Genomic DNA, 115343 nt, shown 5'->3' with positions numbered 1-115343 from the left:
CTTAAATGAACAACGCGAACTTGAAGTTCAAGTTGGCGACACTGTTGATGTTGTTGTTGAAGCGCTTGACAACGGCATGGGTCAAACAGTTTTATCACGTGAAAAAGCGAAACGTGCTGAAACTTGGACTAAACTTGAAAAAATCTTTGAAGACGGCGAAATCGTTACTGGTGTTATCTCTGGTAAAGTTAAAGGCGGTTTCACTGTTGACATCGGTCCAGTTCGTGCGTTCCTTCCAGGTTCTTTAGTTGATACTCGTCCTATTCGTGATACTACTCACTTAGAAGGTAAAGAGTTAGAATTCAAAGTAATCAAACTTGATGCTAAACGTAACAACGTTGTTGTATCTCGTCGTGCTGTTATGGAAGCTGAATCTTCAGCTGACCGTGAAGCTCTTCTTGCTCAGCTTGAAGAAGGTCAAACAGTTACTGGTACTATCAAAAATCTTACTGACTACGGCGCATTCGTTGACCTTGGCGGTATTGATGGTCTTCTTCACATCACTGACATGGCTTGGAAACGTATCAAGCACCCATCAGAAGTTGTTGAAGTTGGTCAAGAAGTTACTGTTAAAGTACTTAAGTTTGACAAAGAACGTAACCGCGTATCTTTAGGTCTTAAGCAATTAGGCGAAGATCCATGGTTAGCGATCATGAACCGTTACCCTAAAGGTTCAATCGTTAAAGCTCGCGTAACTAACTTAACTGACTACGGCTGTTTCGCAGAAATCGCTGAAGGCGTTGAAGGTTTAGTACACGTTTCTGAAATGGACCACACTAACAAAAACATCCACCCATCTAAAGTTGTTCAGATTGGTGATGAAGTTGATGTTATGGTTCTTGAAGTTGACGAAGAGCGTCGTCGTATTTCTCTTGGTATCAAACAAACTCGTGCTAACCCATGGGAAGAGTTTGCTAAGAACCACGACAAAGGTGAAAAAGTTTCAGGTACGATCAAGTCAATCACTGACTTCGGTATCTTCATCGGTCTACCAGGCGGTATCGATGGTCTAGTTCACTTGTCTGATATTTCTTGGAACGAGCAAGGCGAAGAAGCTATCCGTCGTTACAAGAAAGGTGACACAGTTGAAGCGGTTATCTTGTCTGTAGACGCTGAAGGCAACCGTATCAGCCTTGGCATCAAGCAAATGAACAGCGATCCGTTCAACGATTTCTTAGCTGCTAACGAACGCGGTGCACTTGTAAAAGGTACTGTAACTGCTGTTGACGCTCGTGGCGCAACACTTAAGTTAGCTGACGAAGTTGAAGCGACTCTTAAAGCATCTGAAATCAACCGCGACCGCGTTGAAGATGCAACTAAGTTCCTTGAAGTTGGTCAAGAAGTTGAAGCGAAAATCATCAACGTAGATCGTAAATCTCGCTCTATCAACTTGTCTATCAAAGCGAAAGACGAAGCTGAAGAGAAAGAAGCAGTTGCTAACTTGAAGACAGCAACTACTGGTCAAGACAATGGTCCTAAGACTATTGGTGATTTGATCAAAGCTCAAATGGGCAACTGAGTAGATGTTTGAATTGTATTGTTAATGTAAGTTAACTAATACTTTTTACACAAATACAATAAACGGTGGCGTAGTATTCACTTATTACGCTACCGTTTTGTATTTAAACAGGTTATTATCAATCTATCTACAAGGTAGCTTGATAATTAAAGAGGTCGCAGATGACTACTGAAGCACTTAATAAGTCTGACTTAATAGAGCGTATTTCTCTTAAAAACCCGCACTTAGCAGAGCCATTAGTGGAAGAAGCTGTTAAGATTATGATTGATCAAATGATTGCATCTTTGTCTTCAGATAATCGTATTGAAATTCGTGGTTTTGGTAGTTTTGCACTCCATCACCGTGAGCCTCGTGTTGGGCGTAATCCTAAAACGGGTAAGTCGGTAGAAGTGGCTGCTAAAGCTGTTCCACATTTCAAACCAGGTAAAGCATTACGTGATGCAGTAAACGAGACTGCAGGCGAATAAAATTTATTGGGGTGCTTATGCGTTACGTATTATTCGCATTATTAATTGTACTGTTTGGCTACTGCTTAGCTTTGGTATTACAAAACGGAACTGAGCTAACCGTTGATCTGTTGTTTATACAGGTTCCAGCAATGCGTTTAGGTCTATTGTTATTATTGACAATGGCTTTAGGGATTGTGTTGGGGTTATTAATTGGTGTTCAGGTATTTCGTGTATTCCAGAAAGGTTGGGAAATTAAGCGACTACGTAAAGACATTGATCACCTTCGTAAAGAGCAGATTCAATCCGCTCAGCTGGCTGCTGCTGAAGCTGCAGCACATACAAGACATGAAAAAACGGTGTTAGATATCAATCCTAATGATCGTCCATCTACACCGCTTTAAGCCACAATATGAAGTAAGATTTTTATCTTAGAAGTATTGAAGCTAGTTTGATTTAAATGCCTTTGGTTATATAGCCAAAGGCGTTTTTTATTGTGATTTAAAATATTGATAACTATATAAAAAGTATATGAATAAAGAACTTAGTTTGAATTTTAAATAGTTTTTAGAAAAATAGTCTTGGTCGTTTTAGGCTTAATCCGTATAATGCCATAATTTTGTGAGTTTGAAGGGTCTCCCCATGAGTATTATTGTTGCCTTAGACGCAAAAAGTCATTATGACGCAATGACGATTGCTGGGCAATTAGATCCTCAATTATGCCGTGTAAAAGTCGGTAAAGAATTATTTACCCATGAAGGCTCATCTATTGTTAAAGCTTTACATGGTGAAGGCTTTGAAGTCTTTCTAGATCTAAAATTTCACGATATTCCAAATACGACTGCGCAAGCGGTATGTGCTGCTGCAGATATGGGTGTTTGGATGGTAAACGTCCATGCTTCAGGTGGCCGTAAAATGATGGAAACCTGTGTTGAGCGCTTAAAGGCTGGCAACTATAACACTCAACTAATTGCAGTAACGGTGTTAACCTCGATGGGACGTGAAGATTTAGCCGATATTGGTCTGGATATTGAACCATTTGAACAAGTCAAACGTTTAGCAAAATTGACTAAAGATAGTGGTTTAGATGGTGTGGTATGTTCAGCCCAAGAAGCAAAAATGCTGCGTGAGACTTTGGGTTCAGAGTTTGCATTAGTGACACCAGGCATCCGCCCTGAGGGTTCAAGTGCGGATGACCAAAAGCGTATCGTAACGCCAAAACAAGCAATGTTAGACGGTGCAACACATCTAGTGATTGGTCGACCAATTACGCAGTCTGCAAATCCGTGTCAGATGCTCAAAGATATTTTAGCGACGCTTTAATCGACTAGAAATCTAAAAAGCCTTTCATTCGAAAGGCTTTTTTTATGGATTAAATTTTAAAAAGAATTGTTGGTGAGCGAAGTGGCAATAGCAAAATAAAAAGACGGCATCGAATAGAGCGCTATGCTTTACAGAGCAGCCAAGACACTCACAACAATCGGCGCCAAAACTGATAGGATGAAACCACTCACCATAGCATGTGGAATAAAGTCATTCCCACAGGCTTGTTTGACCATCGGTAGAGTGACATCCATAGCTGTAGCTCCTGCAGATGAAATCGCAGAGCGGGGGTAACGCCAGCCAATGATATACATAAACACAATCGCAAAGATTTCTCTGAACAAATCATTCATCAGAGCAATACTGCCTAAATGAGTATTTTTTAACTCCGTGACCACAATGCCAGTCATAGAGTAGAAACCATAACCTTGAGACAACATAATCAGGTCTTTTAATTGAATGCTCGGTACAAAATAGGCAGTTACAAACGCCCCAATAATTGAACCCAGAATACAACCAAGTGGAACGAGTAGGATTTGCCAGTTCAACCATGAGCGATCGAGTGGGGAATAGGCTAAATCAAGCCCGATCAGGAACATGAAAACCAGTAACAAGTTCCATGTGCTGATATGAAGGGTATAGTCGAAACTTGAAGATAGCTCTGCCAAACCATACCCCAAGGCCAGTGCGATAAATGCATAACTGATATTGATTAATGATTTGCTCACAAGGCTCATGGACACTTTGCCATGACTGGGTTGATAGCCCAACAGTTTAAATAATATGTAACAACAGACAAAAGCGCCAATACTGGTCATAACTGCTAAAAGCGCTGCATGATTGAGTATCTGCCAAGGTTCGGCAATACTATGCAACGTCGTTGAAAACTCAATCGCAATTGCGATTAAGAGAATATACGTAAAATAGGGCAAGATTTGAAAGGCAAGTCGTTCAAGCCATTTGGGTAAACGACGCGCCAAAACAAATCCAAGTGCTAAACAAATAAGAAGCTGAAAAATCAACCAAAACGATTGCATGTCAAATAAAGTGTGAATAAATACTAACTTATTATGACCGCGATCTTAATTTATTGCTTGACTATCTTGCTTAGAATTTAAAAAACGATAGTCTGCAGGATTGGCTTTTCGTATTTTTAGCCAATACTTCCATGTATAGCTGGGCCATAAAGAGAAATTTTTCCCGTCCGCTTGTTGATACCAGCTGACGCAGCCAGATTGCCAAATGGTATCTGTAAATTGACTTTGTAAATGCTGATTAAATTGGTCTTGAATATCTGCTTTCACAACGATTGCTTGAGATTGGGTTTTTTGTGCCATCTCGATGAGCTGTAGAATGTAATTTACTTGTGACTCAATCATAAAAATAACTGAGTTATGACCTAAGACTGTATTGGGCCCTAAAAGCTGAAATAAGTTTGGGAAACCTTTGGTGCTAATTCCATAGTAACTTTCGGCCCCATCTTGCCATACGTCTGTAAGCTCAATATGATTCAGCCCTGTACAGCTAAAGGATTTAAGATAAATACGTGGGTCAGTCACAAAACCTGTGCCATAGATGAGGCAGTCAATTTTACGCTTTTTCCCATCTTTGGTGATGATACTGTCCTCAGTTAACTCCAAAATATCATCGGTAACCAATTCAACATTTTTACGGTTAAAGCTTGGATAATATTTGTTGGAGACCAAGATGCGTTTGCAACCCATAATATAGTTGGGAATTAACTTATCTGCGGTTACAGGGTCTTTGACTTGATGGCGAATATACGCTTCTGCTAGTTTTTGTGCGTATTTCATGACCTGTGGTTTCATAATGGGAACTACACGAGATTCATTTGTCCAATACAGACGAGCTCGATGAAGTTTTCGAAACCAATCAAATCGATTAAACAGTGCTTTTTCAATGGGTAAATAACGACGTTCATCCCGAGGAATAACCCATGCAGCTGTTCTTTGTAGTACGTAAAGTTGTTTCACTTGTTCTGCAATTTCAGGAATATATTGAATCGCGCTACCCCCAGTGCCAATGGAGGCAACATTTTTATGACTGAGGTCATAGTCATGATCCCACTGTGATGAATGGAAAACTTTGCCTTTAAACTTCTCGATACCCGCAATACGCGGAATTTGTGGTACATGCAGCGGACCAGATGCGAAAATGACAAATTGAGCGGTCAGAGTTTCATTTTGATTAAGGGTGAGTTGCCATAAACATTGATTTTCTAAGTAATGTGCAGCACTGACTTCGGTGTGAAAGCGGATATAAGGCTGCAATTGATTTTCAGTGGTAAGTGTTTGGATGTATTGATAAATTTCAGGTGCTTCAGCATAACGTTTAGACCAGTCGGTCTTGGGTGAGAAAGACAAGGAATAGAGATGAGACTGTACATCACAAGCAGCACCGGGATATTGGTTTTCACGCCATGTGCCACCTATTTCACTGGCTTTTTCCAAAATGACAAAATCACGAATATTGTTTTGTAAAAGACGAATAGCCATCGCTAAACCACCAAAGCCTGCACCAATAATGGCGATTTTTACCTGCGGGGTTGTTGAATTTGCTGCCTGCATTTGTTTTTCCTTTTTGTTTTACTTTATTGTAGAGCAACTATCCAGAAGGTCTATGATAGCCCTGACAAGAAAATTGATAGATTCGGCAATTGTTGTACGCTAGGTGGCTGTAGTAAAACATAGGCCAATATTTTGCTTTTAATTGATTATGAAACGTTCTGTACTTGGCTTGATGTATTTGATTCAAGGAATGCGTAAAGCAGGAGTCGCAGTCGATCAAAAGTTACAAAGCATTGGCTTACGTGTGGAGTCGCTTGATCCGAATGCGATCATTCATCCTGCTCTAGAGTGGGATATTTTGAAAATCATTGCAGAGGATATTGAGCCTGAGCAAGGCTTGTTTATTGGTCAGCATTATGTTTTGGCAGGATATGGCCCCTTACTGATGTTATTGATGACCAGTCCAACGACACACACCGCTTTAGAGCAAGGTATTCGTTATCAAAGTTTGACGCATTTGAGTGGCTTATTGGGTTTGAAAAAACAAAATGATCAAGTCGCACTGTGTTATCTACCGAGAGACTTGCAAACCCCTGTGGGACAGTTGCGTGCACATTCTGAAATAGCGGGAACCTATAAGTTTTTACAAGATATTTATAAGATGATTGGGCTGGAGATGCCTGAGATTCGAATTACTTTACCTGTTGCACGACCTGAAGATGCGAAAAAACTGGTGCTCTATCAGCAGGTTTATGGTCAGCAAGTGAGTTTTGGTACGCAGCAAGCTGAATTTTGGTTTGATGAGTGGGTTTTAAATGTACCAATTCCTTCAGCAGATTTGATGACATTTAACGTTTATGCAGGCAAATGTCAGGCGGAATTGCAGCGTTTGGAAGAAACGGCGGAGCAGCCGAGCTTGATTCAGCGGGTGCAGGATTATTTGGAGTTGCAACGTGGTTTACTGCCGACCATGGCTGAAACCGCTCAAGCGTTGAATTTGCCAGAGAGAACCTTAAGACACCAGTTGCAACAGTTAAATAGCAGTTATAAACAAATTCGTGAGCAATTAATGAAAGACCGTGCACTACATTTGATGGAATATCAGGAATATTCCATTGAAATGATTGCAGAGTTATTGGGTTACTCGGAGCCTGCAGCCTTTAATCATGCATTTAAACGGTGGTTTGGTTACAGTCCACGGCAATATGGGAAATAGCCTAAGCATAATTATGCCAAAGTGTTATATATTAACTTTTCCACTCCGCTATAATTGATATAGCCTAAAAACAGTATTAAATGATATGTCAGATTTTAATTCACCTACCGCATTCAGTCCTTTATCTCCTGCAGAGCGCTATGCGCAAGCCTTAGCATCCGGCCAGTTCATGTCTGATGAAGCACAAGCTCAGGCCGTTCATGAGTTGGATCGCGTTTGGCATGAATTAATTCAACGTTTTAAGGCATCTAAAAAAGCATTTCGTCGTTTCCGCCGTCAAACTTCTCCACGTGGTGTATATATGTGGGGTGGTGTAGGCCGTGGTAAAACATGGTTGATGGATCAGTTTTACGACTCAATTCCATTTCGTCGTAAAACACGGATGCACTTTCACCATTTTATGCAACATGTACATCGTGAGCTCAACAAGCTTTCAGGTCAGCGTAACCCTTTAGATGCGGTTGCGGATCAAATTTATAAAGAAGCAGTGGTCATTTGTTTCGATGAGTTCTTCGTCTCGAATGTGACGGATGCCATGATTCTCAGTGATTTGTTCCAAAAGCTTTTTGCACGTGGCATTACCTTGGTGGCAACCTCAAACATTGCGCCAGATGGTTTATATAAAAACGGCATTCACCGTGATCGTTTCATTCCAACCATTGAAATGGTGAAACAGCAGTGTGTGATTTTAAATGTAGATGCAGGCGTGGACTACCGTTTACGTGTTTTAAAACAAGCGCAACTCTTTAAATCTCCTTTAACACATGAGCATCAACGTTGGATCGCACAGCGTTTTAGCGCCTTGACACAAACTCAAACCATTTCAGATGAGCCGATTATTATTAATAATCGTATTGTAGAAACGGTCGGGCATACTGAAGATGTTTTATGGTGTGAGTATTCAGAGCTGTGTTTAAAACCTCGTAGTCCTGCTGACTTTATCGAAATTGCAAATATTTATAATACTGTATTGGTGAGTAATGTTCCGCATTTGACTGATTATCTTTCTGAAGGGACACGTCGTTTTATTTATCTGGTCGATGAGTTTTATGACCGTGGGGTAAAACTGATTTTAACCTCAGAAGATACAATTATTGATTTGTACTCTGGTGATAAATTAGCCTTTGAAATTGAACGCACGCGTTCACGTTTATTGGAAATGCAATCAGATGATTACTTGAATGAAGCACATCGACAAATACAAGCTGAAGCAAGTAAACAACAAGAAGAAATTTAAAAATATAAGCACCCAAAAGGGTGCTTTTTTTATGTGCATTTTCATCGATTAATTTATCGACTTTTTTGAATAATCATGGCTTAATCAGGATTGAAAATAGGGAGAATATTGGTTTTAAGTGTAAAAAATATACAAAACTGCACTTAAGTCTAATTTCGGCATTTCAAAAACTTAATAAACTACTAAAGAGCATTTTGTAAATTGATAATGCTTGTGCCTTGAGCAGTATTTTATTTGGTAGTTTGTATACTTTATTAAATAAAAAATGATCACTATTTCGCACGGTGATATTACTATTCAGCCAAGTTTAAATCGGTATACTAGAATCTCTTGTATAAAAAGTAGCAATATCAGGAAAGACAATGACTGCACGTATTCAAAAAGGCAAGTTAGCGATTGCTAAAGAACTTTACGATTTCATCGAAAATGAAGCACTTCCAGGTTCAGGTTTGGACAGTGAAACTTACTGGAAAAACTTTGAACAAGTCGTTGTCGATCTTAGCCCAAAGAACAAAGCACTATTGGCTAAGCGTGACGACATTCAAGCGAAGATCGATGAATGGCACCGCAACAACAAATTTGAACTTGGAGCTTACAAAGCTTTCCTTACTGAAATTGGCTACTTAGTACCAGAAGTAGAAGATTTCCAAATCAGCACAGAAAATGTAGATGAAGAAATCGCATTATTGGCTGGTGCGCAATTGGTAGTGCCTGTGCGTAATGCACGTTACTGCTTAAATGCTGCAAACGCGCGTTGGGGCTCTTTATACGATGCACTTTACGGTTTTGACATGATCCCTGAAGACGGTGGCGCGGAAAAAGGTAAAGGCTATAACCCTGTGCGTGGCGACAAAGTTATTGCATTTGCTAAAAACTTCTTAAATGAAACCTTCCCATTAGCGAATGGTTCGCATGCTGAGGCGACAAAATATGCAGTTGAAGGCAAAAAGTTAGTTGTGACGTTAAAAGACGGTTCGACATCGACTTTGGCTAAAGAAGCACAATTTGTTGGTTTTAATGGCGAAGAATCTGCTCCAACAGAAATCGTACTTTTAAACAACGGCCTACACGTTGTGATTGAAGTTGATGCAAACAGCCCAATTGGTAAAACAGATGCTGCTGGCGTAAAAGATTTAGTTCTTGAAGCTGCTGTAACGACTATTCAGGATTTAGAAGATTCGATCGCTGCCGTAGATGCAGAAGAGAAAGTTGAAGGCTACCGTAACTGGTTAGGTTTGATGAAAGGTACACTTTCAGAATCTATCGAGAAAAATGGTAAAACCGTTACGCGTACTTTGAATAAAGACCGTACGCACAAAAACTTGATTGGTGGTGAAACGAAACTTCATGGCCGTTCATTGATGCTTCTTCGTAACGTGGGTCACCTCATGACCAACCCTGCGATCTTGGTAGATGGTGCTGAAATTTACGAAGGTATCATGGATGCATTAATCACTCCGCTTTTGTCTTTTGCAGACATTAAAGGTGAAAACGAAAACAAGAACTCCCGTAAAGGTTCTATGTACATCGTTAAGCCAAAAATGCATGGTCCTGAAGAAGTTGCTTTTGCAGTTGAATTATTTGAACGTGCAGAGCAAGCATTAGGTTTACCTGAGAAAACGTTAAAAATCGGTATTATGGATGAAGAACGTCGTACATCTGTAAACTTGAAAAACTGTATTGCGCAAGCAAAAGACCGTACCATCTTCATTAACACTGGTTTCATGGACCGTACAGGAGATGAAATCCATACCTTTATGGAAGCAGGTCCATTTGTTCGTAAGGGTGAAGTGAAATCACAAATTTGGTTCCCAGCATATGAAAATCGTAACGTGATGATCGGTCTTCAAGCGGGCTTACGTGGTAAAGCACAAATTGGTAAAGGCATGTGGCCAAAACCAGATATGCTTTTAGACATGTACAAAACCAAGATTGAACATCCAGAAGCGGGCGCAAGCTGTGCATGGGTTCCTTCTCCATCTGGTGCTGTCATTCATGCGATTCACTATCACCAATGCAACGTGTCTGAGCGTCAAAAAGAATTATTGAATACAGAGCCTTTATCATTAGATGATTTGTTAACACCACCTTTAGCGACAGATACCAACTGGACTGAAGAAGAGAAAACCAAAGAGCTTGAAAATAACCTTCAAGGGATCTTGGGTTATGTTGTGCGTTGGGTTGACTTGGGTGTAGGTTGTTCGAAAGTTCCAGACATCAATAACGTGGGTTTAATGGAAGACCGTGCAACTTTACGTATTTCATCTCAACACGTTGCAAACTGGTTACGTCATGGCATCGTATCTGCGGCGCAAGTTGAAGAAGTGATGCAGCGTATGGCGAAAATCGTTGATGAACAAAACGCAAACGATCCGCTTTACACGCCTATGGCACCAAGCTTCGATGGTTATGCATATAAAGCAGCGTATGACTTAGTGTTTAAAGGTGGTGAGCAGCCATCAGGTTATACAGAGCCACTTCTGCATGCTGCACGCTTGAAGTTAAAAGGTTATACAGGTGACTAATCTGTAAATCTAAAAAAGCCTCTTCGGAGGCTTTTTTATTGGACGAAATAAGTCGTACTGTATCCTTAGAGTAAATCAATAAGACTGATTTAATTTTGGGTAATAGCAGTGATCTATAGATTGGACTTATTCAAGGCTATGAATGGTTTTAAGCGTAGTGCTAAATAAGTATCTCAACTAGACGCCGCAGATAAAAGCCTTATACAATTCGCTATATAAAGCTCTTCATACTATTGTTAACCACCAAGTTGGATGAAAATCCATGTGCGCTAATTTTAAGCCTCTAACCTTTGCTCAAGTACAACAGTTTGGTCTACCTGAAATTCCTTTTGATTATGTCGAAGAAGTCTATCCTGGTTATGAGAGGTGGTCCCACATGTTTGAACAACTAAAAGCTTATTTATAAGTGATACTCTGCTCTAGTTAAGCTACCTTATTTTGTTGTGGTAGCTGGTCATAGTAAAACTCATCTGGAGTCATTTTGTCCAGACTCGAATGAGGTCGTTTCAAATTATAAAATTCAAAATATGCGTTTAATTGCTTCTTCGCATCCAAAACATTGCTGTAGGCTTTGAGATACACCTCTTCATATTTAACGCTCCGCCATAATCGTTCAACCATCACATTATCAACCCATCGACCTTTACCATCCATGCTGATTTGGATGTCATTTGATTTCAATACATCAATAAATGCATCACTGGTAAACTGACTGCCTTGGTCTGTATTAAATATTTCAGGTCGACCATATTTTTCAATAGCTTCATTTAATGTTTCTATGCAAAATGTAACCTCCATACTAATCGATACTCTATGCGCAAGTACCTTGCGGCTATGCCAATCAATCACAGCACATAAATAAACAAAGCCTTTTGCCATAGGGATATACGTTATATCCGTAGACCACACTTGATTACTGCGCTGAATAGCCAATCCTTTGAGCAGATATGGATATTTGCGGTGAGCTTGATTAGCCTGGCTTAAATTTGGTTTGCAATATAACGCATTAATGCCCATTTTCTTCATTAAAGTACGTGTATGACGTCGTCCTATATGATGTCCTTGACGATTCAACAAATCACGCATCATACGGCTACCTGCAAAAGGGTATTGCATATGTAATTCATCAATACAGCGCATCAGCTTCAGATCTGATGCACTCACAGGTTTTGGGCGATAGTAATAACAACCACGGGAGACTTTCAGCAGCTGAGCTTGCTTAGATACTGAAATCTGAAGTGAGTCATCGATTAACTTTTGTGGTTGAAGCGGCCCAGTTTCTTCAACACACCTTCTAAAAAATCAATTTCTAATGCCTGCTCACCGATTTTTGCATGTAGTTTTTTTAGATCGATGGGTGGTTCTGTTGGAGCTTTTGATTGATCGAAAGCTTGCGAGGAAGCTGAAATCAGTTGATTTTTCCAGTCGATAATTTGGTTTTGATGAACATCAAATTCAGCACTCAATTCAGCAAGTGTTTTTTCTGCTTTAATCGCAGCAAGTGCTACCTTAGCTTTAAAATCATTTGAATGATTTCTTCTTGGTCTACGTGCCATAAAATACTCCATATATTGATGTTTATAACATCATTTGGGGAGCAAAATATCACTTATAAGTGTTGTTCAAATTTCCTGATCCACCTCTATGAGCTGCCTTTATTGTTCAAATCAAATATAGGTTTTGAGTGGCGTAAGGTACATTTTGGTTTAATACCGAAATGGGCCGAAGATAAGAGTATTGCAACGAAAACCTATAATGCTCGAAGTGAGACACTCTTGTAAAAGGCTAGTTTTATTGAAGCCACTTCCAAATATCAGTTTGGGGTGATCCCAGTTTTTGAATTTTATGAGTCAAAATATATAGAACAAAAGCCGCAGAAATGGGGTGTTAGACGACAGGATGGGCAGGTTATTTTTGTTGCTGCACTTTATGAAATCTGTCGTATAGCAGGCGAGGTAGTCTGTTCAGCAACGATGCTTACGATGGATGCCATAGACCACCCAATGATGCGGGAGTTTCATGAGCTGGGGGATGTGAAGCGCTCAGTGATCGTGATTCCACATGAACGCTTAGAGGAGTGGCTCAGCTGGAAATCACCGAATATTCAATCCTTTGTACAAGGCTTTCCTGTTGAAGAGTTTGAATGTTCACATGTGCCGAAAATAAAAGTCGAAAAAGAGAGTCCCCCAACTCAACTTTTTCGACTTTTAAACGGTTTAGCGAGCTAAATTTTTAAAAACGTGTTTTAAGCTTTCCATCATTTTTTCAATTTGCAAAGGTGTTAAGCCTTCAAATGATTGCTCAAGTACAACACTGGTGAGATCATTGATCTTATTGGTCATTTCAACACCTTTTTCGGTGAGAAGGACACGGGTAATACGGGCATCGTCTTCACAAGAATAAGTTTCAACCAATCCTTCATCCTTTAACCGATAGACAATTTTGGTGGTTGTCGACATTTTAGAGACCACCATGTCAGACAAATCAGAAACACTGGCATGTGGCTTTGAGTCTAGAGCCAGTAAAATACGACGACGTGAGTTATCTAAACCATACTTTTTTAAAGCGTGATCGACATTGAGTACATACTGTGCATGTACTTGCGTTACCCAGTAAAATGGAAAACTTTCTAAAGAAAAATCTTCAGAACCTGGTAGGAACTTACTGTACTTTTTGGTCATGTGACGGATTCCCCGTGAATCGTATTTTTATTTTATAGATCATTTGAACACATTTTATGTGAACACTCATACACTTATCAATACAAAATTACTGGATTTATCACCATAAACGAAATTTGTTAATGGATAACCTTGGCCAGTAATCAAGAAAAGTTAAGCGTGGCTGTTTAGATGAGACAGGGTATAACCGTCTTTATCTTGATGGAAGCTCACAATGCTTTGTGCAAATTGTACAACTTCATCTTCGACTTCAGCATTCTGGTGAGAATCTAAAGAGAGTTTAGCCATGGGAACACCGTCCTGTAGAACGATAGGCAAGTGCATTTCAAACTTTTGGTTATTATGCGAAACCACAACTTTAACTTGATGCTGATCAAATGAGGAGTCTAAATGCAGATATGCGCCTTCATAGCTAGTATTGGTAAGCATTTTTGACGTCTTATTGAAGGTCAATGCTTTTTCATTGTTCATAGCGATGAATCCTGTCTTCGATTACTTTGATCGGATTGTCAATCCGCGCATCCTTGGTTTGGGTGATTGACCACTTTTACAACAATGTTGGTCGTGTTTCATTTTAGTGAAAAAAATGGATTTGTGAACTAGTGTTTTTAACAAAAAGTGTCATTCGTGGAAATCATAAATGTAGTGAATTGATATTTTTTAACTATTATTAAAATAAATAATTAAATAAAAACAATTATTTGGTTTTTATTTGCGATGGATTTAATTAGAAAAACTAAAAAATGACCGTGGAGTCTAATCTTTATAGAATGCGACAATTGGCATTAAGTGACAAAATTGCGAACAGAGATTTCGATATTTTTATGTATTTTTTGCATAATAAGTGGTCGAATATTAGGGCTTGTTGAGAATTAACAAAGGCTACTGATTAATTTATAATAGTACTATGGATAGATACATACTTACTGATGCCCAATGGGCAAAAATGGAACCTTTTTGCCTAGGTAAAGTGACCGATCGAGGTCGTAGTGGAAAAGATAATCGATTATTTTTAGAAGCAGTCCTATGGATTGCCCGTACAGGCAGTCCATGGCGTGATCTACCTCCTCATTTTGGTAAATGGAATACCGTCTTTAAAAGATACCGTGATTGGGTGAAAGCTGGTGTATTTGAAACTATTTTTGCATCTGTAAATGAAGATGTTGATTTGGAATACGCCATGATTGATGGAACGATTGTTAAAGTTCATCGACATGGGCAAGGTGCAAAAGGGGGACTTTCAAACAGTCTATAGGTAAATCTCGAGGTGGAATGACCTGTAAAATTCTTGCCTTAGTGGATAGTCTAGGCAACCTTATTAAGTTTCGATTAATGCCTGGTCAATATCACGATTTAGTAGAAACCAAACCTTTAATTGAAGATGTTGATTTTCAAGCATTACTAGCGGATAAAGCATTTGATGCAGATTGGCTCATCCAAGAACTCAATGAACGTAAAGTGAAAGTGGTGATCCCACCCAAATCTAATCGAAAAGTAATGAGAGCCTTTGATACGATTATGTATAAATGGCGTCATCTCATTGAAAACTATTTCTGTAAGTTAAAAGAATTTAAACGTATAGCGATGCGTAGTTGTAAAACAGATACGAGTTTTGAAGCCATGATTCAACTGTGCGCGAGTTTAATTAACTCTCGGTAATTCTCAACAGACCCTAAAATTTTGTTAAAAACCATAAAAAAATTATTACAAGCCACACATCTCAGGCATAATTATTTCATCTTTAGTTGAACAGGTCACAAATATGGATCCGTCGCCGTGCAGGTCTATGCTTTTAAAACAGAAACATAATTCTGGGGTAATAAAATAATGGAATTTTTATTAGATCCGGGAATATGGGTAAGTTTACTTACGCTTATTATATTAGAAATTGTTTTAGGTATTGATAACCTAGTCTTTATTGCCATTTTGGCTGAAAAACTTCCCCCTGAGCAACGCGATAAAGCGCGTGTCATTGGTCTTTCGCTTGCACTTTTAATGCGCTTGGGCTTGTTGTTTATCATCACTTGGTTAGTCACGTTGACTCGACCGCTGATTACTGTCTTAGATTGGACATTCTCTGGGCGAGATCTGATTCTTTTATTTGGTGGCTTATTCCTAGTCTATAAAGCCGTTACCGAATTGCATGAAAAAATTGAAGGTAAGCCCGAAGTTAAGCTGACCACCAATGTGGTCTACGCAGGCTTCACCGCAGTTGTGGCACAGATTGTGATCCTTGACGCGGTGTTCTCACTGGATTCGGTGATTACCGCGATTGGTATGGTCGACAACATTAATGTGATGATGGTGGCTATGGTCGTTGCCATGGTGGTCATGCTGTTGGCGTCGAAACCATTAATGACTTTTGTAAACCGTCATCCGACTGTGGTCATCTTGTGTTTAAGCTTCTTACTGTTGATTGGTATCAGCCTGATTGCGGAAGGTTTCGGCTTCCACATTCCTAAAGGTTATATCTATTCGGGTATTGGTGTTGCCATTGCGATTGAAGCCTTTAACCAATTTGGTGAGCGCAATGCGGCAAAACATGAAGCGAAAATTCCACTACGTCATCGTACCGCGGATTCTATTTTGAAACTCATGGGTGGTAAGCTCCAAGCTGAAGATCCTGATCAGCTTCAAGCGCAAGAAACTTTTGCGGATGAAGAGCGTTATATGATTGGCGGTGTACTGACATTGGCTGAACGTTCAGTCGCGTCGATCATGACACCGCGTAGTCAAATTTCGTGGGTCAATCTTGATGATTCACCTGAGAAAATTCGTGAACAGGTACTGTCTGTGCCGCACAGTTTATTTCCTGTGTGCCGCGGTAGCTTGGATAAAGTGATCAGTATTGCGCGCGCCAAAGAATTGCTCGATGTCTTAGATGATGAAGAGCAATTGAAAGACCTGATCAAACGTCATCGTCCAATTTACATTTTTGAAAAAATGAAAGTCATTGATGCGATAAATACGCTAAGAACGTCGAAAGGTTCATTGGTCTTGGTGAGCGATGAGTTTGGTAATGTGCAGGGCCTTGTTTCACCGCTTGACGTATTTGAAGCGATTGCTGGTGAATTCCCCGATGCCGATGAGCAACTTGATTTGGTGAAGGTTGATGATCAGACGTGGAAGGCGACAGGCATGCTGGATTTATATCAGCTTGAACTAGAACTTGGGATGATCGATTTGGTTGAAGAAGATGCGGGCTATATTAGTGTTGCCGGTTTAATCCTAGATAAAACTCATGGTGATGTACACGTTGGAACTCAACTGGACTACCGTGGTGTTCACTTTGAAGTGCTTGAGTTGGATTCAAATCGAATTAAGACAGTCAATATCACCTATCGTACTGCTTAATCATTGCAAAACTAGATTGTGAGAAAAATGTCAGCCTCGTGCTGGCATTTTTCTGCTTATAAAATAAGCGCTATGCACTTAAATAAAAAGCAGTTATTCTATGCCCGCAATTGGGCTGTCGTATTTGGTCCTTGACCTTATCGGTTTGGTGAAGACATTTTTTCTATCCCTATGGTCGTCAAAGCATTGCATTTAGACCATGACAGTAAAACAAGTGATCAAAATAAGAATGGAAACACTTCATGCAACTTTTGGAAAATGTCGTTGATTTTAATAAGCTTTCAGTAGAGAAAAAATAAGTTCTATTTGAAGAGCTTGAAACTTTTGATCGACAGATTTTCCCAAATGCAATCCCAGCAGAACTGTATCAATTGTTGTATAACCCTGATGTAGTGGCATTACCTATTATTCGTTTTTATCATCGTGGAAAAATAGTGGGGCAAAATATTATTGCCATCTTGAAGCTTAAGACAACGCATCAACCCTTATATATTCTTAGCTCGCGTGCAGCTTTTTTACCTGATTACCGAAATCAAAACAGAACACTTTTATCTGCAATTCGCGTGACCTTAGGTTATCGTTTAAAATATCCTACGCGTCAGTTATGGTTTGTTTCGAGTTTGATGCAGCCAAAAGTATATCGGCTGTTTGCTTCACGTTCAAAACGTTTTTATCCACGTGCAGAAGTGCCAATGCCTGAGGATTACTTACAGGTACTTGATCTCATACAAAACCGTCATGTGAATGTGCAACAGTGCAGTGATGATGTGTTTGTGCATCCTTGTGTGCTGCCACAGACCACGCCTGAACAATTGATTCGGCTTCGAAATCGAGCCAGTCGTCATATCAACTTTTATATGCAACATACGCCTGATTATTTTATTGGTATGGGTTTAATGTGTATCTGTAAATTAGATTTGTTGACTCTGCTGGAAGCGGCGATGAACCTGTTTTTAGGGCGAGAAGTTGCCTAAGCAGAAACTCTCGCCATACTTTATTTAGGCTGAGGTACGGATAAGCTGTATATCTGCATATTCATAAATGGTTTCAGCTTTCATTTGATGAATGTGATCCATAAACGCTACATTAAAACTTCCTGTGCTTTGGCTTTGGGTATAAGCAAGTTGCCCCGCAATGGCAAAGTGGACATGGGCAGACAGTGCAGCAATGACAGGATTGGTGACTGCGCTATAGGCTGTAATTAATGCACCAAGGGCGCAACCCGTAGCAGTAACTTTAGGTTGTAAATGTGAACCACCATTGACTTGGATCACAGCATCAAGCTGTTTCGAGAGAATGTAGTCAGACTCACCAGAAATAGCAATGACTTCAGCCTGCGCTAAAAGTGTTTTTGCTTGATGGTAAACATCGGCACTGCTTGCCGTACTGTCAACGCCTTTGGTTTCGATCTGGTTTCCCGCAAGTGTGCTGATTTCAGATGCATTACCACGAATAACGGTAGGTTGAAAAGCCAACAGCTGATCGACCATTTCAGAGCGCCATTTTAAAAATGGCCCATATCCTACAGGGTCTAATACCCAAGGTATGTTTTGCTGCTGTGCGGTTTGTGCCGAGATTTGCATGGCTTGCATCTGTTCAGAGGTTGGCGTACCTAGGTTAATACTGAGCGCTGCACTAATGCGGGTGAAACTTTCAGCTTCAAAAGGATTATCAATCATGGCAGGTGAGGCGCCCGCAGCCAATAAAACGTTGGCTGCATAGTTGGCAGCCACACTGTTGGTGATACATTGCACCAAAGGTTGTTGCGTTTGCAGGGCAGTCCAAGCTTCAGCAACATATGCCACCAAGACATCGGTTTGGTCTTGAATCGATTGTTTTGTGTTAAGCAAGGACAGGTCTAAAAGCTGGGTCATAGTGGGTGCCCTTATTTGGTGAAATAGTGGTCTTGGTGCTTACATTTGCGACAAAATAAAGTCACATATTGGTCAGCATCATAGTCTACGGTGAGCTCATTTGAACCGCAGTACATACAGCGTTTTTGTGAGTAGAAGCTCAAACGCGGCTCAATTTTTTGCCATGAACGAGAGACGGGCTGGAAGAAAATAGCTTCGTCATAGCCTAAAAAGCGGAAAAATAAGACTTCGCTCATTTTGCTGAATGGTAGGTTATGTGGTCGAGGCAGAGTTGATGTTTCCCATTTTTCAGCCACACTGCGTTCACGGTATTGTTGTAGAGTTTTTTTCAGTAAGTTGGTGTTAATAAAGTTTTCATTTCTGGGTTGTAAGGCTTTACGTTCATATAAATACTCCAATGCAGTTTGGATTAAATAATAAATTTGTCCGACCGCGAGTACATCGAGTAAACGATAACAAAACACTTGGAAACTGTTATTTCCTGCAATTTGAATGCCCCAAGTACGACAGTAAAACTGCATAAATTGGATAATTTCCTGATAGAGCAATTGGTACAAGGCATTTTTGACTTCATCCGCGGTCTTAAAAGGCACACCAAGGCTAAGGTTTTCATAAAACCAATAGCGTAACTGCTGCGTAACACTAAATAGGCTGGGTTCAGAGTAGCCGTCTAAACGCACATTAATATAATACTGATGGGCTTCACTGGCAAAATCTTTGGCAACGAGAATTTGTTCTTTTACCAGTTGTTTGATGAGACTATTTTGAAACAGATAATTGGGGGTAATGCTAAAATATTTGATCTGTTCCCAATCAATAAACTCTTGATGCTGGGTATGTTCTTGTGCGTAGTCATCTAATAGAGCTAATAAAAATAATTTATGCATAAAACTGAGCTGGCCCAGCTCAAACTCATAAATGTCTTTTTGATTTTTAGTTTTACGCTGTTCTTGCTGACGAGTTTCTTTCAATATTTTTTTGCGCTGGGCTAAACAACTGTCGCAGTGGCAATTTAGATTTGAATTGCTAAAAACACGATGTTGGCAGTGGCTACATTCATGAAAGTTAATTTCTTTGTCGTATTGTTCAGCATCCACCCAAAACATGGCCGCCTGACAAAGTGGACAAGGCGTGCTTTCATCAAGTTGTTTGTGCAAAATTTGAAGCGACATAAGATGAATTTGAGACTCAGGATTTTCTCAAATTATACACGCTAAAATTTCAGAAAGGCGTTGTAAATTGCAGTGTAATTGAACAAGCAGAGGTGCTTTGTAAACGCTAGACGGGTGAAGCAACGCAGTGGCGAATATAGGGCAAAAAAAATACGGCATGCACCGTATTTTTTGTAGAAGTAGAATTTAAACGGGGCAAGGTAGAGAGTCATCTTCCATACCTAATTTTTTAGCTTCAATCATGGCTTGAACTTTTTTGCTCGGCAACTTTTTACTCCCTAGTGTGTCGTAGTGATTTAAAATGCTACTGACATCATGTGCTTGTAAAGGCATTCCTTCACAGCTCATGAACAGGGCAATGACATTATGATCAATTTTTGCAGCATGCATTGCTTGCAGCATTTTTATATTTTCGACGCGGACGATATGGTCTTTTAAGTACATCTCACACCTCTATTTGTTTTGCTTAGGTTTTATCATGCGCTATGCATATCTAGATACAAGCAAAAACTGTGCACAAAATGTAGCCGATTTGAAAATTAAGTTAGATATTTGAAAAGAGATGGCTTTATATCTTATCGATGTCTTTAAGTTTCTCAGCGTTTGAATGGTAGAGAGCTAATGGCACGGTGCAAGTCTAAAGTCTGGTGCAAATATTGCTAGACAAGCACGGCACGATGTGAGGAGTTGTTTGTTTATTATTCACTTGGTGCAGTCATATGCGCGGGATAAGAACAATAGAATTGAAAAGCCTGTTCAACGTGCCCATATAAATATCATTCAACATACACAGACAGTACGGCAAACTTGTCGTATGATCAAAACATACACAATATAAAGCTGTAGACCAATAGCATTAGGACATGACATGAATATTGCGGCAAATCCAATTATTGAAGCAGATCAAACCGTCTATTTAAAAGACTATCAAAAACCATCTTTTTTAGTAGATAGCATTCACCTCGATATTCAGGTCTATGATGAGCATAGCCAAGTTGATGCTGTACTGGAGCTGACGCGCCAAACTGAGGGTGATTTGGTTTTACTTGGGCGTGATTTAGAGCTGAAAAGCTTAGTGCTGAATGGTCAGCAACTCAGCCAAGAGCAATATACACTTGATACTGAGCAGTTGGTGATTCGAAATGCACCAAATCAGATCAAGCTTGAGACATCGGTGATCATTCATCCTGAGTCAAATACACAACTTGAAGGCTTATACCAAGCCGCATCAGATTTGTTTGTTACCCAAAATGAGCCTGAAGGATTTCGTAAAATTACCTTTTACCCAGACCGTCCTGATGTCCTTTCAGTTTTCACCACACGTGTAGAAGCCGATAAAAAATATCCAGTGCTCCTTGCCAATGGTAACTTGATTGAAGCGGGCGAGGCAGGCGAAGGTCGTCACTATACCATTTGGCAAGATCCAACCAAAAAACCAGCGTATTTGTTTGCTTGTGTGATTGGTGATTTGGCGGTTTTAAAAGACCGTTATGTGACCTCTGAAGGCCGTGATGTGGCTTTGGAAATTTATGCCGAAGAAAAAGATATTCCGAAATGTCATATTGCGATGGAAGCCTTAAAGCATTCAATGCGTTGGGATGAAGAACACTATGGTCGTCCCTATGATTTAGACAACTATATGATTGTGGCTACCAGTGCTTTCAACATGGGTGCGATGGAAAATAAAGGTCTCAACATTTTTAACACGTCATGTGTTTTGGCAGATGAAGAATATACGACAGATGCCGCGATCATGCGTGTACAGTCGGTCATTGCCCATGAATACTTCCATAACTGGACAGGTAACCGCATTACTTGCCGTGATTGGTTCCAATTGTGTTTAAAAGAAGGCTTAACGGTTTTCCGTGATCAATCTTTCTCAGAAGATTTGCAGTCTGCTGCGGTTCAACGTATTGACGACGTTGCGGTACTCAAAGCGCATCAGTTCCCAGAAGATTCAGGCCCATTGTCTCATCCACCGCGTCCAGACCATTTTGTGGAAATCAATAACTTTTATACTGCAACGGTCTACGAAAAAGGTGCAGAAATTAACCGCATGATGGCAACCTTATTAGGCAAAGAAAAATTCCGTAAAGGAACTGATGAATACTTTGAACGCCATGATGGTCAGGCCGTGACAGTTGAAGACTGGGTAGCCGCTTTAACCGCAGGTTCAGGCGTAGATTTATCCAATTTCTTAACATGGTATAACCAACCGGGTACACCAAAGTTAGAAGCGGAAGGTCATTATGATGTTGCTGCACAAACTTATACCTTAAACTTTAAGCAAAGTTTAAAAGCACATCCTAAGTATCCGAATCTAAAAGCTGTGCCAATCCCTGTCGCTTTAGCGCTGTTCGATGCTGCAACAGGTGAGCAATTGCTTTTAAACTCAGACAGTTTATTTGAAAATGCAGTCAAAGACGGTGTGTATCTTTTCGATCAAGATCAAGCCAGCATTGTGTTTAGCGGTTTAAGCACGAAACCTGTCGTGTCATTACTGCGTAATTTTTCTGCGCCCGTCAACTTAGAATTTAACTATACCGATGAAGAGTTGGCGTTCCTGATTCAATACGAAACCAATGGTTTTAACCAATGGCAAGCAACGCAAACACTGCTTGAGCGTATTTTACTCAATGGTCATGATGCGCATATTTATATTCAAGCCATTAAAAACACGCTACCAGATCTTGTTGAACAAGATCCACTCTTGGCATCACGTTTATTTGATGTGCCAAGTGAAGGTTATTTAGGTAGTCGCATCGACACTGACTACGAACCAGCGAAGATCCAAGAACAGCGTAATGCTTTGATTGAAAAATTAGCACGTGAGTTAGGTGAGTTCTGTAAAGACACTTATTTAGCTTTAGACCCAGATTTGCAAAAAGAGTTCTCACAAGCCATGGGTGTCCGTGCGCTGAAAAACATCATGCTTAGTATGATGGCACGTCAAGGCGATGAAAGTGCTTTTGAGCTGGCATATCAGCAATACGAAGCTACAGGCAATATGTCTGAGCGTTTAGGTGCACTACGTGTCTTGGTGTGGAACGATGCACCGCAAGTAGAAGCGGCTTTACATGATTTTTATCAACGTTTTAAAGATGAGGCTTTGTCACTAGATCAGTGGTTCACACTTCAAGCGGCACATCCTTGTGCTACAGAAGAAACCATTCAATACCTCACTTCTCATGTCGATTATGATTTGGGCGTGCCGAACCGTATTCGTTCTGTGAGTGGTGGCTTAAATGCAAACCCAGTGAACACATGGAGTTTTGGTGTGGATCATTTCATTGGACTGGCAAAATATTTAGATGAGAAAAACCCAATTGTTGGTTCTCGTATACTTCAAGTTTTGTCTCGCTGGTATAGCTTGGCAGAGCCACAGCGTAGCGAAGTGAAAGCAAAGCTTGAGGGGTTAAAACCACAAGTGAAATCTAAAAATGTCAGTGAGACTTTGAGTAGCATGTTAAGTATTTAACTGATCTATGCATAAAAAAAGCCAGTCAGTAGACTGGCTTTTTTTATGCAAACTGAAGAATTACGGCATGAAGAGCTCACATTGGTATTTTTCTAAATAATGAACATTTATGTGAATAGTGTGAAATGAATCGCATTTTATGGGTATAATGTTATGGCATAACAGATGATTAGCTCAATATTCTGTATTTTTTTCGGCTTCTGTATACAGGCTATTGGGCAGACAAACATGTAGAGTGTAAACAGATATGTTAGTTAAAATTGAAGATGGGTTTTATTTAAATACCGTTCATATTATTGCTATTCGTATTGCGAAAAGTGCTGAATTGGGAACATTTCAAGTCAATGTTGAGTATAGCCCGCATAACCATCAGGCTTCGGGGTTATTTCAAAAAACTTTTATGCAACAGTCGGCAGCAGAGCATTATTTGCAAAATTTGCATCAGCAGATTAGTAAAAACTAATGACGTGAACGAGTTCTGCCAAATAAAAAAGACTGCTTCGGCAGTCTTTTTTATTTAAAACAATACTTAAACTTTTACGATTAGCACAGGTATCGGAGACTGCGTGAGAACATTTTGCGCCACACTGCCTAACATCATCTTTTTAAAACCTGTACGGCCATGTGAGCCCATCAAAATCAGATCTGCACCGACTTCATCGGCCACATGAATAATACCTTCAGAAGGAGAGATGCCGCGGATCACTTTGGTATCCACCTCAATTTCATCACGGTCAAATGAGAGCTTTACTTCGGCTAAACGCTCTTGAGCGACTTTTTCAGCATGTAGGAAATAGTCGGTGATGGCTGGTGCAACTTTATAGAAGTCGACTCCGACAAATGGATCGACTGCAATCACACTCATGAGCGTCACACGACTATTTAAATCTTTGGCCAACTCAAGTGCTTGTTCAACAGCAGCATAAGACATCGGGGATTCATCGACGGCAACCAAAATGTGTTTGTAGCTCATTATCTTCTCCTTAAGGGTGCGTCTTTATGCGGATCATTTGCAGTACATGCGAAATCAGCTCACATAAAGACGCGTTATGGTTGATTAAGCTTTAACAATGAGAACTGGGAGCTCAGTAGACTTGAGAACATCTTGAGCAAAGCTACCTAATAGGAATTTTTGAAAGCCTTTACGGCCATGTGAACCCATCACAATCAGGTCATTTTTCAGTGAAGTTGCTGTTTCGACCACAGCATCTTCAGAGACTTCACCTTTAATGATTTTAGACTGAGCAGTTACACCTTGTTCTTGTGCAATTTGAACCGCATCCTGAAGGGCTTTCTCAGCATTGTTGTAGGCTTGTATGAAATAGTCTTTCATGATTGGAGAAGTATAGTAAAAATCAGCATCTTTGAGTGGGTCTTCAGCAACTAAGCTAATCAATGTAAGTTGACTGCCAAAAACTTTGGCAATTTCAGCCGCTTGTTTAACCGCAGAAAAAGAAATTTGTGAACCGTCAACAGGGACTAAAATATGTTGGTAAGCCATCAGAGGGACTCCTTTTTGTATAAGATTTAGTTCTTAATTTATTGATAACACACTGCCATTAAATGTTCAATTTTGATCGGGCTAAAAATTGAAAATTCATGAAATTTAAAGAAAATAATTCAAAAAAAAGCCGATTTACGTGTCCAAAATCTTGAGTGAAAAACTCAAGTTTCAGATTTAAAGCAATATTCTTTAAAAGGTGCTTCTAGTGTTTAAATAAGGCTGAAATGAGACCTGTTTAATCATGCGATGTAATAGAGATTGTATTAGAATCATTTGAAAAAAGGGTGGAGCCGAACAGTATGATTTTTCAATCAATAATAAAAGTACTTAGTACTGTTTTCATGATTGTGCTATTGAGCGCGTGTCAAAGTGTAGAAAAGAACACCAAACTGATTGCGGGTACATTTAACACAGCAACCAATATTCAAATGAAAATGCTGGATCGCTTTGCGCCTCCCGATGTCATCATACACAATAATATTCTATATCAAGCCAGCCCTGAGCTGAATGTTGACATCTATCAACCCAAAAATATTGAACAATTAAACGCAGTGCCCACGGTGGTTTGGATTCATGGCGGCGGATGGGTTTCGGGCTCAAAAGAGCATGCACGAGGTTATTTCAAACTTTTGGCCAATCAAGGCTTTAACGTGGTCTCTGTACAGTATCAGTTTGCACCTGAGGCGATTTATCCCACTCAGTTACAGCAAGTCGATCATGCACTGAATTTCTTACAATTGAATGCTGCTCAGTATCATATTAACCCGAACCAACTGTATTTAGCAGGAGACTCTGCTGGAGCCAATATTGCCAGTCATTATGCTGCACTTTTGACGAATCCCGCATTTGCTCAAGCATCCAATTTTAAGCCGAGCATTCAGCCGAAACAGCTTAAAGGGCTAATTTTGCACTGTGGTATTTATGACTTATATCGCTTTGTGAATACCGCTCCTGAGGAACTCAGGCTTATTGAATGGGGTGTCTATAACTTGGTTCAAGCGTATACAGGAGAGCGTAAAGAGGATGCAGCATTTTTAAAGTCGATTTCAACCAGTGAACATATTACGTCACAGTATCCACCTGTCTTTATCAGTGGGGGAAATAAAGACTTTTTAACCAAGAGCCAGTCTTTACCTTTCGTCGAGGTGTTGAAGCTGCATCAAGTTGCAGTCACGGAAGCTTTTTATCCAGACTCTAAGGAGTTTTTGGTGCATGAATATCAGTTCATGATGAGCAAACAAACGAGTCAGATCACCTTTGATCGAACCATTGATTTTATAAAGCAAACCTCAAGGCCGACTGAAACAAAATAAAAAAGTATACAGAAAGACTTGTTTAGTTTTTGCTATTTTAATAACATACCGACCGATCGGTATGTTTATTGTTGAGTTTCTGATGAATCCTATATTAATGGCTTATGCTTTGCTGGCGATGGCAATTATTTCTGAAGTGATTGGTTCGACTTTTTTGGTAAAGTCGGAAGGTTTTACCAAGCTATTGCCTTCACTGGCGGTAGTAGTTTTATTTTCGTTGGCATTTTATTTATTGTCTCAAGTGATTAAAGTGATTCCATTGGGTATTGCTTATGCGATTTGGGCGGGTGTTGGTATTGTTTTAACCGCTCTGATTGGTTACTTTGTTTTCCGACAAAGTCTAGATTTCGCAGCAATGATCGGTATTGCACTGATTGTTTCTGGTGTGGTCGTAATTAACTTATTTTCAAACTCAACAGGGCATTAAGTTCGATGCAACAAGCAAGTCCACGTAAAAAGGCACCGGAACAGGTTCGCCAAAGTATTCTACAACATGCGATCTGTTTGGCTGCTGAAAAAGGCGTGACTGGGGTTTCCATACAAGCAGTGGCTGATTTGGTTGGCGTGAGTAAGGGTGGTGTTTTTCATCATTTTCCAAACAAACAAAAGCTACTTGAAGCGATGGTTGTGGAAAAGCTTGAACAATTAGATCGTGTTATTGATGAGTTGATTAGCCAAGACCGTGATCATTATGGTTGCTTTACCCGAGCCTATATCGAGATTACTTTGGAAAAGCAGGTGCTAGGCTTGGAGCATTCTTGGTCAGCTATTTCGATGATTATGCTGACGGATCGGACCTTTAATGAGTATTGGATTGAGTGGCTAGAAAAACGTTTAGCGCGACATCAGGATACAGATAATGATTTGGAGCTTAAAATTTTGCGCTATGCTGCAGATGGCATTTGGCTCACGGCATTTACTGAGGTGGAAAATTTGTCTGAGACCATGCAACTTAAGCAAGAATTGATTCAACGAAGTTATCAGCATTAATTTTTCAATTTAGCAATATTTGAAAATAAAAAAGCACCCATCGAGGGTGCTTTTTTATATGAGGGCCTAAACTTTTTTAGCTTTAAACTTAAATATAAGCATAACTGCAAAACCAAAGAGTAGTCCCCAAAAGGCAGAGCCAATACCAAAGAACTGTACACCAGATGCGCTAAATAAGAAGGTCATGAGGGCTGCTTCGCGGTCTGATACCGCTTCAAATGCAATCGCGATGTTATGACTAATCGTGCCAAACAAAGCAATACCAGCCAAGGCTGTAATAAAAATCGCAGGGAAAGACAGCAAAAGACTGGTCAGGGTGGCTGCGAATAGTCCCATTAAGATGTAGAAGAAACCGCAGCTCATGCCCGCAATATAACGTTTTGATGGATCAGGGTGAACTTGTTCATCTAAACTGACGGCTGCACTAATTGCTGCGGTATTGACACTATAACAGCCAAAAGGTGCGAGTAAGGCTTGAGCGGTACCCGTCCAACCAATCAGTTGATTGACATGTGGGTTATAGCCATAGCTTTTAATCATGGCAATACCCGGTAAGTATTGCGATGCCATATTGATCACAAACAAAGGCAGCGCTAAACCTAAAATAGCAGACATGCTGAACTCAGGTGCCATCCAAACAGGTTGCGCTAGGCTCCATGTGATTTGAGGAGTATGGAAGTCTAAGAATAACGGGCAGAGTAACAAGCCTGCAATCACTGTAATGACAATGCAATAACGTGGAGTAAGTCGCTTAGAAACAATATAGGCCGCTAGCATGGATAAAATAAAACCCCAATGATCTTGCATACTGGCGAACAATGAAATACCAAACTTCAATAACACACCTGCCAGCATGGCACTGGTTAGGCTTTGAGGGATATACGTCAGTACTTTTTCAAAGATACCGAAAAAGCCCAAAATGGCAGTAACCAAACCACAGACCAAAAATGCGCCAATCGCTTCATGCAAACTATAACCACTGCCTGTCGCAATAATTAAGGCCAGTGCTGCCGTAGACCATGAGGTCGATACAGGATATTTAAGTTTCCAAGATAAAAGCAGGCCACTCAAACCAATACCTAGACCTAAAGCCCAGAACCATGAGTTGATTTGCGCGGTATTTGCACCTAAGACTTGGGCGGATTGAATGACCAAGACTGAAGACACACTAATGCCAATGAGGAAGGTAATAAAACCTGCGAATACAGCTGGAACTGAGAAATCTTGAAATAATTTTTGCATGAAGATCAAAACATAATTTGAATGAGTGAAAATTACTATTGTTCAAGGGTCATACGCTGGTCCTTGAAAAACAAAACAGCACATGATAGATTTTTTATCGAAAATAATGAGATTATTCACGAAAATTACAGTGTAGAAAGTGCCAGTTTTAAGCCGAAGCCACAAAACAGCAGACCGACGGTCGCCACCGCAACGGCTGCAACTTTAAACTGACGATTGAAATAGCTCGCCAGCTTAATACCTGAAAAAATCAGGATACTAAGATAGGCCATACTGATGATTTGTAGAATAATGGAAAGTAAGGCAAAGCTCAGTGCTGGGTAAGCATAATTTGGGTCGACAAACTGAACAAAAAAAGACAGATAAAACAAAATAGCTTTTGGGTTTAAAAGGCTAATGGTCAGCGCTGAGCGAAAAGGATGCAAGCTTTGTAAAGTACTCTGGCCTGTACTTGCTGCAAGCTGTTGTGGGCTGGACTTCCAGGTTTTGACTCCTGCAATCAAGAGTTTTATACCTAAATATGATAGATACAGTGCACCAACAATTTTTAATAAAATAAACAGCCAAGGAAAAGCATGTAAAAGAGATGCTGCACCCAGCACGGTACATAGAATGAGGATCAAATCGCCTGTGAAAACACCTAATGCACCCCAGTAACCTGTCTTAATACCAAATCGTGAGGCAATGGACATCACATAAAGAGAATTTGGGCCTGGCAAAATCACAATTAGAATTGTACCGATGATATAAGTACCGATATCGATAATACCAAACACAACGTATTCTCAATAAAAAAGCCGATGTTGCATGATAACAAAATCGGCTTTTAAAAGAAGAAAAATCAAGTTAAGCTGAAATTTCTTCATCTAAACCAAAAGACTGACGTAAGAGTGTGTTCAGTTGTTGACGAGCTTTAATAAATCCATCAATCCCCCCTTGTAGCAGTTGCGTTGCCATGAGGTCATGTTCAATTTGATCTCTAAACTCAGTTTCACCGAGTGGGTCAAGTGGTGCTGTCGCAGGCATAACATCACTTGCAGACAGTTGTGCTTTGACTTCACGCGTATCTTGCTCAAGTGCAGCCAATAAATTAGGTGCAACAGTGAGTAGGTCGCAGCCAGCTAGTCCCAACACTTGGTCAATGCTCCGGAAGCTTGCGCCCATAATTTCTGTTTTAACCCCATGAGCTTTATAGAACTGGTAAATTTGCTTCACAGAAAGTACGCCAGGGTCTTTTTCAACGGGATAGCTTTCCACGCCTTCGACCTTTTTGTACCAATCTAAAATACGTCCAACAAAAGGTGAAATTAAAGTGACATTCGCTTCCGCACAAGCATGTGCTTGATGCACACCAAACAAAAGCGTTAAGTTGGTATGGATGCCTTCAGCTTCCAGCACTTTCGCTGCTTGAATGCCTGCCCATGTCGAAGCAATTTTAATTAAAATACGATCCTGATCTACGCCGTAGTTTTTATATAGCGCCAGCAGCTCTTTGGCTTTTTCAATGGTGGCATCGGTATCATAAGACAGCGCTGCATCTACTTCTGTGGAAACACGACCTTCGATCAACTTGAGAATTTCAACACCAAATTTGACGGTAAGAATGTCGATTGTGCGTTCAATAAGTAAGTCATCTTCTAAGCCTTCAGCTTTGGCTTGGGCGAAAGCATCTTCAATCAACTCTTTATTTTCAGGTTGACTTGCAGCGGCTGTAATTAGAGATGGATTGGTGGTTGCATCGAGCGGACGAAATTGGTTAATCGCCGCTAAATCGCTACTGTCGGCAACAATGGTGGTTAAGTTTTTTAATTGGTTTAATGCTGTTTGTGTCATTGATCGTTCGTTCTTAAAGTTATTACCCGTAAATTATTTATAACACAAACTGCTTTTAACCCAAGTAGATTCGGACGTTTTAACAGCAGTTATTATACTTTTTTACGCTGATTTCGGATGTATTGGATTAAAAAACGCGCAGCCGCGCCCAATTCACTTTCGCGACTCCAGACCAAGTCCACAAAATATTCAAACTTCGGGGTGAAATCTAGCAGATCTAATATTTTGAGCTGTTTTTTGAGCTGAGGGTTTTCATTCAACATTTCTAAGGGTAAAACACCCCAACCAAAGTTTTGCATGATTAAAGCGCAAGCTGAGTGATGGTTGTCTGTCCGCCAATACTGTTTGGAATACAGCAATTCTGGCTTAATGCTTTTATCGCGACTGGCAACCACGATTTGACGGCTATGTTGAATTTGTTCAAAGCTGACTTGTGGAAATTGAGCCAGAATAAAGTCCTTATTGGCGACGGGAACTAAAGTTTCGAGTTTTAATTCTACAAACTGTTCGCTGCTTTCCAGTTGCTCACGTTCAAACATTAGCGCCAGTTGTGCTGTGCCGTTGAGTAACATTTTCTGCGCATCTTCTTGAGGTGCAGAAAAAATATTGATTTGTAGACTGGGAAATTCGGCCTCTAATATCGCGATGTAGTCGATCCATTGCATATGTAGAAGCTCAGATACCACTACAATGTTGAGCGAGGACTCCAAACCATGGCTTAGGGCATAGGCATGCTGTTTCCATTGATTCATTTCGGTCAGCAGTTGCTCGGTCTTTTCGTACAAAGTGATTGCTTGTGCTGTTGCTGTGGGCTCACGTCCTTCACGTAAAAAGAGTTGTAAGTTTAAGTCTATTTCCAAGTTAGCAATTGACATACTCACGGCCGATGGTACTTTACCCAACTTGCGTGCAGCAGCTGAAAATGAGCCTGACTCAATCACGGTTTTAAAAATAATCAGTTGCTCTTGATTGATATTCATAATTCTCTATTTTTCAATTTTATTGAAAGAACCTAACTCGATTAATCAATATTATAAAAATAAAATAGCCAACATCCAATCATGAAAGAGTAATTAAAAATGTTGATTTCCAAAAGAAGGATTATTCATGCGCTCAGCTATGAAATCATCCTATTGGTGATCATTGCTGTTGCCTTAAGTTTCATATTCCATATGCCTTTAGAAGTCACAGGTGTACTCGGTATTGCCATGGCTGTCACTTCGGTCATATGGAATATGGTGTTTAACCATTTTTTTGAAAAGTTTGAAGCGAAAAGAAAGCTAAAAAGAACCATCGGCGTGCGTGTTCTTCACGCGATTGGTTTTGAAGGTGGTTTGATGCTTGCAACCATCCCAATGGTCGCATATGCAATGCAAATGAGTATTTGGCAAGCCATCGTGCTCGACTTCAGTTTAACCATGTGTATTTTGGTTTATACCTTTATCTTCCAGTGGTGTTATGACATGCTGGAAGCGAAATTGGGTATTCAACCTGAAGCACAATATTCAAATTAAAAAATAAGCCACGCAATGTCGTGGCTTATTTTTTAATGTGCAGTGATTCTTATGTGAATTTTCTAACATTGAAAATATAAGGGGTCATCAAGGCAAAAAGAACCGTGAGGGCATAGTGTAAGCTATTCACTACAGCGATAATATACGGATGAGCAAAGCCTTTTAGATAGACCATGGTTGCGCCTTTCTTTGTACTGGAATCTGTGTATGGGATTTCATCACTGATCAAAAACCAGCTTAAGCAGAAAAAGAGCAACATAAAAATAAAAAACAATAAGCCTAACGGGCTAAACATTGAACGTTGCTGTGTATTCAGTTTTGCGTAGTGTAGTTTAATGTGCTGGATTTGTTGTCTGTTGAGCTGTACTCGAAAATAATTGATAAAAATAAGGGCAATGCATATGAAAGTACATATACCAAAAAAGTCATTGAGAAATTTATGTGGACTGGATAAGTTGGATGCGATGGTACTTGGAAACACGCCTTGAAAGTGAACATCAAAACTGACCATAAGGAGTGCTAGTCCTAAGGGAATGAGGTAAAAATAATAATAGCGAATGGGTGTATTGAGGTAAGCCAATAATGGGAATGAATTTCGCATATTTTTGTATTTGGTTATTTTATTTTTTATCTATAGAGCAAATTGATGGTTTTGACCAGTTAAAAAGCACCTCAAAAGAGGTGCTTTTTAACGGCGAAGGCGAGATTATTTTTCAATAATCGCTGTTACACCTTGACCACCTGCAGCACAAATTGAAACAAGTACGCGACCTGAACCTTTTTGGTTAATCAGCTTCGCAGCAGTAGCAATGATACGGCCACCCGTTGCAGCAAATGGGTGACCTGCTGCGAGTGAAGAACCTTTTACGTTGAGTTTAGTGCGGTCAATTGAACCGAGTGGAGCATCTAAACCTAAACGGTCTTTACAGAATTTTGGATCTTCCCAAGCTTTCAATGTTGAAAGAACTTGCGATGCAAATGCTTCATGAATTTCGTAGTAGTCGAAGTCTTGAAGTTTAATGCCAGCACGCTCAAGCATACGTGGAACTGCATAAGCAGGTGCCATCAATAAGCCTTCTTTTTTCTCAACGAAATCAACAGCAGCTGTTTCTTGGAAGGTTAAGTAAGCAAGCACTTCGTGACCGTTTGCTTTCGCCCATTCTTCAGACGCTAAAAGCACACAAGATGCACCATCCGTAAGTGGTGTTGAGTTGCCCGCAGTCATGGTACGTGCATCGCCTTTACCAAAAGCTGGTTTGAGCTTAGCAAGTTTTTCAACAGTAGAGTCAGCACGTAAGTTGTTGTCACGCTCTAAACCTAAAAATGGTGTGATCAGGTCATCGAAGAAGCCTTCTTCGTAAGCCGCAGCCATTTTTTGGTGTGAAGATGCAGCAAGTTCGTCTTGTGCTTCACGTGCAATACCCCATTCAAGCGCAGTAATCGCTTGGTGATCACCCATAGAAAGACCTGTACGTGGCTCACCATTTTTCGGCGCATCCATCAAGTCTTTTAGGTTGATTTTAGTTAAAGCTTTTAAACGGTCTTTACCCGTTTTTGCAATGTTGAGTTCAAGCAATGCTTTACGTAAACCATCACCAAACGCAATTGGTGCATCAGAAGTCGTATCTACACCACCAGCCACACCCACTTCAATTTGGCCCAGTGCGATTTTGTTCGCAACTAAGAATGCTGCTTGTAAGCCCGTACCACATGCTTGCTGAATATCGTAAGCAGGTGTTTCTGGTGCAAGTGCCGTGTTTAGTACACATTCACGGGTCATGTTAAAGTCACGGCTGTGTTTAAGTACCGCACCAGCAACCACTTCACCAAGGCGTTGACCTTGAAGGTTAAAACGTTCAACAAGACCGTTTAGCGCTGCTGTGAACATATCTGTATTTGAAGCGGTGAAATATGCGCCATTTGAGCGAGCGAAAGGAATACGGTTACCACCGATAATAGCCACGCGGCGAACAGTGTTTTGACTCATGGTTTGATCCTGTTGAACAGCAGTTTGAGTTTTTGGTTTTGAAGCATTTGTAGAAGAAGCGGGGCTTTTACTACGAGTTGACGCAGCACGAGTGCGAGTCGGCTTAGTCGTGTTATTTACTGATTGGGTTGTTGTGCCAGTACTTTTAGTTCTACGAGATGTACTTTTTGATGTATTTGACACAGTTTCCGTAGCAGAATTTTCCACTGCTGGATTTTCTTGAGTTGTTTTGCTCATAAGGCTTTTCCAAGCATGTTAATCTATTCTTAGGGTGTACATTAGCATATTATAAAAAGGGCTGAATTGACTAGAATGACATTGCAACAGGCTTTCAGGTCAAGACATATCATCTATAACTCAAGTATGATTCTATAGAAACCGATGGAACTATTGAAATATAAGACTCTAGACATCACTTTGAAGTTAAAAGGATATCTTTGAATCCATCAACAATTAATTTGTATGAGAGATAAAAACATGACTGATCAATACCAAACATTCGCAAAATCTCCGATTGGTAAATTTGTCATTAAAAATTTGGGTTTACCTGCACCAACTTTTTTAGACCGTTTTGAGTCAGCAACGCCTGTGATTAAAGGTGCTGTTTTACTGGGTGCAGCAACAAACAGTTCATTGTCTGGTGCAATTGCGCAAGTTTTGGCAAATGTTCACGCCAATAGCTATGCAGGTAACAATGCACAGTTACAGCAAGCTGCTGCTCAAGTGGGCTTAAACTTAAGCGCATTTAATGCAGGCGACAAAGAGTCTAAATTCAAAGTTGTTATTTTTGATGCATCTGGCATTGAGTCATCAGAACAACTCAATGAGTTATATAACTTCTTTAACCCTATCGCACGTCAAGTGGCTGCTTCTGGTCGTGTGATTGTGATAGGTACGACACCTGAAACTGCGGGTAGTGTGAAAAAAGCGATTGCACAGCGCGCGCTTGAAGGCTTCGTGAAGTCTGTCGGTAAAGAGTTTAAAAAGGGTGTTGCAGCACATTTGATTTATGTGGATGCAGGTGCAGAGGCAAATCTTGAGTCAACTTTACGTTTTGCAGCATCACCACGTTCTGCTTATGTTTCTGGTCAAGTGATTCGTGTTTCTAAAGCTGCTGTTGTAGATGTCGACTGGGCTAAACCATTGGCAGGTAAAACTGCTGTAGTGACAGGTGCGAGCCGTGGTATTGGTGAAGCGATTGCACATGTCTTGGCACGTGATGGTGCGCATGTGATTTGTTTAGATGTGCCACAGCAACAAGCAGATCTTGACCGTGTTGCAGATGAGATCGGTGGTTCAACACTGGCAATTGATATCACAGCAAACGATGCAGGTGAAAAAATTAAAGCTGCGGCAGCTGCTCAAGGTGGTTTAGACATCATCGTGCATAACGCAGGTATTACCCGCGACAAAACGTTGGCAAATATGAAGCCTGAGCTTTGGGACTTGGTGATTAACATTAACCTGTCTGCAATTGAACGTGTAAATGATTATTTACTTGCGAACGAGGGTTTAAATGCCAATGGTCGTATTGTTTGTGTATCATCTATTTCAGGTATTGCAGGTAACCTAGGTCAAACCAACTATGCTGTGTCGAAAGCAGGTGTAATTGGTGTAGTTAAATTTACTGCTCCAACTTTGACGAATGGCATTACCATCAATGCGGTTGCGCCAGGTTTCATTGAAACGCAAATGACCGCTGCAATTCCATTTGCAATCCGTGAAGCGGGTCGTCGTATGAACTCGATGAGCCAAGGTGGTTTACCTGTAGATGTTGCTGAAACCATTGCTTTATTTGCAGCGACAGCATCGACTGGTTTAAACGGCAACGTGGTACGTGTTTGTGGTCAAAGCTTGTTGGGTGCTTAATTTAAAAGCTTGAATTTATCTCTCCTTTAGAGGGGGATAAATTCTTTATATTATAAGTGGGATGGTATTTTTCCCTCATCCTAACCTTCTCCCTGAGGGAGAAGGAGCTTTCAAAAATATTGAAATAAAAACTTCTCAAAGGTTCAGTATGAAGACTCGCCATTTTAGTCAACTTCCAAAACCATATATGGCTTATCCGAAAGTCATTCAAGGTTTGATCTTTAAAAAGCCAAAAGGTGAAAAAGTCTTACCGCAGGTTGAGTATGTGGTGGATTCTTTTAACGTCGATCAAAAGCATTTGAAAGCTTATAACCAAGTGTGTGGCTTTAAAAATAATGGTTATATTCCTGCGATTTATTTAGCCGTATTATCACAAAGCTTACAAATGCACATGATGGGGCAAGAGCCGTTTCCATTTCCTGTGCTAGGTTTGGTACATATTCGCAATCAAGTCAAACAAATGCGTAAAGTTGGCGTCAATGAAACCCTCACTTTATCATGTAAATATGGCGCGCTTGAGCCACATGATAAAGGTGTTCAGTTTGATTTTATTACCACGGTGAAAGTTGGCAATGAAGTGGTGGTTGAAGCATTGACCACGTATTTAGCACGTCAAAAGACCGATGGTAAAACAGCACCAAAATTAGTTGAAGCAACGACTCCAGATTATCAGCCGAATGCAGTCTGGGAAGTCTCTGAAAACACAGGCCGTCGTTATGCAATGACCTCGGGCGACTTCAACCTCATCCACATTCATGCGGTGACAGCAAAAGCCTTTGGTTTCAAACAAGCCATTGCGCATGGCATGTGGAGTAAGGCGCGAGCGTTGGCTTCGATCACATTGCCTGATGCTTATGAAGCGGATGTTTGGTTTAAACTGCCGATGTATTTACCATCAACAGTCGATTTTATGACTGCTACAGATGGTGTAAATACCGCTTTCTTAATTCGAAATAGTAAGAATCAAAAACCGCATGTGACGGGACAGGTCAAAGCACTATAATTTTAAAAAGCCCAGTTTAGATTACACTGGGCTTTTTTATGTCCGCTTAAAAATACAAGGATGTGTAAATGAAAATTTTAAAACAATATTTACAAGCGAATCCGAACCATTACCAAGGCTATGTTGACCCACGTTTTCAAAGTGTTGCCCATCTGTTTAGCCGTTTACAGGATGCTCGTTCAGCATATGGCGGTGCAGCCTGTGTTTTATATTTTCAGGGTGAAAAAGTTGTCGATATCTATACGGGTTTGGCAGCGGTAGATTCTCCTTGGCAGGCCAATACTATGTCGGTGTGTTATTCGACGGGCAAAGGCGTGCTCGCAACCTTGGCACATATTTTAGTCAGTCAGGGTGTACTGAGCTACGACCAACCGATTGCGGATTATTGGCCTGAATTTGCCCAAAATGGCAAAGGGAAGATGACGCTAAGACACGTGCTGAGTCATCAAAGTGGATTATTTGATATTCGTAATAACATTGCCGATGCGACAGAAATGTTGGACTGGACGCATATGTTAGACGTATTTGAAAGGGCGCAACCACGCTTTGCAATTGGTGAAGATGCTGCCTATCAACCTTTGTCATTTGGTTGGCTGGTCGGTGGTGCTTTAGAAAAAGCAACGGGGAAACCTTTAACTAAACTCTTCCAAACCTATTTAGTTGAGCCACTTGAGCTAGATGGGGCTTACTTTGGTGCACCCAGTGCTGAATTAAAACGTATCGCACGACCCATTGTCCGTCCTGTATCTATCCAACCAAATCAAAAAAGTCCAACGAAAGTGCGTAAAGTTTCATTGCTTGATAAAGCGATGCAGTGGTCAGGGCAAGATCCACAAGACTTTCAAGATGGCATGATTCCCAAAGGTATGAAAAAGGTCAGCTTTTATCAGGATGATGCGATTCAGGCGATCATTCCCGCAGCAAATGGTGTATTTACAGCCAATAGTTTAGCCAAAGTGTATGCGATGCTATCTCAAAAAGGAATTTGGAAAGGTCAGCAGTTGATTCGTCCTGATGTGTTTTCTGAGTTGAGTCGAGTGCAATATACCGATCGAGATCGGGTGATGCCGATACCTATGCATTGGCGCTTGGGTTATCACCGTATATTAACCTTAGGAAAAACTGCAGAGCAGGGTTTTGGTCATATGGGCTTTAATGGTTCAGGGGCTTGGGGCGATGGTGAGCGAGGCTTGAGTTTTGCTTATACACATAACTTTGCTACAGGTTCTTTGACTGGGGATTATCGACTTTGGGCTTTGAGCCAAGAAAGTTTACGCTGCGCAGATGCGGTTTTAAAAGGCAAAAAAGGCTGGTTTTGACGGGGCTGAGATTTAGTCATCGTCTAAAATATGTTATGTTCGTCGCGGTTTAGGTTTTGAATATTTGTGACATGAAGGCTCCCATTCTTATCCCGCTGGTTGCTACAGGATTACTCTTAGGTTGTTCCGAGGCCAATCAAACGCAACATGATCAGTCTAAACTCCAAGTGGCAGAACAAAAGCAGATTATTCCTGCGTGGGTTGGGAGTTATCAGGGGACAACGCCGTGTATGGGGTGTTTGTCCCGTTGTGAAGACTGTCCGGGTATGGCAGTTGCACTTGAGCTGCATGAAAACATGACCTACACCCTAAAACGAGAAAGTTTGAGTGGCCATAATGAAATCGAAACTTTGACTGGACCACTTCGTTTTAATGCTCAAGATCAGCACAAGGTAGAGTTAGTGAACGTGACAACGCGAAACTTGCTATATGTCGATTTAGAAGATCGTGTTTTAGAAATACGTGAAGATGTGACTGGAAAAAAATATCAAATGCAGAGTGATTTTGTTTTGGTGAAACCAGCTTAATTTTCTAAATATCTGTATTTTAGAAATTCATTTTAATATTTACATCTTTTTACTTTTCCAAAGCTCTCACTTTATTTCAAATCTATAATCTAAATACATAAATAGCTTGAGATAGGGAGTGGGATAAAAATGGAGCTAATGGTTTTTGAATTATTGATCTAAATCAGCTTTATAGCTTAGAAATGCGAGAACGGGGTGAAGTAATTCATTCACTCTTTGGCAAAAAAACAGTATGCTTAGGCCTATAAAAAGGAGCATACATGTATCAAGTACTTGCACGGAAATATCGTCCTCGCAATTTTAATGAGCTAGTGGGTCAAAACCACGTTTCTCGAGCACTAACCAGTGCTTTAGAGCGCGGGCGTTTGCACCATGCTTATTTATTTACAGGAACGCGTGGGGTCGGAAAAACCACCATTGCCCGTATTTTGGCGAAGTGCTTGAACTGTGAAACAGGTGTGACTTCGACACCATGTGAAGTTTGCCCAACCTGTACCGCCGTGAATGAAGGCCGTTTTATTGACTTGATTGAGATTGATGCGGCATCACGGACTAAAGTTGAAGATACGCGAGAGCTTTTAGACAATGTGCCTTATGCGCCGACGCAAGGTCGTTTTAAGGTCTATTTGATCGATGAAGTACATATGCTGTCTACGCATTCTTTTAATGCTTTACTCAAAACATTGGAAGAACCACCTGAACATGTAAAATTCCTTTTTGCAACGACAGATCCGCAAAAGCTCCCAATTACTGTGATCTCGCGCTGTTTGCAATTTACACTACGCCCTTTGGCTGTAGATGAAATTACCGAGCATCTGGCTAATATTTTAAATAAAGAGAGCATCCAAGCCGAACAAGATGCAATTTGGCAAATTGCAGAGTCTGCCCAAGGCTCATTACGTGATGCACTTTCTTTGACTGACCAAGCGATTGCTTACGGTCAGGGCGCTATCCAGCACCAAGATGTCAAAGAAATGTTGGGTTTAATCGACCGTACCATTATTTATGATTTGATCCTTGCGATACATCAAAACCAAAAACAACGGGTGAGTGAGTTGCTGATGCAATTCCGCCAGCAAGCACTGGATGTATCTTTAGTTTTGGATCAGCTGATTTCGACTTTACATGAATTGGCATTACTACAATATTTGCCAGAACTTAGTCTCAAATATAGTGCTGAAATTAATAAAAAAATCATGCAATTGTCTCAGCAAATTGCGGCACAAGACTTACAACTTTATTACCAAATTGCATGTAAAGGACGTGCTGAATTACAGCTAGCAGTCACCCAAGAGCAAGGCTTTGAAATGTCGGTGCTGCGTATGTTGGCGTTCCGTCCATTACAACCGAATGAAGTGCTGGTGGCTCAGGCCAATAGCGCTGTAGTTGAATCTGTACAACAAATGGCAATACCGAGTGCTGATCCGAAAAAAGCTTTGCAGCAAGATGCTCAAGGCACAGACCTTAACGAGGCATTTGAAAATGCTGCAATAACTCAGAATGCAGAACCTGAGTTTAAGCCTGAACTTGATGATGTCGATCTTTCAGAAAGCGCCGAAGATAATAAACCACCAGTGGACTCATCTCAGCAATCTGATCAAATCGTTTTCGATCCTTCTAGTGATGAAGTGCTGTTCGACTTAGATGAGGCAGACGAGTTTAATGCGCAAAGCAATGACGATGAACCAAATAGTGATGATTTCTTATTTGATGAAATTGTACCGCTAGACCTAGAAACTCAAAATGAAGCATCAGTTGAACCTGCCGCAGTAATAGCTGAACCCGCTGTGCGAGCAGAGTCTTCTGATTTAGCAAATGAAGTGCTGTCTGCTGATAGCGTACAGGACACCCAAGTTGTAGAAAATGAAAGCCTGCAAACTGTTGCTGCTATTGTAGAGCCCGTTCAACCTAAACAGGTTTCAACTGCATCAGGCGATTTAATGCCGCAAGATATTTTGCAACTTCAACCGCAGCAGTTAGTCGGTGAGTGGACGGTGGAGAAGTGGGAGTACTGGTTCAGAAGCAGCGGCTTATCGCCCGCGGTACAAGAATTGGCTCAGCAAGGTTTAATGGCTGGGCAAATTAATGCCGAGTCTGTGTTTATGATTCCGCAGCGTTATGAGCAACTCCTCACCCAATTACGTCATGTCTTGGAAGAAGCGCTTAAAGCTGAATGGCCTCAGACGCGTTTTGATGTGAAATATGCAGAAGTTGAAACGATTACCCCGTACACCATGCAGGCGCAGCGCAAGCAAAAAGCATTTCAACGTGCACATGAGTTACTGCAAAACGAAGACACGGTCAAAGGTCTTGTACAAACTTTTGATGGTGAATTACACAATATTCAACTTAAGTAATGTCATGGCTTAAGTAGTGGCGCAAAGCACTCCGCATTTCAGAGGGAATCGGGGTGCTTTTTCGTGTTTCACGGTCTACAAAGACATGAACAAAATGTCCTTGAGCTGAAGCAGTTTCTTGACCAAATTTGAAAATGGCAAGTTCGTAAGTGAGTGAAGAGTTCCCTATTTTGGCAATAGTCACACCAACATCAATAATCTCAGGATAAGACAACTCATGTAAGAAACTACATGCTGAGTTGACCACTAAACCAATAATAGGTGATTGGTGGATATCAAAATTTGCTTTTTCAATCAGTAAGGCATTTGCGGCAGTATCAAAATAACTATAGTAGGTGACGTTGTTGACATGGCCATAGAGGTCATTGTCCGACCAACGTGTTTGAATCGGTAGAAAATAATGAAATTGGTCACGTGTCTTTGCAGCTTGTCTCATCGTTATTATCCTTAAAATCGTCTTATAAATAGCCTAAGTTAATTATATGGCTTAGCTGTAAATGGCTTGATAAATCTCGCGTGCCTGTTGCCACTCCAGTTCTCTTGGGTTGTTTTGTAGTAGGCGTGTTTGTAACATAGCATCGGTTGCAAGCTGGTCTAGACTATGTTCAGAAACATTCAACGCTTTGAGTTTTAAGGTTAAACCACTGCGGTCTAAATGGTTTTGCATATGATCGACAAAAAGATCAGAAAGACCATCGGTACAGCCTGTACTTTTTGGGTCGAGCCAGCAGATCAGTTCTGCATAATGTTGCTTAGCTAGTGGAAGATTAAACTTTAAAACCTCTGTCAGCACTAAGGCATTGCTGTGTCCATGAGAAATGTGAAAATGTCCACCCAATGGATAAGCAAGCGCATGAACAGCACCGACAGGGGCATTGGCAAAGGCTTGTCCTGCCAACATTGAACCGACTAACATATTTTGTCGAGCTTCTAAATTTCGACCATCTTCTAGCACCAAGCTGAGGTTCTGATTCAGCAGTTTTAAAGCCTGTTTCGCTAGCATGTCGGCATAGGGGTTTTTCTTGATTTTAGAGGTATAAGCTTCAATCGCATGTACCATCGCATCAATGCCTGTAGCAGCACTAATATGACGCGGTAGGTTTTCAGTAAATGTCGCATCCAAAATCGCCACATCGGCAAAAAGAACGGGTGCTACGATGCCAGTCTTTGTCGTTTCACCTGTGGTGACAATCGAAATCGGTGTGACCTCAGAGCCTGTCCCTGCAGTGGTTGGGACCAAAATTAAGGGTAGGCGAGGTGCTTGGGCATTATTTACCCCATAAAGATCTGATAACTGTTGCTGCTGTGCAGGATGGCTGAGGATGGCAATAATTTTTGCAACATCCATAGAGCTGCCGCCACCAAAGCCTATAACGATATCTACCTTTTGCTGTTTGGCATAATCAACCGCATTTAAAACAATTTGCTCACTTGGATCTGCTTCAACCTCACTGTAAATACTGTAAGTCAGAGAGAGATCTTCTAAAATTTCCAAGATGGGAAGATGGAGCTGATGCTTTAACATGCCTGCATCTGTAACCAATAACAGATGCTGATAAGGACGTGCTGTTAAAATGCCTCTGAGTTGCTGAATGCTGCCTAAGCCTGAAATAATATTCGGCACAGTTTGAAATTGAAATTGGTTCATATCAGCATCCTTTTTTATATCTTATCCAACAATATTGTTTTGTACTTCTATAGGATTCATCCTCTAAATAACTTAACATAAGACACTTGAAAATAAAGCTGTTTCGAGGTGGTTATGTCATTCACAGCGCCCTATAAGGTGTTATGTGTCTGTTTAGGAAATATTTGTCGTTCTCCCACGGCAGAAGTTGTTCTCAGACATTTTTGTGATGCACATCAGCTCAACATCGAAGTCGATTCGGCGGGAACCAGTAATTACCATCCCAACAAAGCACCTGACTTGCGTAGTCAAGAACATGCTTTAAAACGGGGCTATGATTTATCCAGCTTACGCGCACGACAGTTACAGACCCGTGATTTTGTCCATTTCGATTTAATTCTGGCAATGGATCATCGTAATTATGATGATATTCAAGCGTTGTATCAAACTGCGCAAACTGAATTTGGTGCTCAACCTCTCCGCGCTAAAGTTGCACTGATGTCTGAACATGACGCGCAGTATCCGCAGCAAGCATTACCTGATCCTTACTATGGTGGCTTTGATGGTTTTGAACGTGTTCTTGACCAATGTGAGTCGAGCAGCCAAGCGTGGATCAGTATTTTTAAACAACAATTTGAACAGTAATTAAGGTTCGTGCATGCAAATCGAAACACAAAAACAGCTTAAACCTTTTAATACGTTAAGCTTAAATGCGATAGCCTCTCATTATGTTCAAATTCACAGTCCAGATGAGCTTGTAGAAGCATTGGATTATGCACAGCAACACGCTTTGAATGTCATGATTCTATCTGGTGGAAGTAATATGCTGCTTCCCGCACAAATTAATGCTTTGGTTGTGCATATGAACATTCTAGGCGTAGAAAACCTGTCTGAAGATGTAACGACCAAAACTATACGGGTCGGTGCGGGTCAAGTTTGGCATGACTTTGTGCTTTGGACGACAGAACATTATTTATTTGGCTTACAGAATTTGGCGTTGATTCCAGGGCTCGTCGGTGCATCTCCTGTACAAAATATTGGCGCTTATGGTGTAGAGGCCGGTGAGTTCATCGAAAGCGTGCAAGTCTATGACCGACAGTTGAAAACATTTAGCGATATTCAAGCTAAAGACTGTGCATTTAGTTATCGTCATAGTATTTTTAAAGATGATCCAAATCGCTATGTGATTACACATGTGACTTTCAAGTTATTGAAAAAAGAAGATTTGAAAATTAGCTATGGTGACTTAAAACAAGCCGTGGGGGATGAGCTCACTGCTTTTAATTTACAACAACAAGTGATTCAGATTCGTCAAAGTAAATTGCCTGATCCGAAAGAATTTCCTAACGTAGGCAGTTTTTTTAAGAACCCAATTATTAGTCAGCAAGCTTATGACCTTTTAGCCCAACAATTTGAAAAATTGCCACATTATCCGCAGCCGAATGGTGATGTTAAAATTGCAGCAGGTTGGTTGATAGATCAATCAGGCTGGAAAGGTAAGCAGCTCGGTGTTGTCGGGATGTTTGCCAAACAAGCCTTGGTTTTAGTGAATTATGCCAATGCAGATTTGAACGATGTACAGAGCACATACCGTGCAGTACAGCAGGATGTGTATAATAAATTTAAAGTTTTGTTGGAACCTGAGCCTGTGCTATTTAATTCGGCGGGTCTCATCCAATCTCATCAGGATCGTTAAAAGTATGAGTAAAACCCATAAAATGGTGCGTTTAATGCAAATCACTTCGGTGCTGTTTGCATTTTTCGGCTGTTTAATGATTTTTATTTATACACCTTTTTATTCTAAGCTGATTGTGGCGACATTGAATGCCTTTGTCCCTGTAGATGTCAATGAAGTTGCAGCACAAAGTCAAAAAATGGCGGCACTCAGTGAGCAAGAGAGCTTAGAACCAGGTTCTGATTTGTGGATTGCCCGTCAAGCGTATTTACAGTTGATGGAAGAACAAATTAAAGAACATAATTCGCAAAACCTAACCACGATTCAGGCACGTTATAAAGCACTGCAACAGTTAATTATTTCTGAACAGCGTGAAGAGCAAGAAAAAGAGCAAAAGCCTCAAATTCCTTTGGTGGTTGAGACGGCAAGTTCTGAGGTTGACCCGACTGAAAATGTCAAAGAACTGCTAGAGCTGAATAGCAAAGAAAATAAAGCCCTGATGGAACATTATCTCGACTTTTTAAAAACGCATAAAGTAGAGACTGTAGAGGAAGAGCCGATAGATGAACAAATCTATCAGGACATTGCACAAATACATGCACAAAATGAAGAAAGAAAAGCGGCATTAAACATGCCGAATGCCATAGTTGTTTTGGGTGGTGGATTAACTTTAGACAAAAATCGTAAAGATATTGTGGTGAATGAATATACACGATTACGTCTTGAAACCACATTACAAGTAGAACAACAGTTCAAGTTGCCCATTGTGCTTAGCGGTGTCGAAGCCCCGTATATGCAAAAATGGTTAAAGGCGCGTGGAGTCGATGCGAAACTATTGGAGGATCGTAGTATGAATACCTGCGAAAACTCGCGCTTTAGCTCTTTGCTGTTGCAGAAAAAAGGTGGTGCGCCTAGAGTGATTTTAATTACAGATCAATATCACATGCCACGTACACGCCGTTTATTTGCTTTAAATGGTATCGAAACACAGCCGATTGAGGCACCTATGCCGACCCAATTAACCCAATGGCGTCCAAGTGAACAAAATTATGATCATAGTCGCCGTGCCAATTATGAAATGCTCGCAACGATACGCGATGTACTGTTGGGTTCGAGTGACTGTAGGGAGATTCCATAATGCCTGAACTTCCTTTTTTAAATCCTTCCGTACTCAAACAACTTGAACTTCCTGTGCCGAGCCGTGAGACGACACCACAGCTTTTAATGCCTTTGAATCTAAACCAGCCGTATGAAGCATCGGTGGAGATGGTGTCTTATCGTCGTTTATATGGTTTAGATGCGTTGGACTGTGATCACTGGCAAGGTTATGTTCAAATGCCTTTGTTTAAGCTGCATGTCCAAGTTTTTGCACCAAAAATTGAAAAAATCAAAGGTTCAGTCTGTCTGTTGCATGGTTATTTAGAGCATAGCGGAATTTATCAACCCATTATTAAAGAGTTGCTTGAACAAGGCTTTAGTGTACTGACCTATGATCTTCCGGGGCATGGACTCAGTGATGGATCACCTGCGAATATCCAAAATTTTGATCATTATCAAGATGTGTTACATGCTGTGGTACGTTATGTTAAACATGCCGAGCAGTTGCCACAACCATGGCTAGGCATAGGGCAGAGCACGGGTGGTGCAATTTTGATGCATCATTTGCTTGAATTTGCTGAGCGCCGTGAAAATCCTTATGTGCAACGTGTTTTGTTGTTGTCACCACTCATTCGACCTGCAAAATCCGCTTGGTGGCATAACTCGGTTGGATTAGGCATTATTCGTCGAATTAAACGTCAAGTGCCGCGTCATTTTAGGCGGAATAACCATAACCCTGAGTTCTTACGTTTTGTCCGTTTAAAAGATCCACTACAACCTCGTATGATGGGTATGGATTGGATTTTGGCTATGTCCAAATGGATGTTGGAAATGGAGCAGCGCCCAGCCTGCCGCATTCCTGTCTGGTTAGCCCAAGGTGCGCTGGATCAGACGGTAGACTGGCGTTATAACATTGAGTTTATTCGTGAGAAGTTCCGCTTACAAACTTTATTGATGTTGGAGGAAGGTTCGCATCAATTGATTAATGAACGTTCGGATATTCGCGCGGCCTTAACAGGTTTAATTCCTGCCTTTTTACATGCGCAGGGTTCATCGAGTGGATATTACTAACATTCTGTGATTTCTCTTATCGAAAATAAAAAGGAGGCTGATAGAGCCTCCTTTTTATTTAGAAATGTTCTAATTTGGACATATTCCACATACGGAAATAGAAGTTCTCTTCATCTTTATTTTCACAAGATAGCAGTTCACCATCTTTTAACCAAAAATGCAGCTGCGCATAGTTTCGAATTTCTCGGTCATTAATGCGCTGTGCTAAATGGCGTGCTTTAATTTCTGCTGGATGTTTTAAGCCCGCTGAAGCAATCATTTCTGAAAGTGCCTTTAATGTGTTGTCATGAAAATGCAAAACGCGTTCGGCTTTTGTGGGCACATGTATTGCTTTTTGACGCTCTTTGTCTTGTGTCGCAACACCGACAGGGCATTGGTTGGTATGACAACTTTGCGCTTGAATGCAGCCCACCGCGAACATAAATCCTCGTGCAGAATTGACCCAATCTGCACCAATTGCCATGGTACTGGCAATATCAAAGGCACTAACCAATTTGCCACTGGCACCAATTTTGATCTGGGCACGTAAACCCGCACCGACCAGTGTATTGTGTACAAAAAGTAAGCCTTCACGTAGTGGTACGCCCATATTGTCTATCAGCTCGATAGGCGCTGCACCTGTACCGCCTTCTGAACCATCTACCACAATAAAATCGGGAATAATTTGAGTATGTAGCATGGCTTTGACAATACTCATAAACTGCCAAGGTTGACCAATACACAGCTTAAATCCGACTGGTTTGCCTTCAGATAATTCACGCAGTTTTTGAATAAAATGCATCATCTGAATTGGCGTTTTGAAGGCAGAGTGACTTGAGGGGGAAACACAGTCATGATCTCGACTGACGCCCCGTATTTCGGCAATCTCTTCAGAAATTTTATCTTTTGGTAGAATCCCTCCATGACCGGGTTTTGCTCCTTGAGATAGCTTGATTTCGATCATTTTGACTTGAGGTCGTTTGGCTTGCACAGCAAATTTCTCAGGGTCAAATTGACCATCTAGAGTACGGCAACCGAAATACCCACTGCCTAACTCCCAAACAATATCGCCTCCATACTCAAGATGGTACGGACTTAAACTGCCTTCGCCAGTATCATGGTAAAAACTACCCATTTGTGCTCCTTTATTTAAAGCGCGAATAGCATTGGCACTCAAGCTGCCAAAACTCATGGCTGAAATATTGAAAATAGAAGCACTATAAGGTTGTGAGCATTGCGAATTGCCCACCAAAATACGGAAGGTTTTAGGGTCAGCAGGTGTACATGGGCTCAGTGAATGAGTCATGAAGCGGTAATTGTCTGCATAGACATCGATAATGGAGCCGAATGGTTTATCTGCATTTTGGTTTTTTGCACGTTGATAGACCAAACTGCGTTGCATCCGTGAAAAAGGCAGTGCGTCTTGATCTGCCTCAATAAAATACTGGCGAATTTCAGGGCGGAAATCTTCAAAAATAAAACGAAAATGTCCCATAATCGGATAGTTCTTTAAGATCGAATGTTTATTTTGTAAAACATCATGCAAGCCAACAAGACTTAGTAAACCTGTGATCAGCCAAATACTGTTCAGTAAAGTGTCCGAAATAAAATAATTAATATAGATGGGCGTATGGCTATAATGAAAAAAAGAAATGCTCAAGAAAATAAAAATACACAGTAGCCAAATGGAGTGCCGTGAAAAAAAAGTATTGAGTAATTTATGCCGTATGGATTGAGCAGGGCTAGACATATGGCTGGGCATCCTTCCTGGTTGTTTAGACCTAATGTGCCAAGTCTCTATTTCATCTACAAGTAATAAATTGTTGTTAAGTCCGTTATTATTCGCAGGGGCAATCCAATATTAAAATTACGGATAAATTTTATACAGATTGATATCTTTCAGAATTTAAAGTATATAAAATGAATATGAACAAGCGCTTATTGTTCAAAAGAAAAAATTATAAATTACTTACTTCTAGGGATAGGTTAGGCCAAGCTTGCATCGGTATAGTGTGGTTGAAGAATGATAAGAAAAAGGGGAAGCTTCAGTGAAAAATAAGGAAACTGTTTTGCCTGCACCTGTTTTAATCGTGGAAGATGAAGCCATGATTCGCTCGCGCCTAGATCTGATCCTGTCGGAGCTGGGCTATAGTCAAGATATGCTGATTTTTGCTAAAAATTTAGCTGAAGCCATGCAAATCATTGCATCACAACCGATTTCTTTAGCCTTAGTTGATTTAGGGTTGCCCGATGGGAATGGTATTACCTTAATTGAAAAACTTAGAGAGATAGACGAAAGCGCCTTAATTCTGGTGATTTCGGCATGGAGTACACAGCAAAGTTTATTTGCCTCGATTAAGGCAGGAGCGAATGGCTATGTACTGAAAGAACGTGATGATGCTGAAGTGCTAATGTCGATACGGAGTATTTTGCGCGGCGGAGCGCCGATTGATCCCTTTATTGCTCGCGAAATTTTAAATCAAATCTCAACCTCAAATACCCCCCAAACTGAGCGTGTAGAGCAGTTGGATGGTCAGGACTATGATCAACTGACCAATCGAGAAACTGAAATTCTAAACTTGGTGGCACAAGGCCTGAGTAACCGCGAAATTGCTGAGCAATTATTTGTTTCGCGCTATACCGTTGAAAGCCATATTAAGCATATTTACCGCAAGCTTTCTGTTTCAAAAAGAACCAAAGCAGTCAGTACTGCGCGTTCTTTAGGTATTTTATGAGAAATGGCTGGCTGAGCATTTTTGTCACACTGTGTTTGTGTGCGCTTAGTTTTGCCAGTTCCGCACAAACGAACTTTGCTGTTAGTCCAACCTGTAAAGTGAATGTCGATAAAATTTCTGCGGTGAAAACAAGTTCTATCGATGTTGTTCCGAAGACGGGATGGGTAGAGGTTAAAAACCCTGACGTGTGGACAGAACGCTGGCCACATTACGATGGCGGCGTTTGGTACCATTTTAATTGGCATTGGAGTTGTAACGACAGTAATGAACTGAAGCAGCCTTTAGCATTTTCTGTGGAAGGCATGAGTAGCGCAGGCGCTGTTTTTTTAATCGAAACCTGCTTTGGAAAGATAAGCATTTAGTTGAACCCCTATCAAAAAGTTGGAATACTCCGCGTTTTTGGATCCTTCCTGTCGAAAGCTTAAAACAAAAAAACAATGACATTTGGGTCTATGTGGTTGGTAATAGTTATGAAAGTCCGGGTTTAGGCAAACTAGAATTTTCTGATATCACAACAGCATATGATAAACAACAAAAAAGAATTTGGAACAAGAGAGCACTGTTTCAAGTCAATTTAGTCATTTCCACCACCTTAGGTTTGGTGTGCTTTGTCATTTGGTTTTTTAGACGCAATGAAACGACATTTCTGTGGTTTTCTGTTAGCTGTTTGTTTTGGGTCTTGTTTATTTGGAATGTCATCAACCGAGAAGTGTTTCCATATCCAAACTCCTTGTGGGTCATGAAAACTAACCTGACTTTTTTTGTTTTATACAATGTTTGCTTTTGCATTTACTTACTGCGTTTTGTGAAGACAAAGTTTGCTGAGTTAGAGAAAACCTTATTTTTAGTTGCTGCAGTGTGTATTGTCACCATCTTGTTTATCCCGAGCTTGATGGTCAATATCGTATTTGCTGTGATTTTCCTGTTATGTATTGCATTATTTATCGCATCATTCTGCTTTGTGATTTATCGTGCTTATAAGACCAAGCGCCGTGATTATATCTTGTTGGTGGTTTGTTTAAGTGTGATTCTTATCGTCATGCTTTACGATATTTCACTACTTTTTGATGGGCATATTAATGACCATCAGCCTTTGTCGCCGTATACCTCACCGGTGATCACTTTTTTTATTGTGATTATTCTCGCAACACGTTTAGATAAAAATATTAAAAAAATACAAAGATTTAATAGTGAGCTTGAGCAACGAGTGAGCTTTGTGACCAGTAATCTGTCCTCTAGTTTATATGCTCGACATCAATTAGAGCTTGAAAATGTCCGTCTACAAGAGCGTATTCATTTAGCGCATGATTTGCACGATGGTTTGGGTGCATCTTTGGTTCGTTCCATGATTTTAGTGGATCAGAGCTCCAGCACCATGTCGAATCAACAATTTTTATCCATCCTCAAATTGCTTCGAGATGATTTAAGACAAATTATTGACAGCGGTTCTTTAACCAATAACAAAACGCCAGATAATCCTGTGTTATGGATTGCTCCTGTTCGGCATCGGTTTAGTCAGATCATGGATGAGTTGGACATTGAGGCGACTTGGAGCATTCCTGAAGCATGGGAAATACAACCGACAGCACTACAATGTTTGACTTTAATTCGTGTGCTTGAAGAAAGTTTGACCAATATTATGAAGCACAGCCAAGCACGGCATATTGATGTAAAAATGTATTATCCAAGTACAACTCACTTGGTCATGATTATTCAGGATGATGGCGTAGGTTTTAATGTGGAGTGTGTGCTTAACCACGGGATGGGCATTGGTATGCGCAGTATGAAAATGCGTTTAGAAAAAATTGGTGCTGAGCTCAATATCGAATCTGAAAAAGGCTGTACCAAAATTATTGCCAGTTTAAGGTTTGGTGAGGGAGAAAGTGCTGAGTAGATTCCTCAGCACTTGGTTTGCTTAAGCTTCGTCAGGTGGGAGTAGCATTAAGACGGATTCGTTCATCAGCATTGCAATGTCTTCTAGAATATCGGCATCATATAAGCTTTCATCAAGTAAGAGTGCTTCACCATCTGCTAAATTCTTGAGTAATGGTGCAAATTGCTCCGAAATGCATAGCCCTTCACCGTTGGCCCAAAATAAGAATTCAACTTCATCGTGAGTATAAAGTAGGCGAGAAGCGGGTTCTAAGATCAGCTGATAGCCTTGGTCTAAAATACCTTCTAAATCTCCTGTGCCAATTTCTTCAGCTTCAGGAATATTTTCAGGGTATTTCGGCTCTGACATCAAGGTCATAATAGCATCTTCAAGCAAAGTTGAATTTTGTAGCTGCGCCAAAATTTCTGCTTTTAAATAATCCAATTCGTTTTGTGTTAATTGGCCGATCGGGCTTTGTTGGTCACGAACAATATCGAGCAAAGGATTACGCAATAGCGCGTTATCAGACAGTTTATCGCCTACACGGTCTACCATGTCGGTGACGTTTGGCATACGGAAGCCAAAAGAGAAAGTCAGGCAGTCATCTTCGGCTACACCAAAATGTGATAAACCTGGTGGTACATAAAGTAGATCACCTGGCGCTAATACTTCGTCAAAATGTACGTCAATTTCAGGCAGTAATTTTAAAGGTTGGCCTGCAACAATCTCAGATTCAGCATCGCACATTTGACCCAATTGCCAACGACGGTGTCCATAACCTTGAACTAAAAAGACATCGTAAAAGTCAAAATGCTTTCCGACAGAGCCACCCTTAGGCGCATAAGACACCATGATGTCATCACGGCGCCACTGCGGAATAAAAGGAAATTTTTTCCACAGTGCAGCTAAGTCAAAAGAGTAGTGATCTACGGCTTGAACCAATAAAGTCCAGAGTTTTGGCATCTTTTGGAAATCAGCTTTTAACAGCGGTGAAGACTTTACCGACCACTGATTTGGGTCACGGTCTTTTTGTTTGATGAGACGAGCTGTGACATTTTCATCTAAAGCCAGTTCCATAATATCGCTAGGTTCTAAAATATTGATAATTTCAGGCAGCGCGTTGCGGACCAATAATGGTTTTTTTTGCCAATATTCGGCAAGGAATTGTTCAGCTGTAATACCGCCAAGAACATCAAGAGATTGGGACATGAAAATAGCCTAAGCAAATTTAAAACAATATTGTGACTATTGTCTTATGATCGAAGGCCTATGTGCAAGTATCGTTAGATTTATTTAAATGCGCTTGGTTGATTTAAATAAATTAAGTTTGTCTGAGTCGTTATGATTGCAGGCATCAAAATTTTTACAGCATAATAGGTCTAAAATATAGTGAAGAAAAATAATGTTAAGTAAAGAAGACGCCGAGAAAATGGCGAATGAGATATTGCAAAAAGAAAGAGAGAAAAGTCAGTCCAAATTAGCGAAAAATCATCCTCAATCGATAGGATATACAAAACAAAAGATTTGGCTAAGGTGCCGCAATATCAGCATATCTTACTTTTTAGACAAGCCAAAAGTCTCGCTGAAGATCATCCGCTATATAATAAAATGTGGTATGGCTATTTGGTATTGGCATTGTTATTTGTCAAATATCTCTTTAGACAGAGGGAAAGTGTGAGTAGCTTTGACCCTAATAATATTGGTCTATTTTCATTTCTTATTCTTTTTATGGTCATTACGCTATACCGTAGTTTATTAATTCGAATGTACTTTAAACGACTCATTCAAGCTTATCTCTCAGCAAATTCGTTTAAAAAGCTTTGAGCGATTGGTCATATATTATATTAATGCTGTTGTTACATTTAATGCTCAAAATTGAACAGCAACATCTGCTGCTGTTCAATTTATTGAGGAACCAACTAAAAATACTTCTAATAATTATGGCACAAGCACTTTTAATTCACGCAGAATATGACACAACTGAATCATAGGCATACCCATCAACGTGGTTTGATCTTGTCCTATCATTTGTTCAAATAAGCTGATACCAAGACTTTCACACTTGAAGCTTCCAGCACACATCAGTGGCTGTTCAACTTCAACATAACGCTGGATTTCATGTAGGCCCAGTTTACGGAATTTGACTTTATAGTGTTCAACTAGACTACGTTCAAAGCCAGTTGAGTGTTGCTGCACGCTGAGTGCGGTACTAAAGTACACAATTTTATCCGAATTGGCTTGTAGTTGTTTAATGGCTTTTTCAGTACTCAATGGCTTACCAATAAAAATATCGGGTGCACCTTCACGCCATGCTACTTGATCTGAGCCAATCACGATTGCTTCAGGGTTCTGTGACGCAATGACGTGCGCTTTTTCATAAGCCAATCGTTTGGCTAAATCATCGGCATGGATTTCACCACGAGGCGATTCGTCTATATCAGGGACAACGCAGCGGTAGTCTAGACGTAAACGATTCATGAGGTCTTTACGAGTTTGACTGCTTGATGCCAAGATAATTTCTGAAGTATTCATTCGACAGCATATTCCATAAGCACATTTAGGGGTACGTAAGACAGTACAGCTTGATGGCAAGCTTGAACTTTAACAGGAGGCGCAAAACCGGCCTGATAAGCTTCTACCCAACGGGTCACACAGATACACCAAAAATCACCAGGTTGTAGACCTGGAAAGTCAACTTCAGGCACAGGGGTAATAAGATCATTACCCACTCGCTGAGAAAAATTTAAAAACTCAGAGGTCATTTCGACACAGATCGTGTGTTGTCCCAAATCGGAAGGTGCTGTATGACAAAAGCCATTACGGAAATATCCCGTGATCGGGGAATAACAACAGCTGGCTAAAGGTTCACCCAAAACGTTTAAACGGTTTAGATTTGGATCAGGATGAATAGACATAAATGCTAAATCTAGTGAGACTTTTCACTATGATAGCAAAACTTTGCCTTTCGTTTGCTTTTCTGCAAAAGAAGCTAACCTTTTTCTGCATAATCATTTAAAATCGACGCGATTTTTATATATAGAAAGAGAGCTCTACATGAATTTTCAGCGTATGACTGACCTCGATTTAACGGGTAAACGTGTTCTTATTCGCGAAGATTTAAACGTTCCTGTTAAAAATGGTGTGATTACAAGCGATGCACGTTTACGTGCCGCTTTACCAACAATTAAAGCAGCGTTAGCACAAGGCGCAGCCCTAATGGTTTATTCTCACCTTGGTCGTCCAGTTGAAGGTGAGCCAAAACCAGAACAATCATTAGCACCTGTTGCTGCGTATTTGACTGAAGCATTGGGTCAAGACGTTCAATTAGTGACGGACTACCTTGACGGTGTTGAAGTTGCAGCAGGTCAAGTGGTACTCCTTGAAAACTGTCGTTTTAACGCAGGTGAAAAGAAAAATAACCCAGAACTTGCTGCAAAATACGCAGCACTTTGTGATGTATTTGTGATGGATGCATTCGGCACAGCACACCGTGCAGAAGCATCAACTGAAGGCGTGGCACGTTTAGCGAAAGTTGCAGCTGCTGGTCCTTTATTGGCGGCTGAGTTAGATGCACTTGGTCGTGCATTACAAACACCTGAAAAACCAATGGTTGCGATTGTTGCAGGCTCTAAAGTATCGACTAAGTTAGATGTGTTGACATCACTTTCTGATATTTGTGATCAATTGATCGTGGGTGGAGGTATTGCCAATACGTTCTTGGCAGCAGCAGGCTTCAATGTTGGTAAATCATTGTGTGAAAATGATTTGATTGATACAGCAAAAGCAATTGCGGCAAAAGTTTCTGTACCGCTTCCAACGGATGTTGTAGTAGCTGATGCTTCTGAAATCGATTTTGCAGATTTCTTGGGTTCATTGGCTGCTGCTAAAGCAGTCGTGAAAAAAGTTGAAGATGTGACTGACAATGACATGATTTTGGATGTAGGTCCAGAAACAGCAAAAGCATTTGCAGACATTTTAAAAACGTCAAAAACGATTCTTTGGAATGGCCCAGTGGGCGTATTTGAGGTTGATCAATTTGGCGAAGGCACTAAAACATTATCTTTAGCAATTGCTGAATCTGCTGGCTTCTCTATTGCAGGTGGTGGTGACACTTTAGCTGCTATAGATAAATACGAAGTTGCTGACAAAATCGGTTATATCTCAACTGGTGGTGGTGCTTTCCTTGAGTTTGTCGAAGGTAAAACACTTCCAGCAGTTGCAGCGCTCATAGAGCGTGCACAATAATTATTGTGTGCTCATGCTGTTGTAAAAAGGTTGACTTCGGTCAACCTTTTTTTATGGGCTTAACAAATCTATTCATCATTCAGTCATGAAAATGAAATAATGCTGAAATAAACTATAGGGCATTAAATCATCTGTTCTAGGAAAACATTATGAATTTAAAAATGACCCTTGCTGCACTTTTGTTAGCACCATTGGCACTGACTGCTTGTAAGAAAAATGAAGCACCAGAGCAAACCGCTGCGGCATCTGAAACAGCAGCAGTTGAAGAAGCTGTAACGGCTGAACAACAAGCGGCAATTGATGCGATTGATCAGCCAGAGTTGGATGAAAAGAACAAAGACATTCCAGCTGAAGTTGCAAATGCACCAGCAGATGCTGCAACAGCGGATCCTGCGGTAGAGGCTTCGGCGGCTACAGCACACTAAATACACGCGAATTTTGTAAAAAGTCCCTGCAATTGCGGGGATTTTTTTTAAATAGTGTTATTTGTTGCTGAATTGAAACCTTTGAGCATGTAGAATATGTCGCATCAACTGGGAGGACATTATGGCTCTTATTTCATTGCGCCAGCTCTTGGATCACGCCGGCGAACATGCTTACGGCGTACCAGCATTCAACGTAAACAACTTAGAACAAATGCGCGCAATCATGCTTGCAGCAGATGCGACAAATTCACCTGTTATCGTACAAGCATCAGCGGGTGCGCGTAAATATGCAGGTGCTCCATTCTTACGTCATCTTATTTTGGCTGCAATTGAAGAATGGCCACACATTCCAGTGGTAATGCATCAAGACCATGGTACAGATCCAGACGTTTGCCAACGTTCAATTCAATTGGGCTTCTCATCTGTGATGATGGATGGTTCATTGGGTGCAGACGGTAAAACACCAACAACGTATGAATACAACGTTGATGTAACTCGTCGTACAGTACAAATGGCGCATGCATGCGGTGTTTCAGTTGAAGGTGAAATCGGTTGTTTAGGTAGCCTTGAGACTGGTTTGGCAGGTGAAGAAGATGGTGTAGGCGCTGAAGGTGTTCTCGATCATTCTCAACTTCTCACTTCAGTTGAAGAAGCACGTCAGTTCGTTGCAGATACCAATGTCGATGCACTTGCAATTGCAGTAGGTACTTCACACGGTGCATATAAGTTCTCTCGTCCACCTACAGGCGATATTTTGGCGATTGATCGTATTAAAGAAATTCATGCGGCGCTGCCAAATACCCACCTTGTGATGCACGGTTCAAGCTCTGTACCACAAGAATGGTTAGCGATCATTAACCAGTACGGCGGCGACATCAAAGAAACTTATGGTGTTCCTGTTGAGCAATTGGTTGAAGCAATCAAGCACGGTGTTCGTAAAATCAACATCGATACAGACTTGCGTTTAGCATCGACTGGTGCAATGCGTCGTATGATGGCTGAACAACCAAGTGAATTTGACCCTCGTAAATTCTTCGCGAAAACTGTAGACGCAATGAAACAAATTTGTGTTGACCGTTATGAAGCATTTGGTACTGCGGGTAATGCCGATAAGATTCGTCCAATTTCTTTAGAGAAAATGGTTGATCGTTATAAATAATTCTTTTTGAATCATTTATATTGGAAAAGCCCACCCTGATGTGGGCTTTTCTATGTGTGTTTATATTCGAGGCGACAATAATAAGAGTGTGCTATGGAACTGATATTTGCTGCGGCCTGTTGTAGTGTGGTGGTCTCCATTCTTTTAAAATGGGGTAAAAACAAAGGATTTGATCCGATCCAGATGATTAGCTGGAACTATGCTTCAGCCAGTTTACTGTGTTACTTCTGGTTTAAACCTGATCTAAGCCACGTTTCTATTTCAAATACTCCGTGGTGGCTGATTGTCGCGCTTGGTGTCTTGTTGCCGAGTGTATTTTTATTTTTAGCTAAATCTTTACAATATGCAGGCATTGTCAAAACAGAAATCGCACAGCGTTTGTCGGTGATTTTGTCTTTATTCGCGGCTTATTTTATTTTTCAAGAACAGTTTAATCAGCTCAAAATTGTTGGGGTGGTCTTGGGGCTTTCCGCCGTGATGTGCATTTTATTTACCAATACCTCTGGTGGTGGAGAAGGTCAAAAACAGGCCGTATGGTATTTAACACTAGTCTGGTTTGGTTATGCGCTGATTGATGTCTTGCTCAAATATACAACAGGGCTGGGTGTACAGTTTTCCGTTGCGTTAAACCTGATGTTTATTTGTGCGTTTTTATTGTCAGTCGGTTATGTTGCTGTGACCACGAAAAATATCGGTTTAACCAAGAACGTCGTGGCAGGCCTATGGCTTGGCGTGTTGAACTTTGCCAATATCGCACTTTATGTCAAAGCTCATCTGCTACTCAAGGACAGCCCAGCGGTGGTCTTTGCAGGCATGAATATTATGGTGGTGCTGTTAGGCGTATTCAGCGGACTACTTTTCTTTAAAGAAAAGCTCAAACTCGCAACAGCCATCGGACTGGTGTTGGGTATCACAAGCGTGGCTTGTTTAGCTTACGCAATGTCTGTTTAAAATAGTTCTGCACAAAGGAAAAAGGGTGTTTGAGCAGATCTTCAATTACTGCAATCCCTAATAACAGCCCTGGTTGCTCACATCTAGGGCAATCGGGATAGTGAGGGCGCATGATATGTTGATACTGACCTAAATAGATTTTATTGCAATGTGCACATTCAAATTTCATCGGTATATTGGGCTTAACAGACATCAGCAACCTCACTTTTTTTGTTTTTGACATTGAACATGATGAAGCAATTTTCAGGCCCAAAATATAAAAGGGACTGAAGTCCCTTTTATATACAAATAGCATTACAGCTGTGTGAAAATATCTTCTTTGCTTAAACGAGACTTTGGCAATTTTGCATTGAAGTCGGCATCACTCCGATAGCCTAGTGTGAGCAATACAGAAGGGACTAGACCTTGTTCGGTTAAACCTAGCTCTTCACTAATAATGGATTCATCAAAACCACCAATCGGTGTAGCATCAATTTTTTCAATACCTGCAGCCAATAGAATTTGACCTAAAGCAATAAAGGTTTGGTTTTCAGCCCAACGCTGTACATCACCTTTTTCATTGCGGTAATAGTTGACATAACCTGAACGACTGTCTTTTTGGCCTTGCTTAGCGGCATCATCTTTAAAACGACCATGTAGGTCATCTTGATGCAATAAATTTTCCAAATGTTGCTCAGAAATATCGGCTTTGGTACAAAATAAAATTGTATGTGATGAATCTAGTACTTTGGGAGCATTGTATGCGTATTTACCCACCAGTGCTTTTGCAATTCGTTCTTTGGCGTTTGTGTTTTCTGCAATGAAAAAATGCCAAGGTTGGATGTTGATAGACGATGGCGTTAAGCGGAGAATTTCTAATAATCGAGTAAACTGTTCATGAGGGATCTTTCTATTTGGGTCATAAGCTTTGGTGGTGTAACGACTTTTTGAAATATTTAGAAGATCCATAATCACGCTCGATTTATTGTTGATGTCTCATTCTAACCGATGAAAGGAGACTTGTGATCACGCTACAACTCGAACAGACTTAGATTTTAGTTGAAAAAGGCATACAGACTTAGTTCGTTATCATTATTGAATAACGAGTGTGTTACTCAATTTCTACGGGGGAGGCAGTTAGTATGTAATCAAAGCTGGGTGTAAGTTACTCGTTTTGTCTTTATGTGACATTGAGATAGTAATTGCGTTGCAATCAAATCTATAAAGTGGTTGAATTACTTCATTTAAAATAATGAACATACTGTATAAATGTTTGATCTAGAACCTAAAAATATCAAAGCTAAAATCCGACAACAGTCTTTAACGAAAGTTTTTACGGTGTTGATTTTTGGTTTGAGTATTTTAATTATTGTGTCGGAATATCAAAAATATAGTGAATGGAATTTTAAGTTTCTAGTGATTGCTGTGGCTGTCATGGTTTGGAATTATAAGTTGGCTCGTGAAATTAAAAATTTAAAAGATCAAAATACCGATGTGCCTTAAACAAATCATTTTCTGGTTTATGCTAGTATTTACCCAAAGTGAGCTACTTTTGCTTAAATCTTGACAACCTAGTATAATGAAGACTACGAGTAGGTATTGTTCCTACTTTTCTATGATATAGCTGATTGTGATCTATCTGAGTTCAGGCATTTGACTTGAATATCATCATTGTAACTACAGAATTATTATTCAAAACCCGTTTTATTAATCTCTTTGTTCCATCACAAAAAGCTCACTTAGTGAGTTAAAATTTTGACAACTTTAAATACATGGCGTGTTGCTACAGCCGTAAATGGTAGTGAAATCAATGTAAAATTGGTGCCACTTAAACGTCAACAGAATACAAATCACGGTTTAATCTGGGTTGAAGTGGGGCATATGATTCAACTTGAATCTGGCGAAACTCTTCCAATGAACTTAGATGGTTTGAGTTTTTATACCGGTGTTAATCAATTGTATCGTCTAAATGAGTTGAACTAAGACGATAAGTACTTGAGTTAGCATTATGTATAATATTGATTGGTATAGTAAAAAAATGGCATTAATACTGCCATTTTTTTAATGCCAAATTTTGTAGATGATCATTCGCATTAATTTCTAAAATCTGAGCGGAATCTTCTTTCCAGTCACCGAGTACAATTCTCTTTTTCCCATCAATATCATGAATATTGGCACGATGCGTGTGTCCGTGAATCAGTAAATCCGCATTGCTTAATGCTGCTTGAACAGCATCTTGATTCACATCCATGACTTCATAGCTTTTAAACTGTTGTGCTTGACGGCTTTTTTTACGGAACCCATTGGCCAGTTTTTGTCTAAAGCCAAGCGGTGTACTTTTTAAAAACTTCAGCAGAAGTGGATTGCGGATAATTTTACGAAAACGCTGATAGGATACGTCATCCGTGCAGAGCAAATCACCATGTTCAATACGAATGGTGTGATCTGAAAGTTTGAGTGTGCAAACTTCAGCTAACAGTTGGCCATTAAATTGGTCGAGGAACTGCTGTCCTAAGGCAAAATCACGGTTACCTGTTAAGAAATAGATGTGATTGCCTGTATTTGAAAATTGCTTTAAAGCGCGAATGATTTCATTTAGCCAAGGGGCTGTGTAGTCGTCGCCAATCCATGCATTGAACCAGTCGCCTAAAATATACAGTTGGGTATTCTTGTTCTTATAAGCCTCTAATAAATCTAAAAACCCCCGAACGAGTCGAGGGTGATCGGGTGACAAGTGTAAATCAGCGATAAACAAATAGGTCACGGAAGTTTCCTTTTAAAAACCCCTCCCGACCTCCCTTTAAAAGGGAGGATAATCTCATGTTCGAATGAGAGTCTAGCTCCCTCCTTTATCAAAGGAGGGCTGGGGAGGATTTAAAAATTACTCAGAAATGATCTTAGCAGATTCAATCACAACGTTTTCTAGTGGAACGTCAGCGTGGTAGCCACGGTTACCAGTACGAACACCTTTAATTTCGTTTACTACGTCTAGGCCTTCAGTTACTTTACCGAAAACTGCATAACCCCAACCTTGTGCATTTTTGCCAGAGTGGTTAAGGAAAGAGTTGTTACCCACGTTAATAAAGAACTGAGCAGATGCAGAGTGAGGTGCTTGTGTACGCGCCATTGCAATTGTACCAAGGTCATTGGTTAAGCCGTTATCAGCTTCGTTTTCAATTGCATCACGTGTTGCTTTTTCTTTGAAGTTTTCATCCATACCACCACCTTGGATCATGAAACCATCGATCACGCGGTGGAAAATTACGCCGTCATAGAAACCGTCACGTACGTATTCTAAGAAGTTAGCAACAGTAATTGGTGCTTTTTCGTTGTTAAGTTCAAGAACAATACGACCTTTATTGGTGTTTAATTCGACTTGAGGAAAACTCATTGTGTAATCTCCTAATCATGGACATCAAAGCCATGGGTTTTTTGGTTGTGAGAAGCATAAGCAAACTGTAAACTACAAGGCAAGTAAAAACGTTATTTTCTTTGTAAAATAGATCAAATATCGTTTAAGGGGCTGTAAAATATTCATAAATCGACTGATAGATCAGTTAGAATTATGCTCGTATAGCAGGACCCTATTTTTCCTTAATTTTTTTCATCAAAGTGATTTTTAAACTATGAAGCCGAATGATGTTGTTTCAACACTGCCAAATAACCCGACACCAAGTAACAACGCCTCTGTCGCAGCGCAGCAAGAACAACAGCCAGGCTTAGATTTTGTTCGCCAAGTGATTACCGAAGATTTGGCTGAAGGTCGTACGCAAAAAGTAGTCACGCGTTTCCCGCCAGAGCCGAATGGTTATTTACACATTGGTCACGTGAAAGCAATTTGCTTAAACTTTGGTATTGCCAACGAGTTTGATGGTTTTTGTAACCTACGTTTTGATGACACCAACCCAGATGCAGAAGAACAAGAATATGTAGATGGGATCGCCAATGATGTTAAATGGTTAGGTTTTGAGTGGAATGGCGAACCGCGCTATGCGTCAAGCTATTTTGATCAACTCCATGCATGGGCGATTCAACTGATTAAACAGGGTGATGCTTATGTTGATTTGCAGTCCCCTGAAGAAATCCGTTTGAACCGCGGTAACTTTATTGAGCCGGGTAAAAACTCGCCTTACCGCGATACTTCAGTTGAAGAAAACCTTGCGCGTTTTGAAAAAATGAACAATGGCGAGTTTGCGGAAGGTGAAGCTGTTCTGCGTGCCAAGATTGATATGGCATCTCCAAATGTGCATATGCGTGACCCTATTTTGTACCGTGTACTCCATTCAGAGCATCACCAAACAGGTGATAAATGGAAAATGTACCCAATGTACGACTATGCGCATCCATTATCCGATGCAATCGAAGGCATTACTCACTCACTGTGTACTTTGGAATTCCAAGACCACCGTCCGTTTTATGACTGGGTGGTTGAGAAAGTTCACTCGGAAGCAGTACCACGTCAGTATGAATCTAGCCGTTTAAATATCGACTACACCATTACCTCTAAGCGTAAATTGCGTAAATTGGTTGAAGGTGGTTATGTCAATGGATGGGATGACCCACGTATGCCAACCGTTGTAGGTATGCGTCGTCGTGGTTTTACCCCAGAAGGCCTACGTGACTTCTGTAAGCGTGTTGGTGTGTCGAAGTCAGATGGTATTGTTGATGTTGCAATGCTTGAATACTGCATCCGTCAGTCTTTGGAAAATACAGCTGCTCGTGGTATGGCAGTATTGAATCCACTCAAAGTCACACTCACAAATTTGCCTAACGATATAGATTTAACTCATTCACGTCATCCAAATGTAGACATGGGTGAGCGTGTAATTCCGTTAACCTCTGAAATTTACATTGACCGTAAAGACTTTGAAGAAGAACCACCAAAAGGCTTCAAGCGTTTAATTCCGGGTGGTGAAGTTCGTCTACGTCATGCTTATGTCATTAAGTGTGATGAAGTGATTAAAGATGAAAACGGTAAAGTGGTTGAGTTGAAATGTTCAATCGACCCTGAAACTTTGGGCAAAAATCCAGAAGGTCGTAAAGTTAAAGGGGTGATTCACTGGGTATCTGCGACTAAAGGCATTCCTGCTGAAGTGCGTATTTATGATCGCCTGTTTACAGAGTCGGACCCTGAAGTGGGTGATGACTTCTTAGCGAACTTGAACCCTGATTCGTTGAAAATTGTAAACGCGGTGATTGAGCCTGCATTGGCGCAAGCACAGCCTGAAGACCGTTTCCAATTTGAGCGTGAAGGTTATTTTGTTGCAGATCAATACGACCATACAGCAGAGAAACCTGTGTTTAACCGTATTTTAGACTTAAAAGACAGCTTTAAGCCTAAATAAGCGCTGTTTGCTTGATGTGGATAGATATAAGGCTCAACTTCGGTTGAGCCTTTTCGTAGCGAAACCAATAGGAATACACTGTGATTGTTCGAGATAAAACCAATAGCTTTGCATTACTTTTTGCTTGGCGCGGCACCATTTTACCGAAAGTATTTCCGGCACTGATGGTCGGTGTTTTAATTTCAACTCTTTTGGTTTATCTAGCGACTCAACATTACGTGACAGCTCCTGCAGTGCCTGTCATTGGGTTTACTGTATTTGGTGTGATTCTTTCGATTTTCTTAAGCTTTCGAAATACAGCGTGTTATGACCGCTGGTGGGAAGGGCGTAAGCTATGGGGCGCAATGATTGCCAACGCACGGCATATGATCCGTGATAGTTATGTCTTAAATGATGCAGAGCGTACAGTTTTGATGTATCGCGTGATGTTATTTAGTCATTTGCTTCGAGATCGTTTACGGCAGCAAAGTCATACCTATGACCACTATCAAGCCAAAGTACAACTGACAGTAGAGCAGTGGGAGGTATTGGCTACGCATATTAATCCACCGCAATATCTATTAGAGCTTACGCAGAAAGATCTGGCGGCGTTGTATAAGCGTGGTGAGATTAGCGATATTATTTACAGTATGTTGACTAAGCATACGGTGGCAATGGGCGATATTCACGCTGGTTGTGACCGTATCTCATCTACACCTCTGCCATTTTCTTATTCGGTTTTGTTACACCGTGCCGTGTACTCTTTCTGTCTCATTTTACCTTTTAGTTTGAGTTCCAGTCTCGGTTTTTGGTCACCGGTGATCGTGGCCTTAATTGCCTATCTATTATTGGGTTTAGATGCACTAAGTGCAGAGTTAGAAGAACCCTTCGGGCTTCAGGAAAATGATTTGCCTTTAGATGCTATTGTGCGGGGCATAGAGCGCGAAATGCTCAGTTCTTTAAATGAATCTTTGCCAGAACCAGTAAGTGCGCATAGAGCCAATTTAAGTTAAAGCAGTGAACAAATCCATAACAGAAAATGAGCGGATTGCCTGAGCCATAACAAATTTTCGATATGATTGGTTTGTTGAGATGTGCTATCACTAAGTTTAAAAGTGATAGGGATATAACAATGACTACCGTGATCGAAACTCAGATGTTGATTCGCCGTTCTGTCAATATTGTGTTTAACGCTTTTGTTGATCCACTTATAACCACCAAGTTTTGGTTTAGTCAGTCTTCGGGCTATTTAGAAAAAGGCGCAATGGTCGATTGGACCTGGGATAAATACCAAATTACACACTCGACTCATGTCCTACAAGTCGTTGAAAATGAGTTGATCTGCATCGAATGGGGCACGCCTAAAACTAAAGTGGATTTTGTATTTGAAAAAATCGACAGCATGAATACCTATGTGATCATTCGAAATTATGACATTGAGTTACAAGGTAATGAGCTGATTCATTATGTGATGGATGCAACAGGTGGCTTTACTACAGTGCTAGATGGTGCCAAGGCATGGCTTGAATACGATATCCAGCTCAACTTGGTTGAAGATAAATTTCCGCCTTTTCAACTGCGTTCACATCAGTGATCTTTTTTAGAGCGTTCCTCTTTAAACTCAAAATAGTTGCCAAGCTGTTGTTTGGCCTTATCACGTAATTTCTTTTTGATATAAAGCACCAAGGCAAAACAGGTGGTGGTGAGCGTTAACATTAGGCTGTTCATGAAACTCATCATTGAGCTTACATAGCCAATGGTGGTGAGCCGGTTCATCATTTTGATGACTTGGGGGCTACTTTCAATGCCTGTAATGGCCCACGTACACAAGTGTTCACAGTTATTGATAATAAGATGGTAGTTGTTTTCATGCATGCGTGAGCGCATACGGCGAACCACTTTACGGCCTTTATATTTGGGGTCTTGGTACTGATTCACTGTAATTTTGCGTCCGTGGCTAAAGTTCTCGATGGAGGTGATTTCAATCGGATGCTTTTTAAAAAGATGCGCAAAACCTGAATAATGAATCACACGTCCACGCCCAGCATATATGCCGTGATGCGTATAGCCAAAATGTTTGACTATAAGATGAGCCCCCAAGGGGTAGTGGACTTTTTGTTGTTGCATGCCTAATACGTGCTAATTCATTACAGTTGTCTTTTATCTGTATTTTAAAGCTTCTGCTGGGAATTAGCGACTGTTTAGTGGGTTTCGGTTATTTGAGTTTACGATGATAGAAATAAAAGAGACCGATTGGAAAGGAGTATCTAGCTTTTGTGATCGCATTAAAAAAGGATGCAAGCATCCTCTTTTAAGATGAAGTAGTGTTTATTGATCCACTAGACCTAAAAGTGAATTTTGGGTACTGCACATGCGTGTTGCTTCTTCAGTGTTCATCGCTTTCACGTCTTCTTCAAATTTCTTTTTTTGTTCTTTGAGTTGTTCTTCAGGCAAACCCATCTGCTCGGCAAGTTTTTCCATTTTTTCCCAAGACTCAACACAAGCTTTCGGCATCTTGCTACATGCTGTTAAAGATAAAAGGGTAATACATGTGCTGATTATGAGTAGTTTTTTCATTACTTAACCTTTTAATTTTCAAACATTATTGATTTTTGTATTGAGCCTGTAAGGTAACAAAAAATTCAGGCTTTGTATAATATTTAAACGTGCAAAGTGTGCTGTGCTTCATATATCTTGGTTTTTTATAAGGCGAATGATTTACAGACATTAAAAAAGGCACTTAGATCAATCTAAATGCCTTTTTGATGAATATTCAGTGACTCTACTACTGTAGAGGTCGATGCTGAAGTTCATTTAACTCCTTACGGCCATAGCCACGAGAAGCTAATACTTTTTTAATCCCAACAATCACGTCTTCATCGGTCGCTGTTTTAAGCTTTTCGATGAGCTGTTCATTGGTTTTACAAGAGCAGTCATTTTCAACACAAGCAATTTGATTTTTATGCTCGTTTTGCTGTTCATTCGAAAACAGCTTTTGCCAAAAACTCATATAGACTTCATTTACAACCTAACATAGGGTGAAATATAGCCAATCTGTAAAATAATGCAAGTCAGCGTGAGAGATAAAAGCAGCGATCGATGTCGAAAAATTCCGATTATAGCGCCAGGTATTAACGTTATTATGACAGTTGAAATACTTGCATTTTATATAAGCTTATCTTTTTTCATGAAAATTAAAAAAGAAGCTCATTTGAGCTTCTTTTTTATACGGTTTAAGTTGCAACAAATTGTTTAAATTTTTTCCAGCAAAACCCCAGATTCGACATGGTGGGTATAGGGGAATTGGTCAAACAGCGCAAACTGTGAAATTTTATGGGTTTGGCTGAGTGTTTTTAAGTTCTCATGCAAGGTGTCCGGATTACACGAAATGTAGATAATCCGTTCAAAACGCTGAATCAATTTTAAGGTTTCATCATCAATACCCGCACGCGGTGGGTCAACAAACACCGTATCGAACTCATAGCTGCTCATGTCGATATTCGCTTCTTGTAAGCGACGGAATTCGCGTTCGCCGTTATAGGCTTGCGTGAAGTCTTCTGCCGATAAACGCGCGACTTGAATATTATCGATGTGGTTTTGTTCGATATTCCACTGTGCTGCATATACTGAAGACTTTGCCAGCTCAGTGGCTAAAACACGGTTGAAGCGGGTGGAAAGCGGTAGGGTGAAGTTACCATTGCCACAGTAAAGTTCTAACAAATCTTTATTTGATTGCTGTGCAGCGTTGCAGGCCCATTCGAGCATTTTTTGGCAGACCTGCGCATTAGGCTGCGTAAAGCTGCTTTCAATTTGTTTGTACTGATATTTACGCTCAAAAACTTGCAGTTCTTCCACCACAAATTCATCGGTGAGTACCACTTTTTGACCACGGCTACGACCAATCAACTTAATATTTAATTTTTCTGACAGTTGTTTGGCTAAAACCTGCCATTGTTCATCGAGTGGGCAGCGATAAATCAGCGAAACCAGCATTTCACCTTTTAAGGTCGCTAAGAAATGCACTTCAAATAGGCGTTTTGAGAGGAGATCATTGCTTTTTAATTCTGCCAATAAAACAGGCATGAGCTGATTAATACTGGCATCAGCGATTGGGAAGTCATCAATACGAATGACTTTTTTCTGATTTTCTTCATCGCGTTCAAACATGGCATAAAACATATCATCTTCGGTATGCCAAATACGGAATTCTGCACGCATACGAAAGTTTTTTTCAGGAGATTGAAAAACTTCAAGCGAAGGTGGAGTGAATTCAGAAAATTGAGCTGTAATTCGTTCAATTTTGGCGTCAAGTTGTTGTTGATAAGAAGAAGTCATATGCAGTAAAAATCGCAAACATATAGAAAAAAGAGATGGTAACAAAGTTTGCCGAATTAGCCTAAAGATATTCAGCAAAAGCGTGGGGTTTATTCATGCTACAGATGGTTTGATACTTTGCTATATCGGAAATTTTCGAGCAGATTGAGTCAAACTGAGTCGCATAAAAAATGCCAAGTAAACAGACCAGGAGATGTTGACTTGGCAATAGAGGAAACACAGTAATAAACCAGCAGTCCCGATGAGGACTGCTGGTTTAAATTGGGCTTAGTTCAAAGTCATAAGACTTGCATTACCACCAGCGGCTGCAGTGTTAACACTAATAGCGCGCTCAATCACAAAACGTTCCAAAGGAATGGTAGTTTGGGACGGGCTGAGGTGAGTAATACCTACAATCGCCCCTTGACGCTCAGCAATCTGCTGTTGCAACGCTAAAAGCTGCGCTGTCGTACCATGATGCAATACCGCATCAAAAGCATCAGTTTTGATGTCTTTAATGACATGGAACGCTTGAGCCAATGCTTTCGGCATGCTTGGCATGTGTTTTAACACAAAGCTGTTATCTGCAAGCACCGCTGGACGGCTACCAACTGCAAAAATCGCATTCAACTGTTGTAACTGATCCACTTCTTGTTCAGCTAATGACAACACTGCATGACGCGGAATCACCATGTATTGGTTGCTTTCACCAGTCGGACCTTGCAGCTCGTAATGATGACCTGAACAGAAGTTCTCAATTTTTTCCAATTTCACTGCTGGGAAGGTTTTAGCTGCCCATTCAATGAACAATGCAGAGTTGCTGAACTCGACTTGAGGGTTCAAATCAGCACCTGTTGCAAATGGTTTATTCAACTTTTTCGCAGAACAGTTTTGCATTAGGCGATATAGATAAATTGGACCACCCGCTTTAGGACCTGTACCTGATAAACCTTCGCCACCAAAAGGTTGTACACCGACAACTGCACCCACAATGTTGCGGTTGATGTAGAGGTTACCTACTTCAGCATGGGTCATTACAGTTTGAATGGTCTCATCAATACGGGTATGTAGACCCATCGTCAGGCCATAGCCTTTGCTGTTGATGTGCTCAAGTAATTGTTTGAGTGAACCTTGGTTAAAGCGAATCACGTGCAGCACAGGACCAAACACTTCGCGCTCTAAATCATTGAGATTTGGCAGTTCAATCAATGTTGGTGTAATGAACGTTCCTGCATTTATCTCAGTGTCTTGAGCATCATTACGCATCAATTGGTGTACGCGATGACCTTTTTGGCGCATTTTGTCGATGTGCTTTTGAATGTTTTCTTGCGCTTCAGCATCAATGACTGGACCAATATCTGTTTTAAGTAGATATGGGTTGCCCACTTGAAGTTGCTGCATTGCACCTTTAAGCATTTGAATCACAGCATCGGCATTGTCTTCTTGTACACACAGTACGCGAAGAGCAGAACAACGTTGACCTGCGCTGTCATAAGCTGAGCTGACGACATCAAGTACAACTTGCTCAGTCAGTGCTGATGAGTCAACGATCATGGCATTTTGACCGCCTGTTTCAGCAATCAGTGGAATGCTTTCACCATTTTTGCTTAGACGCTTCGCCACAGTTTTTTGCAAAATCTTAGCAACTTCAGTTGAACCTGTGAACATGATGCCTTGAACTTGCTCGGATGCACTGAGTTGTGCACCCACAGTTTCACCGCGACCCGGCATCAGCTGTACAGCCGCTTGAGGCACACCGGCTTGCCATAAGATCTGAATTGCTTGCGCTGCGATCAATGGCGTTTGTTCAGCTGGTTTAGCAATCACTGTATTACCTGCAACCAATGCAGCAGCGACTTGACCTGTGAAGATGGCCAATGGGAAGTTCCATGGACTAATGCATAGCATCGTGCCTAAAGGCTCAACTTCTGCGTTTGCATCTAGATCAATCATTTGCGTTGCATAGTAGCGTAAGAAATCTACAGCTTCACGAACTTCTGCAATAGCATTAGCATACGTTTTACCACTTTCACGGCAAAGTAAAACCATCAGTTCTTCTAAGCGAGCTTCCATTAAGTCAGCAGCGCGAAGTAGGTAACTTGCACGGGTGTCTTTAGCCGTACGTGCCCAAATGTCTTGAACAGCCTGCGCATTGTTTAATGCTTGCTCAACTTGTTCAGTTGTTGCTTCTTGTACATAACCCACCACATCTGAGTGACGTGCTGGGTTGATAATGCTTTGCGGAGCAACGGCGTCATTGGTCTGAATGTGCTCACCCATTGGTGCAGCAGACCATTGGTGCTTAGCAAACTGTTGAGCTGTTTGGTTCAGTTGAGCTAATGCAGAGTCATTTGCAAGGTCTAAACCTTTAGAGTTTGCACGTAGCTGCCCATAAAGCTCAGCAGGAAGTGGAATCGAAAGGTGCTTTTGACCCACGATATTTTCACGTTTTGCACTGCTTAAAATGGTTTGAGTTGGGTTTTCAATCAAATCATCAATTGCGAGTGACTTGTCTGCAATACGGTTTACAAAAGAGGTGTTTGCACCATTTTCAAGTAAACGGCGTACAAGATAAGCCAATAGTGTTTCATGGTTACCGACAGGTGCATAAATACGGCATGGTACACCCAGTTTTTTATCTTGCTTTTCACCGACTACTTGTTCATAAAGTGGCTCGCCCATGCCATGTAAGCATTGGAACTCATACTGACCCACATAGTATTTCTCTGGGTTGGCCATTTCATAAATGGTCGCCAAGGTTTGCGCATTGTGCGTTGCAAACTGTGGGTAGATTTGTTCTGGTGCAGCCAATAATTTTTTCGCACATGCGATATACGACAAGTCTGTATGTACTTTACGGGTAAATACAGGATAGTCGGTCATTCCTTCGATTTGTGCTTTCTTGATTTCGCTGTCCCAGTACGCGCCTTTCACTAAACGAATCATTAAGCGTTTTTCGCTACGTTTAGCCAAGTCTACGATGTAGTCAACCACGTAGAAACAACGTTTTTGATATGCTTGGATAACGAAACCAATGCCTTTCCAGTCTTTGAGTTCTGGTTCAAAGCATAGGCGTTCGAGCATTTCTAAAGAAATTTCTAAACGCTCAGATTCTTCAGCATCAATATTTAAACCGATGTTATAGCCGCGTGCTAATTTAGCAAGCGTAAAGACTTTACCGTACAACTCTTCATGCATACGTGCAACTTGTGCGCGTTGGTAGCGAGGGTGTAGAGCAGATAATTTAATTGAAATACCCGGGCCGTCATAAACATCTTTGTCTTTTGACGCTTGACCAATGGCATGAATGGCATCGGTATAGTCTTTCATATAACGATCAGCATCATGATCGGTCAGTGCTGCTTCACCCAACATGTCGTATGAATAACGGAAGCCTTTTTCTTCAAGACGTTCAGCGTGTTGTAATGCTTCACCAATGGTTTCGCCAGTCACAAACTGTTCGCCCATCATACGCATAGCTACATCAACTGCTTTACGGATGATGCCACGACCACTACGTGCCAATAAGCCTGTTAAAGTGCCTGATAAGCTATTTTGCTTTGGCGTTTCCATCAGTTTGCCAGTCAACATGAGGCCCCATGCAGCCGCATTGACAAACATCAGGTTACTTTGACCAACGTGTTCTTTCCAGTTGCCTTGGTTGATTTTGTCTTTAATCAATAGGTCACGTGTCGCCATGTCTGGAATACGAAGCAATGCTTCAGCTAAACACATCAGCGCGATGCCTTCTTGAGAAGACAGTGCAAATTCTTGTAAGAGACCCTGTACAATACCTGCTTTACCGCTGCCGCTTTTACGTTCACGTAAAGTATGAGCCAAATCAAACGCAAGTTCATGAATGCGTTGATTCATCTCGTCAGAGATTTTGCTGTGGTCTAATAAATTTTGAACACAGTCAGTTTCGGCACGTCGCCAAGCGGTATTGATTTCAACTTCAAGCTCACTTTTTTCTTTGAATTCGGTAATATATTCAAATTGAGTTTGAGCGTCGTTGAAATGCGTATTGCTTTCCATCATATTCATGCCTACATCCTGTGCATACAATAATGTGTTGAGAGATCTATAGTAATTAATTTATGATTACAGAAAGAATGCCGAATAACTCACTATAATTTGTATGCTATTTAGAGATTAATTCAGATGACGAGCCCAATTTTTAGTTTGGACCGAACAGATATCAAAATATTGGATATTCTTCAAAGAGATGGAAAAATATCGAATATTAAACTTGCCGAAGAAGTGAACTTGTCAGCGACGGCTGCTTTGGCTCGAGTACAGAAATTAACCAAGGAATGTTTTATTCTGAGTTATGAAGCACGCTTAAATCCGAACATGCTCAATGCCAGTTTTGTGGTTTTTGTTGAGATACTTTTGGATAAAACCACCCCACATGTCTTGGAAGATTTTCGCCATGCCGTGCTACAGCATGATGAAATTGTGGAATGTCATATGACCAGTGGAGGCTTTGATTTTGTGGTGAAGATTCGCTGTGCCAGTATGGATGAGTTCCGAAAAATCTCAGGTCAAGTATTGTGGCAACTGCCGGGTGTTAAAGAAACGCGCAGTTATCCAGTGATGGAAGTCATCAAAGAAAGCTCACGTATTCAACTTAAATACAAACCCTTGTCGAAATAATTGAGTAAATTAGATGCAAAAAAGGGGCTTAAAGCCCCTTTTTTTTTGGTCTACACGTTCAATTAACGTTGTGTAGATTCTTCTTTCATTTCAGCCATCGCTTGTTTGTACATGCTGTCTGCTTGTTCAAAGCGTTGTACCACTTCAGCTTCAGGGGCTTTACCCATTAAGCTTACCACTACAATGCTGATCCAAGAGAAGATGAAACCTGGAATAATTTCATATAGACCTAAGTGTCCTAATGCATTTTTCCACACAATCACGGTTACCGCACCAACAATAATACCTGCAATAGCACCATTCAAGGTCATGCGCTTCCAGAACAAAGACAAGATAATCAGTGGACCAAATGCCGCACCAAAACCTGCCCATGCATAAGCTACAAGGCCTAGAACTTTACTGTCAGGGTTGCTTGCTAAGCAAATTGCAAGAACAGCAACTGCAATAACCATGAAGCGACCCACCCAAACCAATTCTTTTTGAGAAGCGGTTTTACGGATGAAGGCTTTGTACATGTCTTCTGTCAATGTTGTAGAACAAACCAGTAACTGACAGCTTAATGTACTCATCACTGCAGCTAAAATTGCAGCTAAAATGATACCCGCAATCCAAGGGTTGAATAAGAGTTTAGTCAGTTCCATGAACACAGTTTCAGGGTTTTGAGAAACCACAGCCGCTAGTTCAGGGTGTTGTTGGAAGTACGCGATGGCAATAAAACCAGCACCTACTGCACCACCTAGACATAAAATCATCCATGTCATACCAATGCGACGCGCAGCAGGAATCGTTTTCACAGAATCCGCAGCCATGAAGCGCACTAAAATGTGTGGCTGACCAAAATAGCCTAAGCCCCATGCCAATGATGACAGGATGGCAACAGTGCTGAGTTCAGAAACAATATGCAATGCTTGTGGGCGAGCCGTTTCAAGTAAGACTGTGAACTGTGCAGCATTACCATCAATCGCAAGGTAAGTCATGATTGGGGTAAGCAGCAGAGCAAAAATCATTAGACCTGCTTGGAAGGTGTCTGTCCAGCTAATTGCAAGGAAGCCGCCGATACATACATAGCTGATGGTTGCAATTGCGCTAATCCAAAGTGCAGTGGTGTAGTTCCAACCAAAGATACTTTCAAATAGGCGCGCGCCTGCGACCATGCCTGAAGCACAGTAAATCGCGAAGAATACTAAAATAACGACAGCTGAGATCATACGTAAGATACGTTTGCGATCTGCGAAACGACCTGTGAAATAATCAGGTAGGGTGAGGGCATTGTTTTGGACTTCAGTATGCACACGTAAACGTCCTGCAACCAATAGCCAGTTGAGCCATGCACCAATGATTAGGCCTACGGCAATCCACGCTTCAGACAAACCAGACAAATAAATTGCACCCGGTAAGCCCATCAGTAACCAGCCACTCATGTCTGATGCACCTGCAGAAAGCGCAGTAACTACACTTCCTAAGCTACGACCACCTAAGATGTAATCATCAAAGTTGTTTGTGGACTTGTATGCATACAAACCGATGCCAACCATGGCAATGATATAAACTAAAAATGTGACGAGGGTGGGGTTAATTTGACTCATAGGCATTCCTTGGCAAAATCCGACTTGGGAGATTTTTTAATCGCTTTGTTTGAGACGGCGATTCAAGCATAAAAATAAAATTACAATCTGTAACAGTTGTAAGGTGTTTTTGTATACTTTGTGTAATTATTAATTGTTTTTTAAAATTAAACAATAAGTTGTTGAAAATATGTTGTTTATTGGTCAATTATTATTCTTTTTTTATAGGCTGGATGCAATTCTAAGCTTTTATTTCGTAAAATCAGCGGGCTAGTTATAATTTATGATTTTTTATTGCTTATGAAAAATTACATTACCTACAAAACAGGTGTATTTACATATAAAGTGTTTCATTTATGAAATGTATTTACAGCCGTGAAATAGGTAGAAAAGACGAATATTTCACCATTGAACTAATTTTGTTAAGGCATTCATACTTTGAGTGCATTGGAAAACTTTCATATTTCTAATTAGAAAATAGGAATTCAATGGCATTTTCTGCTTGCTTTGGCACAAGTGAAAATAGAGTCGGTATAAATTAACTGCACATTTGGCAAAATCTCTCCTGAAATTGTGCAGACCATTGCGGTGGTATGTGATCAATTGAGCCAAACTATTGAAGGTTAGACATACGCTTTTCCCTATAGATGTCTATCAAGATAGAGCGGGCACCACAAATTAATATGAATAGCAACGAAGTGTTGACCAATTTTGCATTAAAGCATGTATTCCTTTCTTAAGGTAAATACGAGGTTATTCATCCAAATGACCTTGTCAATAAATCTCAATCGACCAATGATGTTTATCCAACGGCGCTGCGTTTTAGCCACTTATTAATGGTATTGCAGCCTTAAATACCAAATGTATTCAAGCCAATCAACAAGTATGCTTGGATATAGTCATGCGTAGTGTTGGCATTGTGACTTTGTTTGAGCCATTTTAGGTCATGCGAAATGTGATGAAATGGGTAAGCAGTGTATCGCTGAAAATAAAAAAATCAGCAAGTGGTACTGGAGAAAGGGTTGTTGACTTAATAACCCTTAGGTCACATTTTCTCATTTGAAACTTGGCTGCTGAGGCGACGCCTACGGTTGTACCTTTAGCATAAGTTCGCTAAGACATTTATAACTATATATAGGTATAAAAGTAGTCAATGCGCTGCTTTTATACTTTTTAGCCGATACACGCTAACAAAAGGTAGCAGTTAGAACTACAATAAGCTTGAGTGAAGAACCATGATTAGATGTCTATGTTGAGTAAATTAAGCCAATTATTTAAATTAAAGAAAGATGCGCCAGAACAACTTTTTTTGCAGCAGCATCAGATTGAATATGATGATGAAAAAGGCTTTATCATTGAAGGTATTGTGCTAAATGCCATACATGCTGAACGTTTGGTCTATTTTTCAAATCGTAGAATTAGTGAGTTTGATGATCTTAATGCACTTTTTTATAGTGCTATGCTAATCAATGAGAAAATCGACTTAGAAATTGCCAATGAACGATTTGTCGCACGTTTAGGTAATAATCTAGAAAACTTAACTGAGCTAAAGCAAATGATTAAGCTACTTAATGACTATTACTACCAGTTTATACGTGACAAAAAATAAGTCTTTTGAAAGCCATAAATTTGAGTTGTAAAAAGGACTTAGCGCTAGATTGATGTTGTTCTTGTCGTGAAAAATAACATGCAGCGAGAGGACATCATGCTAGTATATGACGCATGTTTTTAAACGCTAAAGCCATGTCCATGTTCCAAGAAGAAATCTCCCAACTGAATGTGCAACAACTAAAAGCAGGCGAAAAACGTTGGCTGGGAAATTTGCTCGGCTCTTCAGCTGCATTATTCATTCAAACGTTAAGTACACAAAATAAAAAGCTCTTTGTGGTTGTGGCGAAAAATAATCAACACTTAGCACAACTCGAAAGTGAATTTGAATTTTACGGTATTCGACCGACCATTTTCCCAGACTGGGAAATTCTGCCTTATGACCGTTTATCTCCTCATCAGGATATTGTGTCTGAGCGTCTCGCAATTTTATCCAATATGCCGCAAACAGGCGTCTTACTGATTTCTGCTTCGACCTTGGCGCAGCGTGTAGCACCGACTTCGTGGGTGTTGGGAGAACACTTTGATATTCACGTTGGTCAAAAGTTTGAATTGGAACAGCAAAAGAAGCGTTTGATTCAAGCAGGCTATCATTTGGTCGACACAGTATATGACCATGGTGAATTTGCGGTTCGGGGTAGCATTATGGATATCTATGCCTCAGGTCAAGCCGCACCAATTCGCATAGACTTATTTGATGATGAAATTGAAACCCTTAAATTTTTTGATCCTGAAACACAGCGCACTACGCAAAACTTAAAACAGTTTTCCGTATTACCGGCTAAAGAGTTTCCGCTGAAAGAGGCACGCAGCATATTTCGTGATCGCTATGCCGAAATGTTTCCGACGGCAAATCCAAAGAAAAATCCAATTTATCAGGATGTGTTAGAAGGGATTGCATCACCAGGGATTGAGTTCTATTTCCCGCTATTTTTCAGTGCTGCGCAGATGGAAGCTCAAAGTACACTGCTTTCGTATTTACCAAGTCATTCCATTGTCATTACAGATAAGCAAGTTGATGATGGTTTAGATACTTTTTGGAAAGAAATCGATCGACGTTATGAAGATCGTCGCCATAATGTTGACCAGCCAATTTTAGCCCCTAACCATCTTTTTATTTCGACCAATCAAGTTTTAGAACAGCTCAATACCTTTCCCCGCATTATTGCCTCAGTCGAGGCTTTTGATCTAAAAGCGGGTGTGATTAATTTAAACACGGAGCTTCCACCACGTTTAGCGGTCGATCCTAAACATGAAAAGCCCTTTCATGCGGTTAAACAGTATATTGATGCTGCTAATCATCCAGTATTACTGGTTGCTGAAAGCGCTGGGCGTCGTGAAACTTTAAAAGATGCATTGCGCACCACATTGGGAGAGATTCCTAATGTTGAGAATTTTGCTGAATTTCAAAAATCCTTGCATGCCATTGCAATTACCAGTGCGCCATTAGAGCGTGGCTTGGTATTAAAAGACAGCATTAGCATCATTTCTGAAAATCAGTTGTATGAGCATCGCGTTGTACAGCGTCGTCGTAAACGTCAGCAAGAGGTTTCGGAAGAGTTTCTCATCCGTAGTTTGACTGAACTGAGTATGGGTGCGCCGGTGGTGCATATCGACTATGGTGTGGGGCGTTATGCGGGCCTAGTCACATTAAGCATTGATGAGCAAGACTATGAGTTCTTGCAGCTCGATTATGCCGATGCGGCCAAAGTTTATGTTCCTGTCACCAATTTACATTTGATCAGCCGTTATAGTGGCGGCGATCCAGACTTAGCACCCTTGCATAAGTTGGGTACTGATGCTTGGAGCAAAGCAAAGCGTAAAGCATTAGAGCAAATCCATGATGTAGCAGCGGAGTTATTGCATATCCAAGCCCGTCGCCAAGCCAAACCAGGTTTTGGTTTTGAGCTAGATCAAGGTCAATATATGCAGTTTGCTAGTGGCTTTGCCTATGAGGAAACACTCGATCAAGCCAATGCGATTGAGGCGACTTTGTATGATATGCAACTGGCTAAACCGATGGATCGCTTGGTCTGTGGCGATGTGGGTTTTGGCAAAACCGAAGTTGCGATGCGCGCAGCATTTTTAGCGGTACAGAACAATAAACAGGTAGCTGTTTTGGTGCCGACGACGTTGCTGGCTCAACAGCATTATGAGTCTTTTAAAGACCGTTTTGCAGACTGGCCTATTCGCATCGAAGTTTTATCACGTTTTGGCAGCAGTAAATCACATACGAAAACGATCGAAGACTTAGCTGAGGGCAAAGTCGACATCGTGATTGGTACACATAAAATTCTACAAGAAAGTGTCCAGTTTAAAGACTTGGGTTTAATGATTGTGGATGAGGAACATCGCTTCGGTGTACGCGATAAAGAGCGGATTAAAGCGATGCGTGCAGATGTGGACATGTTGACTTTGACTGCAACTCCAATTCCTAGAACTCTAAACATGGCCTTTAGTGGCATGCGCGATTTATCAATTATTGCCACACCACCTGCACGACGTTTAGCGGTAAAAACTTTTGTGCAAGAACATACGGGTGATTCAGTTAAAGAAGCCATCTTGCGTGAGTTACTGCGTGGTGGACAAGTTTATTTTCTACATAATGAAGTAGAAACTATTGAACGTGCAGCGGAGAGTCTTCGAGAACTGGTCCCTGAGGCACGTGTGGCTGTTGCACATGGTCAAATGCGTGAACGCGAGTTAGAACAAGTCATGCAGCAGTTCTACCATAAAGAATATAACGTGCTGGTCTGCTCAACCATTATTGAAACAGGGATTGATGTTCCGAATGCCAATACCATTTTAATTGAGCGGGCAGATAAGCTGGGTTTAGCGCAGTTGCATCAACTACGTGGGCGTGTAGGGCGCTCGCATCACCAAGCTTATGCCTATCTGTTGGTGCCATCCATCAAAGGATTAAAAGGTGATGCTGAAAAACGTCTGGATGCGATTCAGCGGGCATCGACATTAGGTGCGGGCTTTATGTTGGCGACAGAAGACTTGGAAATTCGCGGAGCGGGTGAGCTACTTGGCGAGCAACAAAGTGGTTCAATGCAAGCCATTGGCTATAGCTTATATATGGAGATGCTCGAAAAGGCGACCAAAGCCATTCAAAAGGGCAAAACCCCAAATTTCGATGCGCCACTCTCACTGACCGCAGAAATCAATTTACATATGCCGGCCTTGATTCCAGATGAATATCTGGGAGATGTCCATCAGCGTTTATTGTTCTATAAGCGTATTAGTAATACGGACAGTCAGGAAAAACTCGATAACATTCGTATGGAGTTGATTGACCGTTTTGGGATACCACCACAACCTGTAAAGCAGCTTTTTGCTGTACATCAGATGCGTTTGAAAGCAGAAACACTGGGCATTACCAAAGTGGATATTTCTGCCAATGGTGGTACGATTGAATTTTCACCAGATACTCCTGTTCAGGCAATTAGTATTATTCAGATGATGCAAAAACACCCGACCTTTTTTAGGATGGAAGGTGGTCAGCGCTTAAAGGTCATGGTCATACTAGAGGAATATGAAAAACGGATTCAATTTATCAATGACTTATTGGAAAGTTTGTTGAAAGAGTTGCATTAAAATTTAGTTTTAATTTGCTGTGATTTCATACAGATATCTGGTCTTTCTTGCGCACTTGCGCTATAAAAAGAAAGACTTGATTTTTTGATGAAATTTATTAAAGTAATAAATGTGATGTGGTTCAAAGTAAAACGTAGTTTATTTGTGTTGAAACACATTGCTTACAATATTCACCTCTGATTGGATGTGATAGTATTAGCCATTATTCTAATTTGCATCATTTATAAAGATATGTTTAGTTTGCATCCACAACTTGCTCAAGATACGTTTTTTGTAGGCGACTTTCCACTTTCAACATGTCGCTTAATGAATGATATGCAATTTCCGTGGTTAATTTTAATTCCACGCGTGCCAGGCATCACTGAGTTATATGAACTCAGTCAAGCCGACCAAGAACAGTTTTTACGTGAGTCAAGCTGGTTATCAAGCCAATTGGCTCGTGTATTCCGTGCTGACAAAATGAATGTTGCTGCTTTAGGTAATATGGTTCCGCAGCTCCATTTTCACCATGTTGTACGTTATCAAAACGACGTCGCATGGCCAAAACCAGTTTGGGGTACTCCCGCTGTTCCTTATAGCAATGAAGTGCTTGCGCATATGCGTCAAACTTTAATGCTTGCACTACGTGGCCAAGGTGATATGCCATTCGATTGGCGTATGGACTAATACACGTGAGAAATCAAATCAGGGATGATTTGATCGTGCGCATAATGGGGAACGAGCAGTGCCATTAGATCATTGGTTATCTAAAGAGCCCAAACAATTTGTGTATTTCCATCGTGCGATGGGATATGGCATGCTGTCTTTAATAACCATCGTCTATCATTATACGATGGCAGATACTCAATATCAGATTTACGTGCCGCTGCTGTTGCTCATTGTATTATTGATCACCCCCCCATTTTCAAGGTGGTTAGGTTATCGCTTCAATAATAAGATGCGACGCGGTGTAATGTTTGTTATTGATATTGTCATTACTGCGATCATTTTAGCCGCTGTACATCTCAGTATCGTACTCACATTTTTAACCATTTTTGCTATGCTTTACACGGCTATTAGCAATAAAATTTCTTTTTTGATGGTGTCTTTGGCCAGCCTGATTGGGGTGGTTGTCTTTTATATCTCAATTATCTTTGTCTTCGGTTTTGGTGAGTATTTCGAGGCTACCAGTACCGAACTGATCGTATTGGGTTTTTTGTGCCTCACCACTTATTTTGGCGTGGGTAGCTATTATCAGCGCAACCAAATGCAAGACATATACCGCCGCAAAAATCACTATTTTGATCAGATGAACCGTTATATGGAGTTTGCCAATCAGCTGAGTCGCTATGCACCAGTTCAGTTGTGGCAATCGATTATGAAGGGTGAGTCTGAAGCGAAAATTGAATACAAGCGTAAGAAACTGACAGTTTTCTTTTCAGATATTCAGGGCTTTACAGAGCTTTCTGAAAGCTTAATTCCGGATGATTTAGCATTCCTACTCAATGATTATTTAAAACACATGACCGAGATTGCGAAGCAATATGAAGGTACTGTTGATAAATTCATGGGCGACGCAATTTTAGTGTTCTTTGGTGACCCTAATTCCGAAGGTGTGGAGCGTGATGCTCAAAACTGTTTGGAAATGGCTATGGCGATGCGTCAGCAAATGAAAATCCTGCGCGAGCGTTGGGTGAAAATGGGTTATCCACCATTGCATATTCGTATGGGGATTTCTACAGGGTATTGTCACGTAGGGAACTATGGCGCATCACACCGTATGGCCTATACCATTGTTGGTCGTGATGCAAACCTTGCTGCACGTTTACAAAGTGCAGCGCAAGTGGATGAAATCTTAATTTCGGACGATACACATAATTTAGTAAAAAATGATTATCTTTGTGCACCGAAAGCGCCAATTTTCCTTAAGGGAATTAAAGGTGCTGTAAAGACGTGGCAAGTCGTTGAAAAATATACCTCGCAAAAATCAGACTATCAACGCTGGTTTGATTATGAATATAAAGGGTTTCATTTACTGCTGAACTTAGATGAAGTGCAGAATTTTGAATATCCGCAGTTGATTCAAGTCTTAGAAAAAATGATTCAACGCATTCAAACCCAACAAAAGATGACCAATTCACAAGGTATCGTCAAACTCAATCTTGAAGATGAAGTAATAGAGCCTGTTCAGAAAAATGAATATCATTAACTTGATGGTGTGAGATACAAAAGTAAGAAGCGTAAAAAAGCCACTACAATGAGTGGCTTTTTTACGCTTTGAAAAAAATTAGTGATTTTCAGACGCGTGGTTAATCGTGTATTTAGGAATTTCAACTTCTAAGTCTTCATCCACTAACTTTACTTGGCAAGACAAACGAGAGTCGGGTTCTAAGCCCCAAGCACGATCCAGTAGATCAGCTTCAACATCATTCATTTCTTCTAAACTGTCAAAGCCTTTACGTACGACAACGTGGCAAGTTGTACATGCAGCGGACATATCGCACGCATGTTCAATTTTGATTCCATTTTTCAGTAAGCTTTCACAAAGATTCGCATTCTGTTCAACTTCAAACTCAGCACCTTCTGGGCAGATTTGCGCATGTGGGAGAACTTTAATACGTGGCATAGTCTTTACCTATAAATTAGTTTGAGTTTGACCAGTCGTCGAGTTTTGTGCCTTTCAGCGCTGCATCGATATGCTGATTCATACGTGCTGCTGCAAAAGCATCACTGTATATTTTAAGCTGTTCAACAGCAGATTCAATTGCTTTGATTTCTGTTGTTTCAAGTGTTGCTTCTAATGAAGTTTTGGCCGCATTTAATGCAACTTGTTGTTCACTCGTGAGCAGGTGAGCATCCACTTTTAGGGCTTGCTCTAAAGCTTCGAGTTCGCGTTTTGCTTCAACTTTGGTTTCTTGTAAGTGACGAAGATTTTTATCTTCTTCAGCAAACTTGTAACCATCGAGCAGTAAGCGTTCCATATCGCTATCAGCCAAACCATATGATGGTTTGATATCAATTTGTGCATGTACGCCAGAGGTTGTTTCTTTAGCTGAAACCGTCAGTAGGCCATCGGCATCCACTTGGAAGGTCACTTCAATACGCGCTTGACCCGCAGTCATTGGTGGAATGCCGCGAAGGACAAAACGACCTAAGCTACGGCAATGCTCAACCAAATCACGCTCACCTTGAACCACATGAATCAGCATCGCGGTTTGGCCATCTTGGTAGGTGGTGAACTCTTGGCGACGTGCAACTGGGATTGCGGTATTACGTGAAATAAGGCGCTCAACCAAGCCGCCCATGGTTTCCAGACCGAGAGAAAGCGGAGTTACATCAAGCAGTAATGCGCCATCGGCTGTGTTTCCAATCAACTGATTGGCTGTAATCGATGCACCAATAGCAACAACTTCATCTGGGTTGATGGTACATAATGGCTCTTGAGCAAACACATCGCGTACAGCGTTTTGTACAGCATAAGAGCGAGTTGAGCCACCGACCAAAACTACGTTTTGAATGTCGTTGAGTTCGAGTTTGGCATCGCGGAGGACACGTTTGCAGACACTAATCGTTTTATCTAAAGCAACTTTGATAATGCTTTCAAATGTCGCACGATCAAGCGTTAAGCTGTGCTCTAGGACGTGTAAATGAACGCTTTCTACATCAGTTAAAGCTTCTTTGGCTTTACGTGCAGCAACTAAAACGTGTGCATATTCAGTGTCATCGAATTGGTCGATATTGAGTTCTTTTTTCGCCCATTTTACGATTAAACGGTCAAGATCATCACCACCTAATGCGGTATGGCCACCCGTTGCTAACACTTCAAACACGCCTTGTGAAAAGCGTAAAATTGAAACGTCAAAGGTACCGCCACCCAAGTCATAAATCACATAGTTGTGATCATGCGCAAGATTGGTTTCTTGGTCCAGGCCATACGCAACCGCAGCAGCAGTAGGCTCATTTAAAAGACGCAATACGTTTAAACCAGCAAGTTGTGCGGCATCACGTGTCGCTTGACGCTGAGCTTCATCGAAGTATGCAGGAACGGTAATTACTGCACCATTGACTTCATTTTTTAAGCTCGCTTCAGCACGATCTTTCAGTTGCTTTAAAATTTCAGCGGACACTTCAACAGGGGTTTTGCGGCCCTGAGCAGTTTCAAAAGCAGGCATTTGATTATCTTCACCCACTAAAGTGTAGGGGTGTTGAAACTTAATGTCGGCTTTAGAGCGCCCCATAAAACGTTTGACTGAAACGATGGTATTTTTAGGGTCAGCAGTCAAAAATGGTTTTGCTTCGTCGCCATATTGGGTTTGGTTTACACCATAATGCGCGATCGATGGGAGTAAGACACGACCTTGTTCATCATGCAAAACCTTTGCTTTGCCTGAAAGTACAGTTGCAACTAGAGAGTGAGTTGTACCTAAGTCGATACCAATGGCAATACGGTGTTCATGTGGCGCACTTGATTGTCCAGGTTCTGCAATTTGCAAGAGAGCCATGTGTTACATCCTTTGAGCGTCAAAAATTAAAAATAAGTTAAAATTCATCATCTAAATCAAAGCTATCGTCATCTTCAAAACGATCTTCAGCTTTATCAATGTCATGCATGACTTTTACAAAGAAGCGAAGTTTGCGGACATCATCACGTGCCTCAGTCCAATCTTCCTCTTCAAAATCAATTTTGAATTCGCGGACTAAACCATCAATCCATTGTTGAACGTCTAATTTGAGTGATTGTAATTCATCTGCTGAACGTGCTTCATCAAGTTGTTCACGGATTTCTAAGGCGGACTGGAGAAATTCAAAATCATTGATGGATTGATCAAGATGATAATCTTGTTTTTTTAATCCTAATAAATATCCTGCACGGCTATCAACCTGAGATAAAACTTTAAATGCTTGATTGATCTCACTTGATTTTATGAGGGCTTGATCTTTATCGAGAGCTTTATCTGGGTGATATTGTTGCTGCAACTTTAAAAATTCTGATTTTAAGGTTGCTAAATCAATATCGAGTGCTACTGGGAGGTTAAACAACTCAAAATGATTCATAGGAGAGGGATTCCGCGCTAAATTGGGGGTCATTGCGAAAGCAAAAACACTCTATGTAAATGCAATTAAAACAGTGTGATACACACTGTTTTAATGTTGAAAAGCAAGTTAATGAACTGTTATACGGTGAAAGATTCACCACAGCCACATTCGCCTTTTTTGTTTGGGTTGTTAAACTCAAAGCCTTCGTTTAAACCATTTTTTACGTAGTCCATCTCCATACCATCGAGATAAACCAAGCTTTTTGGGTCTACAAATACTTTCACCCCAAACTGCTCAAAGGTGGTGTCATGTGCATCAATTGAATCGACAAATTCAAGCACATAAGCCAAACCAGAACAGCCTGAAGTTTTCACGCCAACGCGAATACCTTCACCCTTACCGCGATTTTTTAAATAATTGCTGATATGAGTTGCAGCATTTTCAGTTAAGTTGATCATGAAAACTCCCTAATCTTTCTTTAAAATGCGAAGCAATTAAGCTTTAGATTTTTTGCTGCGGTAGTCTTCAACAGCAGCTTTAATAGCATCTTCAGCCAGTACAGAACAGTGTACTTTTACTGGAGGAAGAGCAAGTTCAGTTGCGATATCAATGTTTTTGATCGCTTGAGCTTGATCTAAAGTTTTGCCTTTTAGCCATTCAGTCACTAAAGAGCTTGATGCAATAGCAGAGCCACAACCATAAGTTTTGAAACGTGCTTCTTCAATCACACCGTTGTCATCTACTTGAATCTGTAAACGCATAACGTCGCCACATGCAGGTGCTCCGACCATACCTGTACCTACGTTTTCAGCATTTTTGTCTAATACACCTACATTACGAGGGTTTTCGTAATGGTCAATTACTTTTTCGCTATAAGCCATGATGCGTCTCCAAACCTCGGGGTCAGCGTTAATATTAAATATGGGGTCAAAACTTGATTTTTCAATGAAGTCATCCAGTATGTGGATGACTTCAATGGTAAAAATTAGTGTTCAGCCCACTCAACTGTAGAAAGGTCGATACCGTCTTTGTACATGTCCCAAAGTGGAGAAAGTTCACGAAGTTTCTCGACCGCAGTACGCGTCACTGTAAGTACATGGTCAATGTCTGCTTCAGTGGTGTATTTACCAAAACTGAAACGAATTGAACTGTGCGCAAGTTCGTCAGACAAACCTAGTGCACGTAATACATAAGAAGGTTCTAATGTTGCTGAAGTACAAGCTGAACCCGAAGATACAGCAGCGTCTTTCAACGACATCATTAACGATTCACCTTCAACAAAGTTGAAACTTACGTTTAAGTAGTTCGCAACGTTTTGTGTCGGGTGGCCGTTTAAGAAAATTTGTTCTAAGTCTTGTAAGCCATTCCAAAGCTTGTCACGAAGTACGCGAATGCGTGCTTGTTCAGAAGCTAAGTTTTTACCTGCAAGTTCAAATGCTTCACCCATACCAACGATTTGGTGTGTTGCAAGTGTACCAGAACGCATACCGCGTTCATGACCACCACCATGCATTTGCGCTTTTAAACGAACACGTGGAGTACGACGTACATAGAGTGCGCCAATACCTTTAGGGCCATAAATTTTATGAGCAGAGAAGCTCATAAGGTCAACTTTCATTGTTGAAAGGTCAATTTCAACTTTACCTGCAGCTTGCGCAGCATCGACATGGAAGAAGATCTTGTGTGCACGAGTAATTTCACCAATTGCTGCAACATCAGTCACAGAACCAATTTCGTTGTTTACCATCATAAGTGAAACAAGAATAGTGTCTGGACGAATAGCTGCTTCAACCATTTCAGGGGTAATTAAGCCCGTGTTTGGAAGTGGCTCAAGGTAAGTGATTTCAAAACCTTCAGACTCAAGCTCACGGCAAGTGTCTAAAATAGCTTTGTGTTCAATTTTACTTGTAATAATGTGCTTGCCTTTAGACGCATAGAATTGTGCTACGCCTTTAAGAGCTAAGTTATCTGATTCAGTTGCACCAGAAGTCCAAACAATTTCGCGTGGATCTGCTTTGATCAAGTTCGCAACTTGTTCACGTGCATATTCTACTTTTTCTTCTGCCTGCCAACCGTAAGCATGAGAACGAGATGCTGGGTTGCCAAATGTGCCGTCAAATGTCAGACATTCCATCATGCGTTCAGCGACTTGCGGGTCTACAGGAGTTGTTGCTGCATAATCAAGATAAATTGGACGTTTCATGTCAAATACCTGTTACCGATAAAAGGGCTGAATCTGAAGGTGCTGTATTTTGGCGAATGGCAACTTTTTGAACGTTGTCACGTGCTACAAGGTCAGCAAGAGTGATTTTAGCGAGATAGTCGGCAATGTGATGGGAGAGTTCTTGCCATAAATCGTGAGTTAAGCACATTGCACCATTTTGGCAGTTGCCTTTATGGTCACAGCGAGTGGCATCAACTGTTTCGTTTACAGCTTCAATAACTGCTAATACCGTGATTTCATCAGCGCGACGAGCTAAATGGTAACCACCGTTGGCACCACGAATACTAGAAACTAAGCCGTGGCGCTTTAATTTCGCAAATAACTGCTCAAGATAAGCAACAGAGATAGTTTGACGAGCTGCAATTTCTGCAAGCGTGATCGTTTGTTCAGTTGGCTGCAAAGCTAAATCAAGTAGAGCAGTCACTGCGTAGCGTCCGCGAGTTGTTAAGCGCATGATTCGATACACATGATTAGACTAGATGTGCCGATTTTAAGAATCCTGACTAAAATAGTCAAGTTTTTTTAATAGGGATTGTGTGTATTTAATTTGCTTGAAATATTATGTAGTTATGCAAGCCAAATATTATATACCAATAAGCTAATCAAAAGTATAGAAAACACAAAAAATGTGACATTTATACGTTTTTGACGTTGCTCGATACGGCGAATACGATTTTTGTATTGTTTTACTTCAACCTGTAGGGTATTGATTTTAGAACGTTGTTCTTCAATTTTCTCTAACAGTGGTGCAATACGCTTTTTGGATGCAACCACATTTTGTGGATCAGTCGGTTCGGTTAACCAGTTTTTCCAGTCGGCAAGAACTTTAGGTGCACTAAAATGTAAAACTAAATCTCGAAACTCATCTTTTAAAGTGATGTCGCCATCAATACGCATGGTTTTGATACTACGACGGTTTCCGAAGACGAAAATTTTAATTAAATCCATCAATGTGGTGCGTACATCTAAGTCGACCGGTTTTTCTGGTGCTTTGGCGTCAAATAAAACACCTTGAGCGGTAAAGGTGATATAGAAGTCGAAATAAGGCAGGTAGCTATTTATTTTAATCGCAATATTTTGCTCAACAAATTTTTTAGAGTGAAGTGCAACCACGCGGTCGTGTTTTAAAATAAGAGAAAAGATCGTCTCAAGAACAATCATCACCATAGTGAGTAGCATATGTGTTTGATTGTGTTCTTTTTGAGAATCACTCATAAGTAGTAACCTAAATCCTGACCTGAAATGAGCATCCTGCTCGCAAAAACTTCAGACTTAAAAATAAAAATGTAATAAAGATGCTTTGTAGAACAGTTTTACAAATCGATCAAGTCTAATATTTGCTAGTATAGTGCAATCTATAAGATTTTTTGGATGTTTTTGCACATAAATCATGCAGGAGATGGTGCTAATGGAAAAAGCAGATATAGAGTTAGATGATATTTCGCAAGAAGATGAAACACTAAAAAAAACAAAAACTAAGCATCATTTTCATCGTAAAAATAGTTTGGATTTTAGAAAGTATACCAAGCAAATCTGGTTAGCCGGTTTGGGTGCTTTTTCACGTGCAGAGGAAGAGGGGAATAAATTATTTGACTCGTTGGTCCAAGTCGGCGAAGAGTTAGAATCTAAAACCACTGAGATTGCTGACCAAACGGTTGAAAAGGTATCTGAAAAAGCGCGTGAATCGGTGACGGATACTAAAGACAAGGTTGAGAAGATTGTAGATCGCGGGGTAAATCACTCCTTAAACCGGATTGGATTGGTCACGGTGAAAGACATTCAGTACTTAGAAAACCTGATTCTTCAACTGAATGATAAAATCGATGTTTTGATTGAAGAAAATAAGAAGTTAAACGAAAAAGTGAATAAAAAGTGATCTGGTTGTGCTTTTGTACCTTTTTTAACGTTTTTTTGTGATTTATTTTCCAAAAAAGCATATACAGAGTATTGCGTTTTCACCTAAAGCATTGCTATAAAGGCGTTACGGTAATTTATACTAAATTTTTGGACCTTAAATAAACGATATTAAGAGGACGCGATCCACATGAATAAATCAGAATTAATTGATGCAATTGCAGAGAAAGGGGGATTGTCTAAGACTGATGCTGGTAAGGCCTTAGACGCTACAATTGCTTCAATCACTGAAGCGCTTAAGTCTGGTGATACAGTTACACTTGTTGGTTTTGGTACTTTCAACGTGAAAGAACGTGCTGCACGTACTGGCCGTAACCCACAAACTGGTGCTACTTTAGAAATTAAAGCAAGCAAAGTACCAAGCTTCAAAGCTGGTAAAGGTTTAAAAGATTCTGTTGCTTAATCTTTTAAATAAATACTAAACGCGCCTTTTCGGCGCGTTTTTTATTAAACATTAGAAAATGTGTCGATAACACATTCATTCATTGCTGCTTTTCAGTTAAAATCTCGGGCAAATAAAATATTGGAATACTTATGGAATCTTTTCGTAAAGTTATTAAGGGTTGGTTGGGCAAAGCTTTGCTCATTTTGTTTTTGACCCCTTTAGCACTTGTAGGTATTGAAGGATATTTTAGTAGCGGATCAAAAGACGCTGTAAAATCAGTCAATGGCCAAGATATTTCTGAAAAGGAATTAGAGACCTTAACCGCTTCCTTTAAAGAACAATTCTTAGCTTATGCCAATGGGGATGAAACTTTACTCAACCAAAGCTTTATTAAAGATAAAGCGATGGACCAACTGATCGCAAATACTTTGTTATTACAACAGGCTGAAAAGCTGGGCATTTCACTCAGTGATACTCAAATTGAACAGATGATTGCTCAACAGCCAAGTTTTCAAGAAAATGGAAAATTTTCAGAAACGCGTTATTCAAGCTATTTGCAGTCTGTGGGTATGAGTAGTGATGCGCTCGTTGCAAACTTACGTCAAGACCATGCATTAAAAATGATGCGTTCGACTTTTGTTGATTATGCATTGGTGAGTAAATTAGATATTCAACAAATTGCTAACTTACAAACAGAACAGCGTACTGTACAGTTTGCCAATGTAAATCTTGATGAATATAAAAAGAACGTCAAGGTTTCAGCACAAGAGATTGAAAACTATTACAAGCAACACCCAGCTATGTTTAAACAAGTGGCAAGTGTAGATGTTGACTATGTGTTGTTAACACCAGCCAATGTACCTGCTGCTTCACCTGTAACAGATGCCGAGTTGCAGCAAGCCTATACACAGTTTGTTGAAGCACAAAAAGATAATGTTGCACCTTTGGTTAAACATATTCTGATTACGACAGATGCACGTACAGATGCTGAAGCGAAAAAACGTGCAGAAGAAGTTGTTGCAAAAATTAAAGCAGGTACAAGCTTTGCGGCAGCTGCGGCTCAATATTCTGAAGATACTGCATCTAAAGCGAATGGTGGTACTTTAGTAGTTTATAACAAAGGCACTTTTGGTGATGCTTTTGACCAAGCTGTAGCATCACTTAAATCAGGTCAAGTATCAGCGCCTGTAAAAACTGAATTTGGTTACCATGTCATTGAAACTGATGCGCCAGTTGTGAAGTTGCTATCTTTTGAAAATGAAAAAGCACGTTTGACGGCGGAAGTTCAAAAGAATAAAACAGCCAATGCATTCTCTGATACTGTAAACAGTTTAAATGAACTGGTTGTAGACTCAGATGCTTTAGATGTGGTGTCTCAAGAAGTTAAAGGTGTACAAGTTCAAACTGTAAAAGGCATGACCTTATCTACACAGCATCCTGTATTAAGTAATGCTGCGGTAAAAGTGAAACTGTTTAACGATGACGTTAGAAACGGTGATCGTAACGCGACCAGCAGCATTCAACTTCCAAATGGGGATGTGGTTTGGGCAAAAGTACGTGATTATCATGCGGCAGGTGTCCAAACGCTTCAAGAAGCAACACCACGTGTGAAAGCAAAATTGGTTGAACAAAAAGCTTATGATGCTGCTAAAGCCAAAATTGCTCAAAGTTTAAAAGACTTTAAAACTCAACCAGCAGTATCAGTTGTTGCCAAGAGCGGTTTGACCTTTACTCCACCACAAGTGTTTATTCGTTCACAAGGCTTACCACGTGCAGTTGAGCGTGCGGCATTTAGCCAAGCGGCACCAAAAGCAGGACAGTGGTCTGTAACAACAGCATTATTGCCAACAGAAATGGTGGTGGTCGCGGTATCAAATGTAAATAAGACGACGTCTAGTGCATTGACGGATGAGCAGTTAGCCGAACTTTCGAAGCTATATCAACAACTTCGTGGTCAGCAAGAAGCTGAAGATTATGTGCAATACTTAAAAGCACATGCGAAAATTAAATAATCTCATGCCATAAAAAAACCTGCATTCGTGCAGGTTTTTTTATGTGTGTAGATAAACAAACTTTATTTAAGGGTAAGTAGGTTTAGGCACGAATTTTGAGCTCATAACCTGAATATTTACGAATATTAATTACGCCTGTATCTAAAATCAGGTACTGACCTTTGATCCCTTGTAACTTACCGCGAATAACTGGGGTTTTATCCAGATTGTGAGATTTAATTTTCTCAGGATATTGCTCAACTGGATAAACAAACTCGCGCGGCTGTTCAGTTTCCAAAAGCTCAACCGTTTCATTGAATTCAAGGTTTTGACTAAATTCCTCACGAATGGTTTGGATTTTAGGTGCAAATTCTTCGATGAGTTGTTCGCGAACTTCAATCAAGTCGAGTGGTTCTGCTTCGCCCTTGAGCAGTTTACGCCAATCGGTTTTGTCTGCCACTTGTGTGCCAAACATAATTTCGAGCTGACCTGAAAGACGACGCGAACCGACTTTCATAATTGGAAGGGCTTGGGTTGCACCTTGATCAAGCCAACGGGTTGGCATTTGGCTAATCCGTGTAATCCCAACCTTTAGGGCACTTGAGTTAGCTAAATAAACAATATGTGGCTGGAAACAAACTTCATGCGCGAAGCTGTCTTCTCGGCAGGTGCCTAAGTGGTAGTGACAGGTTTCAGGTTTCATAATACACATATCACAAGAGGCTTTGGTTTTAAAGCACTTAAAGCAATGGCCTTGTGAAAACGATTTAGATGTTTTAGCACCACATGAAACACAGAAGATTTTACCAGTCCATTCAATCTCAATTTCTTGACCCAAGTTAAAAGGAAGGTCAACTTCTGAACGATCTAGGATAAATTTATATTCAACATTTGCCTTGTGTGTATGTTGATCAGTTACACTAAGGTCCTTAAGACCTGCATGCATTTTATGGCAAATGCCTTGAAGTTCCATACAGAATTACTCACTCAATATTAAGGATGCGGTTATGGCTGAACTGAACGTCATTACTTCTATGCTAGACGATTTATCTCAAGAACAGCCTATTTCAACTGCATTGTGCATTGGGCAGGATCTCAGCCCAAATCATCATCAATCTATTCAATGGCAATATTTTAGCGTATCTGACTTTTTAAGTCTGCCTTTTACCCAGCGCTATGATTTAGGTTTTGTGCTTTTTGACACGGCAGAAATGCAAAATATAAGCTCACAACAAAAATCACAACTATTGGTGCGTTTAAGAGATTTGATGGCAAAGCGTATTGTGGTTGTGAGTCAATTGCAGGATGAACAACTGCTTCGTGCTTTAGGTTTTACTCAACTGATTGATAAAACGACGCATGATAAAGACTTTGCTCTATGGCAATTTAATATTTTGACCTATAAGCATGTGCCTGACTGGTTCAATTCAAAATTTTGGGCGAATCCTGAAAACTGGAATAAATTCCGTTGGTGATTCGACTGCGACTCTATTTTTTCATTCATAGCAAAAATTAACAATTTATCTCTATAGGGTTTTTTTAAACATCGTATGCTGTTTAAAAACCTAGAAAGGATAGAGTGATGACGAACCTGAATAATATTATAGAAATTTTAGCAAAGCAGGCCATGGGCGGTCAGCAACAGTCAAACCAACAAAGTGGTTTGGGTGGAATTTTGGGTTCGGTGCTTGGACAACTCGGAGCGGGTGGTACAGGCCAAACACAACAGGGTGGTCTGGGTGATATTTTAGGCTCGGTGTTGGGTGGTTTGACTGGTGGGCAGTCGCAGCAGGCGCCAAACTCGCAGAACTCAGGATTCGCAGGCGGTGGAAAAAGTTTATTGATTGCAGTATTGCCTTTGATTTTGGCATGGATTCAACAGCAAGGTGGTTTGCAGGCAGCTTTAGATAAACTCAAAGGGCAAGGTTTAAGCAGTCAGGTTGAGGACTGGGTTTCTACAGGACCAGGAGAAAACGCCAGTGTAAATCCAGAGCAAGTGCAAAACTTGTTTGATGATGCCGCGGTGGAGCAAGTTGCAGAGCAAGCGAATGCACCTAAACAAGATGTATATAGTGCTATTTCACAAGTATTACCGCAAATTATTGACTCACTCACCCCGCAAGCAGGACAAACCAACCCTCAAGAAGCCAACGCGGATATTCAACAGGTATTGAACTTAGTGTCAGGGTTTTTAAAGCGTTAAATTTAAGAAAAAATAAAAGGGCATAAGCCCTTTTATTTTTAGAATTCACTTTAATCTTAAGATTAGAAGTTATATTCCATTCCTAAACCAAATACTGTTTTGTTATCTTCTTCAAGATCTACACCAGTAATATCAAGTTTCTGTTGTGCAAGCACACCGTAGAAACGAGTTTGTTTATTTAAGTTGTAGTCAACACCGATACCATATTGGTCAATGGTGATATCATTAAATGCATCAGCTGTAGTTTCAGCAGTTTGGTATTGAGCTTTAACAACCCATGGTGTGTTGCCAACTTTATATGTTGAGCTAATTAACCATGCTTTCTCTTCAAGACCTTCTAAGCCATTAATATCATCAGTAGGTTCAGCTTGTTGATAAAGAGCACCTAACACTAGACCATTTGCGCCGATTTTACTAAAATCGTAAGAACCAGTTACGCGTACAGCATCTGAATATAGTTTTTCATCATCTAATCCAGCGTATTTACCTTGAACGCCAAAGTTACCAGCTAGTGCAAGAGCAACACCAACCTCTTTATTTTCATAAGTTAAAGAAGTAGAGATGGAATCACCAAACCCATCACGTTTTCCTTTTTGACCAGATGTGGCATAGTCTTTAGTTGCATCTTCACCTTGTTGCGCGAGGATATTAAATTGTAAACCACCTAGCATTTTCTTGTCTGTTTCAAACCCGATAGAGTTTTTAAGACGATCTTCACCATACATCATGTTTGTGATATCAAGGGTGTGATCATTAAAGATATCTTGATATTTTCCAGCAGCATTTTTGAAATAAGAGTCAAAAATACCAGCTTTTAAAGTACCTACATTTGTAAACTTTAAACCACCAAAAAGATTACGTTTTTTGAAAGTTTGAGCATCACTTTCATCACCATCTGCACTGATTTCCCATTCAGCCACATAAACTGCTGACACATTGTCAGTTAATTTTTCTTCGCCTTTAACCCCAATACGAGAAGCGTTAGAATTTAGTTCAGTGAAATCTTCATCTTTTTCAAAATCATTATTTTGAATTTGATCAACTGATAGATTGATTTTACCATATAAAGTTGGTGCTGCTTGTGCTGCGCTTACACCCATTGCTGCAACAGTAGCTGCTAGAAGCAATTTTTTCATCAAGATTTCTCCAAAACACTTTTAAAAATGGCATTCGCCTTGCTTTCTTATTTAGTTAGCTTGTGTACAAAAAGTTACACAAGCTCACCAACTTGCTAAGCAGTATCTGCAAACTTTGTGACATTGAAGTGAAGAAAAAATTACAATTTGATGACGGGTAATAAAATGTAATAAATAGACGTCTTGCGTTAGTCACGTTTTAAGCACCTGAAAGCTATATTTTATGAGGTTTTAGCCAATTCAAAAATTAGATAAAAATATACTTTCGCAAGAGGTCTAATAATTGTGATTTATTTTTAAGTATTTTAATTGTATTTAAATAAAAAAAGGAGCCGAAGCTCCTTGATTGAATGGATGGAATTACAAAGCAGCGCGAATTTTTTCTGCTTGTGCTTTGATTTTTTCTTGATCACCCATTTGTAACGCATGCTTACCTAGCTCATGTACCGAACTCGGAATGAGGTGGAAATGTACATGGGGAACGGTTTGCCCAGCAGCCGCTCCAGACAATTGCATGAGCACAATGCCTTTGGCATCCAAACCGACTTCAATGGCTTTTGCTACTTTTTGTACCACTTGAATGGTGTAGGCAGCAGCATCGGCAGGGAGGTCGAGTAAAGTTACCGCAGGTGTTTTGGGTATGACTAAAGTATGACCGTCTGCTTGAGGCATAATATCCATGAATGCAAGAACTTGGTCATCTTCATATACTTTAATGGCTGGAAGTTCACCACGTAAAATCCGTGCAAAAATGTTTTGCTCATCGTAAGCCATGTCTATTCCTTAAGTTTTGCTTAAACTGATTTACTTACAGTTCAATTCTTTTTGACGTTCTTTAATGGCGTCAAGACGTTGCTGCTCTTTTTCAGAGAATTTCGGTTTAGTGGTGTAGCAATTATCATTGCCAAATTTTGCTTTCGCTTCAGGGTCCTTAAAACAGAAACCTTTAGATGCATAAATGACATCATGATCATCTTTTAATTTTTGACACTCTTGCTCAGGTGATGCCGCAAAACTTTGCGCCCCGATTAATGTTGCAAGACTGGCAAAAACCGCTACAGTCAACTTTTTCATGAGAATTTCCTCAGTTTGTAACATTGTATGTAGTCACACTATTACTTTATAGGGGTTTGTTCTGTTTATTCAATGGTGAGTTCTTACTCAATTGTAATTTTACTTCATAATTGCTGCATATAATACATAAAATTTATATATATCAATAGCTTTTAAGATGGTAGATATAAATGGATATTTAAGTTTTTTATGTAGTTTAGTCTATTTTTTACAACTTTTCTTAGGCTCTAACATTTTTAGATTTCATTGATAGGGCCACAGTGCTTCGGTGCGTCAGCTTTTTTAACCTTTAATATTCGCCTCATCTCAAATTCTATTTCAGGAATTTTCTACGATTAGCAATGAATTTTTTTAAGTTATTCATTATTGGAGAGCTGAGTATGCAAAGGCTATTAGAACAGACGCCGATTTTAGATTATTACCATCCATCGATTCAAAATTTGATTGAACAACGCAAATGGAGAGATCTTGATGAAGTTAATAAGGTGAGGAATATTTATAACTTTGTTCGTGATGAAGTTCAATTTGGCTATAACACAGGAGATACGATACAGGCATCTCAAGTCTTAAGCGACGGTTATGGTCAGTGTAATACCAAAGCAACGTTATTGATGGCGTTACTCCGAGCGGTGGTTGTAGCCACTCGGATACATGGGTTTACCATCGATAAAGCCTTACAAAAAGGTGCAATCAAAGGCATTTGGTATAAGTTATCGCCCAAGAATATTTTGCATAGTTGGGTCGAAGTTCATGTGAATGGACAATGGTATATTTTGGAGGGTGTAATTCTTGATCGACTTTATCTAGAAAAATTACAAAGTATAAATAAGCATTAAACAAAAACTTTTTGTGGTTTTGGGGTATTTACCGAGAACTTTGAAAATCCACCTACGATTGGAATTTGAATGATACTTTTATTCAAGACAAGGGGATTAATCAAGATTTCGGTTTATTTGATAGCCCAGATGATTTTTATAATATGCATTAACAGGAACTTAGCCCGATACAGCGTATGGCTTTTAAATATGTAGTCAGACACTTAATGAATCAAAATGTCAATAAAATTAGAAATATACAAAAAGCCTCTTTATGAGGCTTTTTGTTCGGCCATAGAAATAGCTTAACTTATGATTAAAGTTAAAGTATGACTGACTATGATAAGCATTACTCTAAAGTAATTTTGCTCCATGACTCATATAGTTTAACTGCGGAAGAAAAATCGCTGTCTGCTGCAGATAAATCACTGGCAGTTTGAATTAAACTTTGAGCCAGCTCAATCACAGGTGCGGATAGTTTTGCTTCGCGGACTAAATCCACTGCAATGCTCGTATCTTTGGCTAATAGAGGGAGTGCAAAAGTAAGCGGGAAGCTGCGGTTGAGAATGCGCTGTGGTAAAACAGTTTCAGTGACGCCACTTTTACCACTAGACGCATTAATGCAATCTAATGCTTCGTTTAAGTTTACGCCATGGGCTTTTAGGGTGGTAAACCCTTCGGCAACAGCACAGAGGTTCACAGCCAAAAGCATATTGTTTACGGCTTTAACTGCAAAACCAGCACCTGATTCTCCTACATGTTTAATCAGTTTGCCAAACGCTTGAATAGCTGGTAGTGCGCGTTCAAAAGCTGCGGCATCACCACCGATCATAACCGTAAGGGTTGCATTATCCGCACCAATGGTTTGACCACTCACAGGTGCATCTAAAAAGTCCACACCGTGTTGTTTAAGCTGTTCAGCTACTTTTTTTGCAGAAGAGGGTACACCGCTGGTGCAATCGACCCAAATACTGCCTGCTTTAAGCTCAACTTGCGCAAGTAAGTCTTCAATATCTTGACTGGTTGGAAGGCAAGAGAAGACTACATCGGCCTGAACTGCTTGCGCAAGTTCCACCGCCTGCGTGCCATAGGCTTCTGCATGTTGTTTTGCTTTATCAAAATTGCGATTCCATACCCACACGTGTTCAAAGTGTTTAGGTAAGTGTGATGCCATGCGATAACCCATGGCGCCTAGACCGATAAATGCAACTGACTGAATCATGTCAAACCTTAGTATTTAAATTTTACTTGAACGTTCACTTAACCACTGAGCCAGCTGTGGCCAAAATTCATCGGCACTACGTTTACTCGACATCAGTCCTAAATGTCCCCCTGGGATAAGAGTAAACGTGACATCGGTGCTACTTGTCAATTGGGTTAATGGCTGAGCTGCCTCTGCTGTAACAAGTTGGTCTGTTGTCCCTGCAGCTACAAGCAATGAGCACTGTATATTTTTTAAAGCTATGCTTTTCTCATTTAATGTGATTAGTCCAGTTTTGAGTGGATTACGCAGCCAAACATTAAAAAGCATGTCTTGGTTAATGCCGCCGGGATAATCAATCATACGATTGAGAAAACCGCCGATGGTGGCATGCTCATACAAGGTTTCATGGTCATCTAAATTAAGTAGCAGATTCTTATGACTTTGAAACCAGCCGATAGGATCAATGATTTTAAAACCAAAAGTATTTAACCCTCCAGAAGTATGAAGTAGACGCTTTGGTATTTTGCCCTGATAAATTTGCTGTTGTAATGCTTTGCTTTTTGAAATGATTCGATTGAGGTATGCAAAGAACTGGCCATTTCGCCCAGATTTATAACTGTCAATTGGACTCCCCAAAACCATTAAATTTTTCACAAAATTGGGTTGATGTAAGGCGGTATACAAGGTCACGAAAATGCCAGCCATACTCCACCCATGCAGGGAAATTTTCTCGCTGCGGCTATGTTTTAAAATGCTTTGTATACAGAGTGGAATATAATGATCAATAAACGTCAAAAAGTTAAAATGACGGTTATGAATATTTAATTTCCCCCAATCAATCACATATACGGCAAAGCCTTGCTGTTGGAAGTACTTCACCAGCGAGCGATAAGGATAAAGGTCGTAAATAGACATATTGATGGCTAGCGGGACCACAAAAACTAAGGGTTCTTTATACTTACGCACTTCAGGTGCGTAATAGCGAATTTGGGTCAGATCAAATGTTTCAATCACTTCATAAGGTGTGCTTTGTGACAAAATGAGTGACTTTCCATTAAAAATGCGCGTAGAAAGATTCTTTAATTTATTTTGATGTGTTGAAATTTTAGTTTTTAAAGAGTGCATATAGGTCTTAGATCTCAAATAAGCAGAAAGTTTGATCGAAGTCTAATCAATATTCGCGTATTTTACCTTGACCTTAAATAGCCTAGACGCTCAAAATGTTGGCAATTCTTTACAAAGGCAGTCTGTCGACTGAACCAGAGCCATGAGCCTACAAGACGAATTTGAATACCAATTAGATACCTTAGCCATTCGTACTGGGCATACGCGTAGTTTCGAGGGAGAACATGGCGAACCTATCTTTCTAACTTCATCATTTGTCTATGAAAATGCAGCAGAGGCCGCAGCAAAATTTTCAGGTCAAGAGCCAGGGAACATCTACTCGCGTTTTACCAACCCAACTGTTGCAATGTTTGAAAAACGCCTTGCAGCTTTAGAAGGTACAGGACGTGCAGTGGCAACCAGTTCAGGTATGGCCGCAATTATGGCCGTGGCAATGTCATTTTTAAAACTAGGCGATCATGTGATTTGTTCACGTGCAGTATTTGGTTCGACCGTATCTTTGTTTGAAAAATATGTGGCTAAGTTTGGTGTAACTGTCGACTTTGTCGATTTAACAGATTTAGATGCATGGAAAAATGCCGTTAAGCCTGAAACTAAATTGCTCTTTGTTGAGTCTCCGTCGAATCCTTTGGCTGAAGTGGCAGACGTTCAAGCACTTGCTGATATCGCACATGCCAATGGCGCACTTTTAGCAATTGATAATAGTTTCTGTACGCCAGTATTACAGCGCCCAATTGAGTTTGGTGCGGACTTGGTGATTTATTCAGCGACGAAGTATTTGGACGGTCAAGGTCGTGCTCTCGGTGGAGCAGTGGTTGGTAGTCATAAACTACTCGAAGAAGTGTTTGGTTATGTACGTACCACAGGGCCTTCAATGAGTCCTTTTAATGCATGGGTATTCTTAAAAGGCTTAGAGACTTTACGTTTACGTATGCGTGAGCATTCAGCAAGTGCGCAAAAGCTGGCAGAATTCTTAAATACACATCCGAAAGTCGAAAAAGTGTATTACGCAGGTTTACCAGAGCATATTGGGCATGAACTTGCAGCGAAGCAACAAACAGGTTTTGGTGGAATCGTTTCTTTTGAAGTGAAAGGCGAGCGCGAAGGGGCATGGACTGTTATTGACAATACTCAGTTTATTTCAATTACAGGCAACTTGGGCGATGCCAAATCGACCATTACCCATCCTGCAACGACTACCCATGGCAAACTTTCACCAGAAGCGAAACAAGCCGCAGGAATTCGTGAAGGTTTAATTCGTGTTTCTGTTGGTTTAGAAGATATTGATGATATTATTCGCGATATCACACGTGGTTTAGACTTAATCTAATTTTTTAATTTTATGTTCGGAGATTTTAATGAACATTAATATGTTAATGCAGCAAGCTCAACGCATGCAAAAAGACATGGAAAGCAACATTAAAAAAGCTAAAGAAGAGCTTTCGCAAACTGAAGTGCATGCTGAAGCTGGTGGTGGTTTGGTTAAAGTGACGATGACTTGCCGTAATGTGGTAAAACGTATCGAAATCAATCCTGAATTATTGCAAGATGATGCAGATATGATTGAAGACTTAATTGCTGCGGCAATGAATGATGCTGCACGTCAAGCAGAAGCAATCACTGAAGAACGTATGAAAGCTGCGAACTCAGGTGCAGGCTTACCACCGGGTCTTGCTGGTTTATTCTAATTAAGGAATACGTATAGTGTTTAGCGATCGTTTTGATCAATTGGTACAAGCTTTACGTATTTTGCCAAGTGTTGGGCCGAAATCGGCTCAGCGCATGGCGCTTCATCTGATTATGAAAAATCGTGAAGGGGCTGTGGGTCTTGCACATGCTTTGAACGAAGCCACCAGCTATATTCACGAATGCAGTTTGTGTCACTCACTGACTGAAAACGAAGTTTGTGATATTTGCATGTCGCATGAACGTGATGATCAACTTCTCTGTGTGGTTGAGTCACCCGCAGATGTGATGGCGATTGAGCAAAGTGGCAGTTTCAGTGGTAAGTACCATGTATTGGGTGGGCATTTATCTCCACTTGACGGTGTTGGGCCTGAAGAGATCGGCATTCCTTATCTAATCCAGCGTTTGGGCGATGGTAAAGTAACGGAAGTGATTTTGGCGACCAATGCAACGGTAGAAGGTCAGGCCACAGCGCACTATTTGGTCGAGGCAACGAAACATTTACCGATCCAAATGACGCGCATTGCACAAGGCGTACCACAGGGTGGTGAACTTGAATATGTCGATAGTCATACCTTAAGCCAAGCTGTACATAATAGAATGCGAATGAAATAAGTATTTCGATACTTGTTTCATTTTTTAGTTGAGCTACAAGATTGAAATCTTGAGTAAGATAAAAAAAATATTAATTTGAATCTAGTTGTATAAAAAAAATCACAAAAAACGGCAAATAATTAAAAAACCCTTAGAAATCTTGATAGCTAAATGATCTTATTCAGGTAAGATAGCCCAAAGAGCATCTAGCACTAGACGCAGTAGGATATGTTTCAGTTTATTCAGCAGCAACAAGACTTAACACCAGTCTTAGAAAAAATGGATCGTAACGAAGTCTATGGACTCGATACAGAATTCATCAAAGTCGATACCTTATGGCCGAAGTTAGGCGTATTTCAAATCAATGTCGAAAACAATGTCTATTTACTCGATGGTACGACACTCGATTTAACTGAATTTTGGAATAAACTTTTTCGCGCACAGCAAAATGTCTTTCATGCTTGTAGTGAAGATATCGACCTGATTTATCACTATGCACAGCATAAAACCTTAAACAATGTATTTGATACCCAAGTGGGTATGTCTTTCTTAGGACATGGCTTACAAGTGAGTTATCAAAATGCCCTAAAACAAATGTTGGATGTTGATATCGATAAAGGGGAAACGCGCTCAAACTGGTTGGCGCGACCATTAAGCCCTGCACAACTGAGCTATGCGGCAAACGATGTGCTGTACTTGATGAATCTTTCAGAAAAAGTTAAACAAGAATTAGATTCAAAGTCACTCCTAAACTTTGCTCTTGAAGACTGTCAGCATCTGACGCAAGAAATCGCGACAGAAACGCCTTTGCATTTGCTCTATCAAGATATTGGTAACTATCGACATTCACGACGTCAGTTGATGCAGTTGCAGCAGTTGGCTGTATGGCGTGAACACATGGTGAAAGCGCTAAATACACCACGTAGTTTCATTTTGAAAAACTCAAGCATGATTGATTTGGTTGAGAAAAATCCGAAAAATGTGTTTCAGTTATCGGGTGTAAAAGACATACGTCAAAATGTTGTCCGTGAGCACGGCAAAACCATTTTAGATTTGGTGAAGTTCTTGCCTGAGCAAGCAGATTGGCCACTACGTATGGCACGTCCGATCCGTCATTCTTCAAAAGATGTGGGAGAGAAGATTGATCACTTAATTCAAAATGTGGTCAATGAAACCAGTATTCCTAAAGAAGTATTGATGCGCAAAAAGTGGATGAACGCACTGCATCAACATGTGGTTTTTCATAATGATGAGCAAGACTTGCCTGATTATTTATTAGGTTGGCGCTATGATTTGTTAACCCAACCTTTAATTCAACTCCTACGCCGTGATGAAAGCTATCTTTCGACGCAAATGAAAGTCATGGATTAATAATTAGTCAATTGGTCTGAAGTTTGAATATTTATACAAAATCACGACTGATGCGTTAATCATGACTAATGTCAGCTGCTTTTATTTGATGTATCCTGTGGCTTGAGTTATTTGAGTGCTGTTTTAGATATGCAATGTTCTATTTATAAATCAAGTAAAAAAGATGAAATGTATCTTTATATTGCTTGTCCAACTGAAGCTGATCAAGCCGCTGAAGATTTTAGCCCATTGAATGTTTTGCCTGAAGCTGTTCGTGTTGCATTTGGTCGAGCGACTTTTGTGATGTCATTAGAGCTGAGTGAAGCGCGTAAATTGGCTCGTGTAAATGTATTGCATGTCATGGATTCGATTCAAACTCAGGGCTTCTTTCTACAAATGCCGCCAGAAGGATTAATCAATCCGAATGCTGCGGCACCAGAAGGCCTTCGTGGCGCATAAAGCATAATTCAGGAGTTGCACCGTGGATAGTTTTCTTTCAATGCTCGATTCAATTCCTGAAGATAGTATTGCTGTCACAGTTTATCTTTTGGGCAGTTTGCTGATTTTGTGGTGTTGGTATTCCATTGCTACACGCCTGCCGAAGCTGTTGGGTGGCATTACATGGATGATGATCTTTGCCATTTTATTGACACCAACGGTTTCCGAAGGGCCAAACTCATCGATTGCACCGGCTATTTTTGGCTTGCTTTTCGGTGTGTTAACGAAAGAATCAGCACTCATTTGGTCAAATTTGTCACTGATTCTCTTTGTCATGGGTGTGGGGCTTGTGATCGGTTTCTTTTGGTCAAAATATGTGGCTAATAAAACCAAAGTAGTTGTCAGTAACAATCATTCACCGCTGTAATTAATAAAAATAAGGTTTAATCATGTCTGTTGAAACACAACAATTTACGGGTACAGATCAGTACATCGCTACCGATAGTTTAAAACTTGCTGTAAAAGCTGCACGTAGCTTACAAAAGCCTTTGTTGGTCAAAGGTGAGCCGGGTACAGGCAAAACTTTACTGGCTGAACAAGTGGCTGAAAGCTTAGGCTTAAAATTATTGACTTGGCACATCAAGTCAACCACAAAAGCCCAGCAAGGTTTATATGAATATGATGCGGTTTCACGTTTACGTGACAGCCAACTGGGTGATGACCGTGTTTATGACATTAAAAACTATATTAAACCGGGTAAATTGTGGGAAGCGTTCATCAGTGAAGAACGTTGTGTTTTATTGATTGATGAAATTGATAAGGCGGACATTGAGTTTCCAAATGACCTGTTACATGAATTGGACAAGATGTCTTTCTATGTCTATGAGACGGGCGAAACTATTACTGCATCACAACGTCCTATTGTGATTATTACTTCAAATAATGAAAAAGAACTTCCAGATGCATTCTTGCGTCGTTGTTTCTTCCACTATATTGAATTTCCAGATGACGCAACCATGCGTGAAATTATTGACGTTCATTTCCCGCAAATTTCAACGGCATTGGTCAATGAAGCATTGCAAGTTTTCTTCAAATTACGTCAAGTTCCGGGTCTAAAAAAACCACCATCAACTTCTGAATTGATTGACTGGTTAAGCTTGCTGATGGCCGATGATATGCCAGAAGATGTACTGCGCAATCATGATAAGTCTAAAGCCATTCCACCTTTATATGGCGCACTCATTAAAAACGAACAAGATGTACAGTTGCTTGAACGTTTAGCCTTTATGTCGCGTCGCTAAAGGAGAAACACGCATGTTTGTGCGCTTGTTTTATACCTTACGCAAATACGGTGTTCCCGTCTCGACGCGTGAACTGATCGATCTGAATGAAGCTGTTGCTTCAGGTTTGGTCTTTGCCGATCAAGAAGAGTTCTATCAACTCGCCAAAATTATTATGGTGAAAGATGAACGCTTCTTTGACAAATTTGACCGAGGGATGAAAGACTATTTTGATGGGATTTCAACTTTTGATTTGGATGATTTACTCAATAAAGTTCAAAAGTTACCGAAAGACTGGTTCGATTTAGAACTCTTAGAAAAGCATCTAACTCCTGAGCAGCGTGAAGAATTAAAGAAAGCAGGTTCATTAGAAGAACTCATGAAAATGCTGGAAGAACGTTTACGCGAGCAGCATAAGAAGCATCAGGGTGGAAACAAGATGATCGGCACTGGAGGAACTTCTCCATTTGGTGCTTATGGTGATCATCCTGAAGGGGTACGTATTGGTGGGCCGGGACGTAAACGTTCTGCTGTAAAAGTTTGGGAACAACGTAAATATCAGAATTTGGATGATGATCAAATTCTCGGGACGCGCCAAATGCAAATGGCATTGCGTCGTTTGCGTAAGTTTGCCAGACAAGGTGCTGCTGAAGAGTTAGATATCGACGGTACAATTCGTGAAACAGCGAAGCAAGGCATACTCGATGTGCAGCTCGTGCCTGAACGTCGTAATCGCATTAAGGTGCTGATGTTGTTTGATGTGGGTGGATCAATGGATTCCCATATTGCACAATGCGAAAAACTGTTTAGTGCGGCGAAAACTGAGTTTAAAACTTTAGAGTATTTCTATTTCCATAACTGTTTATATGACTATGTTTGGAAAGACAATGTACGCCGCTCAAGTACCCGTATGAATACGTGGGATTTATTTAATACCTATGGACGCGACTATCGTGTAATTGTGGTTGGAGATGCCTCTATGGCACCTTATGAACTCAATTCTGTGGGTGGTTCAGTTGAATATATGAATGATGAAGCAGGCAATGTCTGGCTACAGCGCTTACGCAATCATTTTGAAAAAACAGCATGGTTGAACCCAGAAGAAGACCGTTATTGGCATTACACTCATACGATTGGTTTGATTAAGCAAATTTTTGAAGACCATATGTACCCAATGACCCTCAAAGGCGTTGAGGATATGACTAAGTATTTAGCACGATAAAGCTGGAAAGAAAGCACATTTTAAGAATAAGGATCATAAAAAATGGATCATCAAATTAATGGTATTGCTTTGCCTAATGAAGCGGGCTTTTTTGGGAAATATGGTGGTCAGTTTATTCCACCTCACTTAAAAGCGGCAATGGATGACATTAAAGTCGCTTACGAGCAAATTCGTGTAACAGAAGAATTTCAAACTGAACTTGCTGAACTGTTTGCACACTATGTTGGTCGTCCAAGTCCGTTGTTTTATGCAAAACGGTTATCTGAACAGTTGGGCGGGGCAAAGATCTATCTAAAGCGTGAAGACTTAAACCACACAGGCGCACATAAAATTAATCACTGTTTGGGTGAAGCGCTGCTTGCAAAATATATGGGTAAAACCAAAGTGATTGCAGAAACGGGTGCAGGTCAACACGGCGTTGCATTAGCAACAGCCTGTGCTTTGGTGGGGATTCCATGTGAAATTCATATGGGGCAGGTGGATATTGAAAAAGAACATCCCAATGTCGTCAAAATGAAAATCCTTGGAGCAACACTCATTTCAGTGACACGTGGTACTGCAACATTGAAAGATGCTGTGGACAGTGCTTTTGAAGAGTATTTAAAAGATCCAACCCATTATATCTATGCTATTGGTTCGGTTGTTGGGCCACATCCATTTCCAATGATGGTGCGCGACTTCCAGTCGATTATTGGTAAAGAAATTAAAGAACAAACCTATGAGCGCTTTGGTGCGAACCCAGATTATGTGGTTGCATGTGTCGGTGGCGGTTCAAATGCTATGGGGGCTTTTACCGCATTTTTGAACGATGCAGATGTGAAATTGATTGGTGTCGAACCAGCAGGTCATGGTCTAGATACCGACATGCACTCGGCAACCTTAACTTTAGGTAAACCAAGTCAGATTCATGGTATGGCGTGTTATGTACTTGAAAATGATCAGGGTGAACCGTTACCAGTACACTCGATTGCTTCAGGTCTAGATTATCCTGGCGTCGGGCCTCAGCACAGTCTGCTGAAAGACTTGGGTCGTGTCGAATATACCACTGCGACTGATCAAGAGTGCTTGGATGCGTTTATGCGGTTGTCACGTGTTGAAGGGATTGTCCCTGCACTTGAAAGTTCACATGCCGTAGCATGGGCGCTTCGTGAAGCTCCAAAGTTGGCCAAAGATATTAAAATTGTGGTGAATGTATCTGGACGTGGCGACAAAGATGCAGACTATGTCGCTGAAAAATTAGGTCTGAATTAAGGTTCAAGTTTTTCATATTTACATATAAAAAATCCCTGTTTAGAGCAGGGATTTTTTATGATCTTGTTTTTATCATTAATAGCCAATGCTGAGTATATGTTTAAACACCTAAACATTAAAACTTAACCTGAAATATACTGTTGTAGTTGCTCAATCAGTTTCTTTTGATCATCCATTGCCGCTTTCACCAAGTCACCAATAGAAATGAGTCCCAATAATTTATCTTGCTCAACAACAGGCAAGTGACGAAGGTGGCGGTCTGTCATCAGGTCTAAACATTCTTCAACCGTAACTGCTGTTGTGACCGTCAGTACTTTTGCTGTCATAATTTCATTGACTGTGGTTTGCTTTGAAGTACGTTCCATCAACATGACTTTGCGCATATAGTCACGTTCGGACAATATACCTACAACGCGTTCTTCGTGTGTGACCACAAGTGCACCAATGCCTTTATCTGCCATAAGTGAAATTGCTTCAAGAACCGTGGCTTCAGGGCTGATGGTGTAGATTGCTTGATGTACTTTATCTTTTAATACTTGAGCAACATTGGTCATAGGGCATATCCTCGGTTGTGGTTATTGTTTTATATTTAAATTAGCGCGATTTAAAAAAAAGCAAATACTTTACAGTCAGAGCTCTCAATAAAATAATAAGTTAATTACGTCTTATTGTTCTTAATGAGCCTTAAGCTGGCGACAGAATACGGTCATTGAAGAAAAAGTGACGCATTTGAGACGTGCTGAGCTTCATACGCTTTGTGCCATTACATAGCGCAGGGGTGACTTTTAAGCGTGACAGAGTAGGCAGTAATGCGCTTTGGAAATCTTGTGGCGTGATTTTTTTAGGAATATAGTTTGGCCAGTGCAATTGAGCATATTGGTGTGCGTGTAAACCATTGAGCCAAAAAGGGAAAACATAGTCATCATGATCTGAGGTCATCGCCCAGCCTTGCTGTTCAGCGTTGTAAAGCCCCCAAAGAATACCGCAGTACATCATGCCTCTTAGAATATTGATTTTTAAATATAAATGATTTGAAATCGGTTGTAGTTTCAAAATTTTGTACATAGCGTTATGTCATTAAGGAACATGACGCTATTTTAAATAATTAAGATGAAAGTTCAGTGTAAGCTTTGCATAACTATGTAAATAAATATGTCATATCAAAATGTTAGGCTCAAAAAAACGCCACCTAGGTGACGTTTTATTATGCTTTCATGGTGGCAAGCTGTTGCCAGTATTGTGCTTTCAGCGAGTCGCGTTCTACGCGGAAACCTTGATAATAAAGTTCTGCCAAAAACAGTGCTGCTTTACCGTGGCCAGCGCGTGCAACGCTTTCTAACTGTTGTACTGCTTCTACAAAGTTCATTTGTGATTGAATGGTGTTTACTGCATCCGCATACGCATGTTCTAAGTCATGATGAGAGATTTGTTGAATCATATTAAGCTCCTTATTCTAATTATGATCACTTAAAGGTATTTTTACCTTTAGATATAAATATCACGCTAATGTTAAATATTTATTACAAATTGCTGGAATTGTCAAATATATTGTCGAGTATTCTTCATCTTATTTTGTTTACATGATTAAACAATGAACAATCAAAAGATTGAATATGATAATAAAACAGGAAACTGTATTTTATAAGGAGAATAACATGACAAATACATTAGACGGTTTTGATTTTGATATGCCTCCAACTGTTTCTCAAATTGTAGCGTTGGCGCAATATCACCGAACACTATTAGATGAAGCAGTTTTCCATCAAGAAATTCATCTTGGGGATTTTTGTTTGGCACAACGTAAACGAGTTTATGATTTCACACGTCAGCTTGATGAAAATCAACGGGCTGATTTTTATGAAACATACAATGGGGAGCTAAGACGTATTGCAGATGACGATCCTGCACACCCTGCAGATGCAGAAAATGGTGTTGGGGCTTTCGCCATTATGATTGCATTGGGGGTAATTGCCTTGGTGCTCTATTTTGCAGTTATTCGTAGCATTGTTGGTTAGACTTCTGCTTTACAAACAATCTGACTTGCTGAAATTATGTCCTCTTTAGCATTAATGGGGACATTTTTCAGCATTTCACCTTGTGATTATGCAATTCGCTACTTACACTAGTTTCACTAGAGGTAGGTTATGCACATTGCGATCCAAAAAATTCTTAAATTAAAATCACAGATTACGCTTGTACAAATTTATAATGGTCTGATGGCATCGATCATTATGCTTATTGTCATTTTATCGAGTATTGCTTTATCTCGGCCCATTTCTCCAAGCCATTTTGAAAATGTAAGTCGCTTATCTCATCAAGCGACTTTTCCAGAAACACAAGAGATGGCTCAAGATCTGGTTTTGGAAAACCAGATTTCCTATATTGATTACTTTAGATTAATGCAGGCTCATCAGTTTGAGCAGAATCGGGCGAAGCAGCTTCCGGCATTGGCTCCGGAGGTTCAATAATCGCAGGAATTTGATCAGGATGCGGCATGCTTTGCTTAATATTCGGGTCAAGATTCAATTCTAAAATATGTCGAAGTTGCTCTTTATCTAAAGCATTACTGACAATCACAAGGGTAAGACTTTCAGGGTGAATGTGTTTACGTATTGCATTTTGAACATCTAAAGGCGTGATTGTAGCTAAACGTTTTGGGTAGTCTGCTAAATAATTCGCATCTTGCTGATAAAACCCTATAGAGCCGAGTTGTGCATTGATGTTTGCATTGCTGCTATAGCTGTTAGGTAGGCTGCGTAACATACCGGCTTTAGTTTCTTCTAACTGCTGTGCATCAATTGGTTGATGGACAAAGTCAACTAGGGCTTTATGCGCCACTTGTATGCTGTCCATGAGCTGATCTTGCTGGGTTGAATAACTTAGACTAAAACTTCCAGCCGCTTGACTAAATGTAAAAGCACTGTTTGCTCCATAGGTGTATCCACGTTTAACGCGTAGTTCTTTCATTAAAATGGAGCTAAATCCACCCCCACCCAACATACGGTTAGCCAGTTCGAGCGCCAAACGATCAGGATCATCCCGCGTGGTTGATAGATGTCCCATGGTGACGTGGGCTTGAGTTGAATTAAATACAATATGTTGAATATCAAAGTTAGGTTTATCTTGTGGTACAGCAAGTGGCTTTGCTTCTTTACCTTGCGGAAGGGCTGCACTTATTCGTTCAGCCAGTTTCTGCGCTTGTTTAACACTGAGTTGGCCTGTCAGTGCAATATTCATATTTTGACTAACCAGAAATTCATCTCTGAATTTTTTTAAGTGCTGAGTCGTAATTTTTTTAATACTGCCATTGGTTCCCGTAATCGGTTCCGCATAAGGGTGTGAACCGTAGAGCGCACGATAGAAACGAATGCTCATCAATCGACTCGGGCTCTCTTTCAATTGCTTCTGACCTACTTGAGTATTGCTCACCATCAAACTAATACTGTTATTTTTAAAAGTAGAGTCTTTTAATACTTCAAGCATCGTACTTACCGCAGCATCTATTTTTTTAGGGTCAGACAACGAACGCAGTCGAACCACAAACATGTCACGGTGTGCAGCTACACTAAAACGAGCCCCGACTTGTTCAAAGGCATTCGCGATTTCAACTGCATCACGTTGCGTAGTGCCTTCATCGATGAGTTGTGCCGCCATATTGGCAACGCCATATAGTCCTTTTTCTACTTCTATATCTCGTGCAGAGCCTGCATTAAAGGTAAGTTGAATATCCACCATAGGTAAGGCGGGTGACTCAACAAATAGACTTCGAACTTTGTATTTGTTTTTAAGTTCATGTACATGTGGTGCTGTATAAAGGTCGCTAGTTTGAACTTGTTTTAAGCTTTGTAGAGAAGCAATAGACTGTAATGTACGTGGGTCATCATTGCTAACACTACTTGTACTTACATCTGCAATTACATTGGTAGTGCAAAAGGTAGACATGGTAATAAACAAGAGGCGAAAGATGGTCTTTTGATTTTTCATTATTTTGTGGCCTTCTTTTCTGGTTGAAGGTACAAGGTACTTAAGTTATCTCGTACAAAAGCGGTTTGGGCAACATGCTGAATATCTTCTGGTGTAACCGCTTCAAAATGCTGTGGAAGCTGATCCATTAGCCGATAATTCAAGCCATTCACGGCTAAGTTTCCAATCATCTTTGCTTGCCCGACAATGTCATCTTGACCATAAATTAAGTTTGCAACAAAGCGTGTGCTAATCCGTTCTAGCTCTTGAGGTTGAACAAGTTCTGTTTGGAGTCGCTCAATTTCATGTTCAATGGCTTTTTGTAGCTCCGGAAGTTCCACGCCAGTGACTGGAAGTGCGGAGATACTAAATAAACTGTCTCCACGGTTATAAGGGTCATAACTCACACTCAGTGCGGTCGCTAATTTTTTGTCGCGTACAAGGCGCTGTTGTAATCGAGAGCTGATCCCGCTATCTAACAAGCTTCGAATAAGTGTGAGCGCGTAAACATCTTCTGGATTGGTTGTTGTTGCAAGTGATTTCACATTCCAAGCCATATATAAATTTGGCACCTCAACATTGGTATTTTGTTCCATGTGACGGTAACCAATGTTCTCAAACTCAGTCACATCATTGCGTACAGGTGTTGGATGACTTTTGATGTCGCCAAAGTATTTTTGAACTTGTCGGAGCGCGGATTCTGCATTCACATCACCCACAATCACCAAGATCGCATTGTTTGGGCTATACCATTTTTGATACCACTGTTTCACATCATTTAGACTTATGTTTTGCAAGTGTTTCATGTGCCCAATGACGGGTTGACGATAGTGACTTGTGGGATACGAAATCCATTTGAAACGTTCGAAAGCGAGTGAACGTGGGTTGTCATCGGTACGCAGGCGTCTCTCCTCCATCACCACTTTAATTTCAGGGTCAAAGTCTTGTTTCCGTAGTAAGAGATTACGCATACGATCGGCTTCAAGTTCTAAAGCCATCGGAAAGTAAGTTTTAGGATAAAGCTGATAGTAATTGGTGTAATTGGTAAATGTTGCGGCATTTACTGTACCGCCATAGATTCGGCTTAAGCGACTGAATTCGTCATTGGGAACTTTGGATGTGCCTTTAAACATCATATGTTCCAGTACGTGCGAAATACCCGTTATATTTCCAGACTCATCGGTGCTACCGACTTTGTACCAAATTTGGGTCATGACCATTGGGGAGCGGTGGTCTTCACGGATAATCACCTGCAAGCCATTGCTTAAAGTAGTTTCAAAACTACTGCGGGTAAGTTCGCTGCGTATTTGTGCGTGGGTAGTTATAGGTAAACAAAGTAGAGTTAAACCCAGTGCAACTAAACTTTTTTTATAAGAATGCGTGACTAATAAGTGATGCATATAAAATTTGGGCTCAGGTTGAAGTGAAAGCATTTCAATAAATAACCATTCTTAAGAAAAATACGAACTAGATCAAGCGCCAGAAGTATTGATTTGTTAAGTGTTTACATAAAGTATTGTTGCTAAGCGAAAGCCTATCTTTTATGGTAGAATCTGTCTTTTTTAACGCAGTGCTTTTCAAGGATTCGGCATGCAACAGCAATCTAATGAGCAGAACAAATTTTTGATTGATGCTGATATCGGGGATGACGATGTCACACTACCAAGTTTACCTGTGGTCAATGTGCCAATCGTTGAAACAAAAGAGCAAACAGTTGTTAGTCCAGTTGTGGTTGCTGAAACAAGCGCAGAAGAAGCAGAGGCATCTGCAAAAGGCGGTTTCTTTAGCCGCATGAAAGAAGGGTTAACCAAAACCCGTAAAAACCTTGCTGATGGTATGGTCAATATTTTGATCGGTGGTAAGGAAATTGATGACGAACTGCTTGAAGAAGTTGAAGAGCAGCTTCTCGTGGCCGACATTGGCGTTGATGCAACGAAAACCATCATTACCAACTTAACTGAACGTACTGCACGTGGCGATTTAATTTACTCGCACTCGCTCTATAAAGCGCTTCAAGAAGAGTTGGTGGCTTTACTTGTGCCACGTGTGAAACCTTTACACATCGATCCGAACAAAACGCCTTATGTGATTTTGGTGGTGGGCGTAAACGGTGTGGGTAAAACCACAACCATTGGTAAATTGGCAAAACGTTTACAAGGTGAAGGCAAGAAAGTGATGCTTGCTGCGGGGGATACTTTCCGTGCGGCAGCGACTGAGCAGCTTCAAATTTGGGGTGAGCGTAATAATATTGCCGTAATCGCACAAGGCCATGGTGCTGACAGCGCTTCCGTAATTTTCGATGCTTTTGAAAGTGCACGTGCGAAAGGTGTTGATGTCTTGATCGCAGATACCGCAGGTCGTTTACATAACAAAGGTCATCTCATGCAAGAGTTGACCAAAGTAAAACGTGTCATGCAAAAAATCGATGCGACTGCGCCACACGAAGTTATGTTGGTGGTCGATGCAGGAACAGGTCAAAATGCGATTAATCAAGTAGAAATGTTTGATGAGGCAGTTGGCTTGACAGGCCTTACGATTACTAAACTCGATGGTACTGCGAAAGGTGGTGTACTATTCAATATTGCCAGTCGTACGCATGTTCCAATTCGTTTTATTGGTGTTGGTGAGAAAATTGACGACTTACGTCCTTTCTCTGCAAAATCCTTTGTTGCTGCTTTGTTCGAAACAGAGAAATAAGACTCAACAATACTGTTTTTAAAGTGTTAGATCAGTCACATAAACTCCGCTAAATGCGGAGTTTATTTTTTTATTCAATTTGTTTATTTTAAAAACAAGCATTTAGAAATCACGTAATGAATATAAGTGATTCTCCTGAGATTACACTAGCGCCTAACACAATAGGCAACACTGTACATTTGGGGGAACACGGTATGGCTTTATTACATAAAATTGGACAAGTTCTAACAACGGATTTAACCAAAGACTTAAAATTTAAAAAAAATCACGAAGAAGACCTAAAACAAACCACATTTATCGATCAACTAAAAAAGCGACGTAGTATTTATGTTTTAGGGAAGCGTGTACATTTAAGTCAGATGTATTTAGCTGAATTGATCCAAGAGGCTGTGCGAAGTTGTCCTTCGGCACATAATTCACAAAGTACTTGTATTGTGATTTTAATGGGCGATTCACATCATCACTTTTGGAATGTCGTAAAAGAAGTGCAGCGCAAGTTAGTCCCCGCGCATATTTTTGCTGGTGTAGAACTGAAGGTTGATCAATGCTCGGCAGGATTTGGTACAGTTCTATTCTATGAAGATCAGCAGATCATTCAAAAATTACAAAAGAAAATTCCTTTTGATGCGGCAGAATTTCCAGTTTGGTCAGAGCAAGTTTCAGGTATGGCCCAATATGCTGTATGGACTTGTTTAGCAGATGCAGGTTTGGGTGCGTCATTACAACATTATAACCCGAGTATTGATGCTGATATCTCCAGGGTTTTTGAGATTCCAAAACATTGGCTGTTACGTGCGCAATTGGTCTTTGGTTCGATAGAAGAAAAAGTCGCTGAAAAAGAACATTATAAAGATGAAGAGCGCTTTATGATCTATGCATAATGACACGAGATAATCTTTAGAGGTTTCTAGATCAAGTTTTGTATTGCTATGGCATATTGTTCTATTTTTAAGACACTATGTCGCTGAATTAAGCATGTTCAAATTTGAAATTATAGCTATGATGAATATGAATCTGCATATAACAAGATCGTGAGATCGCTGAGGAAAATAACATGTCATTTTTAGACCACATCAAACAACGCCGTACCATTTATGCTGTTGGTAAAAATGTAGCATTAACACCAGAACAAATTGAATCTGTAATTAAAGAAGCGGTAAATCACAGTCCTTCTGCATTTAACTCACAGACTTCTCGTATTGTGACTTTGTTTGGTGAGTCGCATTTACAGTTTTGGAATGTGGTGCGTGAAACTTTACGTAAAATTGTTCCAGAAGCTGCTTTTGAAGGCACAAATGCAAAAATTAATAGCTTTGCTGCAGGCTATGGTACGGTTTTATTTTATGAAGACCAAGATGTTGTAAAATCATTGCAGGAACAATTTGCGCTTTATGCAGATAATTTCCCAGTTTGGTCTGAACATTCTTCTGCAATTGCTCAATTTTCCGTATGGACTGCGTTATCTGAACAAAATGTTGGTGCGTCATTACAGCATTACAATCCAATCGTAGATGCTGAGATTGCAGAGATCTTCGATATCCCTGCGAATTGGAAACTTCGTGCACAACTTGTTTTTGGTTCGATTGAAGTACCTGCGGGCGAGAAAACATTTATGGCGGAAGCGGACCGCTTTAAAACATTCAATTAATAGCTCGTTGTTCAAATAAAAAAGAGCAGAGTAAGTCTGCTCTTTTTTTATTTTGAGATTTATCTTTAAAATATCAAAGCTTAGCAATATATATTGTAGTTGCGAATTGGTTCTAAGCTCAGAAATTGTCATAAAATTGTCATTTATAAACTGCATAGTGCAACACTTTAATAAACCATCGATAGAGTGTAAAAATGACCTTACGCATAACCCTTGCAACAGCAGCATTGATGTTGAGTACTTCAGTATTTTCAGCAGTGACTATTACTGCCCCAGAGGAAATAAAAATTGAAGGCTTGAATGGGCAAGAGGTTAAGAGTCGTTTATTCAGTTCTGACAATAAATATAATATTGATGCAGGTGAGAATATTATCAGTGTTCGCTATACCCAATTTTTTGAAGAGCATCCGGGTATTGGCTCACACGATATCGTTCGCTCAGGGATTGTGAATATTAAGACCCCAATTTTACAAGACCAACAGTCTTACCGTTTGGCACTGATCAATCCTCCGCAAAACCATGATGATGCCAAAGCTTATGCCAAGCAGCCGATCTTTGGTCTCTACAATGCCAAAAATCAGTTACTGGTTGAGCAAAAGGGCAGTAAAACTCAAAATGCAGGCATTCTTCAAAATTTATTTAGCGATGCACCAACCGATCTAACTCAAAAAGCAACGACAGTGGTACAACCTGCACCGGTCTATACGTCACAAGCTGTTGTTGCGAAAGCTGGGATAGAGAAACAAAAAGATTTAACAAGTTCTGGCAATGCTCAACAATTAATTAATACTTGGAAAAGTGCATCTAAATCTGAACGCCAAGCGTTTATGGCTTGGCTTGCTGAACAAGCACAGTAGCTGGTACATTCTAAAAAAAACAGCGTTAGCTGTTTTTTTATTTAAATAACACATTTATATAATGGATAACTTGATAAAATTGACTATAATTTAATCTAAAACGTATTTTTTTGCTTTAAAAATAACCAGTCAAATGGTTTTTTTGAATTATTTATTTAAATGCACTTGCGCTGCAAATAAAACTGTATAGAATACGCAGCACACCAACGTAATGTAGTGAATAACTTAAAGCGAAGGTCTTGCTGATGACGAATCAGCAAGAAGATCATTAAGAGATTATGAAGAACAACTTGTGTGGATTTTTACTGATTGATCGATCGAAAATATTTCATTGATTGAATGGTAAAAATTACTCGAAGTTTATTTGAGAAATATTTGTCAGAAAATTGATGAGCCAAGATTTGTAGCCATAAGCTACTAATGATTTTTAACTGAAGAGTTTGATCATGGCTCAGATTGAACGCTGGCGGCAGGCTTAACACATGCAAGTCGAGCGGGGAAGGGTAGCTTGCTACCTGACCTAGCGGCGGACGGGTGAGTAATGCTTAGGAATCTGCCTATTAGTGGGGGACAAC

Annotated in this window: 110 protein-coding genes, 1 rRNA gene and 4 pseudogenes (2 of these 115 only partly in view); 65 read left to right on the top strand and 50 right to left on the bottom strand. The window is 40.4% G+C overall.

What is annotated here, in order from left to right; all coding sequences use genetic code 11:
• The 4 genes from rpsA to pyrF all read left to right on the top strand — a co-directional run.
• Positions 1-1519, top strand: partial view of a 30S ribosomal protein S1 gene (rpsA, locus tag AC4CVD_RS09065; protein WP_004696863.1) — the 3' portion only. 158 nt of this gene lie to the left of the window's left edge; 1519 of the gene's 1677 nt are visible here — the last part of the coding sequence; its start codon lies beyond the left edge, outside the window; its stop codon occupies positions 1517-1519.
• Between the two features lie 161 nt (positions 1520-1680).
• On the top strand, positions 1681-1986 hold the full coding sequence (locus AC4CVD_RS09060; RefSeq protein WP_004696865.1) for an integration host factor subunit beta: 306 nt from the start codon (positions 1681-1683) through the stop codon (positions 1984-1986).
• A gap of 17 nt (positions 1987-2003) precedes the next feature.
• The gene (locus AC4CVD_RS09055) at positions 2004-2369 is read left to right on the top strand and encodes a lipopolysaccharide assembly protein LapA domain-containing protein (RefSeq protein ID WP_004696867.1); all 366 of its coding nucleotides are present in this window, start codon (positions 2004-2006) and stop codon (positions 2367-2369) included.
• Between the two features lie 238 nt (positions 2370-2607).
• Positions 2608-3288, top strand: a complete 681-nt coding sequence (gene pyrF / locus AC4CVD_RS09050; RefSeq protein ID WP_004696869.1) for an orotidine-5'-phosphate decarboxylase — start codon at positions 2608-2610, stop codon at positions 3286-3288.
• Positions 3289-3416: 128 nt separating this feature from the next.
• On the opposite strand, the gene AC4CVD_RS09045 is transcribed toward pyrF, so the two are convergent.
• Together AC4CVD_RS09045 and AC4CVD_RS09040 are read right to left on the bottom strand one after the other, a co-directional pair.
• Positions 3417-4325: a LysO family transporter gene (locus AC4CVD_RS09045; protein WP_178927936.1), complete on the bottom strand. Its 909-nt coding sequence runs from the start codon at positions 4323-4325 to the stop codon at positions 3417-3419.
• 45 nt (positions 4326-4370) lie between these two features.
• A complete protein-coding gene (locus AC4CVD_RS09040; RefSeq protein WP_490752922.1) occupies positions 4371-5876 on the bottom strand; it encodes a flavin-containing monooxygenase in 1506 nt (501 codons plus the stop codon).
• A gap of 148 nt (positions 5877-6024) precedes the next feature.
• Between AC4CVD_RS09040 and AC4CVD_RS09035 the strand changes: the two genes are divergently transcribed.
• From AC4CVD_RS09035 to AC4CVD_RS09020, 4 genes and pseudogenes are all read left to right on the top strand, one after another.
• Complete coding sequence (locus AC4CVD_RS09035; RefSeq protein WP_004696875.1) at positions 6025-7032, top strand: AraC family transcriptional regulator; 1008 nt, start codon at positions 6025-6027, stop codon at positions 7030-7032.
• Between the two features lie 85 nt (positions 7033-7117).
• Positions 7118-8269, top strand: a complete 1152-nt coding sequence (gene zapE / locus AC4CVD_RS09030; RefSeq protein ID WP_004696878.1) for a cell division protein ZapE — start codon at positions 7118-7120, stop codon at positions 8267-8269.
• Between the two features lie 362 nt (positions 8270-8631).
• The gene (locus AC4CVD_RS09025) at positions 8632-10794 is read left to right on the top strand and encodes a malate synthase G (RefSeq protein WP_114837714.1); all 2163 of its coding nucleotides are present in this window, start codon (positions 8632-8634) and stop codon (positions 10792-10794) included.
• 262 nt (positions 10795-11056) lie between these two features.
• Positions 11057-11155: pseudogene (locus tag AC4CVD_RS09020) on the top strand (DUF159 family protein); the annotation flags it as partial.
• A gap of 62 nt (positions 11156-11217) precedes the next feature.
• Here AC4CVD_RS09020 and AC4CVD_RS09015 read toward each other — a convergent pair.
• A protein-coding gene (locus AC4CVD_RS09015) for an IS3 family transposase (RefSeq protein WP_227555100.1) occupies positions 11218-12350 on the bottom strand; the annotation gives its coding sequence in 2 pieces (ribosomal slippage) (positions 11218-12098 and positions 12098-12350; 1134 coding nt in all).
• Between the two features lie 18 nt (positions 12351-12368).
• Between AC4CVD_RS09015 and AC4CVD_RS09010 the strand changes: the two are divergent.
• A pseudogene (locus tag AC4CVD_RS09010) lies at positions 12369-13022 on the top strand (SOS response-associated peptidase family protein).
• Here AC4CVD_RS09010 and AC4CVD_RS09005 read toward each other — a convergent pair.
• Both AC4CVD_RS09005 and AC4CVD_RS09000 read right to left on the bottom strand, forming a co-directional pair.
• Positions 13011-13475, bottom strand: coding sequence for a MarR family winged helix-turn-helix transcriptional regulator (locus tag AC4CVD_RS09005; RefSeq protein WP_004696885.1), 465 nt, complete (start codon positions 13473-13475; stop codon positions 13011-13013). The pseudogene AC4CVD_RS09010 and the gene AC4CVD_RS09005 overlap by 12 nt on opposite strands.
• A 153-nt stretch (positions 13476-13628) precedes the next feature.
• Entirely contained in the window at positions 13629-13946 is a 318-nt protein-coding gene (locus AC4CVD_RS09000; protein WP_490752921.1) for a hypothetical protein, read from the bottom strand.
• A gap of 436 nt (positions 13947-14382) precedes the next feature.
• Here AC4CVD_RS09000 and AC4CVD_RS08995 point away from each other — a divergent pair.
• The 3 genes from AC4CVD_RS08995 (at position 14383) to AC4CVD_RS08985 (ending at position 17803) form a co-directional block, all read left to right on the top strand.
• Positions 14383-15134 (top strand): IS5 family transposase gene (locus tag AC4CVD_RS08995; protein WP_101495461.1). Its coding sequence is split into 2 segments (ribosomal slippage): positions 14383-14719 and positions 14719-15134, totalling 753 coding nucleotides; the frame shifts between segments, so codons are not numbered across the junction.
• A gap of 168 nt (positions 15135-15302) precedes the next feature.
• A complete protein-coding gene (locus AC4CVD_RS08990) occupies positions 15303-16829 on the top strand; it encodes a TerC family protein (RefSeq protein ID WP_004696888.1) in 1527 nt (508 codons plus the stop codon).
• Between the two features lie 434 nt (positions 16830-17263).
• Positions 17264-17803, top strand: coding sequence for a hypothetical protein (locus tag AC4CVD_RS08985; RefSeq protein ID WP_228254619.1), 540 nt, complete (start codon positions 17264-17266; stop codon positions 17801-17803).
• 24 nt (positions 17804-17827) lie between these two features.
• Here AC4CVD_RS08985 and thiM read toward each other — a convergent pair whose 3' ends face one another.
• The 3 genes from thiM to AC4CVD_RS08970 form a co-directional block, all read right to left on the bottom strand.
• On the bottom strand, positions 17828-18703 hold the full coding sequence (gene thiM / locus AC4CVD_RS08980; RefSeq protein ID WP_490752919.1) for a hydroxyethylthiazole kinase: 876 nt from the start codon (positions 18701-18703) through the stop codon (positions 17828-17830).
• An 11-nt stretch (positions 18704-18714) separates the two neighbouring features.
• Complete coding sequence (locus tag AC4CVD_RS08975) at positions 18715-19875, bottom strand: hypothetical protein (protein WP_279697179.1); 1161 nt, start codon at positions 19873-19875, stop codon at positions 18715-18717.
• Between the two features lie 186 nt (positions 19876-20061).
• On the bottom strand, positions 20062-20319 hold the full coding sequence (locus AC4CVD_RS08970; protein ID WP_178927980.1) for a hypothetical protein: 258 nt from the start codon (positions 20317-20319) through the stop codon (positions 20062-20064).
• 424 nt (positions 20320-20743) lie between these two features.
• Here AC4CVD_RS08970 and pepN point away from each other — a divergent pair, with 424 nt between their 5' ends.
• Complete coding sequence (pepN, locus tag AC4CVD_RS08965; RefSeq protein WP_490752917.1) at positions 20744-23353, top strand: aminopeptidase N; 2610 nt, start codon at positions 20744-20746, stop codon at positions 23351-23353.
• 247 nt (positions 23354-23600) lie between these two features.
• Positions 23601-23816: a hypothetical protein gene (locus AC4CVD_RS08960; RefSeq protein ID WP_078388866.1), complete on the top strand. Its 216-nt coding sequence runs from the start codon at positions 23601-23603 to the stop codon at positions 23814-23816.
• 66 nt (positions 23817-23882) lie between these two features.
• Here AC4CVD_RS08960 and AC4CVD_RS08955 read toward each other — a convergent pair whose 3' ends face one another.
• Positions 23883-24326 carry a universal stress protein gene (locus AC4CVD_RS08955; protein ID WP_005401174.1) on the bottom strand — a complete coding sequence of 148 codons (444 nt, stop codon included), beginning with the start codon at positions 24324-24326 and terminating at the stop codon, positions 23883-23885.
• Positions 24327-24410: 84 nt separating this feature from the next.
• Complete coding sequence (locus AC4CVD_RS08950) at positions 24411-24854, bottom strand: universal stress protein (protein ID WP_010326835.1); 444 nt, start codon at positions 24852-24854, stop codon at positions 24411-24413.
• A gap of 302 nt (positions 24855-25156) precedes the next feature.
• Here AC4CVD_RS08950 and AC4CVD_RS08945 point away from each other — a divergent pair, with 302 nt between their 5' ends.
• The 3 genes from AC4CVD_RS08945 (at position 25157) to AC4CVD_RS08935 (ending at position 27160) form a co-directional block, all read left to right on the top strand.
• Positions 25157-26170 (top strand): alpha/beta hydrolase, encoded by a 1014-nt coding sequence (locus AC4CVD_RS08945; protein WP_490752915.1) that lies wholly within the window; start codon positions 25157-25159, stop codon positions 26168-26170.
• Between the two features lie 82 nt (positions 26171-26252).
• On the top strand, positions 26253-26597 hold the full coding sequence (locus AC4CVD_RS08940) for a DMT family transporter (protein WP_005401176.1): 345 nt from the start codon (positions 26253-26255) through the stop codon (positions 26595-26597).
• A gap of 5 nt (positions 26598-26602) precedes the next feature.
• Complete coding sequence (locus AC4CVD_RS08935; protein ID WP_490752913.1) at positions 26603-27160, top strand: TetR/AcrR family transcriptional regulator; 558 nt, start codon at positions 26603-26605, stop codon at positions 27158-27160.
• Between the two features lie 66 nt (positions 27161-27226).
• Here AC4CVD_RS08935 and AC4CVD_RS08930 read toward each other — a convergent pair whose 3' ends face one another.
• The 4 genes from AC4CVD_RS08930 to aceR all read right to left on the bottom strand — a co-directional run bounded on the left by AC4CVD_RS08930 (position 27227) and on the right by aceR (position 31215).
• Entirely contained in the window at positions 27227-28402 is a 1176-nt protein-coding gene (locus tag AC4CVD_RS08930; RefSeq protein WP_010326831.1) for a benzoate/H(+) symporter BenE family transporter, read from the bottom strand.
• A 125-nt stretch (positions 28403-28527) separates the two neighbouring features.
• Positions 28528-29178 (bottom strand): leucine efflux protein LeuE, encoded by a 651-nt coding sequence (gene leuE, locus AC4CVD_RS08925; RefSeq protein WP_178927975.1) that lies wholly within the window; start codon positions 29176-29178, stop codon positions 28528-28530.
• A 70-nt stretch (positions 29179-29248) separates the two neighbouring features.
• Positions 29249-30235, bottom strand: coding sequence for a transaldolase (gene tal / locus AC4CVD_RS08920; RefSeq protein ID WP_490752911.1), 987 nt, complete (start codon positions 30233-30235; stop codon positions 29249-29251).
• Positions 30236-30327: 92 nt separating this feature from the next.
• Positions 30328-31215: an HTH-type transcriptional regulator AceR gene (gene aceR, locus AC4CVD_RS08915; RefSeq protein ID WP_078388863.1), complete on the bottom strand. Its 888-nt coding sequence runs from the start codon at positions 31213-31215 to the stop codon at positions 30328-30330.
• Between the two features lie 99 nt (positions 31216-31314).
• On the opposite strand from aceR, the gene aceI reads away from it, so the two are divergent.
• Positions 31315-31749, top strand: coding sequence for a chlorhexidine efflux PACE transporter AceI (gene aceI / locus AC4CVD_RS08910; protein ID WP_062032662.1), 435 nt, complete (start codon positions 31315-31317; stop codon positions 31747-31749).
• A 49-nt stretch (positions 31750-31798) separates the two neighbouring features.
• Here the strand turns inward: aceI and AC4CVD_RS08905 are convergent, their stop codons facing one another.
• Positions 31799-32350, bottom strand: coding sequence for a hypothetical protein (locus AC4CVD_RS08905; RefSeq protein WP_490752909.1), 552 nt, complete (start codon positions 32348-32350; stop codon positions 31799-31801).
• Positions 32351-32455: 105 nt separating this feature from the next.
• The gene (locus tag AC4CVD_RS08900; RefSeq protein WP_346312628.1) at positions 32456-33973 is read right to left on the bottom strand and encodes an acetyl-CoA C-acetyltransferase; all 1518 of its coding nucleotides are present in this window, start codon (positions 33971-33973) and stop codon (positions 32456-32458) included.
• Between the two features lie 240 nt (positions 33974-34213).
• Here AC4CVD_RS08900 and AC4CVD_RS08895 point away from each other — a divergent pair, with 240 nt between their 5' ends.
• The 5 genes from AC4CVD_RS08895 (at position 34214) to dnaX (ending at position 40811) form a co-directional block, all read left to right on the top strand.
• A complete protein-coding gene (locus AC4CVD_RS08895) occupies positions 34214-35605 on the top strand; it encodes a 3-oxoacyl-ACP reductase (protein ID WP_335999829.1) in 1392 nt (463 codons plus the stop codon).
• Between the two features lie 148 nt (positions 35606-35753).
• Entirely contained in the window at positions 35754-36608 is an 855-nt protein-coding gene (locus tag AC4CVD_RS08890; protein ID WP_087013556.1) for a MaoC family dehydratase, read from the top strand.
• 74 nt (positions 36609-36682) lie between these two features.
• Positions 36683-37927: a serine hydrolase domain-containing protein gene (locus AC4CVD_RS08885; protein WP_234305098.1), complete on the top strand. Its 1245-nt coding sequence runs from the start codon at positions 36683-36685 to the stop codon at positions 37925-37927.
• Between the two features lie 71 nt (positions 37928-37998).
• Positions 37999-38454 carry a copper resistance protein NlpE N-terminal domain-containing protein gene (locus tag AC4CVD_RS08880; protein WP_058951900.1) on the top strand — a complete coding sequence of 152 codons (456 nt, stop codon included), beginning with the start codon at positions 37999-38001 and terminating at the stop codon, positions 38452-38454.
• A 260-nt stretch (positions 38455-38714) separates the two neighbouring features.
• The gene (dnaX, locus tag AC4CVD_RS08875; RefSeq protein WP_490752906.1) at positions 38715-40811 is read left to right on the top strand and encodes a DNA polymerase III subunit gamma/tau; all 2097 of its coding nucleotides are present in this window, start codon (positions 38715-38717) and stop codon (positions 40809-40811) included.
• Here the strand turns inward: dnaX and AC4CVD_RS08870 are convergent.
• Together AC4CVD_RS08870 and AC4CVD_RS08865 are read right to left on the bottom strand one after the other, a co-directional pair.
• Positions 40804-41247: an acyl-CoA thioesterase gene (locus AC4CVD_RS08870; RefSeq protein ID WP_490752904.1), complete on the bottom strand. Its 444-nt coding sequence runs from the start codon at positions 41245-41247 to the stop codon at positions 40804-40806. The genes dnaX and AC4CVD_RS08870 overlap by 8 nt on opposite strands.
• 51 nt (positions 41248-41298) lie before the next feature.
• Positions 41299-42459: an iron-containing alcohol dehydrogenase gene (locus AC4CVD_RS08865; protein ID WP_490752902.1), complete on the bottom strand. Its 1161-nt coding sequence runs from the start codon at positions 42457-42459 to the stop codon at positions 41299-41301.
• Positions 42460-42573: 114 nt separating this feature from the next.
• Here AC4CVD_RS08865 and AC4CVD_RS08860 point away from each other — a divergent pair, with 114 nt between their 5' ends.
• From AC4CVD_RS08860 to AC4CVD_RS08845, 4 genes are read left to right on the top strand one after another with little or no spacing between them, the layout of a single operon-like run.
• The gene (locus tag AC4CVD_RS08860) at positions 42574-43083 is read left to right on the top strand and encodes a low molecular weight protein-tyrosine-phosphatase (RefSeq protein ID WP_490752900.1); all 510 of its coding nucleotides are present in this window, start codon (positions 42574-42576) and stop codon (positions 43081-43083) included.
• A gap of 13 nt (positions 43084-43096) precedes the next feature.
• Positions 43097-44134 carry a UDP-N-acetylmuramate dehydrogenase gene (gene murB / locus AC4CVD_RS08855; RefSeq protein ID WP_490752898.1) on the top strand — a complete coding sequence of 346 codons (1038 nt, stop codon included), beginning with the start codon at positions 43097-43099 and terminating at the stop codon, positions 44132-44134.
• 4 nt (positions 44135-44138) lie between these two features.
• The gene (locus AC4CVD_RS08850; RefSeq protein WP_078388852.1) at positions 44139-45251 is read left to right on the top strand and encodes a YdcF family protein; all 1113 of its coding nucleotides are present in this window, start codon (positions 44139-44141) and stop codon (positions 45249-45251) included.
• The gene (locus tag AC4CVD_RS08845) at positions 45251-46282 is read left to right on the top strand and encodes an alpha/beta hydrolase (RefSeq protein WP_004696940.1); all 1032 of its coding nucleotides are present in this window, start codon (positions 45251-45253) and stop codon (positions 46280-46282) included. Before AC4CVD_RS08850 ends, AC4CVD_RS08845 begins: the two co-directional genes overlap by 1 nt.
• 58 nt (positions 46283-46340) lie before the next feature.
• On the opposite strand, the gene AC4CVD_RS08840 is transcribed toward AC4CVD_RS08845, so the two are convergent.
• A complete protein-coding gene (locus tag AC4CVD_RS08840; protein WP_490752896.1) occupies positions 46341-48011 on the bottom strand; it encodes an FMN-binding glutamate synthase family protein in 1671 nt (556 codons plus the stop codon).
• Between the two features lie 298 nt (positions 48012-48309).
• Between AC4CVD_RS08840 and AC4CVD_RS08835 the strand changes: the two genes are divergently transcribed.
• A complete protein-coding gene (locus tag AC4CVD_RS08835) occupies positions 48310-48996 on the top strand; it encodes a LuxR C-terminal-related transcriptional regulator (RefSeq protein ID WP_004696942.1) in 687 nt (228 codons plus the stop codon).
• Positions 48993-50890 (top strand): annotated as a pseudogene (locus tag AC4CVD_RS08830) (sensor histidine kinase). Before AC4CVD_RS08835 ends, AC4CVD_RS08830 begins: the two are co-directional and overlap by 4 nt.
• A 21-nt stretch (positions 50891-50911) precedes the next feature.
• Here the strand turns inward: AC4CVD_RS08830 and AC4CVD_RS08825 are convergent.
• On the bottom strand, positions 50912-52078 hold the full coding sequence (locus AC4CVD_RS08825; RefSeq protein WP_004696944.1) for a ribosomal protein uL16 3-hydroxylase: 1167 nt from the start codon (positions 52076-52078) through the stop codon (positions 50912-50914).
• 193 nt (positions 52079-52271) lie between these two features.
• On the opposite strand from AC4CVD_RS08825, the gene AC4CVD_RS08820 reads away from it, so the two are divergent.
• On the top strand, positions 52272-52547 hold the full coding sequence (locus tag AC4CVD_RS08820) for a hypothetical protein (RefSeq protein ID WP_490752894.1): 276 nt from the start codon (positions 52272-52274) through the stop codon (positions 52545-52547).
• A 260-nt stretch (positions 52548-52807) separates the two neighbouring features.
• Here AC4CVD_RS08820 and AC4CVD_RS08815 read toward each other — a convergent pair whose 3' ends face one another.
• Both AC4CVD_RS08815 and AC4CVD_RS08810 read right to left on the bottom strand, forming a co-directional pair.
• Entirely contained in the window at positions 52808-53401 is a 594-nt protein-coding gene (locus AC4CVD_RS08815; protein WP_078388849.1) for a Maf family protein, read from the bottom strand.
• A complete protein-coding gene (locus AC4CVD_RS08810) occupies positions 53398-53784 on the bottom strand; it encodes a DUF2237 family protein (protein WP_004984725.1) in 387 nt (128 codons plus the stop codon). Before AC4CVD_RS08810 ends, AC4CVD_RS08815 begins: the two co-directional genes overlap by 4 nt.
• A gap of 139 nt (positions 53785-53923) precedes the next feature.
• Here AC4CVD_RS08810 and AC4CVD_RS08805 point away from each other — a divergent pair, with 139 nt between their 5' ends.
• The 4 genes from AC4CVD_RS08805 (at position 53924) to AC4CVD_RS08790 (ending at position 57649) form a co-directional block, all read left to right on the top strand.
• The gene (locus AC4CVD_RS08805) at positions 53924-55114 is read left to right on the top strand and encodes a phosphoglycerate kinase (protein WP_058869696.1); all 1191 of its coding nucleotides are present in this window, start codon (positions 53924-53926) and stop codon (positions 55112-55114) included.
• Positions 55115-55263: 149 nt separating this feature from the next.
• The gene (locus AC4CVD_RS08800) at positions 55264-55539 is read left to right on the top strand and encodes a hypothetical protein (RefSeq protein WP_004696954.1); all 276 of its coding nucleotides are present in this window, start codon (positions 55264-55266) and stop codon (positions 55537-55539) included.
• Positions 55540-55660: 121 nt separating this feature from the next.
• On the top strand, positions 55661-56698 hold the full coding sequence (gene fba / locus AC4CVD_RS08795; protein ID WP_078425059.1) for a class II fructose-bisphosphate aldolase: 1038 nt from the start codon (positions 55661-55663) through the stop codon (positions 56696-56698).
• Positions 56699-56791: 93 nt separating this feature from the next.
• Positions 56792-57649 carry a DMT family transporter gene (locus AC4CVD_RS08790; protein WP_078388848.1) on the top strand — a complete coding sequence of 286 codons (858 nt, stop codon included), beginning with the start codon at positions 56792-56794 and terminating at the stop codon, positions 57647-57649.
• Positions 57650-57943: 294 nt separating this feature from the next.
• Here the strand turns inward: AC4CVD_RS08790 and nfsB are convergent, their stop codons facing one another.
• Positions 57944-58597 carry an oxygen-insensitive NAD(P)H nitroreductase gene (gene nfsB, locus AC4CVD_RS08785; RefSeq protein WP_004696962.1) on the bottom strand — a complete coding sequence of 218 codons (654 nt, stop codon included), beginning with the start codon at positions 58595-58597 and terminating at the stop codon, positions 57944-57946.
• 300 nt (positions 58598-58897) lie between these two features.
• Here nfsB and AC4CVD_RS08780 point away from each other — a divergent pair, with 300 nt between their 5' ends.
• Positions 58898-59131, top strand: coding sequence for a hypothetical protein (locus AC4CVD_RS08780; RefSeq protein WP_004696964.1), 234 nt, complete (start codon positions 58898-58900; stop codon positions 59129-59131).
• A gap of 252 nt (positions 59132-59383) precedes the next feature.
• A complete protein-coding gene (locus tag AC4CVD_RS08775; RefSeq protein ID WP_004696967.1) occupies positions 59384-59611 on the top strand; it encodes a hypothetical protein in 228 nt (75 codons plus the stop codon).
• Positions 59612-59672: 61 nt separating this feature from the next.
• Here the strand turns inward: AC4CVD_RS08775 and AC4CVD_RS08770 are convergent, their stop codons facing one another.
• Both AC4CVD_RS08770 and AC4CVD_RS08765 read right to left on the bottom strand, forming a co-directional pair.
• Complete coding sequence (locus tag AC4CVD_RS08770) at positions 59673-60392, bottom strand: UDP-2,3-diacylglucosamine diphosphatase (RefSeq protein ID WP_490752891.1); 720 nt, start codon at positions 60390-60392, stop codon at positions 59673-59675.
• Positions 60393-60509: 117 nt separating this feature from the next.
• On the bottom strand, positions 60510-61019 hold the full coding sequence (locus tag AC4CVD_RS08765; RefSeq protein ID WP_004696971.1) for a peptidylprolyl isomerase: 510 nt from the start codon (positions 61017-61019) through the stop codon (positions 60510-60512).
• A gap of 235 nt (positions 61020-61254) precedes the next feature.
• On the opposite strand from AC4CVD_RS08765, the gene AC4CVD_RS08760 reads away from it, so the two are divergent.
• The 3 genes from AC4CVD_RS08760 (at position 61255) to AC4CVD_RS08750 (ending at position 64546) form a co-directional block, all read left to right on the top strand.
• Positions 61255-62973: a glutamine--tRNA ligase/YqeY domain fusion protein gene (locus AC4CVD_RS08760; RefSeq protein WP_004696972.1), complete on the top strand. Its 1719-nt coding sequence runs from the start codon at positions 61255-61257 to the stop codon at positions 62971-62973.
• 80 nt (positions 62974-63053) lie between these two features.
• Entirely contained in the window at positions 63054-63965 is a 912-nt protein-coding gene (locus AC4CVD_RS08755; protein WP_183173092.1) for a bestrophin family protein, read from the top strand.
• Between the two features lie 119 nt (positions 63966-64084).
• Complete coding sequence (locus AC4CVD_RS08750; RefSeq protein WP_004696977.1) at positions 64085-64546, top strand: SRPBCC domain-containing protein; 462 nt, start codon at positions 64085-64087, stop codon at positions 64544-64546.
• On the opposite strand, the gene AC4CVD_RS08745 is transcribed toward AC4CVD_RS08750, so the two are convergent.
• The 5 genes from AC4CVD_RS08745 to putA form a co-directional block, all read right to left on the bottom strand.
• On the bottom strand, positions 64540-65079 hold the full coding sequence (locus tag AC4CVD_RS08745; RefSeq protein ID WP_005401206.1) for a lecithin retinol acyltransferase family protein: 540 nt from the start codon (positions 65077-65079) through the stop codon (positions 64540-64542). The genes AC4CVD_RS08750 and AC4CVD_RS08745 overlap by 7 nt on opposite strands.
• 201 nt (positions 65080-65280) lie before the next feature.
• On the bottom strand, positions 65281-65529 hold the full coding sequence (locus AC4CVD_RS08740; RefSeq protein WP_004696981.1) for a hypothetical protein: 249 nt from the start codon (positions 65527-65529) through the stop codon (positions 65281-65283).
• 208 nt (positions 65530-65737) lie between these two features.
• The gene (locus AC4CVD_RS08735) at positions 65738-65962 is read right to left on the bottom strand and encodes a hypothetical protein (protein WP_004984703.1); all 225 of its coding nucleotides are present in this window, start codon (positions 65960-65962) and stop codon (positions 65738-65740) included.
• Between the two features lie 242 nt (positions 65963-66204).
• The gene (trmA, locus tag AC4CVD_RS08730; RefSeq protein ID WP_428872155.1) at positions 66205-67287 is read right to left on the bottom strand and encodes a tRNA (uridine(54)-C5)-methyltransferase TrmA; all 1083 of its coding nucleotides are present in this window, start codon (positions 67285-67287) and stop codon (positions 66205-66207) included.
• A gap of 267 nt (positions 67288-67554) precedes the next feature.
• Complete coding sequence (putA, locus tag AC4CVD_RS08725) at positions 67555-71310, bottom strand: trifunctional transcriptional regulator/proline dehydrogenase/L-glutamate gamma-semialdehyde dehydrogenase (RefSeq protein ID WP_490752888.1); 3756 nt, start codon at positions 71308-71310, stop codon at positions 67555-67557.
• A gap of 117 nt (positions 71311-71427) precedes the next feature.
• Between putA and AC4CVD_RS08720 the strand changes: the two genes are divergently transcribed.
• On the top strand, positions 71428-71922 hold the full coding sequence (locus AC4CVD_RS08720; RefSeq protein WP_490752887.1) for an Lrp/AsnC ligand binding domain-containing protein: 495 nt from the start codon (positions 71428-71430) through the stop codon (positions 71920-71922).
• Positions 71923-71984: 62 nt separating this feature from the next.
• On the opposite strand, the gene putP is transcribed toward AC4CVD_RS08720, so the two are convergent.
• Complete coding sequence (gene putP, locus AC4CVD_RS08715) at positions 71985-73508, bottom strand: sodium/proline symporter PutP (RefSeq protein WP_279691708.1); 1524 nt, start codon at positions 73506-73508, stop codon at positions 71985-71987.
• Between the two features lie 1222 nt (positions 73509-74730).
• On the opposite strand from putP, the gene AC4CVD_RS08710 reads away from it, so the two are divergent.
• The 4 genes from AC4CVD_RS08710 to AC4CVD_RS08695 all read left to right on the top strand — a co-directional run bounded on the left by AC4CVD_RS08710 (position 74731) and on the right by AC4CVD_RS08695 (position 80883).
• On the top strand, positions 74731-75096 hold the full coding sequence (locus AC4CVD_RS08710) for a hypothetical protein (protein WP_078426553.1): 366 nt from the start codon (positions 74731-74733) through the stop codon (positions 75094-75096).
• A gap of 140 nt (positions 75097-75236) precedes the next feature.
• On the top strand, positions 75237-78695 hold the full coding sequence (gene mfd, locus AC4CVD_RS08705; protein ID WP_490753507.1) for a transcription-repair coupling factor: 3459 nt from the start codon (positions 75237-75239) through the stop codon (positions 78693-78695).
• Between the two features lie 231 nt (positions 78696-78926).
• Entirely contained in the window at positions 78927-79361 is a 435-nt protein-coding gene (locus AC4CVD_RS08700; RefSeq protein ID WP_004696995.1) for an HIT domain-containing protein, read from the top strand.
• Positions 79362-79419: 58 nt separating this feature from the next.
• Positions 79420-80883: an adenylate/guanylate cyclase domain-containing protein gene (locus AC4CVD_RS08695; protein WP_058869684.1), complete on the top strand. Its 1464-nt coding sequence runs from the start codon at positions 79420-79422 to the stop codon at positions 80881-80883.
• Between the two features lie 78 nt (positions 80884-80961).
• On the opposite strand, the gene fdx is transcribed toward AC4CVD_RS08695, so the two are convergent.
• From fdx to AC4CVD_RS08655, 8 genes are all read right to left on the bottom strand, one after another.
• A complete protein-coding gene (gene fdx / locus AC4CVD_RS08690) occupies positions 80962-81300 on the bottom strand; it encodes an ISC system 2Fe-2S type ferredoxin (RefSeq protein ID WP_004697000.1) in 339 nt (112 codons plus the stop codon).
• 16 nt (positions 81301-81316) lie between these two features.
• Positions 81317-83176: a Fe-S protein assembly chaperone HscA gene (gene hscA / locus AC4CVD_RS08685; protein ID WP_490752885.1), complete on the bottom strand. Its 1860-nt coding sequence runs from the start codon at positions 83174-83176 to the stop codon at positions 81317-81319.
• Between the two features lie 37 nt (positions 83177-83213).
• Positions 83214-83729, bottom strand: a complete 516-nt coding sequence (gene hscB / locus AC4CVD_RS08680) for a Fe-S protein assembly co-chaperone HscB (RefSeq protein ID WP_078426551.1) — start codon at positions 83727-83729, stop codon at positions 83214-83216.
• Positions 83730-83848: 119 nt separating this feature from the next.
• Positions 83849-84169, bottom strand: coding sequence for an iron-sulfur cluster assembly protein IscA (gene iscA / locus AC4CVD_RS08675; RefSeq protein WP_004697006.1), 321 nt, complete (start codon positions 84167-84169; stop codon positions 83849-83851).
• 36 nt (positions 84170-84205) lie between these two features.
• Positions 84206-84592 (bottom strand): Fe-S cluster assembly scaffold IscU, encoded by a 387-nt coding sequence (gene iscU, locus AC4CVD_RS08670; protein WP_004697007.1) that lies wholly within the window; start codon positions 84590-84592, stop codon positions 84206-84208.
• Between the two features lie 104 nt (positions 84593-84696).
• Positions 84697-85914, bottom strand: a complete 1218-nt coding sequence (locus tag AC4CVD_RS08665) for an IscS subfamily cysteine desulfurase (protein WP_087013624.1) — start codon at positions 85912-85914, stop codon at positions 84697-84699.
• A gap of 1 nt (position 85915) precedes the next feature.
• Positions 85916-86389 carry an Rrf2 family transcriptional regulator gene (locus AC4CVD_RS08660; protein ID WP_004697011.1) on the bottom strand — a complete coding sequence of 158 codons (474 nt, stop codon included), beginning with the start codon at positions 86387-86389 and terminating at the stop codon, positions 85916-85918.
• Between the two features lie 113 nt (positions 86390-86502).
• Positions 86503-87150 carry a hypothetical protein gene (locus tag AC4CVD_RS08655; RefSeq protein ID WP_419277816.1) on the bottom strand — a complete coding sequence of 216 codons (648 nt, stop codon included), beginning with the start codon at positions 87148-87150 and terminating at the stop codon, positions 86503-86505.
• A 193-nt stretch (positions 87151-87343) separates the two neighbouring features.
• Here AC4CVD_RS08655 and AC4CVD_RS08650 point away from each other — a divergent pair, with 193 nt between their 5' ends.
• From AC4CVD_RS08650 to AC4CVD_RS08640, 3 genes are all read left to right on the top strand, one after another.
• The gene (locus tag AC4CVD_RS08650) at positions 87344-87811 is read left to right on the top strand and encodes a phasin family protein (RefSeq protein ID WP_004984677.1); all 468 of its coding nucleotides are present in this window, start codon (positions 87344-87346) and stop codon (positions 87809-87811) included.
• A gap of 168 nt (positions 87812-87979) precedes the next feature.
• Positions 87980-88252: an HU family DNA-binding protein gene (locus AC4CVD_RS08645; RefSeq protein WP_004697018.1), complete on the top strand. Its 273-nt coding sequence runs from the start codon at positions 87980-87982 to the stop codon at positions 88250-88252.
• 131 nt (positions 88253-88383) lie between these two features.
• Positions 88384-90246 (top strand): SurA N-terminal domain-containing protein, encoded by a 1863-nt coding sequence (locus AC4CVD_RS08640; protein WP_490752882.1) that lies wholly within the window; start codon positions 88384-88386, stop codon positions 90244-90246.
• A gap of 82 nt (positions 90247-90328) precedes the next feature.
• Here AC4CVD_RS08640 and AC4CVD_RS08635 read toward each other — a convergent pair whose 3' ends face one another.
• Positions 90329-91198 carry a DUF2797 domain-containing protein gene (locus tag AC4CVD_RS08635; RefSeq protein ID WP_490752880.1) on the bottom strand — a complete coding sequence of 290 codons (870 nt, stop codon included), beginning with the start codon at positions 91196-91198 and terminating at the stop codon, positions 90329-90331.
• Positions 91199-91232: 34 nt separating this feature from the next.
• Between AC4CVD_RS08635 and AC4CVD_RS08630 the strand changes: the two genes are divergently transcribed.
• Both AC4CVD_RS08630 and AC4CVD_RS08625 read left to right on the top strand, forming a co-directional pair.
• Positions 91233-91700 carry a DUF6231 family protein gene (locus AC4CVD_RS08630; RefSeq protein WP_490752878.1) on the top strand — a complete coding sequence of 156 codons (468 nt, stop codon included), beginning with the start codon at positions 91233-91235 and terminating at the stop codon, positions 91698-91700.
• Positions 91701-91807: 107 nt separating this feature from the next.
• A complete protein-coding gene (locus AC4CVD_RS08625) occupies positions 91808-92428 on the top strand; it encodes a YidB family protein (protein ID WP_062032773.1) in 621 nt (206 codons plus the stop codon).
• A gap of 62 nt (positions 92429-92490) precedes the next feature.
• Here the strand turns inward: AC4CVD_RS08625 and AC4CVD_RS08620 are convergent, their stop codons facing one another.
• The 3 genes from AC4CVD_RS08620 to AC4CVD_RS08610 form a co-directional block, all read right to left on the bottom strand.
• The gene (locus AC4CVD_RS08620; protein ID WP_490752876.1) at positions 92491-93564 is read right to left on the bottom strand and encodes a porin; all 1074 of its coding nucleotides are present in this window, start codon (positions 93562-93564) and stop codon (positions 92491-92493) included.
• Between the two features lie 360 nt (positions 93565-93924).
• Positions 93925-94338, bottom strand: a complete 414-nt coding sequence (locus AC4CVD_RS08615) for an HIT family protein (RefSeq protein ID WP_151836273.1) — start codon at positions 94336-94338, stop codon at positions 93925-93927.
• Positions 94339-94368: 30 nt separating this feature from the next.
• On the bottom strand, positions 94369-94638 hold the full coding sequence (locus tag AC4CVD_RS08610; protein WP_004697032.1) for a YARHG domain-containing protein: 270 nt from the start codon (positions 94636-94638) through the stop codon (positions 94369-94371).
• A 380-nt stretch (positions 94639-95018) separates the two neighbouring features.
• Between AC4CVD_RS08610 and AC4CVD_RS08605 the strand changes: the two are divergent.
• Positions 95019-95731: pseudogene (locus tag AC4CVD_RS08605) on the top strand (transglutaminase-like domain-containing protein).
• 71 nt (positions 95732-95802) lie between these two features.
• On the opposite strand, the gene AC4CVD_RS08600 reads toward AC4CVD_RS08605, so the two are convergent.
• Positions 95803-96675: an NAD(P)-dependent oxidoreductase gene (locus tag AC4CVD_RS08600; RefSeq protein ID WP_490752874.1), complete on the bottom strand. Its 873-nt coding sequence runs from the start codon at positions 96673-96675 to the stop codon at positions 95803-95805.
• Positions 96676-96690: 15 nt separating this feature from the next.
• Positions 96691-97782, bottom strand: coding sequence for an alpha/beta fold hydrolase (locus AC4CVD_RS08595; RefSeq protein ID WP_490752872.1), 1092 nt, complete (start codon positions 97780-97782; stop codon positions 96691-96693).
• 142 nt (positions 97783-97924) lie between these two features.
• Between AC4CVD_RS08595 and AC4CVD_RS08590 the strand changes: the two genes are divergently transcribed.
• From AC4CVD_RS08590 to trpB, 9 genes are all read left to right on the top strand, one after another.
• A complete protein-coding gene (locus tag AC4CVD_RS08590) occupies positions 97925-99112 on the top strand; it encodes an O-succinylhomoserine sulfhydrylase (RefSeq protein WP_490752870.1) in 1188 nt (395 codons plus the stop codon).
• Between the two features lie 28 nt (positions 99113-99140).
• Positions 99141-99470, top strand: coding sequence for a YbaB/EbfC family nucleoid-associated protein (locus AC4CVD_RS08585; protein ID WP_490752868.1), 330 nt, complete (start codon positions 99141-99143; stop codon positions 99468-99470).
• 16 nt (positions 99471-99486) lie between these two features.
• Positions 99487-100083, top strand: a complete 597-nt coding sequence (gene recR, locus AC4CVD_RS08580; protein ID WP_490752866.1) for a recombination mediator RecR — start codon at positions 99487-99489, stop codon at positions 100081-100083.
• 207 nt (positions 100084-100290) lie between these two features.
• Positions 100291-101433, top strand: coding sequence for a ribonuclease D (locus tag AC4CVD_RS08575; protein ID WP_490752864.1), 1143 nt, complete (start codon positions 100291-100293; stop codon positions 101431-101433).
• Between the two features lie 129 nt (positions 101434-101562).
• Complete coding sequence (locus AC4CVD_RS08570) at positions 101563-101871, top strand: YcgL domain-containing protein (RefSeq protein ID WP_004984643.1); 309 nt, start codon at positions 101563-101565, stop codon at positions 101869-101871.
• Between the two features lie 22 nt (positions 101872-101893).
• Complete coding sequence (locus AC4CVD_RS08565) at positions 101894-102277, top strand: hypothetical protein (RefSeq protein ID WP_125274856.1); 384 nt, start codon at positions 101894-101896, stop codon at positions 102275-102277.
• Positions 102278-102299: 22 nt separating this feature from the next.
• Complete coding sequence (locus tag AC4CVD_RS08560; protein ID WP_490752862.1) at positions 102300-103151, top strand: AAA family ATPase; 852 nt, start codon at positions 102300-102302, stop codon at positions 103149-103151.
• A gap of 13 nt (positions 103152-103164) precedes the next feature.
• Entirely contained in the window at positions 103165-104352 is a 1188-nt protein-coding gene (locus tag AC4CVD_RS08555) for a vWA domain-containing protein (RefSeq protein WP_490752860.1), read from the top strand.
• 42 nt (positions 104353-104394) lie between these two features.
• Complete coding sequence (trpB, locus tag AC4CVD_RS08550; RefSeq protein WP_490752858.1) at positions 104395-105603, top strand: tryptophan synthase subunit beta; 1209 nt, start codon at positions 104395-104397, stop codon at positions 105601-105603.
• 122 nt (positions 105604-105725) lie between these two features.
• Here trpB and AC4CVD_RS08545 read toward each other — a convergent pair whose 3' ends face one another.
• From AC4CVD_RS08545 to AC4CVD_RS08535, 3 genes are all read right to left on the bottom strand, one after another.
• Positions 105726-106157 carry a CBS domain-containing protein gene (locus tag AC4CVD_RS08545; RefSeq protein ID WP_125274853.1) on the bottom strand — a complete coding sequence of 144 codons (432 nt, stop codon included), beginning with the start codon at positions 106155-106157 and terminating at the stop codon, positions 105726-105728.
• Positions 106158-106287: 130 nt separating this feature from the next.
• Complete coding sequence (locus tag AC4CVD_RS08540; protein ID WP_004984635.1) at positions 106288-106668, bottom strand: DUF2750 domain-containing protein; 381 nt, start codon at positions 106666-106668, stop codon at positions 106288-106290.
• A gap of 139 nt (positions 106669-106807) precedes the next feature.
• A complete protein-coding gene (locus AC4CVD_RS08535) occupies positions 106808-107041 on the bottom strand; it encodes an SEL1-like repeat protein (protein WP_004697075.1) in 234 nt (77 codons plus the stop codon).
• A gap of 217 nt (positions 107042-107258) precedes the next feature.
• Here AC4CVD_RS08535 and AC4CVD_RS08530 point away from each other — a divergent pair, with 217 nt between their 5' ends.
• Complete coding sequence (locus AC4CVD_RS08530) at positions 107259-107618, top strand: hypothetical protein (protein WP_004697078.1); 360 nt, start codon at positions 107259-107261, stop codon at positions 107616-107618.
• A gap of 376 nt (positions 107619-107994) precedes the next feature.
• Here AC4CVD_RS08530 and AC4CVD_RS08525 read toward each other — a convergent pair whose 3' ends face one another.
• Complete coding sequence (locus AC4CVD_RS08525; RefSeq protein WP_490752856.1) at positions 107995-109587, bottom strand: M16 family metallopeptidase; 1593 nt, start codon at positions 109585-109587, stop codon at positions 107995-107997.
• Entirely contained in the window at positions 109587-110966 is a 1380-nt protein-coding gene (locus AC4CVD_RS08520; protein ID WP_490753506.1) for a M16 family metallopeptidase, read from the bottom strand. The genes AC4CVD_RS08525 and AC4CVD_RS08520 overlap by 1 nt, the downstream gene beginning before the upstream one ends.
• 190 nt (positions 110967-111156) lie before the next feature.
• On the opposite strand from AC4CVD_RS08520, the gene ftsY reads away from it, so the two are divergent.
• The 5 genes from ftsY to AC4CVD_RS08495 form a co-directional block, all read left to right on the top strand.
• Complete coding sequence (gene ftsY / locus AC4CVD_RS08515) at positions 111157-112263, top strand: signal recognition particle-docking protein FtsY (protein ID WP_490752855.1); 1107 nt, start codon at positions 111157-111159, stop codon at positions 112261-112263.
• Between the two features lie 194 nt (positions 112264-112457).
• On the top strand, positions 112458-113144 hold the full coding sequence (locus AC4CVD_RS08510; RefSeq protein WP_490752853.1) for a nitroreductase family protein: 687 nt from the start codon (positions 112458-112460) through the stop codon (positions 113142-113144).
• Positions 113145-113317: 173 nt separating this feature from the next.
• Positions 113318-113911, top strand: a complete 594-nt coding sequence (locus tag AC4CVD_RS08505) for a nitroreductase family protein (RefSeq protein ID WP_490752851.1) — start codon at positions 113318-113320, stop codon at positions 113909-113911.
• A 194-nt stretch (positions 113912-114105) separates the two neighbouring features.
• Positions 114106-114768: a DUF2057 family protein gene (locus tag AC4CVD_RS08500; protein ID WP_279744667.1), complete on the top strand. Its 663-nt coding sequence runs from the start codon at positions 114106-114108 to the stop codon at positions 114766-114768.
• Between the two features lie 428 nt (positions 114769-115196).
• Positions 115197-115343, top strand: a 16S ribosomal RNA gene (locus tag AC4CVD_RS08495) (it continues 1391 nt past the right edge of the window).

The sequence above is a fragment of the Acinetobacter sp. LipI_23 genome (assembly GCF_058243045.1).
This window is presented reverse-complemented; position numbering and strand designations above follow the sequence as displayed.

Excerpts from the sequence above, each read along its gene's own strand:
- AC4CVD_RS09060 (WP_004696865.1), top strand. The coding sequence starts at position 1,681 with ATGACTACTGAAGCACTTAATAAGTCTGACTTAATAGAGCGTATTTCT.
- AC4CVD_RS09055 (WP_004696867.1), top strand. The coding sequence starts at position 2,004 with ATGCGTTACGTATTATTCGCATTATTAATTGTACTGTTTGGCTACTGC.
- pyrF (WP_004696869.1), top strand. The coding sequence starts at position 2,608 with ATGAGTATTATTGTTGCCTTAGACGCAAAAAGTCATTATGACGCAATG.
- AC4CVD_RS09045 (WP_178927936.1), bottom strand. The coding sequence starts at position 4,325 with ATGCAATCGTTTTGGTTGATTTTTCAGCTTCTTATTTGTTTAGCACTT.
- AC4CVD_RS09040 (WP_490752922.1), bottom strand. The coding sequence starts at position 5,876 with ATGCAGGCAGCAAATTCAACAACCCCGCAGGTAAAAATCGCCATTATT.
- AC4CVD_RS09035 (WP_004696875.1), top strand. The coding sequence starts at position 6,025 with ATGAAACGTTCTGTACTTGGCTTGATGTATTTGATTCAAGGAATGCGT.
- zapE (WP_004696878.1), top strand. The coding sequence starts at position 7,118 with ATGTCAGATTTTAATTCACCTACCGCATTCAGTCCTTTATCTCCTGCA.
- AC4CVD_RS09025 (WP_114837714.1), top strand. The coding sequence starts at position 8,632 with ATGACTGCACGTATTCAAAAAGGCAAGTTAGCGATTGCTAAAGAACTT.
- AC4CVD_RS09005 (WP_004696885.1), bottom strand. The coding sequence starts at position 13,475 with ATGACCAAAAAGTACAGTAAGTTCCTACCAGGTTCTGAAGATTTTTCT.
- AC4CVD_RS09000 (WP_490752921.1), bottom strand. The coding sequence starts at position 13,946 with ATGAACAATGAAAAAGCATTGACCTTCAATAAGACGTCAAAAATGCTT.
- AC4CVD_RS08990 (WP_004696888.1), top strand. The coding sequence starts at position 15,303 with ATGGAATTTTTATTAGATCCGGGAATATGGGTAAGTTTACTTACGCTT.
- thiM (WP_490752919.1), bottom strand. The coding sequence starts at position 18,703 with ATGACCCAGCTTTTAGACCTGTCCTTGCTTAACACAAAACAATCGATT.
- AC4CVD_RS08975 (WP_279697179.1), bottom strand. The coding sequence starts at position 19,875 with ATGTCGCTTCAAATTTTGCACAAACAACTTGATGAAAGCACGCCTTGT.
- AC4CVD_RS08970 (WP_178927980.1), bottom strand. The coding sequence starts at position 20,319 with ATGTACTTAAAAGACCATATCGTCCGCGTCGAAAATATAAAAATGCTG.
- pepN (WP_490752917.1), top strand. The coding sequence starts at position 20,744 with ATGAATATTGCGGCAAATCCAATTATTGAAGCAGATCAAACCGTCTAT.
- AC4CVD_RS08960 (WP_078388866.1), top strand. The coding sequence starts at position 23,601 with ATGTTAGTTAAAATTGAAGATGGGTTTTATTTAAATACCGTTCATATT.
- AC4CVD_RS08955 (WP_005401174.1), bottom strand. The coding sequence starts at position 24,326 with ATGAGCTACAAACACATTTTGGTTGCCGTCGATGAATCCCCGATGTCT.
- AC4CVD_RS08950 (WP_010326835.1), bottom strand. The coding sequence starts at position 24,854 with ATGGCTTACCAACATATTTTAGTCCCTGTTGACGGTTCACAAATTTCT.
- AC4CVD_RS08945 (WP_490752915.1), top strand. The coding sequence starts at position 25,157 with ATGATTTTTCAATCAATAATAAAAGTACTTAGTACTGTTTTCATGATT.
- AC4CVD_RS08940 (WP_005401176.1), top strand. The coding sequence starts at position 26,253 with ATGAATCCTATATTAATGGCTTATGCTTTGCTGGCGATGGCAATTATT.
- AC4CVD_RS08935 (WP_490752913.1), top strand. The coding sequence starts at position 26,603 with ATGCAACAAGCAAGTCCACGTAAAAAGGCACCGGAACAGGTTCGCCAA.
- AC4CVD_RS08930 (WP_010326831.1), bottom strand. The coding sequence starts at position 28,402 with ATGCAAAAATTATTTCAAGATTTCTCAGTTCCAGCTGTATTCGCAGGT.
- tal (WP_490752911.1), bottom strand. The coding sequence starts at position 30,235 with ATGACACAAACAGCATTAAACCAATTAAAAAACTTAACCACCATTGTT.
- aceR (WP_078388863.1), bottom strand. The coding sequence starts at position 31,215 with ATGAATATCAATCAAGAGCAACTGATTATTTTTAAAACCGTGATTGAG.
- aceI (WP_062032662.1), top strand. The coding sequence starts at position 31,315 with ATGTTGATTTCCAAAAGAAGGATTATTCATGCGCTCAGCTATGAAATC.
- AC4CVD_RS08905 (WP_490752909.1), bottom strand. The coding sequence starts at position 32,350 with ATGCGAAATTCATTCCCATTATTGGCTTACCTCAATACACCCATTCGC.
- AC4CVD_RS08900 (WP_346312628.1), bottom strand. The coding sequence starts at position 33,973 with ATGAGCAAAACAACTCAAGAAAATCCAGCAGTGGAAAATTCTGCTACG.
- AC4CVD_RS08895 (WP_335999829.1), top strand. The coding sequence starts at position 34,214 with ATGACTGATCAATACCAAACATTCGCAAAATCTCCGATTGGTAAATTT.
- AC4CVD_RS08890 (WP_087013556.1), top strand. The coding sequence starts at position 35,754 with ATGAAGACTCGCCATTTTAGTCAACTTCCAAAACCATATATGGCTTAT.
- AC4CVD_RS08880 (WP_058951900.1), top strand. The coding sequence starts at position 37,999 with ATGAAGGCTCCCATTCTTATCCCGCTGGTTGCTACAGGATTACTCTTA.
- dnaX (WP_490752906.1), top strand. The coding sequence starts at position 38,715 with ATGTATCAAGTACTTGCACGGAAATATCGTCCTCGCAATTTTAATGAG.
- AC4CVD_RS08870 (WP_490752904.1), bottom strand. The coding sequence starts at position 41,247 with ATGAGACAAGCTGCAAAGACACGTGACCAATTTCATTATTTTCTACCG.
- AC4CVD_RS08865 (WP_490752902.1), bottom strand. The coding sequence starts at position 42,459 with ATGAACCAATTTCAATTTCAAACTGTGCCGAATATTATTTCAGGCTTA.
- AC4CVD_RS08860 (WP_490752900.1), top strand. The coding sequence starts at position 42,574 with ATGTCATTCACAGCGCCCTATAAGGTGTTATGTGTCTGTTTAGGAAAT.
- murB (WP_490752898.1), top strand. The coding sequence starts at position 43,097 with ATGCAAATCGAAACACAAAAACAGCTTAAACCTTTTAATACGTTAAGC.
- AC4CVD_RS08850 (WP_078388852.1), top strand. The coding sequence starts at position 44,139 with ATGAGTAAAACCCATAAAATGGTGCGTTTAATGCAAATCACTTCGGTG.
- AC4CVD_RS08845 (WP_004696940.1), top strand. The coding sequence starts at position 45,251 with ATGCCTGAACTTCCTTTTTTAAATCCTTCCGTACTCAAACAACTTGAA.
- AC4CVD_RS08840 (WP_490752896.1), bottom strand. The coding sequence starts at position 48,011 with ATGTCTAGCCCTGCTCAATCCATACGGCATAAATTACTCAATACTTTT.
- AC4CVD_RS08825 (WP_004696944.1), bottom strand. The coding sequence starts at position 52,078 with ATGTCCCAATCTCTTGATGTTCTTGGCGGTATTACAGCTGAACAATTC.
- AC4CVD_RS08820 (WP_490752894.1), top strand. The coding sequence starts at position 52,272 with ATGTTAAGTAAAGAAGACGCCGAGAAAATGGCGAATGAGATATTGCAA.
- AC4CVD_RS08815 (WP_078388849.1), bottom strand. The coding sequence starts at position 53,401 with ATGAATACTTCAGAAATTATCTTGGCATCAAGCAGTCAAACTCGTAAA.
- AC4CVD_RS08810 (WP_004984725.1), bottom strand. The coding sequence starts at position 53,784 with ATGTCTATTCATCCTGATCCAAATCTAAACCGTTTAAACGTTTTGGGT.
- AC4CVD_RS08805 (WP_058869696.1), top strand. The coding sequence starts at position 53,924 with ATGAATTTTCAGCGTATGACTGACCTCGATTTAACGGGTAAACGTGTT.
- AC4CVD_RS08800 (WP_004696954.1), top strand. The coding sequence starts at position 55,264 with ATGAATTTAAAAATGACCCTTGCTGCACTTTTGTTAGCACCATTGGCA.
- fba (WP_078425059.1), top strand. The coding sequence starts at position 55,661 with ATGGCTCTTATTTCATTGCGCCAGCTCTTGGATCACGCCGGCGAACAT.
- AC4CVD_RS08790 (WP_078388848.1), top strand. The coding sequence starts at position 56,792 with ATGGAACTGATATTTGCTGCGGCCTGTTGTAGTGTGGTGGTCTCCATT.
- nfsB (WP_004696962.1), bottom strand. The coding sequence starts at position 58,597 with ATGGATCTTCTAAATATTTCAAAAAGTCGTTACACCACCAAAGCTTAT.
- AC4CVD_RS08780 (WP_004696964.1), top strand. The coding sequence starts at position 58,898 with ATGTTTGATCTAGAACCTAAAAATATCAAAGCTAAAATCCGACAACAG.
- AC4CVD_RS08765 (WP_004696971.1), bottom strand. The coding sequence starts at position 61,019 with ATGAGTTTTCCTCAAGTCGAATTAAACACCAATAAAGGTCGTATTGTT.
- AC4CVD_RS08760 (WP_004696972.1), top strand. The coding sequence starts at position 61,255 with ATGAAGCCGAATGATGTTGTTTCAACACTGCCAAATAACCCGACACCA.
- AC4CVD_RS08750 (WP_004696977.1), top strand. The coding sequence starts at position 64,085 with ATGACTACCGTGATCGAAACTCAGATGTTGATTCGCCGTTCTGTCAAT.
- AC4CVD_RS08745 (WP_005401206.1), bottom strand. The coding sequence starts at position 65,079 with ATGCAACAACAAAAAGTCCACTACCCCTTGGGGGCTCATCTTATAGTC.
- AC4CVD_RS08740 (WP_004696981.1), bottom strand. The coding sequence starts at position 65,529 with ATGAAAAAACTACTCATAATCAGCACATGTATTACCCTTTTATCTTTA.
- AC4CVD_RS08735 (WP_004984703.1), bottom strand. The coding sequence starts at position 65,962 with ATGAGTTTTTGGCAAAAGCTGTTTTCGAATGAACAGCAAAACGAGCAT.
- trmA (WP_428872155.1), bottom strand. The coding sequence starts at position 67,287 with ATGACTTCTTCTTATCAACAACAACTTGACGCCAAAATTGAACGAATT.
- putA (WP_490752888.1), bottom strand. The coding sequence starts at position 71,310 with ATGAATATGATGGAAAGCAATACGCATTTCAACGACGCTCAAACTCAA.
- AC4CVD_RS08720 (WP_490752887.1), top strand. The coding sequence starts at position 71,428 with ATGACGAGCCCAATTTTTAGTTTGGACCGAACAGATATCAAAATATTG.
- putP (WP_279691708.1), bottom strand. The coding sequence starts at position 73,508 with ATGAGTCAAATTAACCCCACCCTCGTCACATTTTTAGTTTATATCATT.
- AC4CVD_RS08710 (WP_078426553.1), top strand. The coding sequence starts at position 74,731 with ATGTCTATGTTGAGTAAATTAAGCCAATTATTTAAATTAAAGAAAGAT.
- mfd (WP_490753507.1), top strand. The coding sequence starts at position 75,237 with ATGTTCCAAGAAGAAATCTCCCAACTGAATGTGCAACAACTAAAAGCA.
- AC4CVD_RS08700 (WP_004696995.1), top strand. The coding sequence starts at position 78,927 with ATGTTTAGTTTGCATCCACAACTTGCTCAAGATACGTTTTTTGTAGGC.
- fdx (WP_004697000.1), bottom strand. The coding sequence starts at position 81,300 with ATGCCACGTATTAAAGTTCTCCCACATGCGCAAATCTGCCCAGAAGGT.
- hscA (WP_490752885.1), bottom strand. The coding sequence starts at position 83,176 with ATGGCTCTCTTGCAAATTGCAGAACCTGGACAATCAAGTGCGCCACAT.
- hscB (WP_078426551.1), bottom strand. The coding sequence starts at position 83,729 with ATGAATCATTTTGAGTTGTTTAACCTCCCAGTAGCACTCGATATTGAT.
- iscA (WP_004697006.1), bottom strand. The coding sequence starts at position 84,169 with ATGATCAACTTAACTGAAAATGCTGCAACTCATATCAGCAATTATTTA.
- iscU (WP_004697007.1), bottom strand. The coding sequence starts at position 84,592 with ATGGCTTATAGCGAAAAAGTAATTGACCATTACGAAAACCCTCGTAAT.
- AC4CVD_RS08665 (WP_087013624.1), bottom strand. The coding sequence starts at position 85,914 with ATGAAACGTCCAATTTATCTTGATTATGCAGCAACAACTCCTGTAGAC.
- AC4CVD_RS08660 (WP_004697011.1), bottom strand. The coding sequence starts at position 86,389 with ATGCGCTTAACAACTCGCGGACGCTACGCAGTGACTGCTCTACTTGAT.
- AC4CVD_RS08655 (WP_419277816.1), bottom strand. The coding sequence starts at position 87,150 with ATGAGTGATTCTCAAAAAGAACACAATCAAACACATATGCTACTCACT.
- AC4CVD_RS08650 (WP_004984677.1), top strand. The coding sequence starts at position 87,344 with ATGGAAAAAGCAGATATAGAGTTAGATGATATTTCGCAAGAAGATGAA.
- AC4CVD_RS08645 (WP_004697018.1), top strand. The coding sequence starts at position 87,980 with ATGAATAAATCAGAATTAATTGATGCAATTGCAGAGAAAGGGGGATTG.
- AC4CVD_RS08640 (WP_490752882.1), top strand. The coding sequence starts at position 88,384 with ATGGAATCTTTTCGTAAAGTTATTAAGGGTTGGTTGGGCAAAGCTTTG.
- AC4CVD_RS08635 (WP_490752880.1), bottom strand. The coding sequence starts at position 91,198 with ATGGAACTTCAAGGCATTTGCCATAAAATGCATGCAGGTCTTAAGGAC.
- AC4CVD_RS08630 (WP_490752878.1), top strand. The coding sequence starts at position 91,233 with ATGGCTGAACTGAACGTCATTACTTCTATGCTAGACGATTTATCTCAA.
- AC4CVD_RS08625 (WP_062032773.1), top strand. The coding sequence starts at position 91,808 with ATGACGAACCTGAATAATATTATAGAAATTTTAGCAAAGCAGGCCATG.
- AC4CVD_RS08620 (WP_490752876.1), bottom strand. The coding sequence starts at position 93,564 with ATGAAAAAATTGCTTCTAGCAGCTACTGTTGCAGCAATGGGTGTAAGC.
- AC4CVD_RS08615 (WP_151836273.1), bottom strand. The coding sequence starts at position 94,338 with ATGGCTTACGATGAGCAAAACATTTTTGCACGGATTTTACGTGGTGAA.
- AC4CVD_RS08610 (WP_004697032.1), bottom strand. The coding sequence starts at position 94,638 with ATGAAAAAGTTGACTGTAGCGGTTTTTGCCAGTCTTGCAACATTAATC.
- AC4CVD_RS08600 (WP_490752874.1), bottom strand. The coding sequence starts at position 96,675 with ATGATTCAGTCAGTTGCATTTATCGGTCTAGGCGCCATGGGTTATCGC.
- AC4CVD_RS08595 (WP_490752872.1), bottom strand. The coding sequence starts at position 97,782 with ATGCACTCTTTAAAAACTAAAATTTCAACACATCAAAATAAATTAAAG.
- AC4CVD_RS08590 (WP_490752870.1), top strand. The coding sequence starts at position 97,925 with ATGAGCCTACAAGACGAATTTGAATACCAATTAGATACCTTAGCCATT.
- AC4CVD_RS08585 (WP_490752868.1), top strand. The coding sequence starts at position 99,141 with ATGAACATTAATATGTTAATGCAGCAAGCTCAACGCATGCAAAAAGAC.
- AC4CVD_RS08575 (WP_490752864.1), top strand. The coding sequence starts at position 100,291 with ATGTTTCAGTTTATTCAGCAGCAACAAGACTTAACACCAGTCTTAGAA.
- AC4CVD_RS08570 (WP_004984643.1), top strand. The coding sequence starts at position 101,563 with ATGCAATGTTCTATTTATAAATCAAGTAAAAAAGATGAAATGTATCTT.
- AC4CVD_RS08560 (WP_490752862.1), top strand. The coding sequence starts at position 102,300 with ATGTCTGTTGAAACACAACAATTTACGGGTACAGATCAGTACATCGCT.
- AC4CVD_RS08555 (WP_490752860.1), top strand. The coding sequence starts at position 103,165 with ATGTTTGTGCGCTTGTTTTATACCTTACGCAAATACGGTGTTCCCGTC.
- trpB (WP_490752858.1), top strand. The coding sequence starts at position 104,395 with ATGGATCATCAAATTAATGGTATTGCTTTGCCTAATGAAGCGGGCTTT.
- AC4CVD_RS08545 (WP_125274853.1), bottom strand. The coding sequence starts at position 106,157 with ATGACCAATGTTGCTCAAGTATTAAAAGATAAAGTACATCAAGCAATC.
- AC4CVD_RS08540 (WP_004984635.1), bottom strand. The coding sequence starts at position 106,668 with ATGTACAAAATTTTGAAACTACAACCGATTTCAAATCATTTATATTTA.
- AC4CVD_RS08535 (WP_004697075.1), bottom strand. The coding sequence starts at position 107,041 with ATGATTCAACAAATCTCTCATCATGACTTAGAACATGCGTATGCGGAT.
- AC4CVD_RS08530 (WP_004697078.1), top strand. The coding sequence starts at position 107,259 with ATGACAAATACATTAGACGGTTTTGATTTTGATATGCCTCCAACTGTT.
- AC4CVD_RS08525 (WP_490752856.1), bottom strand. The coding sequence starts at position 109,587 with ATGAAAAATCAAAAGACCATCTTTCGCCTCTTGTTTATTACCATGTCT.
- AC4CVD_RS08520 (WP_490753506.1), bottom strand. The coding sequence starts at position 110,966 with ATGCATCACTTATTAGTCACGCATTCTTATAAAAAAAGTTTAGTTGCA.
- ftsY (WP_490752855.1), top strand. The coding sequence starts at position 111,157 with ATGCAACAGCAATCTAATGAGCAGAACAAATTTTTGATTGATGCTGAT.
- AC4CVD_RS08510 (WP_490752853.1), top strand. The coding sequence starts at position 112,458 with ATGGCTTTATTACATAAAATTGGACAAGTTCTAACAACGGATTTAACC.
- AC4CVD_RS08505 (WP_490752851.1), top strand. The coding sequence starts at position 113,318 with ATGTCATTTTTAGACCACATCAAACAACGCCGTACCATTTATGCTGTT.
- AC4CVD_RS08500 (WP_279744667.1), top strand. The coding sequence starts at position 114,106 with ATGACCTTACGCATAACCCTTGCAACAGCAGCATTGATGTTGAGTACT.